General features: G+C 55.7%; 55 protein-coding genes and 1 pseudogene. 33 read left to right on the top strand and 23 right to left on the bottom strand.

Features of this window, described 5'->3' with window-relative positions; genetic code table 11:
• Positions 1 to 407: 407 nt before the first annotated feature.
• Positions 408 to 989 (bottom strand): annotated as a pseudogene (locus FDY93_RS16540) (IS256 family transposase); the annotation flags it as partial.
• A gap of 206 nt (positions 990 to 1,195) precedes the next feature.
• Here FDY93_RS16540 and FDY93_RS16535 point away from each other — a divergent pair.
• The 4 genes from FDY93_RS16535 to FDY93_RS16525 all read left to right on the top strand — a co-directional run bounded on the left by FDY93_RS16535 (position 1,196) and on the right by FDY93_RS16525 (position 5,060).
• A complete protein-coding gene (locus FDY93_RS16535; protein WP_138236863.1) occupies positions 1,196 to 1,504 on the top strand; it encodes a type II toxin-antitoxin system RelE/ParE family toxin in 309 nt (102 codons plus the stop codon).
• Entirely contained in the window at positions 1,497 to 1,667 is a 171-nt protein-coding gene (locus tag FDY93_RS19815; RefSeq protein ID WP_246068619.1) for a hypothetical protein, read from the top strand. The genes FDY93_RS16535 and FDY93_RS19815 overlap by 8 nt, the downstream gene beginning before the upstream one ends.
• Before the next feature lie 3 nt (positions 1,668 to 1,670).
• Entirely contained in the window at positions 1,671 to 1,802 is a 132-nt protein-coding gene (locus tag FDY93_RS19875) for a helix-turn-helix domain-containing protein (RefSeq protein WP_281282518.1), read from the top strand.
• A gap of 477 nt (positions 1,803 to 2,279) precedes the next feature.
• The gene (locus FDY93_RS16525) at positions 2,280 to 5,060 is read left to right on the top strand and encodes a TonB-dependent receptor (RefSeq protein ID WP_138236862.1); all 2,781 of its coding nucleotides are present in this window, start codon (positions 2,280 to 2,282) and stop codon (positions 5,058 to 5,060) included.
• A gap of 143 nt (positions 5,061 to 5,203) precedes the next feature.
• On the opposite strand, the gene FDY93_RS16520 is transcribed toward FDY93_RS16525, so the two are convergent.
• The 6 genes from FDY93_RS16520 to FDY93_RS16495 form a co-directional block, all read right to left on the bottom strand.
• Positions 5,204 to 5,959 (bottom strand): thioesterase II family protein, encoded by a 756-nt coding sequence (locus FDY93_RS16520; RefSeq protein ID WP_171019019.1) that lies wholly within the window; start codon positions 5,957 to 5,959, stop codon positions 5,204 to 5,206.
• 67 nt (positions 5,960 to 6,026) lie between these two features.
• Positions 6,027 to 7,535: a hypothetical protein gene (locus tag FDY93_RS16515; protein WP_138236860.1), complete on the bottom strand. Its 1,509-nt coding sequence runs from the start codon at positions 7,533 to 7,535 to the stop codon at positions 6,027 to 6,029.
• Positions 7,536 to 7,700: 165 nt separating this feature from the next.
• Entirely contained in the window at positions 7,701 to 8,996 is a 1,296-nt protein-coding gene (locus tag FDY93_RS16510; RefSeq protein WP_138236859.1) for an MFS transporter, read from the bottom strand.
• Positions 8,997 to 9,052: 56 nt separating this feature from the next.
• Positions 9,053 to 10,561 carry a hypothetical protein gene (locus FDY93_RS16505; protein ID WP_138236858.1) on the bottom strand — a complete coding sequence of 503 codons (1,509 nt, stop codon included), beginning with the start codon at positions 10,559 to 10,561 and terminating at the stop codon, positions 9,053 to 9,055.
• Between the two features lie 135 nt (positions 10,562 to 10,696).
• A complete protein-coding gene (locus FDY93_RS16500; RefSeq protein ID WP_171019018.1) occupies positions 10,697 to 16,894 on the bottom strand; it encodes a non-ribosomal peptide synthetase in 6,198 nt (2,065 codons plus the stop codon).
• Complete coding sequence (locus FDY93_RS16495) at positions 16,894 to 23,334, bottom strand: type I polyketide synthase (protein ID WP_138236856.1); 6,441 nt, start codon at positions 23,332 to 23,334, stop codon at positions 16,894 to 16,896. Before FDY93_RS16495 ends, FDY93_RS16500 begins: the two co-directional genes overlap by 1 nt.
• A gap of 920 nt (positions 23,335 to 24,254) precedes the next feature.
• On the opposite strand from FDY93_RS16495, the gene FDY93_RS16490 reads away from it, so the two are divergent.
• Positions 24,255 to 25,763 carry a tryptophan halogenase family protein gene (locus FDY93_RS16490; RefSeq protein ID WP_138236855.1) on the top strand — a complete coding sequence of 503 codons (1,509 nt, stop codon included), beginning with the start codon at positions 24,255 to 24,257 and terminating at the stop codon, positions 25,761 to 25,763.
• Positions 25,764 to 25,833: 70 nt separating this feature from the next.
• Here FDY93_RS16490 and FDY93_RS16485 read toward each other — a convergent pair whose 3' ends face one another.
• Complete coding sequence (locus FDY93_RS16485; RefSeq protein ID WP_138236854.1) at positions 25,834 to 26,676, bottom strand: universal stress protein; 843 nt, start codon at positions 26,674 to 26,676, stop codon at positions 25,834 to 25,836.
• 251 nt (positions 26,677 to 26,927) lie between these two features.
• Here FDY93_RS16485 and FDY93_RS16480 point away from each other — a divergent pair, with 251 nt between their 5' ends.
• The 14 genes from FDY93_RS16480 to FDY93_RS16415 all read left to right on the top strand — a co-directional run bounded on the left by FDY93_RS16480 (position 26,928) and on the right by FDY93_RS16415 (position 46,527).
• Entirely contained in the window at positions 26,928 to 28,676 is a 1,749-nt protein-coding gene (locus FDY93_RS16480; protein ID WP_246068618.1) for an alpha-amylase family glycosyl hydrolase, read from the top strand.
• Between the two features lie 460 nt (positions 28,677 to 29,136).
• Entirely contained in the window at positions 29,137 to 34,788 is a 5,652-nt protein-coding gene (locus tag FDY93_RS16475) for a PQQ-dependent sugar dehydrogenase (protein ID WP_138236853.1), read from the top strand.
• Positions 34,789 to 34,807: 19 nt separating this feature from the next.
• Positions 34,808 to 36,226 (top strand): DUF1552 domain-containing protein, encoded by a 1,419-nt coding sequence (locus tag FDY93_RS16470; RefSeq protein WP_138236852.1) that lies wholly within the window; start codon positions 34,808 to 34,810, stop codon positions 36,224 to 36,226.
• Between the two features lie 15 nt (positions 36,227 to 36,241).
• Complete coding sequence (locus tag FDY93_RS16465) at positions 36,242 to 37,957, top strand: alpha-amylase family glycosyl hydrolase (RefSeq protein WP_138236851.1); 1,716 nt, start codon at positions 36,242 to 36,244, stop codon at positions 37,955 to 37,957.
• A 110-nt stretch (positions 37,958 to 38,067) separates the two neighbouring features.
• Positions 38,068 to 38,835: a thermostable hemolysin gene (locus FDY93_RS16460; protein WP_138236850.1), complete on the top strand. Its 768-nt coding sequence runs from the start codon at positions 38,068 to 38,070 to the stop codon at positions 38,833 to 38,835.
• The gene (locus FDY93_RS16455) at positions 38,832 to 40,415 is read left to right on the top strand and encodes an AMP-binding protein (protein WP_138236849.1); all 1,584 of its coding nucleotides are present in this window, start codon (positions 38,832 to 38,834) and stop codon (positions 40,413 to 40,415) included. The genes FDY93_RS16460 and FDY93_RS16455 overlap by 4 nt, the downstream gene beginning before the upstream one ends.
• The gene (locus FDY93_RS16450) at positions 40,415 to 41,086 is read left to right on the top strand and encodes an iron-containing redox enzyme family protein (RefSeq protein WP_220446226.1); all 672 of its coding nucleotides are present in this window, start codon (positions 40,415 to 40,417) and stop codon (positions 41,084 to 41,086) included. Before FDY93_RS16455 ends, FDY93_RS16450 begins: the two co-directional genes overlap by 1 nt.
• 1 nt (position 41,087) lies before the next feature.
• The gene (locus FDY93_RS16445) at positions 41,088 to 41,915 is read left to right on the top strand and encodes an SDR family oxidoreductase (RefSeq protein WP_138236847.1); all 828 of its coding nucleotides are present in this window, start codon (positions 41,088 to 41,090) and stop codon (positions 41,913 to 41,915) included.
• Complete coding sequence (locus tag FDY93_RS16440; RefSeq protein WP_220446225.1) at positions 41,912 to 42,592, top strand: tetratricopeptide repeat protein; 681 nt, start codon at positions 41,912 to 41,914, stop codon at positions 42,590 to 42,592. The genes FDY93_RS16445 and FDY93_RS16440 overlap by 4 nt, the downstream gene beginning before the upstream one ends.
• Positions 42,593 to 42,619: 27 nt before the next feature.
• Positions 42,620 to 43,282, top strand: coding sequence for a response regulator (locus tag FDY93_RS16435; protein WP_138236846.1), 663 nt, complete (start codon positions 42,620 to 42,622; stop codon positions 43,280 to 43,282).
• Positions 43,282 to 44,619 carry an ATP-binding protein gene (locus FDY93_RS16430; RefSeq protein ID WP_138236845.1) on the top strand — a complete coding sequence of 446 codons (1,338 nt, stop codon included), beginning with the start codon at positions 43,282 to 43,284 and terminating at the stop codon, positions 44,617 to 44,619. The genes FDY93_RS16435 and FDY93_RS16430 overlap by 1 nt, the downstream gene beginning before the upstream one ends.
• A gap of 73 nt (positions 44,620 to 44,692) precedes the next feature.
• Positions 44,693 to 44,998, top strand: coding sequence for a cupredoxin domain-containing protein (locus tag FDY93_RS16425; protein ID WP_246068621.1), 306 nt, complete (start codon positions 44,693 to 44,695; stop codon positions 44,996 to 44,998).
• 19 nt (positions 44,999 to 45,017) lie between these two features.
• A complete protein-coding gene (locus tag FDY93_RS16420; RefSeq protein WP_138236844.1) occupies positions 45,018 to 45,803 on the top strand; it encodes an FTR1 family protein in 786 nt (261 codons plus the stop codon).
• A gap of 13 nt (positions 45,804 to 45,816) precedes the next feature.
• Positions 45,817 to 46,527 (top strand): hypothetical protein, encoded by a 711-nt coding sequence (locus FDY93_RS16415; RefSeq protein WP_220446224.1) that lies wholly within the window; start codon positions 45,817 to 45,819, stop codon positions 46,525 to 46,527.
• A gap of 65 nt (positions 46,528 to 46,592) precedes the next feature.
• Here the strand turns inward: FDY93_RS16415 and FDY93_RS16410 are convergent, their stop codons facing one another.
• From FDY93_RS16410 to FDY93_RS16395, 4 genes are all read right to left on the bottom strand, one after another.
• Entirely contained in the window at positions 46,593 to 47,429 is an 837-nt protein-coding gene (locus tag FDY93_RS16410) for a DUF3014 domain-containing protein (RefSeq protein ID WP_138236843.1), read from the bottom strand.
• A gap of 153 nt (positions 47,430 to 47,582) precedes the next feature.
• The gene (locus tag FDY93_RS16405) at positions 47,583 to 49,475 is read right to left on the bottom strand and encodes an alpha-amylase family protein (protein WP_138236842.1); all 1,893 of its coding nucleotides are present in this window, start codon (positions 49,473 to 49,475) and stop codon (positions 47,583 to 47,585) included.
• A 151-nt stretch (positions 49,476 to 49,626) separates the two neighbouring features.
• On the bottom strand, positions 49,627 to 52,113 hold the full coding sequence (locus FDY93_RS16400; RefSeq protein WP_138236841.1) for a glycoside hydrolase family 31 protein: 2,487 nt from the start codon (positions 52,111 to 52,113) through the stop codon (positions 49,627 to 49,629).
• A gap of 148 nt (positions 52,114 to 52,261) precedes the next feature.
• Complete coding sequence (locus tag FDY93_RS16395; protein ID WP_138236840.1) at positions 52,262 to 54,142, bottom strand: glycoside hydrolase family 13 protein; 1,881 nt, start codon at positions 54,140 to 54,142, stop codon at positions 52,262 to 52,264.
• A gap of 292 nt (positions 54,143 to 54,434) precedes the next feature.
• Here FDY93_RS16395 and FDY93_RS16390 point away from each other — a divergent pair, with 292 nt between their 5' ends.
• Positions 54,435 to 56,699, top strand: coding sequence for an alpha-amylase family glycosyl hydrolase (locus tag FDY93_RS16390; protein WP_281282517.1), 2,265 nt, complete (start codon positions 54,435 to 54,437; stop codon positions 56,697 to 56,699).
• A gap of 209 nt (positions 56,700 to 56,908) precedes the next feature.
• Here FDY93_RS16390 and FDY93_RS16385 read toward each other — a convergent pair whose 3' ends face one another.
• The gene (locus FDY93_RS16385; protein WP_138236839.1) at positions 56,909 to 57,508 is read right to left on the bottom strand and encodes a TetR/AcrR family transcriptional regulator; all 600 of its coding nucleotides are present in this window, start codon (positions 57,506 to 57,508) and stop codon (positions 56,909 to 56,911) included.
• A gap of 97 nt (positions 57,509 to 57,605) precedes the next feature.
• On the opposite strand from FDY93_RS16385, the gene FDY93_RS16380 reads away from it, so the two are divergent.
• On the top strand, positions 57,606 to 58,088 hold the full coding sequence (locus FDY93_RS16380) for an HPP family protein (RefSeq protein WP_205827870.1): 483 nt from the start codon (positions 57,606 to 57,608) through the stop codon (positions 58,086 to 58,088).
• Positions 58,089 to 58,602: 514 nt separating this feature from the next.
• Here the strand turns inward: FDY93_RS16380 and FDY93_RS16375 are convergent.
• Genes FDY93_RS16375 through FDY93_RS16365 form a run of 3 tightly spaced genes read right to left on the bottom strand, consistent with a single transcriptional unit; the run spans position 58,603 to position 59,776 of the window.
• On the bottom strand, positions 58,603 to 59,238 hold the full coding sequence (locus FDY93_RS16375; RefSeq protein ID WP_205827868.1) for a glycine-rich domain-containing protein: 636 nt from the start codon (positions 59,236 to 59,238) through the stop codon (positions 58,603 to 58,605).
• Between the two features lie 30 nt (positions 59,239 to 59,268).
• On the bottom strand, positions 59,269 to 59,559 hold the full coding sequence (locus FDY93_RS16370) for a hypothetical protein (protein ID WP_138236838.1): 291 nt from the start codon (positions 59,557 to 59,559) through the stop codon (positions 59,269 to 59,271).
• 46 nt (positions 59,560 to 59,605) lie between these two features.
• Positions 59,606 to 59,776, bottom strand: coding sequence for a DUF2986 domain-containing protein (locus tag FDY93_RS16365; RefSeq protein WP_138236837.1), 171 nt, complete (start codon positions 59,774 to 59,776; stop codon positions 59,606 to 59,608).
• Positions 59,777 to 59,920: 144 nt separating this feature from the next.
• Between FDY93_RS16365 and FDY93_RS16360 the strand changes: the two genes are divergently transcribed.
• Positions 59,921 to 60,625, top strand: a complete 705-nt coding sequence (locus FDY93_RS16360) for a spermine/spermidine synthase domain-containing protein (RefSeq protein WP_138236836.1) — start codon at positions 59,921 to 59,923, stop codon at positions 60,623 to 60,625.
• A 40-nt stretch (positions 60,626 to 60,665) separates the two neighbouring features.
• Here the strand turns inward: FDY93_RS16360 and FDY93_RS16355 are convergent, their stop codons facing one another.
• From FDY93_RS16355 to FDY93_RS16345, 3 genes are all read right to left on the bottom strand, one after another.
• Positions 60,666 to 61,091, bottom strand: coding sequence for a GFA family protein (locus tag FDY93_RS16355; protein ID WP_138236835.1), 426 nt, complete (start codon positions 61,089 to 61,091; stop codon positions 60,666 to 60,668).
• A 154-nt stretch (positions 61,092 to 61,245) separates the two neighbouring features.
• Positions 61,246 to 62,562 (bottom strand): type II toxin-antitoxin system HipA family toxin, encoded by a 1,317-nt coding sequence (locus tag FDY93_RS16350; protein ID WP_138236834.1) that lies wholly within the window; start codon positions 62,560 to 62,562, stop codon positions 61,246 to 61,248.
• Positions 62,556 to 62,927: a helix-turn-helix transcriptional regulator gene (locus FDY93_RS16345; RefSeq protein WP_138236833.1), complete on the bottom strand. Its 372-nt coding sequence runs from the start codon at positions 62,925 to 62,927 to the stop codon at positions 62,556 to 62,558. Before FDY93_RS16345 ends, FDY93_RS16350 begins: the two co-directional genes overlap by 7 nt.
• 341 nt (positions 62,928 to 63,268) lie before the next feature.
• Here FDY93_RS16345 and FDY93_RS16340 point away from each other — a divergent pair, with 341 nt between their 5' ends.
• The 7 genes from FDY93_RS16340 (at position 63,269) to FDY93_RS16310 (ending at position 78,820) form a co-directional block, all read left to right on the top strand.
• Positions 63,269 to 64,762 carry an MFS transporter gene (locus FDY93_RS16340; RefSeq protein WP_138236832.1) on the top strand — a complete coding sequence of 498 codons (1,494 nt, stop codon included), beginning with the start codon at positions 63,269 to 63,271 and terminating at the stop codon, positions 64,760 to 64,762.
• Between the two features lie 308 nt (positions 64,763 to 65,070).
• Positions 65,071 to 66,495, top strand: coding sequence for a sugar porter family MFS transporter (locus FDY93_RS16335; RefSeq protein ID WP_246068620.1), 1,425 nt, complete (start codon positions 65,071 to 65,073; stop codon positions 66,493 to 66,495).
• Between the two features lie 176 nt (positions 66,496 to 66,671).
• Positions 66,672 to 69,878 carry a glycoside hydrolase family 3 N-terminal domain-containing protein gene (locus tag FDY93_RS16330; RefSeq protein WP_138236830.1) on the top strand — a complete coding sequence of 1,069 codons (3,207 nt, stop codon included), beginning with the start codon at positions 66,672 to 66,674 and terminating at the stop codon, positions 69,876 to 69,878.
• A 379-nt stretch (positions 69,879 to 70,257) separates the two neighbouring features.
• Positions 70,258 to 71,703, top strand: coding sequence for a cellulase family glycosylhydrolase (locus FDY93_RS16325; RefSeq protein ID WP_138236829.1), 1,446 nt, complete (start codon positions 70,258 to 70,260; stop codon positions 71,701 to 71,703).
• 92 nt (positions 71,704 to 71,795) lie between these two features.
• A complete protein-coding gene (locus FDY93_RS16320) occupies positions 71,796 to 74,654 on the top strand; it encodes a cellulose-binding domain-containing protein (protein WP_138236828.1) in 2,859 nt (952 codons plus the stop codon).
• A 185-nt stretch (positions 74,655 to 74,839) separates the two neighbouring features.
• A complete protein-coding gene (locus tag FDY93_RS16315; protein WP_138236827.1) occupies positions 74,840 to 75,415 on the top strand; it encodes an NUDIX domain-containing protein in 576 nt (191 codons plus the stop codon).
• A gap of 258 nt (positions 75,416 to 75,673) precedes the next feature.
• Entirely contained in the window at positions 75,674 to 78,820 is a 3,147-nt protein-coding gene (locus FDY93_RS16310) for a TonB-dependent receptor (RefSeq protein ID WP_138236826.1), read from the top strand.
• Positions 78,821 to 79,084: 264 nt separating this feature from the next.
• Here FDY93_RS16310 and FDY93_RS16305 read toward each other — a convergent pair whose 3' ends face one another.
• The 3 genes from FDY93_RS16305 to FDY93_RS16295 all read right to left on the bottom strand — a co-directional run bounded on the left by FDY93_RS16305 (position 79,085) and on the right by FDY93_RS16295 (position 82,866).
• Positions 79,085 to 80,470 (bottom strand): phosphohexomutase domain-containing protein, encoded by a 1,386-nt coding sequence (locus tag FDY93_RS16305; RefSeq protein WP_138236825.1) that lies wholly within the window; start codon positions 80,468 to 80,470, stop codon positions 79,085 to 79,087.
• A complete protein-coding gene (locus FDY93_RS16300; RefSeq protein WP_138236824.1) occupies positions 80,427 to 81,638 on the bottom strand; it encodes an AGE family epimerase/isomerase in 1,212 nt (403 codons plus the stop codon). Before FDY93_RS16300 ends, FDY93_RS16305 begins: the two co-directional genes overlap by 44 nt.
• Positions 81,639 to 81,870: 232 nt before the next feature.
• Positions 81,871 to 82,866: a LacI family DNA-binding transcriptional regulator gene (locus FDY93_RS16295; protein WP_138236823.1), complete on the bottom strand. Its 996-nt coding sequence runs from the start codon at positions 82,864 to 82,866 to the stop codon at positions 81,871 to 81,873.
• Positions 82,867 to 83,167: 301 nt separating this feature from the next.
• On the opposite strand from FDY93_RS16295, the gene FDY93_RS16290 reads away from it, so the two are divergent.
• The 4 genes from FDY93_RS16290 to FDY93_RS16275 all read left to right on the top strand — a co-directional run bounded on the left by FDY93_RS16290 (position 83,168) and on the right by FDY93_RS16275 (position 89,214).
• Positions 83,168 to 85,048: a sodium:solute symporter family protein gene (locus FDY93_RS16290; protein WP_138236822.1), complete on the top strand. Its 1,881-nt coding sequence runs from the start codon at positions 83,168 to 83,170 to the stop codon at positions 85,046 to 85,048.
• 70 nt (positions 85,049 to 85,118) lie between these two features.
• Entirely contained in the window at positions 85,119 to 86,294 is a 1,176-nt protein-coding gene (locus FDY93_RS16285; RefSeq protein ID WP_138236821.1) for a glycoside hydrolase family 130 protein, read from the top strand.
• 3 nt (positions 86,295 to 86,297) lie between these two features.
• Entirely contained in the window at positions 86,298 to 87,614 is a 1,317-nt protein-coding gene (locus FDY93_RS16280) for an AGE family epimerase/isomerase (protein ID WP_138236873.1), read from the top strand.
• Complete coding sequence (locus tag FDY93_RS16275; protein ID WP_138236820.1) at positions 87,598 to 89,214, top strand: cellulase family glycosylhydrolase; 1,617 nt, start codon at positions 87,598 to 87,600, stop codon at positions 89,212 to 89,214. Before FDY93_RS16280 ends, FDY93_RS16275 begins: the two co-directional genes overlap by 17 nt.
• A gap of 1,411 nt (positions 89,215 to 90,625) precedes the next feature.
• Here FDY93_RS16275 and FDY93_RS16270 read toward each other — a convergent pair.
• Positions 90,626 to 93,076: a hypothetical protein gene (locus FDY93_RS16270; RefSeq protein ID WP_138236819.1), complete on the bottom strand. Its 2,451-nt coding sequence runs from the start codon at positions 93,074 to 93,076 to the stop codon at positions 90,626 to 90,628.
• Positions 93,077 to 93,267 lie beyond the last annotated feature (191 nt).

The raw sequence follows: 93,267 nt of genomic DNA, 5'->3' as shown, positions 1-93,267 counted from the left end.
GTTCAATACCTGCAAGTTAGAAATTTTTACATTGCCACGCTGGGTAGGTAGCAATTCTTCGATGATTTTGAATTGTTTTGCTGAGAGTTCCATGCCGCAATTATACAGAATTTAGTGTGAACAGGCCCTAAGTAAAATCAATGAGAACAGCAGTGGATCGGAGTCATTGATCTCGTAATTCAACAAACTTATCTTGCTACCATCACTTGAGGACGAGTTCCATGGCCTGCTTTCCCAGGTAGTGTGGACACAGACCGCTATAGGAGGACTGTAGGGTGGTAAGTAGAGGAAAGTACAGAAAGGGGGCAAGTCTAGACATAACAGTATTTCGACATAATCTAAGGAGCGTAGGACTACGAAATCAATGGGGTCGAGGGTATTCAAAACTCTGTGTCAGCCATATAGCCTCATAGGCTAATGTGTTTTTCTAGGCGCTCCGGGAAGTGAATCGTCAGCTGTGACAGCGTCAGGTTCCAGTTCTGAATCGGGTGCGTCCAGCGCTCAGAGGCTTTGAGTATACCGGCGTATAGGAGCTTGAGTAAGCCGTTCTCGCTGGCGAAGCCGCCCTTGGTTTTGGTCAACTTGCGGAACTGCCGGTGAACCGCCTCAACAGCGTTGGTGGTGTATATCGCGGTGCGCACATAATCCGGGTATTTGAAGTAGGCTGACAGGGTTGCCCACTTGCTGCGCCAGGACTTGATGACCATCGGATACTTGTCGCCCCATTTGGCTTCCAGTTCGTCCAGAGCGCTTTCAGCGGCATTCAGGGTTGCCGCTTTGTAAACGCACTTTAGGTCAGCCATAAATGCCTTCTGGTTCTTGGAGGCAACGTACTTCAGCGAGTTGCGGATCTGGTGGATGATGCAGTGCTGGACTTCGGTTTTGGGAAAGATGCTCTCGATGGCCTCGGGGAAACCTTTCAGGCCGTCTACACAGGCGATCAGGATATCTTGAACTCCGCGATTATGGAGATCGGTGAGCGCAGAAAGGGGTCAAGTCTAGACATAACAGTATTTCGACATAATCTAAGGCGCGTAGGACTACTAGCGGCGATACAGGACGCGGAAAACATCAACCAGGCCAGTGCGGAAACCTACTCACCGTGCTGGCCATGGACGAGCGCGGCAATGTCACTGAGTCCCGCCAGGGCAACGGCGTAGTCACCACCCGCAAGTAATACCCCGCCACCGGTCGCCTGGAACACCAGACCGCCTCGACCCTCGGCATCACCCAGATCCAGAACCTCACCTACCGGTGGGACAACCTCGGCAACCTGGGCTGGCGCAAAGACCGGAGCGGCGGGGTGCGCACCCTGCTGGCCTACAAGGTCGAAGACAAAACCTTCTTCGTCTACGGTTTCGCCAAAAACGCCCGCTCCAACATCAAGGACGACGAGTTAAAAGTGCTGAAGCTGTACGCCAAGAACCTGCTGGACTACAGCTACAGAGATTTAGCCAAGGCCGTCAAGGCCGGCACACTGATCGAGGTGAAAGGCAATGGATAAATCCATTCTAGACATGGTGCACGAGAGTGCGAAAGAGTTGCACAAAGCGGGCGTGATGGACGAAGACACCCTTGAGGAGTTCGATGTCCTGTGCCTGCCGCCGGTAAAGGAATACAGCCCGGCGCAGATCCAGCGCATCCGCAAAAGAACCAAAGCCAGTTAGAGCGTGTTCGCGCTCTACCTGAACACCAACAAGTCCACGGTGCAGAAGTGGCAACAGGGCGCGAAGAAGCCGAACGGACCGTCTCTGAAACTGCTGAATCTGGTGGATCGCAAAGGGCTGGAAGTACTGGCCTGAGCTAGCTCACCCGCACCGCAGCCACCCATAACAACGAGCCCCCGACCGCTAGTGCGCCCGGGGCGGTTCAGAGTCCTCAAAGCGGGGTGGGGATAGGAAATCGTTGGTATTTCGAGAAACCCAAATCAATGATGTGAAACCCATTGGCCCACGCTATTGACCCTTGGGTCGCATCTGGAGTTGATCGAGTTGTTGCACGGGTGGTCCAATAGATATCGCGAGCGGAGTTATGCATATCAAAGGCAGTGATCTCGCCCTTCAGCTCCCCCCTTACGCCGGCGCAATCTCCCTATGGAGAGAACTGTGCGGTTCCGAAAAAATCCTTATAAAACAATGGATTGTACTTTAATAGGTGCTTTCTCATCGCCGGCACCATGAGTGCTCCTCCCATCCCCCCCTTGGGGGGGGGAGGGCGACGGATATCGGGAGGTCTAGGATTGGAATCCTCACCATAACGATAAATCCAGGGAGAAGATGATGAGTCTGACTAATAATCGTTTCCGGCCGGCACTGCTGTCCGCGGCCATCGCAGCTGCAGCGAGCGCATCCATGGGCGCCTTTGCCCAGGAGCAGGATGAGGCACTCGAAGAGGTAGTAGTAACCGGTATTCGTTCCAGTATTGTTGATTCCGTATCCGCCAAGCGGAACTCGGATGTGGTTGCCGAAGTTGTCGACGCCGGTGACCTCGCGTCACTACCAGATTCCTCCATCGCGGATGCTTTAACCAGGTTGCCAGGTGTTACCGCGGTGCGTACTGGTGGTCAGGCGAGTGGGCTTAATATTCGCGGTATGGACGGCGGTTTTGTTTTCGCCAGCTTAAACGGTAGAGAACAGGTAACTACCGGCGGTAGTCGGGCTATTGAATTCGATCAATACCCGTCAGAGCTGATTTCTCAAGCGACAGTCTACAAGTCCCCCAAGGCGTCTCTGATTGAGGGTGGTGTTGCGGGCACCGTCGAGTTAAAGACCGCCAACCCACTGGATAACGCTCAAGATCACACCTTTCACGTAAGTACTCGCGGCATGATCAATGACCGCGGTAACGAAATCGACGACGCAGACAAAATTGGCCACCGGTTTACCGCGTCGTATCAGGGAAAATTTGCGGATGATACCCTGGGGGTCGCCCTGGGATATGCGCGTCTGTACCAGCCAAGCGCTTCCAGCCAGTTTGTTGGTTTCCAATACAACGGCTCAGGTGTTGTTGATGGCGAGTCCGTAGCGGTCAGTGAGGGCTTCGAAGCGCAAGTACGAGGCGGCGAAGAAACCCGCGATGGCTTTATGGGCGCGATCCAGTGGGAGCCTAATGAGAACTTGAGTGTGCAAGGGGATGTGTTCCACTCCAAGTTTGACTCCGAAAACTATGCCCGCGGTTTTCGTGTGAAGACGTTGCAAAATGGCACGCTGAGCAACGAGACGGTAAACAACGGCGCTGTAACAGGCGCAACAGTTTCAGGCGATGGAAGCGGCAGCTTTGCCGTGTTCAACATCAACGACAACGACTCCCGATACACGGAGGTTTTGTCTGGCGGAATCAATGTAACCTGGAACCAGGGCCCCCTGACACTCTCGTCAGACATCTCCTACTCAGAAGCGGACGGTGAATTCGTCAACGGTGGAACCCGGGCGATTCTTTACAACGATGCCAGCAATCCCTCCTCTGGCCGGGCGCCAGAGACGATTCACTATCTGCTGAATGGCCTTAACCCGGGCTCATTCACGGCCGATCAATCCTACACCGACCTGAACACCATTGCCTTAACCGAAGTGGGCATGTGGCCCTATATCAACAACAACGAACTGAACGCCTACAAGTTTGACATGAAGTACGAGCTGGATATGGGCTTTGTTTCTTCGGTCGAAGCCGGGGTGCGCTATTCCGAGCGGGAGTTTTCCGCCCAGCGTCAGCAAGCGGGATATGGCTCGGAATTTGGCGGTCATCCAACGGAGTTACCAATTCAGTTAACTGCTGACATGGTTGATGTGACCAGCTTTGGCGGTGAGCTGTCGGGGTATCCGGATTTCCTGGCAATCGACTTTGATGACGCAGTTGCCCTGGTCAATGCTGCCAATGCTGCTGCGGGAAGAGATCCCTTTGAAGCGACTTCAAACTGGGGTAATAACTGGACCATGATTCAAAGCGGCAAAGTAAATGAAGATGTGCTTGCCGCTTACTTCCAGGCCAATATTGAGTCTGAGCTGTTTGGTGTCAGCGTCACTGGTAACATGGGTGTACGTGTTGTCGATACCGAACAATACAGCACCGGCCTTTTCCAACTTGGCGACGGGCTGGGTACGCCAATCGCCGATGAGCGCGGTGTTATCAACAGTGATTACATCGTCACCCGGGTAGGCCAGGAATACACCGACTACCTGCCGTCAGCCAACTTGAATTTTCACCTGACCGATCACGATCAGTTGCGCTTTGCGCTGGCTAAAGTGATGTCTCGCCCGCCGATCGACAAACTCAAATCTGGTGGTGGCTCATGGTTTGACGACGGTGCGACAGAAGACAGATTTAACGTATGGGGTAATACCAGTCCTCTGCTGGACCCGATGTACGCCAATCAGCTTGATATCTCATACGAGCACTACTTTGAAGAAACCGAAGGTGCCATCGTTGCCGCCTTCTTCTACAAGGACATTGAGTCGCTCGTCACCGATATCACGATTGATCCATTTGATTTCGCCGCTGCGGGCATAGATATTCCCGAGCGTAATCCGCGAACTGGGAATCCTTCTATTAACGGGCAGTACCAAACTGCTTATAACAATGAAGATGCAGGCTACATTCGAGGAATCGAGCTGGCCTATACACAAACCTTTGAGTTCTTGCCCGGTATCTGGTCTGGACTTGGTTTGACGACGAGCTACTCGTACACCGAAAGTGAGATAGATGCTGAAACTGGCCTGAGCGGTGAATCTATCACAATCCCCATGCCTGGGTTGTCAAAGAATGTGTTCAATACGACCGTGTTCTATGACTATGATAGTTTCTCTACTCGCGTAAGTGCGCGTTACCGTGACAGCTATGTTGGCCAGCAGTTGGCAGTTGACAGTCAGTTGGCATTCTTTGATTCCGAAACTGTCGTCGACTATCAGGCGTCTTACCAGCTGGAGAATGGTGTCGAAATCGTATTCCAGGTCAACAATCTGACCGACGAACCGAATAAGACCTACTTCGGCAATGAAGCGCAAACAGGTACTATTCAGTACTTTGGTCGTCAGTACTTCCTGGGTGCGAACTACACGTTCTAAGCAGCAGTACCTGTCCCGAGGCGTGCCTCGGGACATTCCGGAAAACCGCCCGTTGAGCGCTGCTTGACGGGCGGTTTTTTATGTGGCTATGGCACGTTTGTTAACTTCAGGTTAGTGCGCCGTCGGAGCGACGGATTGAGCAGTTACAAGTACGCGCTTGCTAATGCGCGTAGCTCTTGCCCAACAATAGACAGGAGTTCGTGAGTATGAGTGTTAATAAAAAAATGCGAGCCCTTGATCTCGCGGAACCGAACTTGCCCGGATATCAGTGATTCCCATTGGAGCGCGTCCTCTGGCGTCATACTGTGGTCATCGCTACCGTAAATCACCAGCGCGTTGCTACGAAGTTTTCCGGCAAATTTTCCGTCGTACTTATCTACCAAATGAAAATCTGATCGAATGATGGGCAGGATGAAACTCATAAAATCATCATCCCGTAGTAACTGCGCATTCAGGCCACCTAACTTTAACAACTCCTGCTTAAGGTCATCATCTGACAGGCGATAGCGCTCGAGATCTGCTTTACAGAGGTGGGCTGCTTTAAAGGCGCATAGGAAATGAAAAATCTGATGGAAATTTCCACGTTCGCGAAGTGCGTTAGCGAGCTCAAAACTGACCAAGGCGCCCATACTGTAGCCCAGAAACGCAAATGGCTTATCCAGCAACGGTTGAATCTCATTAACCAGTGATTCAACCATACCCGCGCAGTCGTCTATTAAAGGGTCATGCAAGCGATTGGCCCGGCCGGGATACTGTATACACACTACCTCGATATCTTCCGGAAGATGCCTTTCCCATCCATGAAAAACTTGAGCGGAACCGCCCGCGTAAGGAAAGCAAAACAAGCGGATTTTTGCATACTCCCTTTTTGTATTTATAACAAACCAATTACTTTGCATACGTCCACCAATAAACGAAAAAACCCGCGCCATTGATTTGGCGCGGGTTACTTGAATATCCCTCAGATTATTCGGCCAGCAACGCGTCCCAATCTACCAGTCTGATCGGCCAATTTCCCACATAGCCGTGTGCCTCGCTGGGATAGAAAATAGTTGCCTTGTCCTCATCACTCCACTCCCGTGCTTGCGCCTGGTGGCACAGCTGGCAGGTGATCGTGTTTGGCCCCCATTTGTGGCTCTTTAAAGAAGCGGTTGTTGGATCATCGTTTATATCGTCATTTTGATAACGAGTGATGATCTCCATCATGTTATTCTCTCGATGCTCCCAGGCCTCCTGTCCAAGCAGCCAGGAATCATACTCGAAAAAGGGGTTGTGTCGGAACGAAAGGACATAACTTGCTGTTCCAGCGTCACCGAGTTTCAGGGAGTAATCAGTGACCAGCAGCAAATACGACAGGATGTTGAATGAAAAACGCGGACGATCCATGCACGACCGGTTGTCTGCGCAGCCCATTACAGAGAGTACCGACTGGAAACCCTCCATAACTTTCTGTGGGTCGTCAAAAAGCATCCAGCCGATAGAGGCGGAATGGAAATATGGATTTATCGCAAACCACTCGCGGTGCTCCGCATCCAGTAACTCGACGGTATCATTGTCACCGTGCAGTTTGGCCAACCAGAGGCGAGCTGGAACCGTCCACCCGCCCAGAAGAGTAGTCAGGCGAAATTGCTGATTATTCTCCGGGTCCTCTTCCCATGCCTGTTCCGCCAGCTGGTACAAGGGAATGGCCCGCTGTGCCAGATAGCTGCTCATCACCATGCTGTACAAAATAGTCGGATCATCGTAGTCCGCTTCACCACCATTCCAGATATTGGAGGCGATAGCATAGGCGTTTGTAGTCAGATTGGTAGGGTTTTCGAGGAGATCTTGCAGTAACTTCTCGGTCGCCAAATAGCGATTCACTTCTTTATAGTTAAAAGACTCTAAGAAATAATTATGGGCTTCATTACCTTCTGATATATCTATCGGAAGATCAGTTGGCAACCATAATAAGAGCTGGTCAGAAATCTGTGTCTCCGCACGCGTTAACCATGCTTCTTCAGAGCCCAGGTGCTGCGCCCGTCGCAAAAAATAAAGTGCGTAGACGGCATGCTTGACAGAGCGAATGCTTTTTCTGTCTCTACCATAAAGAGTCGCCCGCCATTTAGGCAGTTTGACCACATGGTACGCAGCCATAGCTTTACTCAAGAGCATACTGCTGGGATCGTTTAAGTAAGCGGTCAATAGCGCCGATTCCAGTCGGGGTATTTCAATCTGAGACTCATGGGGAAGCCAGGTCTCATGGTCTGAAATCGGATCATATACATTCCCCACTTCTACTTCGCCGGAAAGTGTTTTGTTCTCACGCAGTATGTCGCCCACGGTACGACTCAAAAAAGAACGTATTTCAGCTAACTCTTGATTATCCAATCCGCCATAGTCGGTGTGGTCAACGCCCCGGGCTTGACTTGTACTAGCGAAAATCACCAGGCAAAGTGTGATCAATGAAGTTAGCTGCTTCAGTACCTTGTTCATAATCCATTCACGTTACAGTTTAAAAAGAAGTACTTTCACGCTACTGGATGTTCAGTCGAGTAGCGCAATCCTTGAGGGTATTAGTTTCTGGATGGTGGCCGACTTGTATAAATACGTTTCTAACGTTGGCGTATGTCTCTTGTCGATCTGCACAATCTCCATTAGCTATTGCGCATGTGCCTCCTGTGTCGCCGGTTGGGCGACCGGGCCAGGCAGCAATCCCATATTACGTATATAAGGTATCGCCAAACCTACGGCAGCGAACGTTATCATCAAGGCGCCCGCTATATTCATCGCTGTGCCAGCGGAATACAGCTCTATCAGGTAGCCCGTGATACCCGTAGACACAGGAATCAAACCAGCTATGGCAAACATAAGAAGCGACATAACCCGGCCCATGTAAGGTCCCGGTGTGCGCAGTTGAAACCAGGTAGTTCCCGCAACCATCATTGTGCCGGTACAAAATCCGATTAAAATCAGAAACATTGCGGCAACCCAGTGATTTGTCTGGTTTCCAAGAAAAAAGAGCGCTGTACCCGCGCCTAGATCGCAGCACAGTACCAAGAGACCCATCTGGGAATTGGTGAACTTCCTACTGAAAGCGAATCCAGCACCGGCAAGTGTCCCGAGGCCAATCATCGCGTAAAGTGTGCCATATGCCTCTGCTTCCAGCCCAAGATCCACCTTAGTGAATATTGGAATACTGGTCATCAGCGGCCCGTGCAGGCAGAACGAAATAAGCACAAGGTATCCCAGCACAACTCGCATAGCGTGATCCGACCAGCAGAAGCGAACGCCGTCATAGAACATCTCCCAAAGTCCATGGGTGCAGCTTATCTGTGCAGCAGGGGCAGCACGCATAAACTGCATGAACATTAGCGATGCCAGCAAGGTAAAGGCATCAACCGCAAACGCCATCGCGAGCCCTGCGTGTTTCCCTGACTGCTCACCGACGGTTTGCTGAGTGAACCAGATTAGCCAGCCACCCAGCATCGGGCCCAGTGTCTGCGCCAACTGCGTTGTCGCCACAACCATCGCATTCGCTCGCCCTAACATCACGCTAGGGATAAGCGAAGGCAGAACCGATTGTGCCGCTGGTACAGAAAATCCTCCCAGAATACCTAACGCCGGCGAGTACAAAAACAGAGCCCATAAAGGAAAACTCTCGTAGTAAACAAGAACTGCCATGCTGAGCATCAAAATGAAAAACAAGCCTCGAGTAACTAGAAGGACACGTAGTGGTGAAAGTCTGTCGGCAAGCGCACCACCGAAGAGAATAAATAGACCCTGTGGTAGGCTTACCAGCGCCATAACGGCCGCCATGATTACCGGGTCGTTTTCAGTTAGGTTTAGAGCCAGCCAGGGCAGCGCTACAAAACTGAAAAAACTACCCACCTGGGCAATGGCAGTGCTAGCCCAATGCAATACAAAGTCGCGCTTTCCGAATAGTGAATCATTCATAAATTACCACCGCCTTATACTTAACTTGTGCGGCTGATCAATAGAACTGCGTCAAATTACTGAATGCGTTCACCGAACCAACTAACGGTATACTCTGGCCAATTGCCAATGAATAATCTCTGCTCATCGACCGGCGACGGTATATAGACGGTCTCGCTGGGAATGTACTTGCCTTGTTGTTGATGACAGAGCTGGCAGGTGGTTGAAACGCCCCATTTCTGGCGTTTTATAAAAACATTAACCGGATCGTCAGAAGGGTCATGGTTCTGGTAGCGGGCGAGGATTTCTTCCGCATTAGCTTCTCTGTGCAACCATGAATTCTGCCCGAGAAGCCAGCTGTCGAACGAATCGCCAAGCAACCAACGGAAACTGAGAAAACCGTGCGCGGTATTCAGATCGCCAGCTTTCAAAAGGTAATCGGCACCCAATAGAGTATAGGCAAGCCGGTTGTAAGGCGCCTTTGGCGTGTCGCCGCAGGGTAGAATGAAATCATTGCTACACGCGTCGATGCTGGAGAAGTAGGCTGACATTCCATCAGAAAATCTCTCAGGATCGACAAATGGGGCGGCCGCGTAGGGAAATCCATACAATTGCGGGAAACGCGAAAACCACTGCTCTAGTTCTATATATACTGAATCTTTGGCTTCGTTATCGCCATGTAAGGCTGTCAACCAGCGTCGGTTAGGAATGGTAAAGAAGCCGACTTCATTGGCAAGACGAAAAAGCGGGTTGTTCTCAGGATTCTCGGACCAGGCTGCTTCAGCAATCTGTGCCAGAAATTGAGTACGCTCACCAAAATAGGCCGAAAGTAGATAGCCATACAGAACGGTAGGGTCGTCATATCCGGACTCGCCACTAATCCATAAGTTGACTGCGGCCACATACAAATTCGTTTTCAGGTTGACAGGGTTGTCAAGCACTTCTTTCAGAAGTAGGTGGTTCGCTTCGTGACGCTCGTATTCGTTCTTTGTGAATGCATCTAGAAAAAAGTTCTGAGAGTAGGAGCCGTAGCTATGATCTAGCGGATTATCCACAGGTAACCACTGCGAAAGCCGTGTCTCGGTTATGGCCAGAGAGCGCTCTATCCAGGGGGCGTCTGAACCGAGTTGCCTTGAGCGATGCAGGAAGTACTGAGCATAGATAGTATGTTGCAGTTTGCGAACAGTAGGGCCTTCATGAACTCCGCCATTCTGCGAAAATACAGACGCACGGAGTAAATGAAATGCAGCATTCAATTGACTTAGATTTACGTCTCCAGGATTGTCCAGATAGGCCGCTAATATGGCCTTCTCCAACGGCGGTATTACCCATTTACTATTGTTAGGCAAAATCGTCTCATAATCCGAAATTGGATCCTGTAGATTTTCTGCGTACAGAACGCTTTCAGCATTCTTATTAAATGGTTTTGCCAGCTGCTTGACGACTCTCTTGATTTCATTCAGGTCATTTAGATCCCTATGGCCCTGTCTGGTGTCACTGCCATTCTGAAAATTATCGGCAGCAAAAGTGAGCGAAGAAGCTGCGAGCACCAACCCGACGAAGCAATACTTTACTGTAGTTAACATAACCAACCATTTTTCGGCGCTTATTCTATATGCCAGTGAAAAGGTGGCCGAGTTTACCTTCGCACTTTCAATAAACAGGTAATTGCAGTTTATGTGCAACACCAACGGATGGGTTCGCTTGGTTAAGCAACTAAACTACGCGGTTGTTTCTACCGCGGCGTAGTTGGAGTTAAGGGGCGTTGCATGTCTGTGAACCATGTTCTTCATTGCCAACTGATACTCTTGTAGTACTCGCTCCGCCTCAATGTTAAGTAATGCTCCTTGATTAATATCTGTTTTTGCGCTGAGTCCCTCTCCTGGCACGAGAACAACGCCTACGAACATTGCATGCGTACGAACTCCATCAAGTTCGCGGCTTTCAAAATTGCCCGTGCCCTCGACCGCCGGCCAGATATAGGAAGGCATATCATCCTTCAAACTAGAACTGCGATCTCTCTCTTCGACCATGAAATTAAGCCCGATCAACGGTAAATATGTCGACATATCTTGGTTAAAATAGGCCCTGTTTTCACCATACAGAAGCGTCATCAAGCTCTTTTCTCTGGCTTTAAAGCCGAGCCGCTGCTCGCGTAGGTTCTCGAGCGTTTCCAACAGTCCGCATTGATCCTCCATGGAGAAATCAAAGAGCAAGAAATCATTGCTCGTGACATTGCCAACGATGTTGCGTGACATTTTCCCAAGAGAGCTAACTCCACGGTTGTCATTCACTAGTTCCATCAGCACTCGCGTGGACGTCAGGCGTGGCTTGAATGCGCGATAGAAACCGAGAATCAACGCTTCAAACAGTAATGAACTACCATCTCTCGCTATCAAGTTGGTAAGCTTTTCGGATTCCCTCCCATCTAGTAGCGGGATATTTTGAGAAGAAGTACTCTCCCGCCCGCGAGCAAGTGTATCGGCGTCCTTGAGGTACTTGACCGAAGCGAGTTCATCCCAGGGCATCGTTTTCCAGAAAGTGAGTTCCTGATCTCTATCCGCGCGATCAAACGCATCGTAGTAGTTTTCCAGCCATGAGACTGAGGAGGATCCGGGTATTTCAATCTGAGCTTGGTTCAGCAGAATGCTGTATCCTACGTAAAGTTCCTTGACAATCGATCGTATTGAGGCGCCGTCAACAATCATATGATGGAAAATCAGTAGCAAGCGATCACCGAGATCTTTATTCAGTTTGATGTGGGCCACTTTGAACAAAGGCTGATCTAGAGAGAATGAAAATGATTGATGCAGCCTGTTTGCGGCTGCTTCAAGCCTTGCGACTCCTTCGCGGGCATCGTATGCAGACAAATCAATTTCTTCAAAGCGATAACGTATGCCCTTTGGTGCGATATGCTGGGAGAAAGTCTCGTCCTGTTGAACTATTCGGAAACGTAGACCATCGTGACGCTCAACAAGTCGATTAAAGCTTTCCTCAAGCAGTGCCATATTAAAGCTGCTCTTCCGAAAGCCCATCATGAACTTTACGTTGAAATGTGTTCGCCACTTTTGATTCTCCAAAAGATAGCGCACGGTTGGTGCCATAAGCACTGGCGAGCAACTGAGACTGGTGCTGTCGGGTAGGTGATCGGAAATGTAGTTGACGTATTGATTCAGCTGATTTTCCAGATCGTCCAGTAGTCTACGCGCCTCAGTGTTAGTAATGCCTCTTGAGTAATTTGCTATCAAATGAATTCTGCCACCTACAATCGCGACGTTAAGCGAAAGCATATAGGACTTTGCGCTTCTCGGCTCCAGCGTGCTGAGTGACATCCCTTCGATAACTTCGAAATTTTCTGACCGGAGGGATGGATCGATTTGTCCGTGGTATTTGTAGAAAATTTCGGCCTGATTTGACGCTGCCTGATCTTTGAATTGCCTATCGCCGTATGCTTGTGAAATAAGTCCATAATCGAGACCTTGCCGTGAAATTCTCCCGATTTCGGACGAGGATTTTTCAGGAACTCTCTTCACACCACCGAATGGCAAACATTGGGCTACAGTGGGGTATGTATACTCAAACGTACCGAGCAGACGTCTCATGTTCTTATCTTTTGCGGAGTCCAGCCTGTCGGATCTCTCTACATCGATACGAAGCGTAAGTTCGGTCCCCCGCCAGCAGTAAATGGCATGACTTAACGAAGAATATACAAGTTCCTCCACCGTGGCATTCAGCATCTCTATGCTGTGTGTCAACAGAATTGCACTGTGTTTATCGCTTAGGGTGGTAGACGTAAAACGGGTTTCTACTGGCGGCTCTCGCGTTAAATCTTCAACGCACAGGCTTTCACTGGGTGTGCGTAGAATACTTAGCCAAGTGTCACGCTTGGCAAGCAGATGTTTGCTTTGTTCAAGTTTTTTAACAGATTCCCCATACTCCTGGTATGAAAAAGTACTTTTCGAAAGAGCGATTTTTCCGCCATTCAGATAGTCTTGATAGGCCGACTCCAGATCGTCCAGAAGGACTCCAATTGATGCTCGATCAAGTAACAAACGCTGAATGCCCAGTAGCAAGTGAGGCTTACCAGTACTTTCGTCATCTTTGATCAGCACTACCTCCAGCATTGGTCCGCCAATGGAGGTCAGTGACTGCTGCAAAGCTTGTTTCTGCGCTGAGATGTAGTCTTCCTTTTCCTCGGCAGATAGCTTGCTCACATCCGCAACATGAATCCTTGACTGAATGTCTGCGAGGTCGAGTTGCTGATAAACAGCTTTCCAATCCTTACCACAATAGGTGTCTGTTCGGCTATCTGGTGCCAAAATACGTACGTTCAACACTGGATGGCACTCGTGCATCGCCATCAGCCACGCCAGAAGAAAGTCATTATCGAGGGCTTGTGGAGCATCCAATAAAATATAGTCAATCAGATCTCCGTCAATGCCGTTGTCGGCATTGAGAAGCTGCAACTGCTTGGGTAACAGTTTTTGCTCGCCCATGCTGGTAACGGGACTTCGGCTACCTGTCTCTACGTTGGACCGGCGTTGTTTTTCAACATGGCGTGCCAACGCCGAGAGATCCGGAAATTCATATATATCGCGGACACTTAAGGTTGCCCCTAAGTCCTCTACTCGGCTGATCAGGCGTATCGCACTGATCGAATCTCCTCCAATATCGAAAAACTGGTCGTTTGCACTCACTTTTTTGATTTTCAGAACGCTTTTCCAGATTTCGGCCAGTTCTTTCTCACACTCTGTCGTGGGCTCATTAAATTCTTCTTCATTGAGTACTACATTTGGACTAGGTAGGGCGTTCCTGTCAATTTTGCCGTTTGCGGTCAAAGGCAACGCATCCAAGCGCACAATAAAAGCTGGAATCATGTAATGGGGCAAACGAAGTGTTAGGTGATCGCGCAACCGCCCGCTAAGGTCTATCTCCTGTTCACTATGTGATTGTTGCTCGCTAACGACATACGCCACTAGCATGGGTTCGCTTTCGCCAATAGAGTGAGTGACAACAACAGCATCTTTCACCTCAGATAGAGATATTAGTGTCGCTTCAATCTCGCCTAACTCTATGCGAAATCCTCTAACCTTAACTTGCTGATCCATGCGCCCCAGGAACTCAATGTTTCCGTCGGAGAGCCTGCGAGCGAGATCACCTGTTCTATACAGTCGCCCACTTCCCCCTTTTTCCGATTCACTGCGAAATGGATTGTGAATAAACCTTTCCCGAGTTAACTCTTCCCGATTCAGATACCCTCTGGCTACGCCGTGCCCAGCGATGAGCAGCTCTCCGGGAACTCCGATAGGCGCTAGTGTCATGTCATCTGAAGCGATATAAACCTGAGTGTTGGCGATAGGTTGACCGACAAGTATGCGTTCGTCGTCGTAACCTATTTCGTTTACGCAAGACCAGATTGTCGTCTCTGTAGGCCCATACATATTCCAGAGTGATATACCGGGCCGGCGCAGCAGAGCTTTTGCAAGTGGCTTAGTCAGCGCTTCGCCGCCACAAAGTATCTTTATTGGATGCTCGACCTGCCAATTTGATTCGATCAACATTTTCCAGGTCGCTGGAGTTGCCTGCATGATCGAAACCTTGTGCTGGCGCAAACTGCGTTTGATCCGCTCGGGATCGCTCGCATCAGTTTTTGAGGCAAGTACTAGCTTTGCTCCGCGAATCAAAGGCAGGAAAATCTCTAGACCGTGAATATCAAAGCAGATAGACGTGACAGCCAACAAACAATCCACAGAAGTTAAGCCCGGAGCTACGGCCATACTTGTCAGGAAATTGACGATGTTGGCGTGTTCAACCATTACCCCTTTGGGCGCGCCGGTGGAACCGGATGTGTATGTGACGTAAGCGAGGCTCTTGGGATCAGCGCCAGTGAGCTCCCTGGTGGGATTGCTCCCCGGGCACTGCGCCACCGCTGCCGCCGTCGACACATCGTCCAGGCATAGTGCGCGCACCTCCGTAAGTGGTATGCATTCCTGAGTTGACGTTTGCACGACCACCGTATTCAGGTTCGCATCGTCAACCATGTACGCCAGTCGTGCACGGGGATATGCGGGGTCCAGTGGTACGTAGGCACCGCCCGCCTTTAGAATCGCCAGCATGGCCAGCACCATGTCAAGCGAGCGCTCAAGGCAAATACCAACTCGGGTGTCTGGCTCGATTTTATGTTCCGTGATAAGGAGGTGCGCAAGCTGATTGGCGCGGCTGTTCAGTTCTGCGTAGCTGACTGCTACGTTATCGAAAATCAGCGCCACCGCGTCAGGTGAGCTTTGTACCTGTGCTTCGAACAGGGTATGAATACAATCCTTGTCTGGATACTCTGTGTAGGCCGGGTTCCAGCGGGTAGCATAGTCCTGTTGCTCACTGGGTGACAGGAGCGGAATTTCGTCAATGGGGGTCGCGGGTTGACGCACAAGTCCCGACAGCAAGTAATCGAAGTGTTGCGACATCCGTGTAATTGTTTCAGTCTCGAAAAGATCGCTATTGAACTCCCACTCCAGCTCCATACCGGCTTCGTTCTCAGTAACATTCAGCGTCAGGTCATATACTGAGACTTGTGTTTCTCTTCCTTCGAAACTGACCTTCACTCCCGGCAGGTCAATTTCTTTCAGGGCGACAGGCTGCAACACTAACATGACCTGAAAAAGGGGGCTGTACGCTAGGCTGCGAGCAGGCTTTAGTTCTTCCAGCAGCACTTCAAATGGAATCTGCTGATGCTCATACGCTTCCAGGGCGGTGGTCTTGCACTGCTCCAGTAACTGATTGAATGTAGGCCTGCCAGAAAAATCAGTGCGCAATATCAGCGTGTTGACGAAAAAACCGATCAGGTCCGAGACCTGTGTCTGCTCGCGGTTACTGACCGGCGTGCCAATGACGATATCGTGCTCCCTGCTGTAGCGGGAGAGAAGCGTAGAGAATGCTGCGTGCAAGCCCATGAAAAGCGTTGCACCCTGCCGCTGGCACAGGGTGCGCAACGCTGCCGTAGCCGATTTATCGATATAGCTAACATGGGTTGATCCCGCGAAACTTTGCTTCTGGGGGCGATGACCATCTAGAGGCAGATTGTGCACGGCAGGAAGACCGTACAGTTTTTTCTTCCAGTAACCGATTTGTCGATCAAGCTCGCTTCCTTGCAGGTTGTCCAGCTGCCATTGCGCGTAATCTGAGTACTGAATTTCCAGTGGCGGGAAGGGATTGTTCGCGCCAAGAACGTAGGCACTATAGAGCGTGCTAAGTTCTTTCATCACCAATCCAATCGACCATCCATCGGAGGAAATGTGATGCATTGTAAATAACAGTACATGTTCAGTTTTGCCCAGCTTGATCAAACTAGCGCGTAGCATCGGAGAGCAATTCAGGTCAAATGGCTTGGTGCTTTCAAAGGCGATCAACCGGGCCATTTCAGTCTCGCGATCGGTGTCCGCGAGCTGGGAGATATCGTGAGTAGGGATACTGAACTCAGCAGCGTCGTGAACCTCCTGAACTGGAACTTGCTCGCCATTCATGCGAAATGTGGTTCTCAGGCTCTCATGACGCTGAATGAGCGTCTCGAAGCTCCTTTGCAGGGCGGAGATGTCAAGCTCTCCGCTAAAACGCAGTACGCGCGCCATATTGTACTGAGGGCTACCTCCTTCAATCTTGTCAAGAAGCCACAGCCGTCGCTGCGAGAATGACTGCGGTGCTGAACGTAGGGCGCGGCGCCTGATTTTGATATCGATGTCATTACTTGAAGAATCTTGACGCGCGAGATAGCGAAGAAGCCCATCCTTGTTATTCTTTATCAGCGCGACAACGTGCGGTGTCAGCTTCTCTTTTGGACATTTTGTCTTGAGCTTTCCAGATTCAGCGAAGATGTAGACGCCTGCGCTGGTGAGTTGCTCAATTACAGCGGTTATCTCGCGCATTACCATTCCACCTCAACGTTGTTTTCATCATCCACATTCAGCAGCGCGTTACCTGCAATCACTGTTTTTGTTTCTTGCTCTGTCGAAGTGTCTGCTGAGGCGACGGCACCTGGTGCAGTCACCACATGAGAAACAACGTAATCTACCAGGCCATTAATGGTTGGATACTTCATGACAAGTGTCGAAGAGATCTTCGCTTTCAAAACGCCCTGTAGACGATTGGAGAACTCGAGCGCCATCAAGGAATTCAATCCGTACTCATAAATATTGCAGTTGGGATCGAGACTTTCTGCGTTTTCAATACCAAGTACATCCGCCAGAAGCGTCGTTACTCTCCCGCTCAGTAAAGACTCCTTTTCAAGCTGCGACGCACTATTTAGAAGATCAAGGAAGTCAGCTTCGTTCTTAAGAACACCCGTATCAATAAAATTGGAGAAAAGGGTTTTCTTACGCGGATCGGCGTATTGCTTGAGAATCTTCGACCAATCCAGCTCAAATACACCAGCCTGGGGTACGTGGTGCGCGAGCAACCGGGTCATTGATCTGACGCCGCTCTCGGGACTTAGCGGTGTCATGCCGGCGTCCTTCATCCGCCGGATATCACGTTCATCCAGACTTGCCGCCATGCCTGCCTCCGCCCATGGTCCCCAGTTAACGCTCAAAGCGGGTTGTCCGAGCGCACGGCGGTGAAAGGCTAGCGTGTCCATGAACGCATTGGCCGCGGCGTAGTTACTTTGACCGGACCAGCCGACAAGCGAAGCGATGGAGGAAAAGCAGACAAAGAAATCCAGATCAATGTCTTTAGTTAATGTGTGCAGGTTCCAGGTACCGCTTACCTTCGGCGCGAGTACACGCTGAAATTGCTCTTCGGTTTGCTGTGCGATCACGCCATCGCTTAGCACGCCAGCCGAATGAACAATGCCTGCAAGCGGTTTGTCTGATGTCTTCAATGCTGATAGAGCGTCACCCATGGCACGGGCGTCCGATACGTCCGCGCGCACAATATGAACGTCGACACCGCGGGACTGAGCTTCGGCGATCTTTTGCTGTGCATTTTCATTGGGAGTACTGCGGCCAGTGAGTGCAACAGAGGTTGCACCACTCGATACAAGCCAGTCCAACATCACCAGCCCAAGACCGCCAAGACCACCGGTTACCAGATAGGTTTTATCGGCTTTGATGAGATCAGGGTTGATGCCGCGCGCCGCAGTTACTTTTGCGGCATTGAAATCGAGCACAGTCGGTATCGGTTCCGACTTGGGTAGTTCGGTATTTCCATCCATTCCAACGACATGCACATCAATCAGATTTTGCGAGAACTGATTCGAAATCTTCGCAAAGGCATCTACGGCTTCCTGTATCAGGCAGCGGTAGCGCTCAGGATGTTTTCGCGCCAGATCGTGTGTGTTGGCTCGATGATATGACGCATTCTTTTTGGTCAGGTTCTCAATGAAACTGCGCCCGCAACCGGTAGCGGTTTTTCTGAGGTCTACAAAACGTCCAAAATCATCGATTAAGGTTGAAACTTTTTCATACCCGATACCCTCCTCGAAGTTGAGAACGACATCGAAATTCGTGTGTCCTTCGTCGCAATGCAATGCTTCCATCAGCTGAGATGAGCATTCGTAGGTAGATGAATCGAGAACCCGGAGAACACCTGTGGCGGAAAGTCGCTGGCGCTTTTCTTCTGTATCCGCTGCGGCATACACCTTTGCATTCTTCGCGCAAGCGAGTTGCGCAGCGGCATGTGCGGCAGCGGAGTCACCGCCATAAATAAGTACTTTTTCCCCTGCGCGTAAAATCGCGAGTTCATTGAGGGCGTAATACGCAACGGAAAAATGTTCACCTACCGCTACGGCTTGGATGTAGCTCAATCCGGCAGGTAGCGGGATAAGTGAATCCGTTGTGATATGAACATGAGAAGCGCGCGTTTTTTCACCAAGTACGATGACATTCTCTCCGCGCGACCATGCCTTGACCGAACTGCCCACCGCCTCCACAACTCCGGCGAGTATCGAGCCCTGATCCGGGCCCGCTGCCCGTACTCGTACTCTTACCTGGTTGTCATCGAGCGGCGGTATTCGCAGGGCGTGTAAACGTACGCTAGCGATACCTTGATCGCTGTAGCTAGTAACTTGGTACCCATCGCTTGCGTCAATGACAGTTTCACCATCAGCGTACTCGTCCAGTATGGCGGCGTTCACTTTGCGAAGACGGCCGACATACCTTTCGCCCGCTCTCAGCGCAGTTTCTTGCTCGTACTGGTCACTTTGCAGATGGTCTGCCAGGGTATGGATCAGGGAATCGTCAACCGTGTCTGCCAGGTCCAGCAGAGAAACACTGTATTCCGCATGCTCGGAAGCCAAAACCCGCGCAAAACCCCACAGGGCTCCTTGCGAAGGTTGAGGCAGATGAGTATCTCCACCGAGCCTGTGGACTCCTTGGGTAACAAAGAACAGCTTTAGCGCGTTAGGCCAGTCCAGTTTGTTCATCGCCTGCACTAAGTACATGGGGATTACCGACGTGACGCGGCAGCTCGCCAGGACTTCCTCTGAGGACTGTTCTTCGCAGTTAGGATTGTCGATGCCCCACATATACAGGATGCCGGCACATTGATTGTTCACCGCTCGCAACGCAGGTAGAAAGTCATCCGGCCCGTTGATTTCGGTAGTTGCAGGTACAACGTGTACCGCGACGTCCTTAGCGGCTAATGTGGAGACCAGTTTGTCGGCAATGCCCTGGTTATCGGCGAACACAACCCATACGCCGTTATTGGATGCGGCGTGGTCGGTATTGAGTGGCATTCTTTCCCAGAAATAGTCGTACTCGATTGCCTTGTCGGCGTCGCCTGACTCCACGGGCTGGTGAGCCCTGAGTTCAATCGAGTCAACTTCGACCAGTATATTCCCGTCTTTATCAAACAGGGTTAAGTGCCCAACAATGCGGTGCTCATCTTTGTAATCGGTTACCAGGTGACAATAGAAGTGTGCACCTGGCGCTTGATGAAAGTGCAATGCGCCGATTTTTACCGGAAGGTAGCCCTTCTGTACGGTAGGGAACAGGCCTTGAAATGCACCGTCGAGAAGTACGGGGTGTAGCAGGTAGTCGGCGCCCGTATCAATGATGGCGCTCTGTGGGCGTACTTCCACCACACACTCATCGTCGACATACCAGGCTTGTTCAACCAGCTGAAACGCGTCTTCGTAGCACAGTCCCAATGCATGGCAGTGCCCATAGAAGGCAGATTTGTCCATATGTCTGGACAGGCGCTGGGTGATTTCTTCCAGGTTCACCTGCCCCCTCGGTGCTTGCTTCGCAAGGGCGCTGATACCACCGCGGCAATACGTGATCCAGTTTGAGGATGTATCTAACGCGTTGATTTCAAACTCGTACTCGCCTTCAAGCAGGCGGCTTTCAAACTGCGCGGGATTATCTTTGTCGATAAAACACGCCCGTATGAATTCCAAATTTTCCAGTGTTATATCGTTTCGACCGTGGCGAAGGCGTGCCATGGCTAACGCACTCTCTATATAAGCAGCGCCGGGATAGACAACGTCCTCAGCCACCTTGTGACCATCCAGGAACGGAATTTCATGGAGATCGACGGTTTTTTGCCAGGCGGGGGCCGAAGTTTTGAGCGGACTTCCGAGCAGTGGATGCACGGGCTCGGCGTAACCCGCACCGAGTTGAATGTTCTTAAGGCGAGCCTGCTTTACGTCATCCGCCTCGCTCCAGTAGCTCGCGTGTTGCCAGACGTAGTTTGGCAAAGGCATTAAACAACCGGCATTGGGGTAAAGCGCGGACCAATTTACCAAAATACCTTTCGCATGCATGGCTGCGAGAGTATGTTGCAGGATGACGTCATCGGCATGCTTGCGGTTCAAGGTTGATACAACACGGCATTGCTTCAGGGAGGAAGTAATGGAGCTGATCAGCGTAGGGTGCGGGGATATTTCAATGAATGTTGTATATCCATCGTTAAAGATATTCTCTATGGCATCTTTAAAGCGCACCGGTTCACGCACATTTTCCGGCCAGTATGCCGCACCCCAATCGCCTTCGCATGTAGGCTTGGCGCTGACGCTGGAATACAGTGGTGTAGTTGGCGTATGTACCACTATACCGGTGAGAGCTTCCTGCAAAGGCGCTTTCAACTGGTCCATAACCGGACTGTGATAAGGTACGCCGACGCTCAGGAAGCGCGCAAAGATGCCTTGTTCATCCAGCTGCTCCGCGATGCGCGCGAGTGCTTCAGCATCACCCGCGAGGGTAATAGCCTCTTCACTATTTACAGCGGCAATGGAAACTTTCTCGTCTAATCCGGCAAGATAGGGCACCAAATTCGCTTCGCTCAACCCCACCGCGAGCATTTTCCCCATACCTTCGGTGGTGTGTTGCAGTTGGCTGCGGTGATATATGACTTTAATTGCGTCATCAAAACTGAGCGCGCCGGCAATATAGGCCGCACCGACTTCCCCAGCGCTGTGACCGACGATGCAGCCAGCTTCAATTCCCCATGAGGCGAGTAGCTCTGACAGTGCCACCTGGGTTGCAAATATCGCCGGTTGAGCGATGCAGGTCTGATGGATCTCTTCCTGATCCTGGCTGTTAAAAATGGCATCGACAAGCGACCAGCCGGTATAGTGAGAGAGCGCTTCGCTGCAGCGGTCCAATGCTGCACGGTAAACGGGTTCACTCTGATAAAGCCTGCGCCCCATACCCGACCATTGTGGGCCCATCCCCGAAAATACGAAGCAGGGCTTTTTCGCTGGACTTTCTTCCGCAGGCGATTGTATGTAACTGCCGGATGCCCGGCCTTCGACAAAATCTTCGAGGCCAGCGATCATCGCTGACACGCTATCGCCGCTAACTACCAGGCGATGCTTGAAATGCTCGCGTTTGATGGCGGAGGTGTAGCAGACATGGTGTAGCAATGCGTCGGCGTCGTCCCTATCAAGCAAGTCCTGCTGAAGATAGCCAGCCATCTTTTGTGCTTGCTGCTTCAAGCCGCTTTCAGTTTTATGACTTATCAGTAGAAGCTTGATTTCACCATTCACCACGGGAGCCTGGGTGGCCGGCGCCGGCTTTATGGCGGGCGCCTGCTGTAGAATCACGTTAGCATTTGTGCCCCCAAAGCCGAATGAATTTACCATCGCTCGTCGAGGCTGCCCGTCAGTGTCTGGCCAATCTATCTGCTTATCGGCTATTCGTACATTGAGTTTCTCAAGGTCGATGGCCGGGTTTGGCGTATGGTAATGAATATTCTGCGGGATACGGCCGGCACGCATGGCCATGACCGTTTTCATCAGGCCCGCCACCCCTGCGGTAGCTTCACTATGGCCAATATTGCTTTTCACAGAACCCACGACACAACTCGGAGTATCAATAGACCGATCGCCCAGTACTTCCCCCAGGGCATTTACCTCAATTGGGTCTCCAACCGCTGTTCCGGTGCCGTGTGCTTCGGCATACTGAATAGTGCTCGGTGAGAGGCCTGCTCTCTGTAATGACTTTTTCAATAGTGCTTTTTGTGATTCCCCGTTGGGAACGGTAATTCCGATTGTTTGCCCATCCTGGTTCACTCCCGTCGCCTTAATAACGGCGAGAATATTGTCACCGTCTCGCTCGGCTGCCTCGCGTTTTTTAAGCAGTACCAATCCGGCACCTTCACTGCGCACATAGCCATTGGCTGCCGCGTCGAAGCTTTTGCAACGACAGTCTGGTGACAACATGGAGGCTTTACATATCGACATGGTAAGTTCGGGGCGTAATAGAATATTTACGCCGCCGGCAATAGCCATATCACTATCACCGGTAAGAATCGCTTTACATGCCAGATCCAGAGCAACGAGCGATGATGAACAGGCGGTATCGAGAGATACACTTGGCCCGGTAAAGTCGAAGGTGTAGGAAATTCGGTTAGCTGTCAGTGTCATTGACGGCCCGGTAGCCGAGTGGCTAGTCATCAATTTATGCGCTGATGAGGAAAGCTGTACCTGCTCGTAATCGTGCATGAACTGCCCAATATAGACTGCCGTATTACTTCCCTTCAGTTCTGAGGCTTTCATGCCTGCGTTTTCAAATACTTCGTACGCCAGCTCAAGCAACCAGCGATGCTGCGGGTCTAAATGGGGTGCTTCCTTTGGCGAGATTCCGAAAAATTGTGGATCGAATAGATCTATATTCTTAATGAAGCCGCCTTGATTGACATACATCTTGTTCGGCTTGTCTTTGTCCTGATCGTAGTAGGCGCTATTTTCCCACCGGTCGCCAGGGACCTCAACAATTCCATCGCCGCCATCCAGAAGAAACGCAAAGAATGATTCCGGGTTGTTGACGTTACCCGGTAACCGGCAGGACATGCCTACAATCGCAATGTCGTTTTCCATAATGTTGTGATCGTTACCGCGTGGTTCTAGTTGAGTATAAGAATCGCTCATTACTTCCCTTACTAAGCTCTTTGGTTTACGTTCTGGGTTCGCCAATACTTTTTCTACGGGCTTTTTTAACAACGGAACACCAGCGCGGAGGCTCGCGCTGGTTCCAGAAGACCTCTTCGGACATCGTTGATAGACAATCTTGAATTACTGGAATGTTCCGTTGACTAGAAGGCCTTGAAGCCGCTACTTGTGGTGTTTCCGCTGTTGCATCTCCATGTGGGCTGTGCGAAGGTTTTGTTGCAAACTGGCGTCACTAGGATTTCACTTTTGCAAACCAGATAAACGTTTTTGGCTTTATCTGGATCGTCGAAAATTTTCGCTGGTATCAGAGGGCCAGCGTTTGTTCAGCAATTGGGGTTGGTACACCGGGAATCAAAAGCTAGCCGACGCATGGCGCGCGTTCGGAAGTGAATAATCCGAGCAGGCAGGCTTTGTTGAATTATTTATTCTCTATTCGGTCGCTACCTTTGTACTCTGAAGCCCCGGCGAGCTAACTGGTATATTTGTATCACTTGTAATTGCGATTTTGCCTGCGCCCCCGGGGAGGGAGTAGAAAGGTGTTTGCTAATGTTGGTGGCGGGCAATTCAACTGCGCCTATCCTCGACGCGTAGTTAGTGTTGGAAAGGTAATCTTGGGCAGGGTAACCAATCCCGAAAAATCTCTTACCCACTGAGCTTCGTGGGTGCCGTCTGGGCTCATGCAATCTACATAAAAATATAAATACGTTTTCCAATCTGAAATTTTTCCGAGCCTACTTGGTACGGTAGTTTTACGCCCTCAGGCAGGGGGAGCTGGGTTGAGCCAGTTTGTGTTTCAGTCGGACAGTGTGATTGGGGTGCAGATAGATCATGCCTCTTTTGCGTAAACCCTGGCTGGAATACGCTCTGTAGTTTATTAGTAACCATTTGATGGTTTTGATGTGAACAATAAGAATATTGGAAAATTGGTGATCCTGGGCGGCGGTACCGCAGGCTGGATAACCGCGGCAATGATGGCCAAGAGCATGGCGGGAACGGTAGCGGTTACGTTGGTGGAGTCTGACGAGATCGGCACTGTCGGGGTGGGCGAGGCAACCATTCCTCCCATTCGTAATTTTAACGGTGCGCTCGGTTTCGATGAGGCGGATTTCCTGCGCGAGACCAAAGCTACTATCAAGCTCGGTATTCAGTTTGAAAACTGGTCTCGCCCGGGCGAGAACTACATGCACGCCTTCGGTAGCATCGGTAAGAATTTTCCCTTTTGTGATTTTCATCACTACTGGCTGCGCAACCGCGCACTCGGCGGCAATGATTGTTACTGGGACTTTTCGCTGAATTATCAGGCTGCAAAGCACAACAAATTTTCCCATCTCACCAATATTCCCAACACCAAGCTCCCGGGACTTTCCTATGCCTATCATTTTGACGCTGGGCTCTACGCGCAATACCTGCGTCGATACAGCGAATCCAAAGGTGTCGAGCGGGTTGAGGGCAAGGTTTTCGATGTGCGCTGCAATCATGACAGCGGCTACGTTGAGGGGCTGACGCTGGAGAGTGGTCAGGTTGTTGAGGGCGATTTGTTTGTGGACTGCTCTGGTTTTGCCGGTCTATTGATCGGCAAGGCTGTGTGCAGCGAGTACGAAGACTGGGGGCAATGGCTACCGTGCGATCGTGCCATTGCAGTCCCCAGTGAGTCGACTGCGTCTATTGTTCCTTATACGCGTTCCATCGCCCGCGCTTGCGGCTGGCAATGGCAGATTCCACTGCAGCATCGCGTCGGCAACGGGCTGGTGTATTCCAGTAGCCACTGCAGTGACGAGCAGGCCCGCGAGATGCTGCTGCGCACTCTGCCGGGCAAGCCGCTGGCGGAGCCTCGGGTGATCCCGTTTCGTACCGGTCATCGGCGTAATCAGTGGGAAAAGAATGTGGTAAGTCTTGGGCTTGCTAGCGGATTCCTGGAGCCATTGGAAAGTACGTCTATCCATCTGGTGCAATCCGGTGCTACCCGGCTGGTCAAATGTTTCCCGCACCGCGGTATCCGTACCGAGGAGGTAACGGAATTTAATCGCCAGTCACGGCTGGAGATGGAGCGTATTCGGGACTTTATTATTCTTCATTACAAGGCCAATCAGCGACGCGACAGTGACTTCTGGCGGCACTGCGAAAACATGGCGATTCCGGAAAGTCTGCGATATAAAATGGAGCTCTTTCGCGCGACCGGCAAGGTATTCCGGGATTACGACGATCTGTTTACGGAAGTGGCGTGGCAGCAGGTGCTGATTGGGCAAGGCGTACTGCCGGAGGATTATCACGGGATTGCGGACGGTATGAGCGACACGCAGCTGAGCGACCTGCTGCAGAGCCTGAAAATCCTGATCCAGGGGACGGTCAGGCAGTTGCCGACCCATGAGGCGTTTTTGTCCTCACTGTTGGCCTCCGGTGTCAAATAGCCGGTTGATAGTGTGGACGAGCCTGTGGTGCAAAAGGCCCCGCGAGTGCGGGGCCTGAGCCGCTGGGTGTTCAGTGTCCAGTAGTGGTAAACGCGTTACATACCATCACATCGATCTCCAGTGAGCCAATCACTCGCTCGGCGGTATTGCCGCGTAGCAGTGAGCCGGTCTCGCCGTACTGGTTCAGGGTGCCCATCACCACCACGTCCGCGTCGATTTCCTTGGCTATCTCCGCGACCACTTCGTTGGTGTAGCCCTGTTTTACGTGGATGCGGTCGGTGGGAACGCCGGTCTTTTCCGCCAGTTTGGCAAGTTGCCCTCGGTCCGGGTAGAGCATGGAATCGAGGAATGCGTTGACCAGGTGCAGTTCGGCACCATATACCTCGGCTATGTAGCCGGCGCGCTCAGTGATCTGGCGGTTTAGCTGGCGCTGCTGGGTGCTCTGGGCCTGGTAATTAACAGTGGCCAGCACCACCTTGCGACGGTCCTTGGCGCCGGGGCGAATCAGCACCACCGGGCACTTGGCGTGTTTCAGCACCTGCCACTTGGATTCGGCAAAGGTGAAGCGGCGGCTGGTTCTGGCGTGCACAGGCAGGTAGATCATTTCCGCGTTGCAGCGTTTGGATTCCTGAATAATGGCCGCCTGCCAGTCACTGGACCAGCACACGCTAATCTCGAACTCGACACCGGCATCTTCTATTGGCTTGCGGATCTGGTCGCGGAACCAGAATTCATCGCGGAACAGGTGGTCGTTCACCGCGCGGGTATCGACGGCTTCGCCATCAACTGCCACAAATACCGCCAGTTTCGGTTGCGGGGTGCGCTCGCGCGCGGTCGCCAGGGCGCGCTCAAGGGCTACATGGCGGTCGTCATTGGGGTCGACAACGACGAATACGATGGGTTTTTCCTGCATGATCACTCCTTCAAATCTGGTCCCTAAGTTTTCTCTCTGCCTTGCGGCGTGCGTATGCCACCCTGTTTTATATATGCCGCTGAGCGGTTTGTGGGCGGCCCCATGACCGGGAGGTCAAGACTACCACCGGCCGCTGCTTTTTTCACCTGCGCCATTCTCATCTACGCCCCGTGGCAGGAGGATGAATCTGCGGCCGGTGTGCGTACAGTAGGTTGCAGTGATGACTGTACGATAACGGCGGAGAGAAGATAATGAGAAAAATGTTCGGCCTGAGTGCCGTGATGTCCGCGGCTGCCCTTTCCCTGGCCGCCTGTTCCGAAAGCGAACCCCAGGCCCCGGGGGCCCAGGCCGGTGCGGTATCTTCGCCGGAGACGGCCGCCCCCGCCTTGACCCAGGTCAACAGTTTCTCGGCGGATCCCTTCTGGAACAACGCCACCATCTATTTCATGCTGCCGGACCGTTTCCACAACGGTAATCCGGACAATGACCTTTCTTATGGTCGCAAAGATGATGCTGCCCATATGCGCGGTTTTCACGGCGGTGACCTGCGCGGTGTCATCCAGAAGCTGGAGGAGGGCTATTTCACCGATCTGGGTGTAGACGCCCTATGGATGTCGCCGGTCATCGAAAATGTCCATGGTTACGATGAGGGCGACAAGCGTACCTATGCTTTCCACGGCTACTGGCCGAAAGACTGGACCAGTGTAGACGCCAACTTAGGCACCGAGGCAGAGCTTTCCGAGTTGATTGAGAAGGCCCACAGCAAGGGTGTCCGCATCCTGCTGGATGTCATCATCAATCACACAGGTCCGGTTACGGCGGAAGACCCGCTGTGGCCCTCGGACTGGGTGCGCACCAATCCCCAGTGCGATTGGAGCAGCTTCGCTCAGAATGTGCAGTGCGCACTGACAGACAACCTGCCGGACATTCTAACTGAGAGTGAGAAACCCGTTGAGCTGCCACCGCAGCTGATAGAAAAATGGCAGCGCGAGGGCCGGCTTGAGCAGGAGGTCGCAGAGCTGGATGCCTTTTTCGAGCGCACCGGTTATCCGCGCGCGCCGAAGTACTACATCGTCAAGTGGCTCACCGACTGGGTGCGTGAATACGGTGTGGACGGCTTCCGTGCGGATACCGTGAAGCACACCGAACCGGAAATCTGGGCGGTGCTGAAGAAAGAAGCCAGCCTTGCACTGGCGGAATGGAAGGCCGCCAATGCAGATCGCAAGCTCGATGATCGCGAATTTTTCATGGTCGGCGAGGTGTACCATTTCGGTGTGAATAACTTCTCTAACAGCGATGGCCGCTTCTACGATTACGGTGATCGCAAGGTCGACTTCTTCAATTATGGGTTCGACAGCCTGATCAATATGGGTTTTGCTGCCCACGCTGCACAGGATATGGAATCCATTTTCAGTCAGTATTCCAGCATCCTTCACGATGGCGCTCTGCAGGGGGTATCTGTATTGAATTACCTCGGCTCTCATGACGATCAGGGCTCCTTCGACCGCGAGCGCAAGCAGGTGAAAAGCGCAGCGCTGAAGCTTATGTTGGCACCAGGCGCTGCGCAGATTTATTACGGCGATGAAATCGCGCGACCGATGATCGACGATCAGGCCTATGGCGATGCGTCCATGCGCGTGCCCATGGACTGGAGCAGCATTGAGCAGAGCAAAACCAGTGAGATCCTGAGTCACTGGCAGAAGCTCGGCCTGTTCCGTCAGTCTCACCTTGCGGTGGGTGCCGGTGTCCATCAACAGCTCAGCGCCGCACCGTATGTGTTTTCGCGCACGCTGGAAAATGACCGTGTCATGGTTGCGCTGGATATGCCGGCGGGCGAAAAGACTGTAGATGCAAGCACGGTATTTGCCGAAGGTACCCTGGTGAAGGATTACTACTCCGGCGCAGAAGCGCGGGTGGAAAATGGCACACTGAAGTTTGATACCGGATTTGACATCCTGCTGTTGGGTAGCCCAGAGCCCCAGGAGTTGACCACTCGCTAAATAAATCTGTGTCATTCCCGCGCTGACGGGATTCCAGGCGCCGCAAGCGCAGGGATCCCGACCAGAAAAGTCAGGCGCGACACTTCTCTGTGCGGGGATGACTTGGGAGATTGTTCGTTTTTTGTAATGCCTTCATCGTCTGCGTGATGAACCCAACCCTCTCTTTCTCGTCGAAAGATTTGCCGGCAATAGATTGATCTATCGCCGGTTTTTTTTGCCTTGAAGTTTGCGCGGTGTGTATCGGCGCGTAAATATGGCATGGGGGAGGTCTACGCCCCCAGGGGAGGTCTACGCCCCCAGGGGAGGAGGAGGTAATGTTGTATAAAACGAGTAACGTGAAACTGCGTATCAGTGGTTCGCGCACACTGCGCTGAGAGGTCGTCAGCGAATAAATAATATATACCGCATGTTAATAACGCATGACGGTTATCCGGATAACAATAACTCCCGGAGCATAGCGATGATTTCTGCCCCTGTGATGGCCGGAGTGCTGCACTCCGCTGCTAAACTATGCCTGCGCCTTTTTGCCGCGTGGGCACTGCTCTTACCTGTGCACGCCAGCGCGCAAACCTGGTCCGAAGCCTGGTTCCGCGGCACCCCGAACGACTGGGGCGCTACCGCAATGACCTATGATGCCGACAGCGGCGCCTGGGTAACCGAGCAGATCTTTGATGACGCCAACCCCCGCTTCAAAATCAGTCACTACCAGAACTGGAATGAAGCCTATCCGGCCAATGATTACCCGGTGGCGAATGGCCGCTATCGCATCGCATTTGACGATGCCAGCAAGGCCATCACGGTAACGGAAATCGTCGAGCCACCGCCGGAGGGCACGTCCACCAGCCTGTGCTTTGACAATCCGCAGAATTACGCGGCGCCACATATCTATTTCTGGAATGCGCAGCCCGCCGGCAGTGTCAGCAACCTTCCCGGTTGGCCTGGGCTTGCCATGACCGCAGCCGGTGAAAATTTCTGTTACGACTTCGCTGCGCATCTGGCCAACGGCACGATGCCGGATTCCCTGAATGTCATTTTCAACGACAACGGCAATTCACAAACTGCAGATCAGACCTACAGTGGTGATCCCTGTTATCTCGCCGGCCAGTGGCAGGGTGCGGAAACCTGTGGGCTGGATCAAGAGCCGCCCGTTGACCAGCCGCCTACCAAGCGTCCACTGCTGGCACAGCCGTTGAACTTCCCGATCTCCGGCAATGTTTCCGGTGGCAGCTACCGTTTTGAGGTGGCCTACCCGAACCTGCAAGGTCAGTTCATGTCGCCGGTGATGGTGATTCCCGATGGCATCAGCGACCTGCTGTATGTGGTCGACAAGACCGGTTCCATTTTTGTGTTTCCAAACCGCGAGGAGGTGGCATCGACGGAAGTGCGCACGCTGCTGGATATCAAAGGTGTAGTGCGCAATTACCACGAGCAGGGACTGCTCAGCATGGCCTTTGACCCGGATTACGCCAGTAACGGCTTTATCTACATCTATTACATCCACGGCACTGACGACAATATGCGCGCGCCCGATGGCAGCTATGGCGATGCCATTCTTGAGCGCTGGACCGTGGACAACCCGAACAATCCTACCCAGGTAATCGCCGGCTCCAGCACGGAAATTCTGCGGATCCCCCAGCGCGGCCCGGACCACAAGGGTGGCATGATGCAGTTCCACCCGGAGGACAAGTACCTGTATCTGAGCATCGGCGATGGTGCCTACGGCCACAGTGCCACCATGAGCTATCCGGAAGATCCGCGCACCAATAACGGCGCTCAGGAAACCGATAACCTGCTCGGCACCTTCATCCGTATCAAGCCGCTGGCGCAGCCGGTAGACGGGAACTATTACGAAATCCCCGCGGATAACCCGTTCGTTGGTGTGCCCGGTTTCCGTGGTGAAATCTGGTCCTACGGCCATCGCAATCCCTGGCGCTGGAGCTTCGACACCGAGGCGCCCTACACCCTTTGGGAAACCGAAGTGGGGCAGGCGGGCTTCGAAGAGGTCAACCTGATTGAAAAAGGAAAGAATTACGGCTGGCCCATCTGTGAAGGCACCAACAACCGCGGTGACCTGGGTGGCGATCCGGGCAAAAACTGCAGCACGGATTTCCAACCGCCGCGGGACGGCTATGCCCACCCCACCGGCTTTTCCATCATCGGCGGGGGGGTGTACCGCGGCAATGCGCTGCCCGGGTTGAGCGGACACTTTGTGTTTGGGGATTACGTCACCAAGCGCATCTGGTCGATCGTTGACGGAGAGGCGAAGTCTCTGGTCAGTGACGCCTTCCCGGAAAACATCGCTTCCTTCGGCACCGACCTGAGTGGCGATACGTTGCTGGTTTCCACCTACGGTGTGGAGTACGGCGGCCAGTCCACGATTTACAAAGTGGTGGACGACGATGCCCAATCGGCAGTCATCCCCGCAAAGCTTTCCGAAACCGGGCTGTTTGCCGATCTGGAAAACCTGCAGCCGGTTTCCGGTGTGCTCGAATACAGTCTCAATACCCAGGGCTGGTTCGACGGCGCCAGCACCCGGCACTTTTTCGCGCTGCCAAACGACAGCCAGATCACCTTTGCCGAAACCGACAAGTGGGATCTTCCCATCGGCACGGTATTGGTGAAACATCAGAGTATTGCCACCGCGGATAATCCCGCGCAGCCGTTTACTACCTCGGTGCTGTTCCGCCAGGACACCGGCAAGTGGCAGGCGGCAAACTATTACTGGAACAGTGCCGGTACCGACGCTGACCTGGTGACCGAAACCCTCACAGTGATGGACGGCGGTGTAGAAAGCCGCCAGCGGGCCGTGCAGTCTGCCGCTGACTGCGGATCCTGCCACATCGGAAGTGGCAGTCGCGAGCCCCTGGCGGTCCACACCCGGCAGTTGAACCGGGATTTCCAGTACGGCGAAGGCTCTGAAACTATTGCCAACCAGCTGGACGTATTCAATACCATCGCTCTGTTTTCGCAAGACATTGGCGGTGCAGCCAGTCACGATGCTTTTGTGGATGCCGCAGATACCGGTGCGGATCTGAACGAACGCGCGCGCACCTATCTGGATACCAACTGCTCCCACTGTCACGCCAGTAGCTTCATGGACTTGCGCTACGATACGCCGCTTGCGGATATGCGCCTGGTCAATGTGGAAACCACCGGCGGCGCCGCGCGCCTGCGGCCTTTCGATCACGCCGACAGCCTGGTGTACATATACCAGACTACCGACAACAACCGTATGCCCAAGGGCACCCGCTATACCAACCCGGTGGCGGAAGCGCTGTTCCGGAGTTGGATTGGCAACGCCGATGCCGTGCAGAGCGGCATCGCATTGCACGCGGACAGCGACCGGTTGAATAGCGGCGATGCGCTTGCGGTGCAAGTACATGCGCTGTACGACAATGGTTTTACCGTACCGGTCGACGGTATGCCCAGTGTTTCCTCCAGTGATCCCGCAGTTCTCGCCGTGGAGTCTGTTACTGAAGGTGCGTTCGTGCTGCGTGCCGGTGCCACCGGCAGCGCGAGCATCACCGTTCAGCAGGGAGGGTTCAGTGAAACGCTCACTGTTTCCGTCACCAGCGTGGATACCAGTATTACCCGCCTGGAAATCGCACCGACGGATATCGCACTGAATGGCAGCCGACAGCTGGTGGCCTTCGGCGTGCGCGCCGACGGTACCCGCAAGAACCTGTACGGGCAGGTGAGTTGGTCCGTTGTCAGTGGCCCGGCAACGGTGGATCAGAATGGCTTTGTTACCCGCACCGGCAATGGTGATGTGACGGTGCAGGTGCAACTCGGGGAATTCACCGCGAGCGCAACCCTGACGGAGGGTTTCGATGGGATTGCCCTTCGTTTCGACAATCCGGACAACTGGGCGCAGGTATATGTGCACCTGTGGATCACCGTCAACGGCCAGGACCAGGCACTGACCCAGTGGCCCGGCGTGTTGATGGCCGGTCCGGATGAAGGCGGCTTCTGGACGCATTATGTGGATGAAGAAGATCTTCCGGGTGGCGAAGTCAATCTGGTGTTCAACAGCGGCAACGGCCAGCAGACAGGCGACCAGCGCAATATTGCTGAATCTTCGAGTTTTGTCGCGGGTGCCTGGGAGCCCTGGACGCCGGAGGCCCCGGTGGGTGGCGATACCTCAAGGGTGTCCGTAATTGGCGGTAGCACCGCCGACGGTGAACGGGATTATGCGATCGGCAGTGTCATCACCGTGAATGCGGATGCGCCGCCGCTGGGAACGGCGTTCGGTGGCTGGAGTGGTGATGCCGCACCCTATATCGTCGGCGATCCGTCGCTGCCGCAGGTGCAACTGCTGATTCCGCGGCACGATTTGTCGCTGGTGGCGCTGTTCCCCAGTATCAGCAACGCCTACGAAGCCGGGCAGAACTTTTACGCGGCCCAGTGCGCAGGTTGTCACGGTGATCAGGGGCAGGGGGATGTGGCCCCGGCGCTCGCGGGCACCGGCGCCAGCTGGCAGCTCGGTGACCTGACACAGTACATCGAAGACTTCATGCCTATGGACGCCGCCGCCAGTTGCGCAGGCAATGAGTCCGGTGCCTGTGCCTATGAAATCGCGCGCCTGATGGTGGATGAAGCCTGGAATACCAGTGCTTGCACCGGCAGCGATTGCGATGGCAGCAATCTCGATGGGCGCAATCTGCGGCTGCTCACCCGCGAGGAGTATCTCAATAGCGTGCGGGATATTTTCGGTATCGACTTTGATCTGTCACTGATGGGACCGGTGCCGGCCGACGGTCGCTACCGCAACTTCGATACCGCGTCATTCCTCACCGCCGGCAACGACCGCACCCTCGGTTATGAACTGGTGGCCGAGCAGGTTGCGGATATTGTTATTACCCAGTCTGGCTTCGGCAATCTGGTCAGCGGCTGCGGCGACAACCACTGTGTAATCGATACGCTCGGCTTCCGTCTGTTCCGCCGCCCACTGACCGGCGATGAAGTCAATCGCTATGCGGCGCTGTACAGCGCGGAAGACGATGGCCGCCTGGCGATACAGGCCATGCTCATGTCGCCACACTTCATGTACCGCTCTGAGCTGGGCGAACTCGATGTCGCCACCGGCCTCTACCGGCTCACTCATTATGAAATCGCCACGCTGCTTTCCTACACCTTCTGGGTCACCACACCGGACGATGCTCTATTGCTCGCGGCCAGCGAAGCGAGCTTTGATGTGGCGGCGCAGGTGGACCGGTTGCTGGCCGACCCGCGCGCGGAGCGTGGTTTGCGCCGCTTTATCGGCGGCTGGCTGATCAACAACCAATATCCGTTCCCGGCCATCACCAGCGCGGACCTGATTGCGGCGTTCAAGGAAGAGACGGTGGGCTTCGTGCTGGAAAATATCCGTGGCAACAGTGCCTTCAGCGAATTGCTCTCCGCCAATTACACCTGGGCCAATGGCGCCCTCGCGGCCCACTACGGTCTCGAAAGCAGCAACAGCAACTGGTCGATGCGCACCTTCCCGGCAGGTGATCCACGCAGTGGCAGTGGGCTGCTGGGGCATGGCAGCTTCCTCGCCTCGCGCACCAGCACCGTCAACCCTGCGCCAATCAAGCGCGGTGTCTATGTGCGCGAAGTGCTGATGTGCCAGGAATTCCCGCCACCGGCGGCGGCGGACTTCAACGTGGTATTTGAAGACTCCGACAGCAACCGCGAGGCTACCGCGCGGCACACGTCCGATCCAGCCTGTTCTGCCTGCCACCAGTTTATCGACGGAGTGGGATTCGGCTTCGAGCGTTTCGGCAGCGATGCCCTGTACCGCACCATCGAAACCATCGGTACCGGAGAGCAACGGGAGATCGACGATAGTGGCAGCATCAAGAGCCTGTACACCCCGGCCACGGTCATGGACCCCACCAGCCCGAGTTACGACTTCTACTCGGTACCGGAACTGGCTGCGCTCATCGCCGGCAGTGATCAGGGCGAGGCCTGTTTTGCGCGGCAGTTCTACCGCTATGTGGTGGGACGCGAGGAAGGCGCGAGTGATGATCTGATCATTCACCAGGTCAGCGAAGACCTGCGCAGCGGTGGTGGTATGCGCGACATGCTGCGTACCCTCGTTCTGTCTGATGCCTTCGTTTTACGCCGCTAAAATTCGGGAGATAAAAATAATGAAACTGCTGAATAAATTTGGTTTTACCTCTGCGAGAGAATCCACCAGCCAGTCCCGCAGAAAATTCCTGCGCAACCTGGCCCGGGCCGGCATGCTGCTGCCACTGGCCGGCAGCATGTTGGGGCAGCGGGTTTTCGCGCAGAGTGGCAGCGCGCAGCGGGTACTGTTTCTCTACTACCCCAATGGAGTCGTTCCCTACAACTGGCTGCCGCAACAGGGGCCGGGCAGCATCAGCGGTAGCCAGGAATTGAGCTTCGGCCTCGGTCCCCTTACCCCCTGGCACAACCGCATGATTGTGCTGCAAAACCTCACACTGGATATCGGCAGTGGCGCTGGTGCCCACTACAACGATATGCGCGGCATTCTCACCGGCAACAACCAGATCAGCCGCGAGAGCGCCAGCATTGATCACCTGATTGCGGAGCAGCTGGGCAGTGAAGGCGTGTTGAGTCTCGGTGTGCGCACCGGCAGCCGCTCGGACATTATGATTTCCAAGCCGCGCGGTTACGCCAGTGACACGCGTCCGATTCCCAACAACGATCCGGCGGATGCCGCGCAAAAGCTGGCTGTGGGTATCGCGGGAGGTGGCACAACGGACAATGGCGACAAACAGGCATACTACGAAGCCATTCTCAATGACTTTGGCAGCCTCGCCGACGTCACCCTGGAAAACGCGCGCCGCGACAAACTCACCCTGCACGAAAATGCATTAAAGCGCCTGCGGGACCTTGCCGGCAATCAGGTGGGCGAGTGCAGCTTCAACACCAATGTGATGAGTGACCCCTATTACAATTCCAGCAGCCAGCTTACGCCCACGGAGTGGCAAATGTTCCCCCATCTGGCGCGGGCGCAGGTAGACAATATCGTCGGCGCTTTTTCCTGTGGACTGCACCGTGTCGCCACCCTGCAGCTCTCCAAGGGCGATGAGAACGGCAACCTGGTTAACTACTCCTACGACGAATGCTGGGAAATGGCCCAGAGGGCCATCAGCCAGGGTATTCAGCACAGTAGCGAGAGCGGCACCGTCGGCGCCATCACCCGCTGGTACAACGAGTTCGCCAGCCACAGTGCCTCCCATCGCCCCGGTGATGTTCCCCATACCGCGCAGGTCCGCTGGTATCACGCATTGCTGGCGTACACCCTGCAGCAACTGGATAACAAAGGCCTGCTCGACGACACCCTGGTGGTGATGTTCAGTGAGGTGGGCGACGGTTCCAAACACGGCGGCGCTGCCGGCGCTGTCACTCTCGCGGGTGGTGCCGGCGGCGCACTGCAAATGGGGCGAATCATCAATTGTGGTGACGGTGTCAATAATGGGCAACGAATTTACGGTACGCATCAGCTGTTTGGCGACGTGGCCAGATATCTGGGCGTGAGTGGGGTGATGGAAGGCCCTTGGAGCGGCGGCGTTGTTTAAAAGGAAGGACAAACGATGGCAGTGAAGTGGTACCGCTTGACGGTGGGCATTGGCTGGTTGCTGGCGTTGGCGATATTGCAGGGCTGTGGTGCCGGCGGCGGTGGTGGGTCTCAGAGCAGTCCGCAACCGGAGCCCGAACCGCAGCCGCTACCAGATATCACTGTAGACCCATTCTGGCGCAATGCCAGTATCTATTTTTTGCTGCCGGACCGCTTCAACAACGGCGACGTCACCAACGATTTGGCCTACGACCGCCAGGATGATGGCGCACCGTTGCGTGGGTTCCACGGCGGCGATCTGCGTGGTGTTATCGACAAGCTGAACGAGGGCTATTTCACCGATCTCGGCGTGGATGCCATCTGGATGTCCCCGATCATCGAGAATGTGCACGGTTATCTCGAGCGCTCCGGCCGCACCTACGCCTATCACGGCTATTGGCCAAGAGACTGGACTACCGTGGATGCGAACTTCGGCATGGAGGCCGACCTCGTAGAGTTAATCAACACGGCCCACAGCCAGGGAATTCGCGTGCTGCTTGATGTGATTGCCAACCACACCGGACCGGAAACCGCCCAGGACCCACTCTGGCCCAGTGAATGGGTGCGTACCTCTCCGGTGTGTGACTGGCAGAACTTTGCCGGCAATGTGACCTGCACTCTGACCGACCATCTACCCGACATTCGTACTGAAAGCAACGTCCCGGTGGAAGTGCCGCAGTTTTTACAAGAGAAGTGGCAGCAGGAAGGCAGACTGGAAACCGAGCAGGCAGAGCTCGATGCCTTTTTTGCACGCACCGGCCACCCGCGCGCACCGCGTTATTATCTTATGAAGTGGCTGACCGACTGGGTGCGGGAATACGGTGTGGATGGCTTCCGCGTTGACACCGCCAAGCATGTGGAACCGGAGTTCTGGGGCGAGCTTAAATTGGAGGCGAGTGCCGCGCTGGCGCAGTGGAAGCAGGATAATCCCGACAAAAAAATCGATGACAAAGATTTCTTTATGCTCGGCGAAGTGTACGGCTTTGGTGTGGACAATTTTTCAGCCAGCCGCGGGCGCCAGTATGGCTTCGGTGATCGGTTGGTGGATTTCTATCAATTCGGTTTCGATGCCCTGATCAATATGGGATTTGTCCGCCACGCGGAACAGAGCTACGCAGAACTATTCCAGCAGTATGCCGATGATTTGACTGCTGGTGGCCTGAACGGCGCGGGCGTGTTGAGCTATATCAGCTCCCATGACGATATGGACAGTTTCGACCGCGAACGCGCGCGCACCTATGAGTCCGCCTCCAAACTTTTATTGAGTCCCGGTGCGGTGCAGATCTACTACGGTGATGAGCTGGCCCGGCCACTGATGGATGCAGAAGCGCTCTATGATGCGGAACTGCGCACACCGATGAACTGGCATAATCTGGAAAATGCCGACACCCGGCAGTTGCATGACCACTGGAGAAAACTGTTGCGATTCCGGCAGGCGCATAAAGCCGTGGGTGCCGGAGAGCACCGGGAAATCTCGCGCACCCCGTACACCTTCGTCCGCGCTCTGGATGATGATCGCGTGGTGATAGCCATGGATTTGGCGCCGGGTGACAAGACTATCGTGGTGTCGGATGTCTTTGCCGATGGCACACAGCTGAAGGACGCCTATTCGGGTGCTACCGCCACCGTGCGCAATGGCGTCGTGTCGCTGAATAGCGCTTTCCCGTTGGTTCTAATGGAGGTCGCCAAGTAATCCCCTATGTTCCCGAGGTCTAGTCCGCCAGCCCTGCACCTCGGGCATCTCTTAAGTTTGTCTTAATTTCTCCGCCGTACACTGCCCATATCCAATACCCAACAGGAGAAATGGATATGGCGCCGGATGTCTGTGCCCAGTTTGAATTGCCGACCCAGTTACCGTGCAACCGTCTCGGCAATGAGACGGTTGGAACCGAGATGGAGGTTGCGGCTATAGGGGGGCTGGGATCCGGAAGAGGGGGGCCTCCCTTTCGTTTAAGGCACTCTGAGAGCAACGGGCGCGCCTTGGTAGAAGCTTATATTGGTAGTAGATTCCAAGAGGTGTACGGCGCCCGGCTGCAGCACTTCATGCCATGGCTGCTGTCCTACGGCAATTCCAATGACATGCAGGGCGCATTGGGCTTGCGCCGCGCGGAATGCGCACCTCTGTTTCTCGAACAGTATCTCGACCTACCGGTGGAAGCGGTGCTCGCCGAAAAGGCCGGTGTGCCGGTAAACCGTGCAGATGTCGTCGAAGTCGGCAACCTGGTGGCTACCGCACGCGGCGGCAGCCGCCTGCTGTTTCTTATGCTGGCGGAGCTGTGCGCTGCCGCCGACCTCACCTGGGCCATCTTCACCGCCACTCCCGAGGTGCAGCACCTGCTGCGGAAACTCACGGATAACCAGCTGGTGCTGTGCCGCGCCGACGGCGCCCGCCTGGGCGCGGAACTGGCGGAGTGGGGCACTTACTACAATACCCGCCCCGCAGTGGTCGCGGTCAACGTCAGGGCCGAGCGCGAGCGCAGTCTGGTGCGCCCGCTGATCAGCGATCTGCTGGAGGAGTGCCGGCCGCAGGCGCTCGACTTCGCCCGGCAGCTGGCGGAGGCCGATCTATGAGCGGAATTGCCGATACCCACTCTTCATTGCTGCAGAGCCTGCAGGCCACGGCAGAATCCTGTCCCGGTCGCGCCGCTCTGCTCGGCGATTGCGAGGGGTTTACCTACGCCGAGTTGCTGCAGGAAGTTACCACTATTGCCACAGCGATGCGCAATCGCAATCTGGATGTGGTCGGTCTGTTTGCCAACAACGGACCTCGCTGGCTGCTGGTGGATCTCGCCTGCCAATTGGCCGGGGTGACACTGGTGCCGCTGCCCGGCTTCTTCTCCGCGCAGCAGCTTCAACACACCATCAGTGCCAGTGGCCTGCAGGGGCTGCTTACGGACATGCCCGGTTATTTCGCGGATGTCCCGGTGTTTGGCAAAGGTGAGGCGTTGGCCGGCATGACGCTGCTGCTCTGCAAGCAGGTGCAGCCTGCGACACTGCCAGCGGAGACCGCCAAGATCACGTTTACCTCCGGTTCCACCGGCACGCCCCGCGGGGTATGCCTTTCCAACGAGACCCAGTTCGCTACCGCCGAGGCGCTGGCAGTGAGTCTCGCACCGCTGCGATGCGCCACCCATATGTGCCTGCTGCCGCTCGCGACCCTGCTGGAAAATGTGGCCGGCGCCTATACCTGCTGGCTGCTGGCGGGCACGTTGCTGGTGCCCGGTTTGGAGCGGCTCGGTTTCTCCGGCAGCTCGCAGCTGGATATGCAGCGGCTGTGTGCCTGCATTGACGAACACCAGCCGGACAGTCTGATCCTGTTGCCGCAGATTCTGAAATCACTGCTGGAGCAGGTGGATAACTTCGGCTGGCAGCCCCCGCCCACCCTGCGGTTTGTAGCGGTGGGTGGCGGCAAGGTCGCCGCCGATTTGCTGCGCGAAGCAACCAAACGGGGCTTACCGGTATACGAGGGCTATGGCCTGTCCGAGTGCGGTTCGGTGGTCGCGTTGAACCTTCCTGGCGCAGTGCGCGAGGGGGCGGCGGGCAAGGCGCTGCCGCACTGTGAGATCGCGCTGCGGGATGGCGAGATCGTGGTGCGGGGTCCGCACTATCTCGGTTATCTGGGGGTGACAGAAGATCCTGGCGAGCGCAGCGATGGCTGGCTCGCCACCGGCGATCTGGGCTCCCGCGACAGCGATGGCTTCCTACATATCACCGGGCGCAAGAAAAATATTCTGATCAGTTCCTACGGTCGCAATATTTCCCCGGAGTGGATCGAGAGCGAGCTGCTGCGCGCGCAGGATGTGCTGCAGTGTGTGGTGGTTGGCGACGCGCGCCCTTACTGCAGTGCGCTGCTGTTGCCGCGGCCGGGCACCGACGTACGGCAGATAGAAGACTGGATCGGAACGGTCAACCGCGCGTTGCCGGACTACGCGTGCATCCGCCGCTGGGCCGTTCTGCCGCAGCCGCTCACCTTCGCCGATGGCCTGCTCACCGCCAATGGCCGTCCGCGTCGCGATTGCATTGCCGAGCGCTATGCCCGGGTAATCGAAGATCTCTACGTTGGCGAGCCGCAAAAAATTTCCCCCTCTACACCGGCGCCGTCTCCGGCCGACAACCGCCGGTCCGGTGAACAAAATCCAGGAGTTGCCTGATGAATTTTTTCGATCAGTTACAGCGTGAAACCGAATCCGAGCGCCAGCAGCTACTCAGTCTGCCTGTGATCCAGCGCGGCGCCCGTGGTGAAATTACGTTGGAGGAATATGTCGGATTCCTGTCCCAGGCCTATCATCACGTCAAACACACGGTACCGCTGATGATGGCCTGCGGCAGCCGCCTGACCGACAGCCAGGAGTGGCTGCGGGTAGCGCTGGCGGAGTACATCGAAGAGGAAACCGGTCACCAGGAGTGGATTCTGAATGACATCGCCGCCTGTGGTGCCGATGCCGAAGCCGTGCGCCACAGCCAGCCGAATTTCAGTACCGAACTGATGGTGGCCTACGCCTATGACACCATCACCCGCGGCAACCCTCTCGGCTTTTTCGGCATGGTGAATGTGCTGGAGGGCACCAGCATCCAGCTCGCCGATATGGCGGCCGGCGCCATCCAGAAATCCCTCGGCCTGCCCAACAGAGCATTCAGCTATCTGACGTCCCACGGTGCACTCGACGTCGGGCACGTGGAATTTTTCCAGGGGTTGATGAACAAGATCGAAAACTCGCAAGACCAGCGCGCCATCGTGCACAGCGCACGCGCCATCTATCGCCTGTACGCGAATATTTTCCGCGAAGTGGCGGCGACTTGCGCGCTGCCAGAGGTTGCCTGATATGGATCGCAAATCTGGAGCGCTGACCGTTCTGCTCACCGGTGCCAGTGGCGGTATCGGCCATGCGCTTGCGCACAGCCTAGCGGCGCGCGGACACCATCTGCTGTTGCAGGGCCGCAATACACTGGCGCTGGACCAACTGCGCGCGTCGCTGCCAGAGAGCCACCGGCACTTGGTGGTGTCCGCAGACCTGCGCGATCCGCAACAGCGTCAGGAGTTGGTGCGCACCTGCCGGTCGCTGCCCAATGGCGTGGATGTATTGATCAACAACGCGGGTGTCGCCCGTTTTGCGTTGCTCGCGGATATCGACGACGCCGCTATGCGCTCGGTACTGGAAACCAATCTGCTGGTTCCCATGGCACTCACCCGCGACTTGCTGCCGTTGCTGCAGCGCAGTCGACAGGCGGCTCTTATCAATATCGGTTCGGCTTTCGGGCATATCGGCCACCCGGGCTTCAGTATCTACGGTGCAAGCAAATCCGGACTGCACAGCTTCACGGAAGCGCTGCGCCGGGAGCTCGGCGACAGCCAGATCACGGTGCACTATCTCGCGCCGCGCGCGGTGGACACGTCGCTGAACACGGATGCAGTGGTGGGCCTCAATCGCGCGCTTGGAAACCGCTCCGACTCGCCGCAGCAGGTAGCCGAGCAGTGTGTGGCGTTGCTCGAAGGCGGACGCAGTGCGCGCCGTTTTATGGGCTGGCCCGAGCGCCTGTTTATTAAAGTCAATGCGCTGCTGCCGTCACTGGTGGACAGTGCGCTGGTTAAGAAAATGCCGGTAATTCGCCGGTTCGCAGAGCAAAACCATTTAAACGGAGAAACCTCATGATGACTCAGTCCACCGGGATCAGAATGCATCTCAGCGCTTGCCTGCGCAGCGTGTTGTTTTTGCTGGCCGGCGCGCTGGCGGTGCCGGCGCTCGCGCAGACTGCCGGGCAGGAGGTGCACGAGTTACAGCGCCACTGGGCTGAAATCCAGTACCGCACACCGGAAAAGCAGCGCGCCGACAAGCTGGCAGCGCTCGCGGAACAGGCCAGTGTATTGACCGCGCGCTATCCGGATAACGCTGCCGTGTGGACCTGGAGCGGTATCATTCGCGCATCCCATGCCGGTGCCAAAGGTGGCATCGGTGCGCTGCCGATTGTGAAGGCGGCAAAAGCCGATCTGGAAAAAGCCATAGAGATCGATGGCAGCGTGCTTGACGGCGCCGCCTACACCAGCCTGGGTTCGCTGTATTATCAGGTGCCCGGCTGGCCCATCGGCTTTGGTGATGATAAAAAGGCTGAAACCTTCCTGCTGAAAGGACTGGAATACGGCGCCGAAGACATGGATGCGAATTACTTTTATGCCGACTATCTTTTCCAGCAGAAGGACTACGCCAAGGCGAGGACCTATGCGGACCGCGCCGAGCATGGCCCGGCGGATCTGGAGCGCCCGGTGGCGAGCGAAGGGCGCCTCGGCCAGATCAAGCAGCTGCAGGTGAAAATCCAGCAAAAGTTGCATTAAAAACGGAGCATCGACTGGCGGGGAGCTATGCGGATACTGTTGATAGAAGATGATCAGTCCCTGGCGGAAGGGATTACCACCGCATTGCGCCACGCCGGTTACGCGGTTGATCATACGTCTTCGGGCAGCAAGGGTATTTCGCTGGCGGTGGCCGCACAGCCGGACCTGTTGGTACTCGATCTGGGCCTGCCGGATATGGACGGGCTTGCCGTGCTGAAGACCCTGCGCGGAAAACAGATAAAAACTCCTGTCCTGATCCTCACCGCCCGCGATGACCTGCCGTCCAAAGTGCAGGGGCTGGATGCCGGCGCCGACGATTACCTCACCAAGCCATTTGCGGTAGACGAGTTGCTGGCGCGCTTGCGCGCACTGGAGCGTCGCGGCGCCAGTGGCGGCTCTGCAGAACTGGTTATCGGCGATGTCGTCATTAACCTTGCTACCCACACGGTCAGCCACGCAGGCGAACCGGTGCGCCTCTCGCGCCGTGAGTTCAGCCTGCTGCGCGCCCTGGCGGAGCGCCCCGGTCATATCCTCAGCCGTGAACAGCTCGAGGACAAACTCTACAGCTGGGGCGAGTCAGTGGCGAGTAACACTGTGGATGTGCACATCCATAACCTGCGCAAAAAAATCAGCAGCGATTTTATCCAGACCATTCGCGGCGTCGGCTATAAGCTGGGGCCCTCCCGTTGATGTCCATCCGACTGTTCCTGTTGGTTGCGCTGTTGTCCACCATCACCCTGGTGAACTTTATTGCCGCGCTGCACGGGTATCGCGCGAGCATGGAAGAGGCGCAGCGTCTGTTTGACCGTCAGATTACCGGCACCGCGCTGCTGCTGGCGGCATTGCCCATCGACCGGACAGCACCATTGGTTGTGGAGGAAAATGACCTCCAAGCCTTTCAGGTGCGGTCCGCCGATGGGCAACTGTTGATGCGTTCTGACAACGCGCCGACAACGCCCATTGGTGATGTGCAGGAGGGATTCAGCGAACAGAACTTTTCCGGATTCCGCTGGCGGGTATACAACCACTCCGCTGCCGGCGGACGCTCAATCCGCGTGGCCGAACGGGTTGACCTGCGCTTTCGGCTGGCGGATGAAGTGGTATTGCAGTCAGTGATGCCGATTCTGTTTGGACTGCCGGTGGCGGGATTGTTGATCTGGCTGGTGATCGGTCGCGGGCTCGCCAGTTTGCGCCAGCTGGCGAGCGAGCTGCGGCACAAACGTGCGGAAGACCTGACGCCACTGACACTGGCGGCGCCACCGGAAGAACTGCTGCCACTGGTGCGCTCTACCAACGCGTTGCTCGAACGCCTGCAGGCGTCTTTTGAACGGGAGCGACGCTTTTCTGCGGATGCCGCCCACGAACTGCGCACACCCATCGCGGCAATCCAGGTGCACGCAGATAATCTGGCAAACCTGTTGCGTGCAAATGACGCGGCGGCGCCGGAGTCCCTGCGCCAGCTGCAGGAAAGCATTTCACGCATGGCGCATCTGGTAGAACAAATGCTGAACCTGTTCCGGGTGACGCCGGAGCACTATCCCGCGCGCTTCGAGCCCATCGACCTGCACCGTATGGCTCGCGAAGTGATTACTGAGCTCTATCCGGCTTTTGCCCGACGCGGTCAGGAGATTGAGCTGCAGGGACATGCCGCGATCATCCGCGGCGATCGGTTCGCGCTGGTACTGTTGCTGCAGAACCTGCTCAATAACGCCTGCAAATACACCCCGGAGGGCGGTCGGGTTGTTGTGGATGTAAAACAACAGGAAGGCGTGGTGTTATTGCGGGTTCAGGACTCGGGCCCGGGGATGCCGGCGGAAGAGCGCGAGCGCGTATTCGAGCGTTTCTATCGGGTGGGCGGCGACCGCCACGAGAGCCGTGCACCCGGGTGCGGCCTCGGACTTTCTATCGTGCATCACATTGCTGAACTACACCAGGCGCGGGTCTCACTCGACACCTCATCCCTAGGTTGCCAGCAGTCGCCGGGCCTTGCGGTGTCGGTCATTTTTCCTCTGCAAGTGAGCAAGTAGCGTGGAATCCAGAATCAAAAGGTGGCTGTTAAGAACCGACCCTCGCAATCTGGCCGTCGCGGTGGTGGTGGCATTGGTGGTGACGTTGGTGCCAGCGTTGCCCGCACAGGCAGCCCATCCGGAATTTCAACTGGAGATCCGCGATCACCTGTTTTATCCGTCGGTTCTCAAAGTGCCCGCCAACACCAAAGTCAGGCTGATTGTGATCAACCGCGATACCACGCCGGAAGAATTCGAAAGCTACGAACTCAATCGCGAGAAGGTCATCATGGGCGGGCAGAAAGCCGTCATTTTCATCGGGCCGCTGGCGCCGGGGGAATACCCGTTTTTTGGCGAGTTCAACCCGAAGACGGCCCAGGGCAAGGTGATTGTGGAATGATAGTGCCGGGGAGAACAACATGCTGTTGACCAGCGTTATCCTTGTCTTGCGCGAAGTGCTGGAGGCGGCGCTACTGCTCAGCATCCTGCTTGCCATGAGCCACTACCTGGAGCTCAAGACCCGCTGGATTTTCATGGCGCTGGCCGGGGGGATCCTGGGGTCCATGGTCTATGGCGCCGGTATTGGCACCGTCTCAGACACCTTCGACGGCATGGGGCAGGAGTTGCTGAACGCGACAATGCAGTTCGCCATATACGGGCTTCTGCTGCTCGTGGGAATTCTGCTGATCCTGAACCGACGGGGCGAGCGACGGTATCTGCCGCTTTTGCAGTGGAGCATGGTGCTGGCGGTGACGCTGGCAACCCTGCGCGAGGGATCGGAAGTGTATGTGTATCTGATGGCCTTCCGCTACCAGGCGGATCTCCTGCAAAGCGTTCTGCTGGGCGCATTTATCGGCGGTGGTATCGGTTTCAGTATCGGTGCCCTGTTTTATTACCTGCTGGTTGGGCTGCCGAGAAAACGGCGTCTGATCGTCGCGCTGACACTACTTGCGCTGGTAGCCGCGGGGCTGTGCCTGCAAGCGACACAGCTGTTGGAACAGGCAGACTGGCTGCCCGCACAATCCCCTCTGTGGGACAGCTCAGCGGTGTTATCGGAAAACTCGGTGCTGGGGCAGCTTTCCTATGCGCTGCTCGGTTACGAAGCCACCCCAACACGCAACGTAGTGGCCGCATATCTCTGCGGATTGTTGTTGATGACCGCGCTCCTGTTGCTTGCCTGGGCGAAATCGCGTTCGCAACCTTAAAAGGATAATTCGAATGACTGTGCGAAGGCTGCTATTGATGGCGGCACTGTTGCCGAGCCTTCCCGCAATGGCCGACGGCAAACTGGTTGACCGGGTGTACGACCCCTATGTCGAGCCGTTGGAAACGGAAATCGAGTGGCGTGCCGTGCGCACGCGCGATACCGACGAGGAGGAATTGAACGGCTTCTGGCAGCATCACTTCAGCGTCGGCTACGGGTTTTCCGAGCACTGGTTTGGTGAAATCTATGCGATCGGGGAGAAAAATCCGGGTGAAGATTTTGAGCTCAAGGCGGTGGAACTCGAGGCAAAATGGCAACTGACCGAGCAGGGCGAATACGCCGCTGACTGGGGTATGCTGTTCGAGCTTGAGCGCGAGTATTCGGAAAACCAGTGGGAGGCATCGGCGATGGTCATCGCCGCCAAAGAGTGGGGCCGTTGGACGGGTACCGGAAATGTCGCGGTGATCTACGAATGGGGCCGCGAGGAGAACGAATTTGAAACCGAAATTCGCGCCCAGGCGCGCTATCGCTACACCGAGCGATTTGAACCTGCCGTGGAACTATACGCTGCGGAGGATTTGCTTGGTGTTGGTCCGGTAGCGGTGGGCAGCTGGCGCCTGGAGGAGGGGCGCCGGATTCACTGGGAAGTGGGGCTGATCATGGGGCTCACCGATGAGAGCCCCGACCAGTCACTGCGTTTTTTGGTCGAATACGAATTTTTCTGAGGCATCGCAGGAATATACCGATGGTCCGGTGGCATCGGCATATGTGACTCCGCCAAATCCGTCTGTCAGTCTGTGGGCAGATTCTGCAGGCCGGCTTTGAGCTCGCGCAACTTCTCTTTCACCCGCGCCGCATTGTCCGGGCCGATGCGGAGCATCAGCTTGTGCAGCCCCGGCATTTTCTCCAGCTTTTCATCTTCAAACTTGTAGTACACCGTGGGGCGTACCAGTTTGATCGGGCCTTCGATCTCCGGCGCATTCAGGGCCTGGTCGATGGCGGCGAGCACCGCGGCGTGAAAGTTTTTGTTCTTGAGGCCCAGTTCACCATAGGCCTGTTTCAAGCGCGGGTACCAGAACTGGTAGAGGCTTACGGCCTTGTCGGTATCCACCATCGCGAACAGACGCACCGGCTGGTCGTAGCGCTGGAAGTTCTCCTGGGAGAGCACATAGACTTTCTGGCCGTCGGCGCGGGTTTCCAGCTCCTTGACGGCGATGTTGCCTTCCAGATTGTTGAATGGGCGGTTTTTCGGCATCAGGTCGCCCTTGGTGGCGGTATTCACCAGGGCTACCCATTTGCGCACCACTTCATCGGGCACGATCCATTGCGCCAGCGCACCGTCGGGTGAGAGGCTGATGATGTCTTTGCGTGCTTCGCTGTCGCTGCTGTTGAGGGCGGGAAGCTTGCGGGGTTCTTCTTTGGGGGGCGAAGGTTCTGGCGCCGGCGGAATGACGGGTTCGGAGGGCTCTTCCAGATCGACGCTGGGCTTGGTGTCCGGCGCGGGTTCGGTGACGGGGGCGGGCACTTCGGGTTTGGGGGTATCCCGTACGACAAACCAGTAGATGCCAAACATCACCGCAGCCAATACCAGCAGTGCGATCAGCCAGTCTTTTATCGTGCCACCCATCGTCAATCTCCTCCCGTTGATCCCGCAGGCCTAAAAGTCAGTGTAATCCACTGACTGTGAGGTCTGAGACAGTATCAGTTTGGGAAGGTTTCGCCTACCTATACAGGGGGAGGGAACAGGGGGAGGGGGCGCGATCGCGCCCCCGGTGGAAAATCAGAGGGTGACTTTCAGGATTTGACCAGACAGGCCGGAGAGATCCACCGCAACAGAACCGGTCAGATCATTAGAGACGGTCATTTCACTGGTTCCACGCTGCAGCTGGTTGGTGAGGGTATACTTACCCGGCTTCAGTTGCCACGCTTCAATCAGTTCCTTCGGCAGGCTCAGGGTCGTCGCGCTTTCACCGTCCGCAAAGTTGGCGATCACCAGCAGGCGGTCGTTGCCACTCCAGCGAGCGAAGCTGTACTGCTGCTCGCCATAATTCTCGCCGTATTCGCGGTTGTGGCGATGCAGGTCCAGATATTCGCCGGTAAGGGCAGGGCTCTGATGAGAAAAATTCAGCAGTTGGCGATAAAAATCCCGCAGGGATTTTTCGGCTTCGCTGAGGTTTTCGCTATTGAACCGGCCTTCGTTATTCCAGCGGCGCAGAGTGGGTACGGACCAGTAATCGAAGATGGTGGTGCGGCTGGTTTTTCCGAAACCGGCGTCGCCTGTGCCGGGCTCACCCAGTTCCTGGCCGAAGTAGACCAGAGTGGGCGCGCCACTGATGGTGGCGGAGACAACCATCGCCGGAATGCCGGCGCGGGGACTGCCGGCGAATTCCGGGCTGCCGATGCGCTGTTCGTCGTGGTTTTCCATAAAGCGCAGCATATGGTCTTCAATGCCATTGAGGCTCTGCTGGATATCTACCAACGGGTCGGTGCCGGCCTTGCCTTCCATCACCGCGCGAATGGCGTCGTAGGTGCCTACCTTGTCGTACAGGTAGTCCATTTTGCCGAGGTGGATGTAATCCCGGTATACCTCGGGTTCGTAGATTTCCGCCAGCAGCAGCGTATCGGGCTGCTGCATTTTGATACCAGAGTTGAGGTAGCTCCAGAATTCCACCGGTACCATGCCGGACATGTCGTAGCGGAAGCCGTCGACGCCGAAGGTGAGCCAGTAGTCGGTGATCTCACGGAATTTTTTCCAGCTGCTGGGCACATCCTTGTCCGCCCAGAATTGCGCGTGCGCGCGGTAGTCTTTCTGCGCATAGTCCGCCGGTAGTTCCGCGAAGTCGTGGCTGCCATCCGGGCGCACGCCGAAGTTGATTTTTACGGTCTCGTACCAGTCGCCCTGTTCCGGTTGCGGGGCGCGGCTGCCGTTGCCGGTCCACTTGGCGGGGACTTCAGAAAAGTCGCCGTCAATCAGGTCGTGGGCTTCGCCGTTCAGTGGCTGGTAGCCGTCTTCCACTACCGGCACCCGGAAGGGTTCGCCGGGTACATAGTAAAAGTTGTTGTCGCGGGCGTAGGCCACGCTGGTGTCGTCGTCCGCACCGAAGTCGCGGACCCCTTCGGGCTTGTCGAGGGACTGGTAATTGCGCGCAACGTGATTGGGCACAATGTCGATAATGACCTTGAGTCCGGCGTTATGGGAGCGTTCGATCAGCGCTTTGAATTCTTCCAGGCGTTTTGACGGATCGTCGGCCAGGTCCGGGTTTACGCTGTAATAATCCTTGATGGCGTAGGGGGAGCCTGCGCGGCCCTTAACCACATCCGGATCGTCGTTGGCGATGCCGAATTCAGTGTAGTCGCGCACCACGGCGTGGTGCAGCGCGCCGGTATACCAGATGTAATCCGCACCCAATGCGCGGATTTCACTCAGGGCCTTTGGTGTAAAGTCGCTGAATTTACCCACGCCGTTTTCTTCAATGGTGCCCCACGGCTTGTTGGTGGGGTTGGTGTTGCCGAACAGGCGCGTCATCACCTGGTAGATCACCGGCTTGCCATTGATGCTGGCGTTAATCGCCTGTGGTTCATCGGCGTGTGGTGTTGCGGTTTTTGTGTCGCAGGCGGTCAGGGTGCTGGCGGCAATTGATGATGCCAGAATTAACTGAATAAATTTTTTCATAAGCTTGATGCTCGATTTTTTGTAGGAGCTTGCTTGCAAGCGAATATTTTGGTTGCAAACCAAGCAGCCATCCATGGGACGTATACCGGCCCGGCCATCCATGGCCGGTCGCTTACCTGAGCAGGCTCCTACAGGGTGCGTTGTAGCTGAATTATTGGGTTACTGTCAGATTCTGATTTTTCTCTGCCCAGCCGAATTTCACATGCAGGGCCTTCGCGCGCTTGTCGTACCAGGCCGTGTTTTCTGTGAGCTGATTTTCTTTTTTTACAAGATTGATCCGCTGGCTGCCGGCGTTAATACCTGCCGGCGCCTGCTGCCAGTTGTGCACAACCAACTCAACATTGCGGCTCTCTGGGGCACCGGTGTAACCGTCACCTTCGAGGCCAAATTTGAACTGAATGCTTGTTTCGCTGCGCTCGCCGGCAAACCGCAGCTTCTGGTACTGCCCTTTGCTGAACGCATCCGCGGTGACCCCGTCATCTTCGTAGACATAGCCGGAAGACTGCGCTGCGGATTCATGTGCGTAATAATCGAGGCGCAGATCGCGGCTGGAGTATTCGCGGGTGTTGCGCATATCCGGTACGGTGGGAATGAACGCACCAGCGCGCACCAACACGGGGATGGTTTCCAGGTTCACTTTTATGCGGGCACTGTCGCCGCCGTACTGGTTGTCGTTCCAGTAATCGAACCACACCCCCCCGGGCAGCTGCACGGCGACTTCGTCGGTGTCTTCCGCGGTGACCGGTGCCACCAGGAAGTCGTTGCCCCACAGGTAAGCATCCTTGTTATCCATCAGCGCCAGATTGTTTTCATTGTCAAAAAACAGCGGGCGCATCAGCGGCATGCCGGTCTGGCTGTTTTCGAACGCCAGGGTGTAGTTGTAGGGCAACAGGCGGTAGCGCAGTTTTACATACTCGCGGGTGATATCGCGGGTCTTGCGGTCGTGGAACACTGGCTCCGGGGCAATGTGTTCCTGCGCGTGGGGGCGGTACACCGGCTGGAATGCGCCGTACTGCAGCCAGCGGATATACAGCTCGCGGTCAAATTCTTCGCCACCGGCAAAACCACCCAGATCAGAATGGGTGTAGCCGAAACCCAGCAGGCCCATCTGCAGGGACAGCTCTACCTGCGGTTTGAGGCCGCCCCACTCGCGGGAGACATCGCCGGTCCATGGAATCATGCCGAAGCGCTGGGAACCGGGAAAGCCGGCGCGCATCATGATAAACGGGCGCTGGTCCGCGTTCGCTGCTTTTTCGTTGTCGAACAGCATCTGCGCCCAGCGGTGACCGTAGGCGTTGTGGATTTCATCCGCCATGCCCACCGTGTGCACGGTGTCAGATGGATGCACTTCCGGCTCGCCGAGGTCGCCCCACCAGCCGGCCACGCCCTGGTCCTTCAGGCCCTTGTAGATGTTCCAGAACCAGTCGCGACCGTCTGCGGAAAATACATCGATAAGGCCGGTATTGCCGAAATAGAAATCGAACTGCTTGGGCTGGCCGGCGAGGTTTTTGGCCAGCGCATTGGCGGCGACGGCACTGTCCCAGCGCTCTGAGGTGGAGAGTACGAAGGGCTCGGTCACCAGAATGGTGTTAATGCCGTCTTCGCGTAGATCCGCCATCATGCCGACCGGGTTGGGGAATGCCTTCTCATCCCACGCCAGGTTGCCCATATGGCCCTGAATATCCGCTCCGAACCAGTACAGGTCCAGCACCAGGGCGTCCAGCGGGAAATCCTCTTCGCGGAATTTCTTCACTACGTCGCGCACTTCCTGTTCGGAACGGTAGCCGAAGCGCGAGGCAAAGTTACCGAATGCCCAGCGCGGTGGCAGCGGCTGGCGGCCGGTCACGTCCACGTAGTTTTCGATCAGCTTTGGGTAGGTGTCGCCGGCCACCACGATGTAGCTGGTGCGTCCGGCCACTGCCTCGAACTGCAGCACATCTTTTTCGCTGGCGCCGAGGTCCATGGTGCCGGTGGCGCTGTTGTCGAACAGAAGAATGTATTTGTTGCTGCTCATCACTGCCGGCAGGCCAAAATACATCTGCTCGGACTCAGTGGTGTAGCCGTAGTGGGCTTTGTTATAGAGCGGCAGGCGATGGCCGCGGCGGTCCATACCCAGCACCCGCTGCCCGCCGCCGATCAGCTTTTCCTGTTCGGCGAGATTGAAGCGGAAACCGCGCATGGTCTGGTTGGCGAAGAAGCCGTGTTCTTCGCTCAGCAGTGGTTTGCCATCGCGCAGGTATTCAATGGCGAAGGGGGATTTATGAATGATCGCGGTCAGCTCGCCGAGGGAGTAGCGCAGTGCTTCCTCTGAAACGCTCAATTGTGCCAGCGCGTCGCTCTTCAACTGGTTCGTCAGTTTTTCCGCGCGTGCGAACGAGGGCAGCTGTTTGAGCCCTTCGCGCTGGTAGTGAATTTCCAGCGCGGCGTTGTTCAACGGGGTCAGAGTGACCTGGCTATCGCTGGTGGTGATGATCAGTTTGTCTTCGAGCAGCTGGTGGCTCTGGTAGCTGCGCGCGGCTTCCGGGGTCGGCTGCGCGAGAGCGGGTTGCACGGCGGTAGCCAACAGGGTGGGCAGGAGGGTCGCCAGCCCGAATTTCTTCAGCAGCCTTGTGGGCTTGTGATTTTTTCTTTCTTTCATCGTCTTTGCTTTTTTCGCTTATATAGTTTCAATTTTGGGTGCGCTTTTGTTCTATTCCTTGAAATTTGTCACCCCCGCGCAGGCGGGGGCCAGCTGCGCTGGAGCTGGATTCCCGCGTGCGCGGGAATGACGTGGGTATGCAGGCTCGCTAACGAATTTCAGCCACCTGCACGTCGCCCGCGGCGATAACGAATTCATTCAACGGCTGTGTTTTTCCGCTGATGACACTGGTGGCGGAAGACTTGTTCTGCAGCATCTCGGCCAGATGGTCCAATGGCAGTTCCCGCGGTTTGTCGCTCTTGTTGATGGCGACCATCACCGTCTCTTCTTCGTCGTAGCGGAAATAGACGTAGAGCCCATCCAACGGCGCAAAGTGTTTGAGCTGACCGCGGTGAATAACGTCCTTCTCTTTGCGCCAGTTGAACAGGGTGCGGGTGAACTGCTGCACTTCCTTCTGTTCCCTGCTCAGGTTCTTGCCGGTAAAGGCGTTGACTCTGTCGCCGGCCCAGCCGCCGGGGAAGTCGCTGCGCACTACGCCGTCGTCCCGCTGTTTGGGGCTTTTCGCGAGAATTTCATCGCCGTAATAGAACTGCGGGATGCCGCGCATGGTGGCGAGATAGGCTACCGCCATGCGGAACTTGCCTGGGTCTTCATCCAATTGGCTGTACAGGCGGCTGGTGTCGTGGTTACCACCGAAGATTACGAGACTGTTCGGATCGGGGTAGAGCACATCGTTGGCGAGGGATTCGTACAGGGTGATGAGACCGGTGCTCCAGCTATCCGGCTTTTCCAGTCCATCGCGCAGGCCATAGTGCAGCGGGAAGTCCATCATGCTCGGCATATGGGAAACATAGCCGTTGCGGTTTTCATTGCCCGCCTGCCAGTAGGCCACCAGGGCCGGCTGGCGCGTCCACTCCTCACCGACAATGTTGAAGTTCGGGTACTCGCGCATCATGCGTGCGGACCACTCTGTCAGGAAGGCTGCGTCGGAATAGGCATAGGTGTCCACGCGGATACCGGAGAGGTCCGCATACTCCACCCACCAGATGGCGTTCTGGATCAGATAGGTGGCCATGCGCGGGTTGCGCTGGTTGGGGTCCGGCATGGAATCCGTAAACCAGCCATCGGTGAACAACAGGTGGTCTTTGTGGCTGGCATAGGGATCCATGTGCACGGTGCGCGCGTGATTGGTGTACTCGTACTCCCCTTTTGCAATCCCTTTGCCATTCAGCCAGTCATTGCCCGGCAGGTCTTTGAGCCACCAGTGGCCGCTGCCGATATGGTTCGGCACCATATCCTGGATGACGCCGATGCCCTTTTCCTTTGCTGCTGCCACAAACGCGCGGAAACTTTCGTTGCTGCCGTAGCGCGGGTCGATGCGGTAGTAATCCGTGGCGGAGTAGCCGTGGTAAGAGTATTCCGGCTGGTTGTTTTCGATCAGTGGGTTGGGCCAGATCTGGGTGAAGCCCATACCGGCGATGTAGTCGAGATGGGCCTGCATGCCGGCGATATCGCCCCCGTGGCGGCCGCCGGGGTTGTCGCGGTCCGGGCCCTCCAGCATATCTGCGGTGCGGTCGTTGCCGGTGTCGCCGTTGGCAAAGCGATCCGGGGTGATCAGGTAGATGGTATCACTGCTGTCGAAGCCCTCGCGCTCGGCAGAGCCGGCGCGGCGCGGTTTCAGTTCGTAACGGATTGTGTGTTGCCAGTCACCCTTGTTCAGATGGATCTGCAGCGTGCCTGGCTTTGCACGTTCATCCACCGCGAGATTGATAAACAGGTAGTTGGGATTCTCTTCCCGCTCGGTGCCGGTCACGGTCACGCCCGGGTAATCGAGGCTTACCTGCGCACCGGCGAGGGCTTCGCCATACACCATCAGCTGCAGGCGGGATTCCGCCATGTCGGTCCACCAGAAAGGAGGCTCAACGCGCTCCAGCTGGGGGGACTGTTGGGCCTGGATACAGGCCGAGGTGAATGGCAGTGTCAGCACGAACATCAGGCTGGCGGCAAAGCGGCTGGTGGGCTTGGACATGGCGGGCACCTGTTTGGATCTCTCTGTTTGGACCTCTGGCGAGGGTTATCCTTTTATTTTCTCCATTGTGCCCAAGGTCGCGACAGCTGTTATCCCCCTCAGCCCAGGGGGAGTTCCGCGGATTCCACCGCGTTTCAGGTTGGCGCGTATTTTCTCCACGCCCTGACCGGCTTTGCCTCCACGCCCCACCGGGGGAGGAGGCCTTGCCCCACCATATTTCGCGACCATTCAGACAGGGTCAATCTCTGGCCCGGCGATGTACATAAAAATAATCCACCGCGAGATGATGAAAATGGTTAGAAAAACTCTGGCACTGGCCGGATTGATGCTCTGCGCGAGCGCGGCCGCCCAGGCTGAATGGTTCCTCCGAGGCACCCACAACAACTGGCAGGCAGATCAGATGCAGGACGTCGGCAGCAACACCATGCTGGCGGACGATGTGGTCTTTACCAGCGCCGGCGAGATCAAGTTCGACCGCTGGGGCGACTGGAGTGAAAATTACGGCGCAAATGGCCAGCAGGGCGGGAGCAATATTCCCGTACCCGCCGGCACCTGGGATATCAAGTTCTATACCGACACCCACGACTACCACATTCTTCCCGCCGACGACCAGGAAAACCCGGATGCCACCCTGCATCTGCGCGGCACCCACAATGGCTGGGCCGCCGGCGATCTGCTGACCCGCATCGGCGAAACCGATGAGTACGACGCTTGTCGCAACTTCACAAGTGGCGATAGCAACGGCGGTCCGCGCTTCAAGATTGACCCCAGTGGCAGCTGGGCCGGTGGCGAGTTTCCGGCACAGGATGAGGCCGCCAGTGGCTGGACCTACATCGTTGCAAACGGTGTTAGCAACAGTCTGGTCAGCGTCACCACCGATCTTGGCGAAAACTGCGGTGCAACCGAGCCGGATTCCGATAACGACGGCGTACCCGACAGCCAGGACAACTGCCCCGACACTCCCGCTGGCGCCAATGTGGATGCCAACGGTTGTGAAATACCGCTCGAAACGTCCGACTTCCGCAACCGCAGCATGTATTTCGTATTCGTGGACCGCTTTGCCAATGGCGACACCAGTAACGACAACGGCAACAACGCCGCGGCTACCTCCAGTAGCAAATCCGCCGGCGGCCTGTCCGAGTGGAAAAAATACTGGGGTGGCGATATCCAGGGCCTGATCGACAAGCTCGACTACCTGCAAGCTCTCGGCATCTCCGCCATTTGGGTCACTCCGCTGAACGACAATATCGATGCCTCTGGCAGCGATGGTGCCTACCATGGTTACTGGGGTCGCGACTTCTATGAAGTGGACGAGCACCTGGGCGACTGGGCACTGGTAGACCAGCTGGATGCGGAGATGGAAGCCCGCGGCATGAAGCTGGTGCTCGACATCGCACTGAACCACACCAACCAGGACGACCAGTATGAATTCGGCGCGCTCTACAAAGAGGGCACCTTCATTACCGACGTGAATCAGGACAACGGCACCTGGTACCACCACAACGGCGCCATCTCCGACTGCTACGACAGTGACCCGACCACCACCTGTGGTGCCGAATGGGACGACCCCTGGGCCTTCCGCAACAAAACCCTGTTCAACCTCACCGACTTCAACCACGGTGTAAGCAGCAACAGCGCCGCGGACCAATACCTGATTGACGCCGCACTGAAGTGGATGAGTCACGGTGTGGATGCCTTCCGTATCGATGCGATCAAACACATCGAGCCGGGCTTCATCAACCGCTTCAGCAGTGCGGTGCGCGCGCAGAACCCGGATGTGTACATCTTCGGCGAATGGTATGGCGCCGGTGCCGGGGAAAGCCTGTCTATGCAATTCCTGAACGAAGACCGCGGTTCCGAGCTGCTCGACTTCCAGCTGCGCAACCATATCGAACAGGCCATCGCCGGCGATATCACCATGACCCAGCTGAATGCGCATATCGAATCGCGCCCGGCGGCTATGGATGGCCGCGACAGCTGGCAGCCCATCTTCCTCGACAACCACGATGCCACCCGTACCAGTGTGTTCCTGCAGACCACCGGCCCTGTGGACAACGGCCGCACCGGCAAGGGCTTCTCCAAAGCTCTGGCAGACGCGCGCCAGAACCTGGGTATGGCACTGGTGATGACCCTGCCGGGCATCCCCACCATCTACTACGGCAGCGAGCAGAACAGTACCTGGTTCACCGCCAATGGTGATGGCCAGGTAGGGCACGATCCATACAATCGCGAAGGTATGCCGTCGTTCAGCGAAACCAGCAACGCGTTCACACTGATCAGCGCACTCGCCAACCTGCGCGCGCAGAGCCCGGCACTGGCATCCGGCAGCTATGCCGAGCGCTGGGTAAATCAGGATATCCTGGTATTTGAGCGGGTATCCGGCAGCGATGTGGTCACCGTGGCGGTCAACCGCGGCGGCAGCACCTCGATCAATGTGAGCGGCCTGGCACTGGCGGATGGACAGTACGCGAGTCTGGTGGGCAACGATTCAGTCAGTGTCAGCGGAGGCTCCGCAGTGCTGAATCTGGATGCCAACGAGGTAATTGTGTTGCACTGAGTGTTGCCTTAATGAGGTGACAATGAGGCCCCGGGATTTCCCGGGGCCTTTTCTATCTTACGCGGATTATTCGCGTACCAACACTTTATGCATCTTGTAGCGCCATTGAAATCTGGCGACATCCCAAGGGGTTCATTACTGGAAGCAAACGGCACAGAGTATATGGCCCAACAATAAGATTGCCTGTGAAACTGAGTGCACCGATGCTTTCATTCTTCAATAGAGGTTTTTTTTTGTCCTTGAGTGGCAGACAGCACACCTTCAATAATTTTCTTGGCTTGGAGCGCTGCATCGAGATTTCCCTGAACGTGCGCCAGCGATATTGCCCCCTCCTTCACGAGCACGATTAGTCGAGTTATCTCATCTTTCTTCTTTTCCGGAATAGACAACTTATCCACATGCTCTCGAATCAGGGCAGTTATAGCGGCCTTATGCTCGGAGCAGGCCTGGTGGATGATGTTGTCTTGAGCGCCGAACTCGGCGCTGGCATTTATAAAGAAGCAACCGTGAAAATTTTCGATATCCGCGACTCGACTGTGAAACCAGTCATCGAGTGCATTAAATAACTCCAATAGCGCGGGTTTTCCAGCAGGAACTTGCTCCAGCCTTGAGGTAAGCCATTTGCGGTAACTGCGGTCGCGAAAGCGAACTGCCGCCTCGACCAGGTGCTCCTTGCTGGGAAAGTGGTGGTAGAGCGTTTTCTTGGCGACTCCGGATTCAGCCAGCACTAAATTTATGCCAACTGCATGAATGCCGCGCGAGTAGAACAATCTAAAGGCTGTGCGAATGAGTAAATCCTGCTTGTCCACGGCAACTTCCTGACTAGACCAGACACTTGCATCTTGACATTGGTAGACTGAATTGTCTACCTTGGTGGACAGATCGGTCTACCTTGGAGATGTAGTCATGCCGCAATTCCTGTCAAAGTCGCGTTATTTCCTACCTCTGATAGCGGGTGCGGGCGCGATGCTTTGTATCACCGCTCTGAGCAGTCTGGGTGACGTCACTCAGCCCTCCGTGTGGTTGATGGCGCCATTTGGAGCAACAATGGTCATTCTTTTCGGATTGCCGGAAAGCCCGTTGGCCCAGCCCCGCAATATTGTTATCGGACATTTGTTGACTACCGCGATCGGCTTATTCGTTGCCTCCACGCTGGGCGTTACCTCTTGGTCGCTGGGGCTGGCGGTGGGGCTGGCGGTAGGCTCTATGCTACTGACAAATACAACCCATCCACCGGCGGGAGCCAACCCCATTGTTGTTATGCTCGCAGGTGAACACTGGGATTTTCTGCTGATGCCCGTGGCGACGGGAGCAGTTTTGATTGTGGCTTTCGGAGTGATTTATCACCGGTTTGTTACAGGGATCTCATATCCGAAAAAGTGGCTTTAACTGCACGTTTCTGAAGACCGGAGGCGCACTGCAGAAGACTATTGGTTTTGTAGTGGCTCAATTAATCGGGGTGCTCACGAAATATAGGCCTAGCATAATATGAGTCATATAGGTAGCGACACTAAAGTCATTGCAAACTAAGGCGATAAAGCAACTTTTCTTCTGTTAATTCTCGGTTAGCTGATCGCCGGTTTTTACATCGCTAAATAGGTCTTTCCTGTCTGCCACTCTTCAGCGATAGACCGGTTCGTAAAGAGCCGGGAGTTGATGCTCGACTGGCGCGCCCGCCGGAGAAGTCGCGACGACGTCCCTGGGGCGATTCGCTTTAAAGAAATTGAAGGCGGTACCCATGTGGCCAGCGTCCCCATATCTATCGATATGGGATGCATCCGCTGTTTAAGAAAAAGATAGAGGTTGCGAGAAGGGCGGTAGTGGCGGCTGCGCAGCATTGATCGCGTAGCCGGCTAACGGCGTGCTTTGGCGGCGCCAGCCGCCATGGTGATTGGCTTCGTATTTAGTCTCCGCCGCAACCACCCCCGCAGCCTGCGGTGTCTCCGCCGCATCCACTGCCGCAGCTTGTTCCGCATCCGATATGGCCAGCGCAATAGTCCTTGCTGCCGGGGCCGGAACAATTAAGCGTGTATCTGAATCCATCTGGTATTTCGAGTTCTGCATCAATTGCAAATAGCAAGGGGAGCTTGTGCGCGGATTTCGGTTTTATGTTTTCACGGTGGCAGGAGATTCTCCATGCCCGCTTGATGCCTTTTTGGGCGATGGTGGGCGAGCTCATGGCTTCCGCGGGTGTGTGGTGCAGGAAGCGGCCGAGGGCCTTGTTACAAAAGTGCTCGTATTTGCGGGTGAAAAGAATGAACTCGTGCCAAGCGGTATCCACTGCCTGTGATGGCATTGACACCATCCGGTTGCCTGCAATGTTGCAAACGTGGAAGTACTCCCTGAGGCCTTTCAGAACGCGTCGGGTATCCCTTTCACTTAAGTGTGGGTATTTCTCAACGATCTTGGTTGAGAGGGTACTTGGAAACTGAAAGGTATCGATCAGCCTCTCGCGCTTCACAATCAGCGAATTTCGATATCCCCGATAGCCCGTATAGAGCAGCAGGGTAATAAAGATGGCCGGTAAGATTATTTGCATAGGTTTAATGCCGGGCTCTACTGTGGATGATCAGAATTCTATATCAACGTCCGGGGTGCCCTTGCCGGAAAGGGCTCGGCCCAATCCCCGCAACAGCATGGCGATCGCACGAAATGGCAGTTCGATTATCAGCTCGCCAATATCCAGCCAGAAGGTGTCGGACTCCTTGTCCTTTTTCGGCCACAGGAAGTAGGCACAGAGGTAGATCACAATGGCACCGGCGAAAACGTATACATCAAAGCCCTGTGCGAACAGGTCGAATACCAGATAAATACTTGTGCTGAATAGTGCCGCAGAGAGCAGCTGTCGGATTGCGTGCATAGTTGTGCCTTCCTTGATGAATTGCAGCCAGAAATGCTGGTTTTCCTTATTTTTTATCGGTAGGGCTTGTCACTGGCACTTGCTCTCCGGCTTCCTGCCCCAGTTTCGCACGCTCTGGCTTGGATATGTAGCGCGGTTTGCTTTTTGGGTTGAGCTTGTCATTCGCCTTCTTGGCCTTCTTCTTCAGGATTTGATTCACTTTCTTTCTGCGGTTCATGACTATCTCAACAAGTACGGGGGATATGCTAGTGGTCCATGCGGGTGCACCCATTTTAACGTGACCGGCATATCGAACCAACGTGTGCTACATTGCGCGCGCTGCCCACACTTTCCCGCCCCGCAACCCATAAGTGAGCCCCACATGAAACCCTGGATCGAACTCGGCACCGCCCATATACCCAATGACGGCGGTCTGCTCACGCTGCGCCAGCGCGAGCAGGAGTTCTCCATCTCCCTATCCGGCCCCCGCGGTGAACTGATGAACAGCCGCCGGTTTCACAGCGAGCAGCAGCTGTCGGTACTCGGCTGTGCGCATCTCAGGAACCACAACAACGCGCGCGTTGTCGTGGGTGGTATGGGTATGGGCTACACCCTGGCTGCAGCACTCGAGACACTGCCGCCCAGCGCCGAGGTCATCGTGGCCGACCTGATTCCCGAAGTGGTGGAGTGGAACCGGGGTCCACTGGGTGCCTGCGCCGGACGGCCGCTGAACGACAGCCGCGTGGAGGTTCATATCGGTGATGTGGGCGAGCTGCTTAAAGGCGGCAGTGGCTACGACGCGGTACTCCTGGATGTCGACAACGGCCCCGAGGGGCTGACCCACAGTGACAACAACTGGCTGTATTCCGTTGAGGGTACCAGCTGTATCTACAGCTGCCTGGCCCCTGATGGTGTGCTGGCGGTGTGGTCAGCGTCACCCGATGCCGTGTACTCAACTCGCCTCAAAAAAGCCGGCTTTCAAGTCGAAGTGGTAACCGTACGTGAGCGCCCGGGCAAGGGTGCGCGACACGCCATTTTCCTGGCGAGGAAAACAGCGGTGCAGCGGACCAAACTGGCAGGGCAGTGACGGTTTCGCAATCAAATCCTGTTGAGGGCGTTTGAACCAATCAGGCCGTTGATGTCCGGGGTGGCAGCGGTTGCTGATCGAGGCGTTCCAGGGTGGGGTCGAGACAGGCCCAGCCTGGTGCGCTTGCGGCCCAGATATTCGCACTGGGTTTTACCGATGAGGGATCTTCCAGAGTGCCTGCACGCACAACCGTAAACTGGGGGCGGGCCGATGAATTGGCGAACAGGTGGCTGCCGCATGCCGGACAAAAGCGACGGGTGACTTGACTGCCGCTGTCGGCGGTACTTACATAACTGTTCAGCTCGCCGTTAATGTGTAAAGCCTCGCTTGGGACCACAAGGTTTACGGTGCCGTTGGCTGCGATATGTTGGCAGGTACGACACCAGCATACTCTGGTCATGATGGGATCTTCTGTAATCTGATACTTCACTGCACCGCAGAGGCAATTTCCGTTTCGTTCACTCATGGTTTTCTCCTTTTGAGCCCGATGTGGTTTGGGGCGGGTGGGGCAATGTTAGACCCTCCCGCTCAGTAGATTCCAATTGCATTTTTTCAGAGCACTCGAACCCCCGCGTTGCCCAGCACATATGCGCTCATTGTGCCCTTTTCTGGGCTTTTGGCTACACGCGCAATCTAAGATTTCCCTCAATCTCGTCGATCAATGAAGCCGGCACTTCATGCTCCACCGCCAGGTTTCGCCAGCGGGATACCTGCTCTACCACCTTATCGACGATATGGTCGATCTTCCTTCTGCTGAACAGCGGGCTAACCTTTTCCAGGCTGTAGATATCTTCGCGGGTGAAGTCATCGCGTTTTCCATTCAGGCTCAGCCAGTGATTGTTGACCCATTTACTTCCTGGTTTATAGCTGTAGGCGAGGTCGTAAGCCGGCGCAAGCTGCCAGGTTTTTCCGACCAGCTGAAAGGCGAAATTCTTGGCGTGATCGTCGTGATTGCGCGCGACGATATTGAACACCATGCGCAGGAAAAGTTGCTCGGCCTCTTTTGTGCTGAGCTTCAGTTGTCGCGCCACGGCAAACAGTTCGCCGTAGGAAAACGAGCCGGGAATTTTGTAGTCCACATGGGCAATGCCGTTCAGGGTCTGGATATGGATCTTGTCATTGCCGCGGCGGTCGAAGCGCTCGGTGACGAAATGCCGGCGGTTGCCTTCCTGCAGCAGGTGGCAGGGCATCATGTCGATGCCGCAGTCGGTGGCCATCTGGTGGTACACGTATTCCATAGCGCCGAAGCCCATGGGATCGCCGAAGGTTTCGCGATCCTTGTTGTGTTCACTGACGCCATCGAACTTCATCAGGTAGTGGGTGAAGCCCTCCGGTACTTCGGCTTGCCCGGAACGCACATGGCTGAAATCTTTATTGAAGGCGAGTACCGCTTTGGGGCGGGCACCGCCGGCGCTCATGCCCACGGACATCAATGCCATCATCGCCTCGCGGTTGTCTTCACCGGTTTTATCCAGATGCACGCTGAAGCCGCTGTGGTGGTCTAGCACTTCCTGGGCGATGGCCACCAGCTCGTCGATGGCAATGTCCTGAGAGGCGTTGAGTCTTTTGATGCGTGTGGCGGGGCTGTATTCCAGTGCGCCCATGCCGCGCCTGCCGGTGTACTGCAATCGCTGCAGCGGGCTGATGTCTGCGGGGTTTTTGCCCTGGGCGGCCATCCACGCGTTCAGTACTGCATTGCCGAAATCGTCGGGCAGGGAGTCGGCGATCAGTCCGGGCAGGCCGCGGAAGGTGTCAAAGCGCAGTTCGGGGAAGCTGTAGATGCGCCGCGCCAGCGGCATCTTGAGCGGGGAGAGTTCGATACCGCTGTCGAGAAATACGGGGTCGTATTCGAAGGCGCCGATGCCGGTATCGGTATCGAAGCTGACCGCGCCGGCGGCCCGCCCCAGATAATTCACTTCAATGACTTCCATTACCATGCGGGTTCCTCCTGCTCGTCGTCTTCCCCCTGCTCGTCGTCTTCCCCCTCGTTATCGCTGCCCTTACCGCGCTGCCCCGAGGCCCGCTGGCGCTGTTTACCCTGCAGTTTGGCGAGCTGGATGGGAGAGGGCGGTTGTGGCGGCAGGAAATTGTCGAGCTGGGCGGTGAGATCGAGGGCCTGCAGTATGGCGATCAGCACCTCCAGCTGGGTCTTCCCCTTTTCCGCATTGAGCACGGCCTTGCGGCCGAGGCCGGCACGCTCGGCCACCTCTTGCTGGGTGAGGTCCCGGTTGAGGCGCGCCTGTTTCAGGCGCTGGCCGAGAGTTTCCGCAATAGCAGCGGGGGATTTCAGTTCAAGGTTCATAAAGTGCTTTATTCGGGATTTAAGCGAAACCTTTATGGATTATGTCCCTATTTACGGATATTGCAATCTATTGACTTAATGTCCCCAATACGGGACTTATTTAATATAAATAGACCTTATGTCCCATTTATGGGTCTTAATGAACTTTTTCAGGTGACTTTCGCCATTGTTGACTCACGCTGCAAGGATTGCCGGCGCGCAAACATTGTTGCCCTCCACCCCCGCAGGGGAGGATGGCCGGCATTGTTCCGGCTGACACAATGCCTCGCATAACCAGAGCGCCGCACCGTATCAACCCGGTGTTCACGCCCGACATAAACAATAAACAGGCGGTTAATGCGATGAACAAACAGCCCAAGCTTCCCTTTTGGCAGGTATGGAACGTCAGCCTCGGTTTTCTCGGGGTGCAGTTCGGCTTTGCCCTGCAGAATGCCAACGCCAGTCGGATTCTCTCCGACCTCGGCGCTGACCTGCACTCCCTGTCCCTGTTCTGGATAGTGGCGCCATTGATGGGGCTGGTTGTGCAGCCGATCGTCGGTTCCGCGTCCGACCGCACCTGGAACCGCTTCGGTCGTCGCAATCCCTATATCCTGTTCGGTGCGATTGCCGCGGCACTCGGCATGGCATTTATGCCCAATGCGGGAATCGCGGTGGCATTCATTGCGCCGATCCTGTTTGGCGGCGTGATGCTGGCGCTGATGGATGCGGCCTTCAATGTGACCATGCAGCCGTTCCGCGCGCTGGTGTCCGATATGGTGCCATCTGAACAGCGCACCGTGGGCTACGCGGTGCAGTCCCTGCTGATCAATATCGGCGCGGTGATGGGTTCTATGCTGCCGTTTATCCTGACCAACGTAATCGGTCTCGAGAACACTTCCCGTTCGGGAGAGGTGGCGCCCTCGGTAATCTGGGCCTTCTACCTCGGCGCTTCGGTGCTGTTGGGCTCGGTGCTGTGGACGGTGTTCCGCACCAAAGAATACGCACCGGCGGAATACAACGCTTATAAAGGCATCGACGCCGATGCGGTGGCGCGTGAACTGGCGGAGCGCAAGTCCCTGGCCCAGCGCCTCGGCGGTTTCTTCCGTCTGCTAGTGAGCATGCCCAAGACCATGCGCCAGCTGGCGTTGGTACAGTTTTTCTCCTGGTTCTCCCTGTTCATCATGTGGGTCTACACCACCCCGGCCATCACCCAGCACGTGTGGGGCGTGGAGGCCAAGTGGTTTGATTCCCACTATCTCGCGTCCGTCGGTGAAGTTCCTGCGCACATCGCCGCCGCCAAAGGTGCAGCCGGTGACTGGGTGGGCATCATTTTTGCCGCTTACTCGCTGTTTGCCGCGCTCTTCTCCCTGGTGCTGGCGCGGGTGGCGAATACCATCGGGCGCAAGCTTACCTATGCGCTGTCGCTGCTTGCGGGTGGCGTGGGCTATATGAGCTTCATGCTGTTCCAAGGCGGTGAAGCCACCCAGGTAAACCTGCTGGTCACGCAAGTGACCGTGCCCAGCGGTGCCGTTGGCCTGCTGCTGCCGATGCTCGGCGTGGGCATTGCCTGGGCGGCGATCCTGGCAATGCCGTATTCGATCCTTTCCGACGCGCTGCCCGCCAGCAAGACCGGGGTGTATATGGGCATCTTCAATTTCACCATTGCCGCGCCGCAGATCGTCTCCGCGCTGGTGGCGGGGCCGATTCTGGCCACCTTGTTCGATAACCAGGCCATCTACATCATCATGCTGGCCGGTGTGTTCATGGTGTGCGGTGCAATCTCGGTGTTCTTTGTGCGCGAACAGGAGCCGGTGACCGCGTCGGCGGACGGCGACGGTGAAGCCGCGACAGCCTGACCGGAGAAGGATAACAAGCCCCAGCGATGGGGCTTTTTTGTGGGCGGTGTCCGGCGGATTCGTGACTCTACGCGCCATTCCCGTACCAGGTGTTGTAATCGTTTACATAATCGTGTGATTAATTGTATAAATAGGCGGTCGGCCTCCCACCCTGACCCACAGCAGGTTGAAGGGTATGGAGGAGGCTGACCGAGAATTAGATCGGAGCCGCCAAGTGGCCCATAGCGAGAGAGAGAACAAAAATGAATACCACCGCCAGCGGTGGTGCGGCCATTGATGCAAATACTGGCGCCGCACCCGGAAACGAGATGTCCGAGGCTCTTCAGCGAGAGGCCATCCACTCAGAAACCAACCACGGCCTGGTCATCGCCATCAGCGGTGTGGCTACGATCGGCGGCTTCCTGTTTGGGTTCGACAGCGGTGTAATTAACGGCACCGTGGAAGGCCTGCAGACCGCATTCAACTCCGATTCTGCCGGTACCGGCTTCAATGTTGCCTCCATGCTGCTGGGCTGTGCCATCGGCGCTTTCTTTGCCGGTACCCTCGCGGATAAATACGGGCGCAAGGCGTTGCTGGTGACCTCCGCCATCATGTTTATCGTTTCCGCCTGGGGATCCGGTATCGCTACCGGTTCGCTGGAGTTTGTGCTCTATCGTGTGCTCGGCGGTCTCGCCGTAGGGGCCGCGAGTGTTATGACCCCCGCGTATATCAGCGAGGTGGCGCCGGCGGCCTATCGGGGAAGGCTGGCCACGGTACAGCAGGTGGCAATCATCTGCGGCCTCACCGCGGCTTTCCTCAGCAATTACGCCATCGCCAAGTTTGCGGGGGCTTCCACTACAGAATTCTGGATGGGGTACGAGGCCTGGCGCTGGATGTTCTGGATCGAGCTGATCCCCTCAGCGGTCTTCCTTATCGGCCTGTATTTTATTCCCGAAAGCCCCCGGTTCCTGGTGGCCAGCGGTCGCGGCGATTCCGCCCGCAGCGTCCTGACCCGGCTGTTTGGTGCGCGCGCGGCGGCGGAGAAGGAGCGGGATATCCGCGCCTCACTCGCCGATGACCACCGCCCCAGCCTGTCCGATTTGAAAGACGCCAAAACCGGTAAGCTGCGCAGCATTGTGTGGGTGGGCATTGGCCTCGCCGTGTTCCAGCAGTTGGTGGGCATCAATGTGGTGTTCTACTACGGTGCGGTGCTGTGGCAGTCCGTGGGCTTCACCGAGAATGATGCGCTGCTGATCAACGTGGTGTCCGGTGCGGTGAGCATTGCCGCGGTAATCGCGGCGCTGGTACTGGTGGACCGGATCGGCCGCAAGCCACTGCTGTGGTTTGGCTCCATCGGCATGGCCGTGACCCTGGCGATCATGGCGGTGTCCTTTTCCCAGGCTACTCTGGATGAAACCGGTGCGCTCAGGCTGTCGGATTCCATCGGTACCATCGCACTGCTTGCGGCCAACGCTTACGTGGTGTTCTTCAATGCCTCCTGGGGCCCGGTGATGTGGGTCATGCTGGGAGAGATGTTCCCCAATCAGATTCGCGGTTCGGGTTTGGCGGTGTCCGGTCTGGCCCAGTGGCTGACGAACTTTGGTATCACGCTTTCATTCCCGGTGCTGCTCGTCAGCATCCAGCTCTCCGGCAGCTACGGCATCTACGCTATCTGCGCCTTTATCTCGATCTTCTTCGTCGGCAAGTACGTGCGCGAAACCAAAGGTCGCGAACTGGAGCAGATGCAGGGCTGAGTTTCCGATTGCATCGGCTCCCCCACGGGTCTGTAAGACTCGTTTGAACCCGCGGCCTCTGCCCTGAAAAGGGCATGCCCGGGAATTTTTTTAGTTTGATGCAATTTGTATGATTAACCCGATTAAATCGTCGGGGCAGACTAACCCTTCAAAAAATAATAACGAGGGCGATCTTCATGAATGTAACCGTCATCCGGGGCATTTCGCGCAAGGGAAATCCGCTGCGTCAACTGCTCGCCACCAGTATTTTACTGGCCGCTATTCCCTCGGCTTCCAGTGCAGCTGAGCCCACGCGCAACCTCGACCTCTGGCCGCAAACCCGAAGCCCGCAAGTTTCCCCGAGTGTGGAAAGGCAGGTGGAGGCGCTGCTGAAGAAAATGACCCTGGAAGAGAAGGTCGGCCAGATCATGCAGCCGGAGATCCAGTCGATCACGCCGGAGGAAGTGAAGAAGTACCATATTGGTTCGGTGCTGAATGGCGGCGGTTCCATTCCTGGACGCAAGGAAAATGCCGGGCCCGACGACTGGCTGGCATTGGCGGATGCCTTCTGGGAGGCCTCCATGGACACCCGCGATGGCGGTGTGGCGATCCCGGTGTTCTGGGGTACCGACGCGGTTCACGGCAACGGCAATCTCACCGGCGCCACTCTGTTCCCACACAATATTGGCCTTGGCGCCAGCGGCAATCCAGAGCTGGTGCGCGCGATTGGCGCGGCCACGGCGCGCGAGGTGCGCACCACCGGTGTGGAGTGGGTATTTGCCCCCACCCTGGCTGTTGCCCAGAACGATTTATGGGGGCGCACCTACGAAAGTTACAGCGAAGATCCCGCCGTCGTAAGACGCTTTGCTTCCGCCATGGTGGAGGGGTTGCAGGGACGAGTTGGCAGCGACGAATTTCTGTCGGAAACCCGTGTGCTCGCATCGGCGAAACATTTCCTCGCCGACGGCGGTACCTTTGAAGGCGACGACCAGGGCGATGCGCGGATCAGCGAACAGGAACTGGTCGATATTCACAACGCCGGTTATCCCGCCGCTATCGAAAGCGGCGTACAGACCATTATGGCCAGCTTCTCGGAATGGAACGGTGAGAAGCACCACGGCAACAAATATATTCTCACCGATGTGCTGAAACATCGAATGGGTTTCGATGGTCTGGTAGTGGGCGACTGGAATGGCCACGGCCAAGTGGTGGGATGCACCAACGATAACTGCCCGCAGGCGATCAATGCCGGTATTGACCTGCTGATGGTCACCTACGACTGGAAAAATATGATCGCCAACACCCTCGCTCAGGTGAAAAGTGGAGAAATCCCAGAAGCGCGTCTCAACGACGCCGTGCGGCGCATTCTGCGGGTGAAGCTGCGCGCGGGCCTGTTCGACAAAAAGCCCTCCGAGCGCGCGTTGGCTGGCGATGAACGTGTGGTGGGTAGTGCGGAGCACCGCGCTCTGGCGCGTCGCGCGGTGCGCGAAAGTCTGGTTTTGCTGAAGAATAAAAATGGAATTCTCCCGCTGAAGCCCGACCAGAATATTCTGGTCGCCGGCCCCGGTGCCAACAGCATCGCCATGCAGTCCGGTGGTTGGAGTGTGAGCTGGCAGGGTGCGGGCATCCCCAACGAAAAATTCCCCGGAGCTACCTCCATTTACGCGGGGATCAAAAAGGCGGTGAAGGCCGCCGGTGGCAATGCAGTCCTTTCTGAACACGGTGACTTCGCGAAAAAGCCAGATGCAGCGATTGTCGTGTTCGGTGAATATCCCTACGCGGAGGGACAGGGCGATCGCAATACCCTGGAGTTTGAGCCGGGTAGCAAGAAAAGCCTGGCGCTGCTGAAAAAACTCAAAGCGCAGAGCATTCCCGTGGTTTCCGTATTTCTCTCTGGTCGTCCGCTCTGGGTCAATCCGGAAATCAATGCCTCTGATGCTTTTGTGGCGGCCTGGCTGCCGGGCACAGAAGGGGATGGCGTGGCGGACATGCTGATCGCCGATAGTAGCGGCAAGGCGCGTTACGATTTTACCGGGCGGTTGTCTTTCTCCTGGCCCGGCCTGCCTCTGCAGGCAAAGCTGAACCCCCACCATGACGATTACAAACCACTGTTTGCCTCCGGCTATGGCCTGAGCCTGGCGGATAAAAAAGGTGGGCCAAAACAGCTTGCGGAAAATGTACCCGGCCTGGTGCGCGGCGAACCAAAATCCTACGCCTTGTATGACGGCCGCCCGCTGCAGCCCTGGGGCATTCAGATCGACGACTTCGAACAGAACCAGTTGCTGAGTGGCGCCTTCGCCAAGTTGCCCAGTGGTCGCGTCAGTGTGGTTACCACGGATAAAGATGTGCAGGAGGATGCGCTCACGTTCCAGTGGCAGGACACCTGGCTCGCCAGGCTCAGCCTGAAGCACGGTGGCCCGTTGGATTTGTCCAGTTATGTGGAGGAAGGCGTGCTGTCGTTTGATTTGAAGGTGGACGATCTCGCCAATGGCGATCTCGCGCTGGAGGTCCAGTGTGGCGATAACTGTGAACGTAGCGTGGAACTGACGGTACCCGCGCGGAAGGCGCAGGGCGAAGACTGGCAACGTGAGAGCTACAAGCTCAGCTGCTTTGTGCGGGAGGGCGATGATTTCTCCAGTATCAGCGTTCCCTTTGCTCTGCGCGCCGGCGGCAAAGGCCAGGTAGCGGTTGCCAATGTGCGCCTGGAAAAATCCGCCCGTGCCAAAGACCAGTGCCCGGACTACCGCACACTTTCCACTACCCCGGCTACCCGCCACGAATATTGGTCGCAGGGATGGTGGGATGAGCGCTTTGAACGCAATCAAAGGCGCCTTGCAGAGGGCGGGGTCGATCTGTTGATGCTGGGAGATTCGATTACCGAAGGCTGGGAGCGGGAGGGAAAAAATGTCTGGGAAAAATACTACGCGAATCGCAACGCGGTAAATCTCGGCTACGGTGGTGACCGCACGGAAAACCTGTTGTGGCGACTGCAAAATGGGGAGCTGGATGGTATCCGGCCGAAAGCCGGCGTGGTGATGATTGGCACCAACAATACCGGCCACCGGCTGGAGGACCCGGAGTTGACCGCAGCGGGCATCCGCGCTGTGCTTGACGAGCTCGCCGCGCGCCAGCCGCAAATGAAAATTCTGCTATTGAGTATTTTCCCCCGCGATCCGAAACCGGGTACCCCCATGCGTGAGGTAAATCTCGGAATCAATAACATCATCAAGGGGTACGCAGACAACGAGCAGATTTTTTATCAGGAAATCTACAGTGAATTTCTGCAACCGGACGGTGAACTAACCAAGGAAATTATGCCCGACTACCTGCACTTGAGCGAAAATGGCTATCAGATCTGGGCGGAAGCGATGGAACCCACGCTGTCGAAATTACTGGTGCAGTGATGATTGTCAGCTTTGAGTGCTGGAACTTCTAAGACGTCCCTTGGGGATGCTTGTCGAGATGGCGGAAATGTGAGGATGTCATCAATAAATGTCGCGCTAATGTTCACTGAATTGCCATTATTTCAGTTGCTGAAACGTCTTAATGGTGAACTGGAAACTCTGTTGCTTTTGCATAAGTAGTTTGCGTGAGTTGGTGTGAGCTTGGGTGGGTGTGTATTCCCTGCCCGTTTTTTTCTCGCATCACTATTTCACTTAATAATAAATAAAAATTCAGTTTCTTCTCACACCTTATCGAGCATGTCTGGTCACGCGCGGCATCGTCCATTGCGTGGCCGGTGTGTCGGTTTGCTATTTGGCAGATTCAACAAGGTGAAGAGAGATGAAACTATTACAACGATTGGGTGGGAAATCCCTGCTCCGCAGTGCAGTGGCCAGCGGATTTTTAATTACCTCCCTGCACGGATGGGCAGGCTTTTCTATTGCCGATGGCCAACTGCTGGACGGCAATGGTCATGTGTTTGTCATGCGTGGCGTCAATCATGCCCACACCTGGTATCCGGGGCGCACGTCGCAGGCTCTTGCGGACATTGCCGCTGCCGGTGCCAATGCGGTGCGGGTGGTCCTCGCCACTGGCGGGCGCTGGAACCGGAATAACGGCGCCGACGTGGCGGCAGTGATCGATCAGTGCAAGGCCAATTCCCTGATCTGTGTGCTTGAAGTACACGATGCGACTGGCTGGGGCGAAGATGCCGCGGCGATTCATATATCCGAGGCTGCGGAATATTGGGTGAGCCAGGACATTGTCCAAGCTCTTAGCGGTCAGGAAGATTTCGTACTGATCAATATTGCCAACGAACCCTTCGGCAATTCTGTTTCAGAAATCAACTATGTAGAGGGGACCACTGCAGCAATCCAGCGCATTCGCGATGCGGGGCTGGTCCACACTCTCGTGGTCGATGCCTCAAGCTGGGGGCAGGACTGGGAAAATCACATGCGCGCGAATGCGCCGCAGATTTTTGCCGCTGACCCGCTGGCGAATGTACTTTTCTCCGTACACATGTATCAGGTCTATGCTGACCACAGCACCATCGCCAGCTATATGCAGGACTTCCAGCAAATGGGACTGCCGCTGATCGTGGGAGAGTTCGGCCACGAACACCAGGGGCAGCCGGTAGATGAGGATGCCATTCTCGCGGAAGCCGAAGCGCGCGGAATCGGTTATCTCGGCTGGTCCTGGTCCGGCAATACCGAGCCCTATCTCGATATGGCCCTGAATTGGGACCCGGGCAATCTTTCGGCCTGGGGTGAACGTCTGTTCAACGGTGCCAACGGCATCGCATCCACGGCGACGTGCGCGACGGTATACGCGAACTGCGGTAGTGGATCATCCAGTGGTGGTTCCAGTTCATCTTCCGGCAGCTCATCCTCCAGTAGCTCGTCTTCCAGCAGTTCATCTGGTTCATCGTCATCCAGTGGGTCGTCTTCGGGCAGTTCTTCCGGTTCCTCTTCAGGCTCTTCTTCCGGGTCCGGCCTCACCTGTAGCGTAAGCGGCCTCAACGACTGGGGTTCCGGTTTTGTGCTGGGCAGTGTGACGATAACCAATAGCGGCAGCGCGCCGGTTGACAACTGGTCGGCCGCTTTGTCATTCGAGCAGCCTGTTGTCATCAGTAATGCCTGGAGCGTACAGCTCGCCGCCAGCAGCGGTAGCACGATTGTCGGCCATGCGGTGGAGTACAACGCAAGCCTGCAACCGGGCCAGAGCGCGACCTTCGGTATGCAGGGCGCGCCGGGCAATATTTCCCTGCCCGGGTGCACTGTTCAGTAATTTCCCCCGCGGCCTGCGGAACATGGGGTCCGCACGCCGCTGGTCCATCAGTAAAGCCTCTAACAATAATCACCAATAAACAGGTAATAGCGATGATAAAAACCAAGAGACATTTTTTCCTGCGTAGCTTGCCAGATGCGATTCAGCGCCTGGCACTTGGTACCGGCGCAGCACTGGTGTTCTCCATCGTACCCTCCACAGAGGCCGCGCCTCAGGAAGCGTATCAATGGCAGAACGTGCGTATCGACGGTGGCGGTTTTGTCCCGGCGATCATTTTCAACCGTAGCGAACCCAATCTGATTTATGCGCGCACGGATATCGGCGGTGCTTACCGCTGGAACGAAGCGAATCAGGAGTGGAAACCATTGTTGGATTGGGTCGGTTGGGACAAGTGGGGTTGGAATGGTGTGATGAGTATCGCCACCGATCCGGTAGACCCCGATCGCGTCTACGCGGCGCTGGGGATGTATACCAACGATTGGGACCCGAACAACGGCGCTATTGCCCGCTCCAGCGATCGCGGTGAAACCTGGCAGGTGACCGAGTTGCCATTCAAGGTAGGCGGCAATATGCCGGGGCGCGGTATGGGGGAGCGACTGCGCATCGATCCCAACGACAACAGCACCATTTACTACGGCGCGGAACTGGGAGAAGGGCTGTGGCGCAGTACCGATTACGGCGCAACCTGGTACAAGGTACAGAGCTTCCCCAACCCCGGTACCTATGCCGCCGATCCAGACGACGAGGGAGGCTACGGCAATAAGCTGCAGGGCGTGGTGTGGGTGACGTTTGACCCCACATCGGGCAACAGCGGGCAAGGTTCCGATGTGATTTACGTCGGCGTCGCGGATAAGGCGTATTCGCTCTACCGCTCCACCGATGGCGGCGCAACCTGGGGAGTGATTCCCGGCGCACCGTCCGGATTGATTCCCCACAAGGGCGTGTACGACGAAGTGAACGGCGCACTCTATGTGGCTATGAGCGATACCGGCGGCCCTTACGATGGGGAAACGGGCGCGGTGTGGAAATTCGACGTGGCGAGTCAGGCCTGGAGTGAAATCAGCCCGATGACCGCCGCCAGCGGCGAGCTGTACTTTGGTTATTCCGGCCTCACCATCGACCGCCAAAACCCGAATACCCTGATGGTCGCCTCGCTCAATTCCTGGTGGCCGGACATGGTTCTGTTCCGCAGTACCGACGCCGGCGCCTCCTGGAGCCGTATCTGGGACTGGGCCGGGTATCCCGAGCGCAGCAAGCGCTATGAAATGGATATCAGCTCGGTGCCCTGGCTGCACCTCGGCGCCAATCCACAGCCGCCGGAGGAAGCGCTGAAACTGGGTTGGATGAACGAGTCGGTGGAAATCGATCCGCACAATTCCGACCGTTTCATGTACGGTACCGGCGCCACCATCTACGGCTCCAACAATCTGACCGCGTGGGACAGCGATGGTATCGTCACCATCAAGCCCATGATCAAGGGGTTGGAAGAAACCGCGGTGCTGGATCTCGCCAGCCCCCCCAGTGGCAACGCGAATATATTCTCCGCACTCGGTGACATCGGTGGCTTCAAGCACGTGGATGTGAATGCGGTGCCGGAACTGATGTATCAGACCCCGTACCTCACCAGCACCACCGGTATCGACTTCGCGGCGCTGGATCCAAGCATCATGGTGCGCGTGGGCAATGTCGATGGGGTGCACATCGGTGTTTCCACTTCTGCCGGGGATAACTGGTGGGCCGGGCAGGAACCGGCCGGAGTGACCGGTGGCGGCAGTGTGGCAATGAGTGCGGATGGCGGTGCCATTGTGTGGAGCCCACAGGGTGCGGGCGTTCATGTGTCCACCACTTTTGGCAGTTCCTGGACCGCCTCGTCCGGTTTGCCGGAGGGGGCGCGGGTGGAGAGCGATCGTGTGAACCCGCAGGTTTTCTACGGTTTCAGCGCGGGTACTTTCTACCGCTCCAACAATGGCGGTGCCAGCTTCAGTGCAACCGTTGCCAGCGGTTTGCCGACCTCTGCCAAATTCCTCGCCGCCCCGGCAGTTGAGGGAGATATCTGGCTTGCCGGCAGTGGTGTAATGGTTGGCGACGACACGCTCACCGGTCTGTGGCGTTCCACCGATGGCGGTGCGAGCTTCACAAAAATCGCCAGCGTGGAAGAGGGCGTGAATATCGGCCTTGGTGCGGCGGCGCCGGGCAGCGGCTATCAGACCCTGTATTTGGTGGGAACGGTGGATCAGATCACCGGTGTATTCCGCTCCACCGACGAAGGCGCGACCTGGACACGTATCAACGATGACGCGCACCAGTACGGCAATATGGGCGAGGCGATTACCGGCGACCCGCGCATCTACGGTCGTGTGTATCTCGGCACCAATGGTCGCGGCCTGTTGTACGCAGACCCTGTGGGGGGGAGTTCTTCCGGCGGCTCCAGTTCGTCGAGTTCCAGCTCGTCGGGCTCCGGAGGTTCCGGCTCTTCCAGCTCCTCGAGTTCTGGCGGCTCGGGCTCGTCTAGCTCGGGTTCATCCAGTTCGGGTAGCTCGGGATCATCGGGTTCCAGCTCGTCCAGTAGTTCCGGTGGCAGTTCTTCCGGTAGCAGCTCTTCGTCCAGCAGCTCAGGTGGCAGTTCCGGCGGCAGTTCCGGTGGCACTGCCAGCTGCGAATATATCGAGGGCAGCCACTGGGGCGCCGGCTTTACCGGCGCTATCCGCATTACCAACACCGGGGATGCGCCTATCGAGGGCTGGCAGCTGACCTTCTCCTACACCGGCAGTAGTCGTATCACCAATCTGTGGAACGCCAATCTTTCCGGCAGTAACCCCTATACCGCTTCCGGTCTTGGCTGGAACAGTGTGATTCAGCCGGGTACCTACGCGGAGTTTGGCTATCAAGGGGAGAAGACCAGTGGCGAGCCACTAGAAGTGCCCGCAATTGCCGGAGAGATGTGTGAGTAATCCTTGACCCGACCGAGTGCTCTCTCAGGAGGATTTCCCTCCGCACACTGATCACGTGAGTGATCCCCTTGGCCCGGCAGTTTCTGTCGGGCTTTTTTGTATGTACTCTGCTGACAGGGGGCAACAGGGATTCAAAAGGACGCGGGCAAGTGCCAGACTGTGCGCGAATTGAGTGAGGTAAGCCCATGTCCGAAAAAGTCAGGAATCTGGAAGGCAAGCTGCTTTGCCAGAGTTGGTCCCGATTTGAAAAATACACGTTTGAATATCTGTCTGACGACGGAAACTGGGAGGTGCACAATCGCGAAGTGTACGACCGCGGCGACGGCGCGGTGGTGCTGTTGTTCAATCGCGAAAAGCAGACGGTGATACTGACCGCACAATTCCGTCTGCCCACTTTCCTAAATGGCAACCGCTCTGGAATGATGGTGGAGGCCTGCGCCGGCGCGCTGGAGGATCAGGACCCCCTCGAATGTGTTGTCCGCGAGACCTGGGAGGAGACCGGTTACAGGATTGCCACTGCCGAAAAGGTGTTTGAGTTGTACATGTCGCCGGGCTCGGTCACGGAAAAATTGCATTTTTACCTGGCGGAATGCACCGACGCCATGCGCACCGGCGCAGGCGGCGGGCTGGACCATGAGCAGGAGCACATCGAAGTGCTGGAGCTGCCGCTGACCCGGGCCAGGGAGATGCTGGCCAGTGGTGAAATCCGGGATGCGAAAACCGTCATCCTTATTCAGCATCTTTTATTGAGAGAATGTTGATGAAACCGTTATGTTGTGAGGATTTTTTCCGGGAGATCTAAGCATTTCCGGAATTCTTTTCCCGCATGTGAAACCGGTTGCACAACCGTTGCGACACTGGCAATATTTTCGACGCCTCCGAACATGGGGGTTATTTTTGAAATTAAAATGAAACCGGTTACATTTGGCAGAGTGATGGTCAGATGTTGATCGGGTGAACGTGCGCTAAAGTGCTATTTGGCGCACAATTCATCAAATAATGATAACAAGGTAGTCAAGATGAAGAGAGAATACTTGAGGCTTCTGCCTCTGGGTCTGGTAAGCACATTGGCGCTCGGTGCCGTGGTACCGCTGGCGCAGGCGGAAACCGAAGGGGAATCCAGCCAATACGATGCGTCCCTCGAAGAAATAACCGTTTATGGTATCCGCAAAGCGCTGCGCGACAGCGTCGAGAAAAAGCGCGATGCCACCGCCATTGTTGATGTGATTTCCGCGGAAGATATCGGCAAGCTGCCGGATGAGAATGCCGCGCGCGCACTGCAGCGGGTGACCGGTGTGCAGATCTCCACCCGCGATGGCGAGGGTTCCGAGATTCAGGTGCGCGGTATGTCCCAGGTGAATATGGAGATGAACGGCGTTGCCTATCTGGGCACCCCATCCCAGCCAGGCTTCCGCTCCAGTGTGCGCCGCAATGCGACCCTGGAAGATATCCCCGCAGAGCTGCTGTCCAGCTTGGAAGTGATCAAGTCACCGTCAGCGGATCGCATTGAAGGTGCCATTGGTGCCACGGTGGATATGAAAACCCGCAAGCCGCTGGACAGTGACGGTCTGCAACTGGCAGCCTCCAGCAAAGCGTCTTATTCCGAGCTCACCGAAGAGCCTACCGAGCGCTACTCCTTCCTGATCGGTAACAACTGGGACGACAAGTTCGGTGTACTGCTGAATGTGACCCAGGGAGAAAGCGTCAGCCGTAACGACTCCATCGATTATCGCAATTGGGATGGCCTGTCGTTTGAAGATTGGAACTCCAACGCCGGGTCACTGCAGGCGTGGAATGAAAATGTCTGGTGGGATGCCGAGCAGGATCCCGCTTCTGTCTGCGCCCCCTATTGCTGGCGCAACATGGGCTGGGCCGACGATGGTTCGGGCAATAACGTTGCGACTGAGAACGGCGGCTGGATGCCGACCCTAATGCACTACGACGCGGAAACCGGGAACCTGAGCCAGGTGATCGCGCCGCAGGAAATCGAGCTGCAGCAAAAAACCATCTACCGTGACCGCCTTGGTGTCAACCTGGCACTGCAGTACAACCCGTCAGAAAATATCAGTCTTTACGCAGATGTGATCGCCAGCGACTACGAGGAAGAGCAGCAGGCCAGCATATTGACCTACGCTATTCGCGATATCGACTGGCCGAACACTGGTGTCATTCTTGATGAATCCATTATGCCGTTCACTCTTGGCCAGTATACCGCCACCGGAGATGCACCTTCCGTAGCGGGTATCGAACTCGGCAGCCTCAATGCGGTAGATGGCGAAGTAACCCTGCTGTCAGGCGGCTTCACACCGATTAGCTGGAACAACAACGGCAACTCCCAGCGCATGGGGGGGCAGTCGGCACACCGCGACGTGCAGAATCGCAATTTCAGTTTCGGCGGCAGCTGGTGGAACGACGACTGGACTGTGGCCGCCAACGTGTCCGGCGGCAAATCCAAGTTCGACAGTATCTGGCTGCGTCAGGATCTGAAGGGTAGCTACGGCAACGTGAACTGTGGCTGGCGCGACCCGCGCCCGGTGGATCCGAATACCGGCCTGGAAGTGCCCTGTGCAGAGAACGTGCGCTGGGGTTACGATCTCTCCGGCGGCGGTGCCGGTAGCCTGACTCTCGACCCGACCCTGAGTGCTGCCAACCCGAACGATCCGAATGCGGATTACCTGACTGACCCCTACAGCTACGCGGTGGCTTTCGTCAGCCTGTGGAAAGACGAATTCACCAGCGACTACGGCGCCGTGGCACTGGACTTCGACTATAACCTGGACAGCAATCTGGGTATGTTGAATTTCGGCCAGCTTGAGTTTGGCGTACGCGTTGCATCTCGCGGTAATGAGCGCAAAGTTCAGCAGGGCATGGGCACCCACTGGCAGGAAGAGTGCACTGATGAAACCTGCAGCGTGGTCACCGATCAGCGCCTGGGGGTAGAGGATGCCAACTCGGTATACATCCAGCCACACCAGATTAAGAACGCAGTCAGCGTAAACGACGGCAGCTTCCTGGAAAAAGTGGGCGGCAATATTCCGCGTCAGTGGATTTCCGGCAATCCGTCGGTGTACGGCAACCCGCTGCAGGATCTGGCGGACATCTGGGGCATGTACCCGGTATCCGACAAGATCAATGACTATACCGTGGATGAAGACACCCAGGCGGTGTACGCCAAGGTCAACTTTGAAAGTGACAGCGGCGTAGTCAGCGGTAACATCGGCGTGCGCGTGGTGGGAACTGAAACGGCTTCCACCAATTACTCGGTGCGCGAGGGTGTCAGCTCTGAGTACCTGTTTGTACCCATCTACAACGAAGAAGACTACGTTGCCAATACCCTGAAACGGGATTACAGCGATGTGCTGCCGAGCGCGACGGTCAACTGGGATATTACCGACGATCTGAAGTGGCGCACCGCGGCTTCCAAGGTGATGGCGCGCCCGGATCTGACGGATCTGACCTCTGGTATCTTCATCACCAGCATCACTTCCCGTCAGGGCATTATCGGCAATCCGGATCTGGATCCCTACAGGGCCAACCAGTTCGACACCTCTCTGGAGTGGTACTTCAGCGAAGGCTCCATGCTGTCCGGTGCGCTCTTCTACAAAGACATCAACAGCTTTATCACTCACGACTACAGTGTGACCTTTATGGGGCCGGGCCGTACGCCCAACGAGGAAGGTGTGATTGAAGAAGTGCAGTACAACGGCCGCATGGCGGTGAACGAGAGCGGTGAGGTGCGCGGTGCGGAATTCTCCTATCAGCAGATGTTCTCCGGCCCGCTGGATGGTTTCGGTACTCTGTTGAACTATACCTTCGTGGACAGTGAAACCCCGGATGGTATGCCGGTACCGCAGCTCTCCGAGCACAGCGCCAACGCCATCCTGTTCTTCGAAAAGGCCGGTTTCGGTGCTCGCCTCGCCTACAATTGGCGCGACGACGCACTGCTTGCCGCACGTGGTTCTGGCGGCCGTTCCGAGTATTCCAAAGACTACGGACAGCTGGATTTCTCGCTCGGTTACGAGATCAACGACAACTTCAAGGTCACTCTGGAAGGTCTGAATCTGACCGAGGAAAATTTGGAATCCTACGTGGATATCGAAGAGCGTGTACTGCAGTTCCAGCAATTGGATCGCGTGTTCCAGCTCGGCATCATCGGCCGTTTCTAAAGCGGCAAAGGTTCGGCGCAAGTCGAATATCCCTCCGGGTCGCTTCCGTGCCCGGGGGATGTGTTTGAGGCAGTGTAATCCTGCCATCTTTTCCCATCGCACTTTTCGTGTATTGGTTTGAGCCCGTCTTAGGGCTCTTTTTTTATCCGCGATTTACCTGTGACCTGATTGGCGACCGCTGCAGAAAAGACGGCAAAAAAACCGCAGCAGGCTGCGGTTGAAATGACAGAACGACGAGAAAATTGATTGGTCTGCGAATCGAATTCAGTGTTCGATCAGTGCGAGCAAGGCTTCGGTTTTTTCGCGCAGCAGGCAGCTGTCCGCGCGGGTTTCGAGGTTGAGGCGTAGCAGTGGCTCGGTGTTGGACTGGCGAATGTTCACCCGCCAGTGATCGAATTCCAGTCCCAGTCCGTCGAGCGTTTCGGTTGCCGTCTGCTGCCCATCGAAGTGGTTGCGAATCTTGTGCAGGATCGCATCCGGATCGTCCACGCTGCGGTTGATTTCGTCGGAGCAGGGGAAGGCCCGCTGCATTTCCGCGACCAGTGTCGACAGCGGCTGATTGCGGGCGCTCAGGTATTCGGTAATCAACAGCCACGGAATGGTGCCGTTGTCGCAGTAGGCGAAGTCGCGGAAGTAGTGGTGTGCGCTCATCTCACCGCCGTAGACGGCGTCTTCTGCGCGCATTACCTGCTTGATAAACGCGTGGCCGGTTTTGGAAACCCTGCTGGTTCCACCTGCGGCTTCCACTACCGCACGAGTGTTCCAGTAAAGGCGCGGGTCGTGCACGATGGCGGCGCCCGGGGTTTTCTGCAGCAGGATCTGCGCGAGCAGTCCCACCACGTAATACCCATCCACAAAACGGCCCTGTTCGTCGAAAAAGAAGCAGCGATCGAAGTCGCCGTCCCAGGCGATACCCAAATCCGCTTTGTTCTGAATGACTGCACGTGCAGTTTCTTCGCGGTTTTCCAGCAGCAAGGGGTTGGGTACGCCCTTGGGGAAGCGGCCATCCGGCTGGTGATTGAGCTTGATGAATTCAAACGGCAGCAACGGTTCCAGGCGGTCCACGATATTGCCGGCACCGCCATTACCGGCGTTGACCACGATGCGCAGTGGGCGCAGCCGATTGGTATCGATCCACTGCATCAGGTGCGTGTTGTACTGGGCTTTAAAATCGCAGTGACATGCCGTACCCGGCGTCGCGGCCGGAAGCATCTCCGCATCGGCGACCAGCGCTTTCAGTTTGTCCAGATCGCAATCGCCGGCCAGCGGTGCCGCACCTGCCTGTACCAGCTTGATGCCGTTGTAATCGGCCGGGTTATGGCTGGCGGTAATACACAGACCGCCATCGAAACGTTTGCCGGCGTTGTCACCTGCGAAGGTGGCAAAGTAGATCTCTTCGGTGCCGCACTGGCCGATATGGACCGCGTTGCACCCGGCCGCGCAGATGCCGTTAATTACAGCCTCGGTCAGCGCGGGGCTGCTCAGGCGGATATCGTGGCCCACCACCAGGTTGTGCGCACCAAGCAGGCGGGCGAAGCCGTACCCGATGCGCCAGGCGATGGTTTCGTTCAGCTCGTCTGGAACGCGGCCGCGAACATCATAGGCCTTAAAGGCTGTTACTGGAAAGGTGGGCACTGGGGGCTGGGACATGTTCGGCTCTCAATTTCAGTCGCTTGGCGGCGGCGTAATCCGCTGCTTCGGTGGTGGCCACCATCAGGTGGTAGAGGGTACTGGCGGGGGCCTTTCCGTTCAGAATCTGATTGGCGCCGTCCAGCTGGTCGATGTACAGACCCGGTATCTCGTTGGAAAAGTAGTACTTGAACAGGGTCTGTATAGCGCGTGCGGCCTGGGTTTCCGCGAGCTCGCTGCCGGCTTCCGCCTGGCACAGGCTGGCCTTGATCAGCTCGGTCAAGGGCCAGCAGCGCTTGGTGGTTTTCAGTGGTGTTCCGTCCAGGGCGATGGCGTCGTACAGCAACCCGGTGTGGGATTCCAGTCCGTGGTCGATGGCGCTCTGGTATAGGCGGTCGGTATAGCGCCGCACTGGCGCGCCGCTGCGGTGATGGTACTGATGCAGCAGCCACACCCATTCCAGCATATGGCCAGGTTCCACTTCCTGGCCTTCATCGCCGCTGAGTGGGCGCCAGTCCTGATGGAAGTATTCCAGCAGTACGCCGTGTTCGGCGTCGTAGAAGCAGTTTTCAAACAGCGTGAAGATCTCGCCGGCGCGGGCCAGCCAGCGACCGTCGCGGGTGGCGTCATACAGGGCGATGAACGCCTCGAACAGATGCATGTGCGGGTTCTGGCGGCGGGCCTTACTGTCGTAGTCGCCCTCGAGCCACCCCCCCCGGGGCCCCTTGATGTAGTTGTCCAGGTGCCGGGTCAGGGCGTCCGCCTTGCGCAGTGCGGACGCATCGCCAAAGGCGCGGAAACGCCAGGCGCAGGCCAGCAGGAAGAACGCCATGTCATACACGTCCTGGCGCGCGTCGGAGATTTCATTGTCCGCGCTCAGCACGTGCACGAACACATCCGGCGCCTGGGGGTGTGTGGCGAAGCGGCTGGTAAAGGTATCCAGGCGTTCCACCCGCGCGGCACCATCGGTAATCCAGCCGCGCTGCTGCGCGCTGGCCAATACGAACATCTGTCGCGCCTGTACCCGCACCCGCTTGGGGCAGGCGAGATCGGCGTGGCCCTTGTCATCCAGCCGTTCGTGGGCGCTGCCGGTTTCCGCGTCGAAGCCCTGTTCCAGCCACAGAGGTAGGGCGGAGCGGGACATCCAGTGGGTCAGGTGGTCGGCCCATTTGGTGAGATCGTTGAGCATGGTTGTTGTTCTTGCGGTGACTTCCATAATAGTTTGTAACCGGTTACTTGATGGTGAGTCTAGGCTCGCGAAACCGGAATTGTCGAACATTATGCCTCCGAATGTAACCGGTTACAATCATCTAGCGGGTCGATCGGTGCGGACTGGGGCGCGGATAAAAGGGTGGAATGGGGTAGATTCAGCGTAGGAGGTAGCGGCGCGCAGCGCAGCGCAGGCCGCTGCCCCGGCGGTGTCAGCCTTTCAGTGGCGGTGTGCTCTTGCGCACCACAAACTCATAGGGCAGTACCGTCTCTGTATTTCCCAGTTCTTTGCCCTCGATCAACTCCAGCAGGGTCTGGAAGCCCACGCGTCCCAACTCTTCCGCGGGTTGCGCCACGGTGGTGAGGGGGGGGTCGCTGTAGCGGGCGAACTCGATATCGTCGAAGCCGGTTACTGACATCTCTTCCGGTACCTTGATGCCGGCGGATTTGAGTCCCTGCAGGCAGCCGATGGCCATCTCATCGTTCATGGAGAAAATAGCGGTGGGGCGGTCCTTCATGCGAGCAAAGTGGCTTGCGGCCATCAGGCCGGAGCCCAGAGTGAAGTCGCCGTTGATCTGCAGGTCGGGGTCAAATGGAATACCGGCGGCGGCCAGGGCCTCTTTGTAGCCGCGGAGTCGGTCCACGGCGTGGGGATTGTCCACCAGACCGGAAAGTACGCCGATGCGGCGGTGGCCCTGGTCAATCAGGTAGTCGACGATTTCTCTCGCGGCGCCGGTATTGTCGATGCGCACCGAGGGGTAAGGGGTGTTTTCACAGCCACAGGCGGAGACCATCGGAATGGCCACTTTGGGTTCCAGGGACTTGCCCGGGGTGTGCGGCCGCAACTGCAGAATGCCATCGGCCTGGCGGGTTTCCACCAGACGAATGTACTCCTCCTCGCGTGCCGTGGAGTCGCGGGTGTCGCCTAGCAGCACACTGTAGCCCTTCTGCTGGGCGGCATCTTCAATGCCGCGGATCACCGTGGCAAAGAACAGGTTGGAGAGGTTGGGGACCAGCACCACGATGGAATAGGCACGCACCGCGCGAAAGTTGCGCGCCATCATATTGGGGCGGTAGCCCACCTTCTCGATGGCGGCGTAGACCTTTTTGAGGGCCGCTTCCGATACCTTCTCTGGATTGCTGAGCGCCCGGGATACGGTGGCGATGGATACACCGGCTGCCCGGGAGACTTCCCTGATATTCGACATGCTTTCGTTTCACTGCAGGCGGGCTGTTGACCAGAAAATGGCGACCTTTGCAGGCGCCAGAGTCGCAAATTGAGCGGGAAAAGTTACCGGAATTCTTGCGCGAGCTCTAGTAAATTGATGTGTAACCGGTTACATTATCGTTTGACGCGGGCCTCCAGGGCATGCGTCCGCTATAAAAAAGCGTGAAGAAACGAAGTCGCGGCGGGTGATCGACCGGTCAGCGACGAGAACAATAACGAGCACCGCCCAGGGCTGGTAACAGGCCCCAGCCGTGCCAGGCGATCTAGAGAGAAGAGTGGCAATGAATCTCGCACCCATCGACCTGTTGGTCATCGGTTTCTACCTGCTGGCAACCCTGTTTATCGGCTTTTGGGTTTCCCGCAGGGCCTCAAGGAATATTCAGAGTTACTTTCTCGGCGGCAACAAGTTGCCTTGGTACTACCTGGGGTTGTCCAACGCCTCTGGTCAGTTCGATATTTCCGGCACCATGTGGATGGTGTACCTGCTGTTCATCTACGGCCTGAAAAGTGTCTATATCCCCTGGTTGTGGCCCGCGTTCAATCAGATTTTCCTGATGGTATTTCTGTCTCTGTGGTTGCGTCGCTCCGGCGTGATGACGGGGGCTGCGTGGATTCGTTTCCGCTTCGGTGAGGGCCGCGGTGCGGAGCTGTCCCATCTGATCATCGTCGCCTTTGCGCTGCTGGTGGTGCTTGGGTATCTCGCCTACGGGTTTGTGGGTATTGGCAAGTTTGCCGCCGCGTTTATGCCGTGGCAGCTGGCGGCAGACCCGCACACCAACGAAATTTGCTACGGGTTGATCCTCACCGTGATCACCGCCGTGTATGTGGTGAAGGGCGGTATGTTCAGTGTGGTGCTCACCGAGGTGATGCAGTTTGTGGTAATGACCATCGCCTGTATCGCCATCGGATTAATTGCCATGGTCCAGGTGTCTCCGGAAATGCTGGAGGCGGCAGTGCCCGCGGGCTGGTACAGCATGGGTGTGGGGCACACCCTGGATCTCGACTGGAGCGGAATTCTTGAGAGTGCCAACCAGCGCATCATCGACGACGGCTGGTCCTTTTTCTCGGTGTTCTTTGTGCTGGTTCTGCTGAAGGGCATCCTGCAGAGCATGGCGGGCCCTGCGCCCAACTACGACATGCAGCGTATTCTCTCCGCACGCACGCCGGTGGAGGCCGCCAAAATGAGCTGGCTGGTGAATCTGGTGTTGCTGTTTCCGCGCTACATGATGATTACCGGCCTCACCATATTGGCGCTGGTGTTTTTCACCGACGACCTGCGGGCGATGGGCGGCGATGTGGATTTTGAACAGATTCTGCCGTTCGCATTGGCAAATTATGTGCCCCAGGGGTTGCTAGGCCTGGTGATTGCCGGCCTGCTGGCCACCTTCATGTCGACCTTTGCCGCCACCACCAATTCGGCGCCGGCCTATGTGGTCAACGATGTCTACAAGCGCTACTTCAACCCGAACGGCAGCGAAAAAACCTATATGCGCATGAGCTATATGGTTTCCATTCTGTTCGTGGTGCTGGGCACGGGCATCGGCCTGTTTGCTCCATCGCTGAACGACATCATTCTGTGGATCGTAAGTGCACTTTACGGCGGTTACACCGCGGCGAATATTCTCAAGTGGTACTGGTGGCGTATGAACGGCTTCGGCTACTTCTACGGCATGCTCGCCGGCCTGGTTGCCGCGGTGCCGCTGATGTTCACCGACCTGTCACCGCTGTACGCCTTCCCCTGGCTGTTCGCGCTGTGTGTGGCCGCCAGTGTCGCCGGCTCGCTGCTGACCCGGCCAGACGATATGGAAACGCTGAAGGCGTTCTATTTCAAAACCCGCCCCTGGGGCTTCTGGAAGCCGGTACACCGCGCGCTGCAGGAAGAGCATCCCGGGCTTGAGGCAAATCGCGATTGCGCGCGCGATCTCACCAACTGCGCCGTGGGCATTTTGTGGCACACCGCGCTGACCGCGGCTCCCATATTCCTGGTGATCCGCCACTGGCCGGAATTCTCCATCGCCATGGTAGTGATCGTCGCCGCCAGTCTGTTCCTGTGGCGCAACTGGTACCGGCACCTGCGCAATGATCCGGATGCCGCGGAAAACGAAGAAGGCGGTGTTGCGAACGTCGGCAGCGGCGACCAGCGCAATGCAATTGCCAACTGATACCAACAAATTTTTTGGGGAGGCGGCCGCGCCGCCAGATGTAAAAGTAATAACAGGTTACAGGCACTATATGACTCAGTACCTCGATAACGTGCGCGCGTTGATCGCACAGCAGAACACGCTTCTGGAACAGCGGAACCAACCGGCGGCAGCTGGCAACGGTATCTACCAGCGCTGGCAGAATCCGGTCATCACCCGCCACCATATTCCGGTGGACTGGCGCTACGATCTGAACGAATCCAGCAACCCGTTTTTGATGGAGCGCCAGGGCATCAACGCTGCGTTCAACTCGGGAGCCATCAAGCTGGGTGACAAATACCTGCTCGCGGTGCGGGTGGAAGGCGTCGATCGCAAGTCCTTCTTCGCCATTGCCGAGAGCGACAACGGCGTGGATAGTTTTCGTTTCTGGGACAAGCCGGTGGTTATGCCCGAGACGGAAAACCCTGACACCAATGTGTACGACATGCGTCTCACGCAGCATCAGGACGGCTGGATCTACGGCCTCTTCTGCACCGAGCGCAAAGACCTAAAGCAGCCCGGTGATATCTCCGCGGCGGAAGCCCAATGCGGTATCGCGCGCACCAAAGACCTGAAAACCTGGGAGCGCCTGCCAGATTTGATCACCCACAGCGGCCAGCAGCGCAACGTGGTATTGCACCCGGAATTTGTCGACGGCAAATATGCACTGTATACGCGCCCGCAGGACGGCTTTATCAGTGTTGGCAGCGGCGGCGGTATCGGCTGGGGGCTCACCGAGTCGATGGAAAACGCGGAAGTGCTGAGCGAAACCCTGGTAGACACCAAGGTGTATCACACCATCAAGGAAGTGAAGAACGGCCAGGGCCCGGCGCCGATCAAAACGGACAAAGGGTGGCTGCACCTGGCTCACGGTGTGCGCAATACCGCCGCTGGTCTGCGCTATGTGCTGTACATGTTCATGACCGATCTCCATTGCCCCTGGCAGGTGACCCACCGCCCCGCCGGTCACCTGATCGCACCGGAAGGCAGTGAGCGTCTCGGCGATGTGTCCAACGTGGTATTCAGCAACGGTTGGATTCAGGATCAGGGCAAGGTGTACCTCTATTACGCCTCCTCCGATACCCGCCTGCACGTAGCCACCAGCACCGTCGAACAGCTGCTGGACTACTGCATGAATACCCCGGAAGACGGACTGCGCTCTGCCACGTCTGTACAAGCCCGCATCGAACTAATTGAGCGCAACGCCGCGGTACTCAGGGATCTGTAAGTGATGGAAAGCTTGGAAGCAGCAATCCCGCAACCGCAGCGGACGCGACAAGACGCACTAGTAGCGTTGATTCCTGAGTTTGAACAGCAGCTCGGGGATATCGCCCGCTGGTGGCGGGACTATTCGCTGGATGAAGCCCACGGCGGGTTTCTCGGCGAGGTCAGTGTGTACAACATTCCACGTGTTCAAGCGGACAAGGGTGTGGTGCTGAATGCACGCATTCTGTGGTTCTTCAGCGAGCTGGGGCTGCATTATCGCGCCGCCGGCAAGCCGGACGCGGAAGCGACTGCGCTGGCGCAGCGCGCCTTCGATTACTTCATGCAGTATTTCGATGACGCCGAACAAGGCGGCGCTTTCTGGTCGCTGGATTATCGCGGCCAGATGCGCGAGGCGAAAAAGCAGACCTACGCCCAGGCGTTCTGCATTTACGGTTTTGCCAGCTTCTATCGTCTCACCGGCAACGCCTTGGCGTTGGAAAAGGCGCTGCTGTATTTCCGCAAAATCGAAGCGCACTGCGTGGATCGCGATCTGGGTGGCTATGTGGAAGCGGTAGCCCGCGACTGGAGCGCGGTAACCGACTACCGGTTGAGTGAGAAAGACTTGAACGCGCCGAAAACCATGAACAACCATCTGCACGTGCTGGAGGCCTATACCGGCCTCTACCGCGCGCTGCCGACAGAGGAAGTGGCCGGTGCGCTGCGCGCGAGCATTCAGTGGTTCTGTGAACACATCGTCAATGCCGACAATGGCCATCTGCGCCTGTTCCTGGATATGGAATGGCGGGATGTTTCCGGGGGCTATTCCTACGGCCACGATATCGAGGGCAGCTGGTTACTGGCGGAGGCGCTCGAAGTACTGGGAGATCACGAACTTGAACAGCGCTATATGCCGCTGGTGCGCGCACTCTCAGACTCGTGTTTACATGAGGGTATCGGCGATCGCGGTCAGGTGCTGGATCATTATGATTTCAACACCTGTACCCGTACACCCGATTCGGAGTGGTGGGTGCAGGCAGAAGCATTGGTAGGATTCTTGAACACGTGGGAGTCCATCGGCAACGACAACTATGCTCACGCTTTTGGTTCGGTTTGGAAGTACGTAAAGTCTTTCCAGATCGACCACGAAGACGGCGAATGGCTGTACCACGCCTCGCTGGATCACACCGATAAAGGTGATCAACGTTACAAGCTCGGCTTCTGGAAAGGACCCTATCATAACGGGCGCGCCATGATGGAAGTGATTCGACGCCTGCAGCGGATCAGGCAGCAAGAGGCCAGTGAAAAAGTGCAAGAGGAGACTGATCATGAAACTGTTGCGTAGTCTTGTTGCTGTGGCGGTCTCGGCCGTGGCGGTAAGCGGATGTAAGAACTCTGTAAGTGAATCACTGCCGCAGCATTGCGAAATACCTGCGTTGCCCGGCGGTGAAGAACAGGTAGCAGCCTTTACGGGTTTTGAGCATTTTATTCGTCGCGACGGTATCCAGCTACTCGACGGTGATGAGCCTGTGCGGTTTATCGGTCTGCACGCCACCGAGCTGCACCTTATCGAAGACGATGCTGCGTCAAAAGGCAGCACCATCGGTAGGTCCGACCACTTTCGCTGGCCCAGTGCGCGGGAGCAGGCCAACTGGATCAAGTCACTGGTCTACAGTGGTCACAGTATTACTCGTATTTACACGCTTTCCGTGGATGATATAGAGCTGCCCCAAGAAGTGCGTGTAAATATGCGTCCGCATATTGTCAAAAATTTGCAGACCGGTGCCATCGAACTGGATGAATCCGCTATGCAGGTATTCGACCGTATGGTGTACCTGGCAGATCAATATGGCCTGCGCCTAATCGTTCCCGTCATCGATCACTGGAGTTGGTGGGGAGGAAAACACGAGCTGGCAAAAATGGTCGGTGAAGGCGACCGCGACACCAAGGAAGATGGACCTCTGTACGATGTAAGCAGCAAAACCTACGCGGCCTACGCCTCGATTATCGAGCAGTTGTTGACCCGAAAAAATACCTGTACCGGGCGAGAATATCGTGAAGAAAAATCTATTATGGCTTGGGAGACCGGCAATGAACTGCGCGGCACCAACAAGGAATTTCTTGCGGAAACCGCAGCCCTGTTTAAACGCATTGCTCCGAATCAGCTGGTCGTAGACGGCGACCAACAAGCGGACTATAGCAACCCGCCAGATTCCGCGGATATAGAAAGCGGTGAATTCCTAGGCCTGCTCGATCCCAATGTGGACCTCCAATCCAACCACTTCTACGGTCCCTATATGTCTCCGGAAGTTGTACGTAAACAGGCGGCCCTTGCGCGCAAGTTCAACAAGCCGCTGTTTATTGGTGAGTACGGTCTGCAGCCCATTGAATCTATTCGCGCAGTTACTGATACATGGGTAAACGAGCCTTCGGTAGCGGGCGCATTGGTGTGGGGCTACCGCGGTCACAGGGAAGCAGGTGGCTTCTATTGGCACTATGAATCCGATGGCCATATGAGCTATCACTTGCCGGGCTTTGCGGTAAACGAAAAAAACCAGGAGTCAGCTGTTATCGATATGATACGCGCGGTTCAGGCCAAAATAAGCGGCAATGCGCGCGCCGAGGCACTGAGCCAAACGTGGCCGGTTCCGGAAGCGCCCTGGCTACATCCTGTCGGCGAAAGTGGCGCTATCAACTGGATGGGATCGCCTACAGCGAAATCCTACCGCCTGTATCGGTCGTCGGATGGCGGCGAAAACTGGACCCTGTATGCGGACGAACTAATCGACGCAAAAAATGACTGGGACCCGCAGACCATGGACCTGTATCGAGAAGCGGAAGCGCCAGGGCTGCAGTGTTTCAACTATCGACTGACTGCGGTGAATGAGCGCGGTGAATCGGCACCTTCAAATATAGAAAAATTCTGCGGCACTCAATTGGACTGAGCGTTGTCAGGAAGAAATTTTCGCGGATCCTGTATCTAATTTGGTCCGGATCTGCGGAAATATGAGCATTCGCAAGAATGCTCGAGGTCGTGGACCTCTCATCTCTCAGAGGCTATTCTCGTCGGCCTCTTTAGCTGGGCGCCTCAGGGAAACCTGAGGCGCTTTTTTTTGCGAAACATCGCTGTACCCCATGATCTAACCTTCCAAATAAACTGAGATGGGATTGCTTTGGGTGCCCGCCTGGGTTCATTTCGAGTAGATATGATTGAGTGATAATTCTGGAAGCGTTTCTAAGTGCGTGCAGTTGTAGAAATTTAATCAGGCAGTGCGAATCTCCTATGAGGGGGCGCTGAAAAAAATTGCACCGAAGAATTAGATAAGGACATTGCGACAAGAAATCGTCGTGAGAGCTAATGTCCCGTACGCCTGGAATATATCTATTTTTTTCGGAAAACTGTGCCACAGCTAGTGCCTCCTCTTGATACTGTTCTGTCCAGGGTGCCAACATTCCGAATGACGAAATGCAAACAGAACACCTAAGCGTTATGAACACCCGTCTAGATCGGCTGGATAACGCCGCCGCAGGATACCTCTCGTTGCTCATTAATGCCAAACCTGCCACTCGTATGGAGAAATCCTCCAGTTGTGTGGAAAAATCAGCTCGGTTACTCCGATGTCCTGATTGCTGACTCGGGCGGCTTCGATGATGGCATCGGTGGCTTAATGAGTACCGCACCAACCGGCAGTGGTAGCACTTGCCCAGGACTCGAAAAATAAAATGGGGAGTACTGCAAAGTATTAATCGACGACCAAGGAGGGTGATAAGAAAAACCAAGTCGAAATCGCCAGTAGCAATGGAGATAAGGTGGTCTCTCAGAACACGCGCTATAGGAAAATCTCATCGTCCTCGAAGAACTGGAGAAGATGGGAAAGTCTTCTGGTATTTCAAGAATTCTCACTAGCCTTTGGATGACTGCGCGGCGGATATGCCGCTGTCTTGCCATTCGTCAATGAGTGCTTGCCATTGTTCTGCGGATCGACGCGGGCGCGAGGTATGGGTGTTTGTAGAATTCATGGTTGGCCTCTGTGTTGTTGACGGTGGCCAGAATAGTGTTGAGTATTGGCTTGGTGAATGACGCTCTAAAATGAACGGTTACGGCGCAGAGGAAGTTGATTAATACGGATGTGATTGACGGAAACTGCGCATTGGTTTCCCGTGGGTGCAAGTCCCACCCGGGCAAGGCTGGTCACCACCCGGAAGCGAGTCTTGGGCTGTCCAGCGGTGACGTTGGCGGTTAAGCGTAGACAGCGAGTCAGTAGGCCTCGGTGTGATATGTTGTTCGATCGGTTACAAAGCAAGGGCAAATTTCTATATGAGCCGCCCCGCGTTTCGTGGGGCGGCTCATAATTACTAATATCTGCAATCGTAGCGCTGAAAATAACTATCACTTGAAAGAGGACCACAAATTCCCGTCTCACAAGATTTCACTTTCCACTCGATATCAACTGGAGTATAAGCATACCCATTGTTATCAGTTGTTGTATGCTCTAACATCCAAACTCCCGTTTCGCGAATCCTATAGTAAACAGCATAGCTTGTTGCAACATCGGTCCATTCGAGGAGGTCGATAGCCCGGCCACCATAGTCTTCACATCCGACAAATGAACCCCAAATAGAAGGGGGAGGCAAAGGAATAGAAGGAACAGCTGTACCTTGTGGGTCCATTTCACTCCATGTCTCTGAAATAGCTTCAGTTAAATCGGCATTATTAATATGTTTTACGGATGCTTCCAGTGCTACCCAGAAATCTGTCCAGTCATATCCATCTGAATCTTCATCTTTGATGTGATATCCAACTCTCATGGCAAGTTTTAATGTGAGTCTTGAAGAGACGCCTTCTTTGCGACTCACTCGGTAAAAGAAATTTGAAAAAATAGTCCCATTTTCATGATAGGATTTGGAACTGCTGAAGTTCAGAAATTTTTTACTAACTTTCGCATCTCTAGGCACACTAGAAAAACCATCACCGAAAACCCAGTCAGACTTCCAGGTGCTTCTTCCGTCAGTAGTAGCTGCCATAACATCTGCCAGTCCTTCCCCTAACGAGCGGAGAAACACATTTAGTCTTCCACCTATAGCATCTTCCCCAAAATCTGGATTTCGCTTTATCATGAGCCTATGGGCTCTCTCATGCACAACCAATTCCTTTTGGCTTGAATAATACTCTCCATTTTGTATATAGGCCTGAGAAGCGGTATCTTTGGGGGGGAAAAGTATAGTATCTGTTGATGGCCAATAAACAGGATTCGATACAGGAGTATCCAAGACTACATTTATTTCACCAGGAAAACAGCAGACAATATCATCCACCAAATTCCAATTATTTTCAGCATTATTAATTATCCAAAATGGATCAGAATATTTTTTAGGATCAAACGGCGACTCAGCCCAGCCTATGATGGCATTAATCTCTTCAGGATCGGGAATATTTGGGTTAGGTTTCTCGTATGCCACAACATGTGATTGGTCATTGCCAGTAGTCTTTGGGCATTCAAGAGGAATCCCGTAATCTTTAATGCAAACCTTAGTGCGGGCTTCGTAATCCGCATGAACTCCGCCATTGTCTATTCTAAATTCACCAGAAATAGCGTCAACGGTAACTACACTATGGCCAACCGTCATATGTTTTTTAGATGTAAATACGAACCGCCAATATGGGTGAAGCGATTTATCTGAGCCAGGCTGAAAAAAGAGAGAATGCCTCTTGAATGACGCCATATCTTTTTGTGAACCATTAGAAATTCCAATGGCATTAAACGCGATGTTTAGCGCAGCTCCTTCATCAATCCAGGCTGGTCTGTTATGTTCAATTTTCGCCGAATCATATATTTTGAAATTTATATTAACAATATTTCCGGTGGAAGACTCCACTTCTATCCTATTAATTTCATTAATAGGTATCCCGTAACTCATTTGTCTAAATTCAATGACAAAATTGCCATCTGATTCTGGGTCGCCTTCTATGTTATATATTTCAAAATGCTCATCTCCTGACATTTGAAGAAACGGTGACAACCCTTTTACTGTCTCCTCAATATAACTGTCCCCACTATTAACCAAAGAATGGAGATCTATTTTTCCAATATTCCCTCGTATCAACTGCAAATACGAGTGAAAGTTAGATTCCCTTGACCGAATAAGACTGGGATCTATGCTGTCACGCATTAATTTTCGCTCATGGATCTTGTTTAACTCAAAGTACTCATCTCTTACAGTTGGGTGCATGACAAATTTTTTATTTCCGATGAATTCTTTAGAGATTTTTTCTTTGCGAATCTTATAAAAATAGATTTCTTTGCTGCCTCGCGCAGATTTGATTCTGTATAACTCTCCATCGTGATGGATTGTTCCTACAACGTTTCCACTTTCTGGATCGATGGATATTATTGAGCGTCGACCATTTTTTGAATCAACATTCCCGACATAGTTCATAATAAGACTTGGGTGATTTTCATCCGTTTCTAGTGAAAATTCTTCCTTATGCTCAATATGATTTATATTAACTGGGAATTTAACAAAGACACGTTCATACTCTGCCATCGATAAGACATTAATATTTAGTATACCTTGGGGCTCGAAAATTTCGCCATCTAAGCCGTCGAGAAATGACTTCATAGACTTTGATTTGGGTGCCATTAATTCCGACTCTATTACTGGATGTCTCAAGGTATTCTGAGCCATTGTGTTTTCCGTAAATTCGATCGCCGTTGTTTTTTCAGAACTAGAAAATACAATCCCCGGCGAGCCAATTGCAAAAGTGAGCAAAACTAACCGGAATGTAAAATTGCTAGTATTTTTCATGACAATTCCTTATGTTTAAGATCGTGAAAACGCAGATCGGTGCCTAGATGTATCACATACATATATTTCATTAATGTTAAGCTCAACTTAAAAAGTGACATATATATCAACGGATCCCATAATCCATGTAATTTTGGTAAAATTAAATGCGCGATTTAGAAGGAAGGCTACAATTGATACTGAATAGGCAA

The organism is Microbulbifer harenosus (assembly GCF_005771435.1).
Classification (GTDB): Bacteria; Pseudomonadota; Gammaproteobacteria; order Pseudomonadales; family Cellvibrionaceae; genus Microbulbifer; species Microbulbifer harenosus.
Note: the sequence above shows the minus strand (reverse complement) of the source record. Positions and strands in the feature narration are given on the sequence as shown.

Coding starts and splice junctions, on each gene's coding strand:
- FDY93_RS19815 (WP_246068619.1), top strand. CDS start 1,497: ATGGATAAATCCATTCTAGACATGGTGCACGAGAGTGCGAAAGAGTTG.
- FDY93_RS16525 (WP_138236862.1), top strand. CDS start 2,280: ATGAGTCTGACTAATAATCGTTTCCGGCCGGCACTGCTGTCCGCGGCC.
- FDY93_RS16520 (WP_171019019.1), bottom strand. CDS start 5,959: ATGCAAAGTAATTGGTTTGTTATAAATACAAAAAGGGAGTATGCAAAA.
- FDY93_RS16515 (WP_138236860.1), bottom strand. CDS start 7,535: ATGAACAAGGTACTGAAGCAGCTAACTTCATTGATCACACTTTGCCTG.
- FDY93_RS16510 (WP_138236859.1), bottom strand. CDS start 8,996: ATGAATGATTCACTATTCGGAAAGCGCGACTTTGTATTGCATTGGGCT.
- FDY93_RS16505 (WP_138236858.1), bottom strand. CDS start 10,561: ATGTTAACTACAGTAAAGTATTGCTTCGTCGGGTTGGTGCTCGCAGCT.
- FDY93_RS16500 (WP_171019018.1), bottom strand. CDS start 16,894: ATGCGCGAGATAACCGCTGTAATTGAGCAACTCACCAGCGCAGGCGTC.
- FDY93_RS16495 (WP_138236856.1), bottom strand. CDS start 23,334: ATGAGCGATTCTTATACTCAACTAGAACCACGCGGTAACGATCACAAC.
- FDY93_RS16485 (WP_138236854.1), bottom strand. CDS start 26,676: ATGCAGGAAAAACCCATCGTATTCGTCGTTGTCGACCCCAATGACGAC.
- FDY93_RS16480 (WP_246068618.1), top strand. CDS start 26,928: ATGAGAAAAATGTTCGGCCTGAGTGCCGTGATGTCCGCGGCTGCCCTT.
- FDY93_RS16475 (WP_138236853.1), top strand. CDS start 29,137: ATGATTTCTGCCCCTGTGATGGCCGGAGTGCTGCACTCCGCTGCTAAA.
- FDY93_RS16470 (WP_138236852.1), top strand. CDS start 34,808: ATGAAACTGCTGAATAAATTTGGTTTTACCTCTGCGAGAGAATCCACC.
- FDY93_RS16465 (WP_138236851.1), top strand. CDS start 36,242: ATGGCAGTGAAGTGGTACCGCTTGACGGTGGGCATTGGCTGGTTGCTG.
- FDY93_RS16460 (WP_138236850.1), top strand. CDS start 38,068: ATGGATATGGCGCCGGATGTCTGTGCCCAGTTTGAATTGCCGACCCAG.
- FDY93_RS16455 (WP_138236849.1), top strand. CDS start 38,832: ATGAGCGGAATTGCCGATACCCACTCTTCATTGCTGCAGAGCCTGCAG.
- FDY93_RS16450 (WP_220446226.1), top strand. CDS start 40,415: ATGAATTTTTTCGATCAGTTACAGCGTGAAACCGAATCCGAGCGCCAG.
- FDY93_RS16445 (WP_138236847.1), top strand. CDS start 41,088: ATGGATCGCAAATCTGGAGCGCTGACCGTTCTGCTCACCGGTGCCAGT.
- FDY93_RS16440 (WP_220446225.1), top strand. CDS start 41,912: ATGATGACTCAGTCCACCGGGATCAGAATGCATCTCAGCGCTTGCCTG.
- FDY93_RS16435 (WP_138236846.1), top strand. CDS start 42,620: ATGCGGATACTGTTGATAGAAGATGATCAGTCCCTGGCGGAAGGGATT.
- FDY93_RS16430 (WP_138236845.1), top strand. CDS start 43,282: ATGTCCATCCGACTGTTCCTGTTGGTTGCGCTGTTGTCCACCATCACC.
- FDY93_RS16420 (WP_138236844.1), top strand. CDS start 45,018: ATGCTGTTGACCAGCGTTATCCTTGTCTTGCGCGAAGTGCTGGAGGCG.
- FDY93_RS16415 (WP_220446224.1), top strand. CDS start 45,817: ATGACTGTGCGAAGGCTGCTATTGATGGCGGCACTGTTGCCGAGCCTT.
- FDY93_RS16410 (WP_138236843.1), bottom strand. CDS start 47,429: ATGGGTGGCACGATAAAAGACTGGCTGATCGCACTGCTGGTATTGGCT.
- FDY93_RS16405 (WP_138236842.1), bottom strand. CDS start 49,475: ATGAAAAAATTTATTCAGTTAATTCTGGCATCATCAATTGCCGCCAGC.
- FDY93_RS16400 (WP_138236841.1), bottom strand. CDS start 52,113: ATGAAAGAAAGAAAAAATCACAAGCCCACAAGGCTGCTGAAGAAATTC.
- FDY93_RS16395 (WP_138236840.1), bottom strand. CDS start 54,142: ATGTCCAAGCCCACCAGCCGCTTTGCCGCCAGCCTGATGTTCGTGCTG.
- FDY93_RS16390 (WP_281282517.1), top strand. CDS start 54,435: ATGGTTAGAAAAACTCTGGCACTGGCCGGATTGATGCTCTGCGCGAGC.
- FDY93_RS16380 (WP_205827870.1), top strand. CDS start 57,606: ATGCCGCAATTCCTGTCAAAGTCGCGTTATTTCCTACCTCTGATAGCG.
- FDY93_RS16375 (WP_205827868.1), bottom strand. CDS start 59,238: ATGCAAATAATCTTACCGGCCATCTTTATTACCCTGCTGCTCTATACG.
- FDY93_RS16370 (WP_138236838.1), bottom strand. CDS start 59,559: ATGCACGCAATCCGACAGCTGCTCTCTGCGGCACTATTCAGCACAAGT.
- FDY93_RS16365 (WP_138236837.1), bottom strand. CDS start 59,776: ATGAACCGCAGAAAGAAAGTGAATCAAATCCTGAAGAAGAAGGCCAAG.
- FDY93_RS16360 (WP_138236836.1), top strand. CDS start 59,921: ATGAAACCCTGGATCGAACTCGGCACCGCCCATATACCCAATGACGGC.
- FDY93_RS16355 (WP_138236835.1), bottom strand. CDS start 61,091: ATGAGTGAACGAAACGGAAATTGCCTCTGCGGTGCAGTGAAGTATCAG.
- FDY93_RS16350 (WP_138236834.1), bottom strand. CDS start 62,562: ATGGTAATGGAAGTCATTGAAGTGAATTATCTGGGGCGGGCCGCCGGC.
- FDY93_RS16345 (WP_138236833.1), bottom strand. CDS start 62,927: ATGAACCTTGAACTGAAATCCCCCGCTGCTATTGCGGAAACTCTCGGC.
- FDY93_RS16340 (WP_138236832.1), top strand. CDS start 63,269: ATGAACAAACAGCCCAAGCTTCCCTTTTGGCAGGTATGGAACGTCAGC.
- FDY93_RS16335 (WP_246068620.1), top strand. CDS start 65,071: ATGTCCGAGGCTCTTCAGCGAGAGGCCATCCACTCAGAAACCAACCAC.
- FDY93_RS16330 (WP_138236830.1), top strand. CDS start 66,672: ATGAATGTAACCGTCATCCGGGGCATTTCGCGCAAGGGAAATCCGCTG.
- FDY93_RS16325 (WP_138236829.1), top strand. CDS start 70,258: ATGAAACTATTACAACGATTGGGTGGGAAATCCCTGCTCCGCAGTGCA.
- FDY93_RS16320 (WP_138236828.1), top strand. CDS start 71,796: ATGATAAAAACCAAGAGACATTTTTTCCTGCGTAGCTTGCCAGATGCG.
- FDY93_RS16315 (WP_138236827.1), top strand. CDS start 74,840: ATGTCCGAAAAAGTCAGGAATCTGGAAGGCAAGCTGCTTTGCCAGAGT.
- FDY93_RS16310 (WP_138236826.1), top strand. CDS start 75,674: ATGAAGAGAGAATACTTGAGGCTTCTGCCTCTGGGTCTGGTAAGCACA.
- FDY93_RS16305 (WP_138236825.1), bottom strand. CDS start 80,470: ATGTCCCAGCCCCCAGTGCCCACCTTTCCAGTAACAGCCTTTAAGGCC.
- FDY93_RS16300 (WP_138236824.1), bottom strand. CDS start 81,638: ATGCTCAACGATCTCACCAAATGGGCCGACCACCTGACCCACTGGATG.
- FDY93_RS16295 (WP_138236823.1), bottom strand. CDS start 82,866: ATGTCGAATATCAGGGAAGTCTCCCGGGCAGCCGGTGTATCCATCGCC.
- FDY93_RS16290 (WP_138236822.1), top strand. CDS start 83,168: ATGAATCTCGCACCCATCGACCTGTTGGTCATCGGTTTCTACCTGCTG.
- FDY93_RS16285 (WP_138236821.1), top strand. CDS start 85,119: ATGACTCAGTACCTCGATAACGTGCGCGCGTTGATCGCACAGCAGAAC.
- FDY93_RS16280 (WP_138236873.1), top strand. CDS start 86,298: ATGGAAAGCTTGGAAGCAGCAATCCCGCAACCGCAGCGGACGCGACAA.
- FDY93_RS16275 (WP_138236820.1), top strand. CDS start 87,598: ATGAAACTGTTGCGTAGTCTTGTTGCTGTGGCGGTCTCGGCCGTGGCG.
- FDY93_RS16270 (WP_138236819.1), bottom strand. CDS start 93,076: ATGAAAAATACTAGCAATTTTACATTCCGGTTAGTTTTGCTCACTTTT.